We start from the raw sequence: 111,149 nt of genomic DNA, 5'->3' as shown, positions 1-111,149 counted from the left end.
TCACCGACACCGACACCGTGATCCGCTACGACGAGCAGGAGAAGCCGGGCGTCAGCAACCTGCTGACCATCTACTCCACCCTCACCGGCACCGGAATCCCGGAACTCGAGCAGAAGTACGAGGGCAAGGGCTACGGTGCGCTCAAGACCGACCTCGCGGAGGTCTTCGTGGAATGGGTCACGCCGTTCCGCGAGCGCACCCAGGAGTACCTGGGCGACCCCGAGACGCTGGACTCCGTCCTCGCCAAGGGCGCCGAGAAGGCCCGGTCCGTCGCCGCGGAGACCCTGGCGAAGGCGTACGAGAGGATCGGCTTCCTGCCCGCCAAGCACTGACGGCCCCTTCCGTTCCCGGGACGCCCGGGAAGAGGGGCCTTAAGTCCCGCGCAGGTGTGACGGATGACGCTCGCGCGGGAGGCCGCGCGCGCGTCACACTGGCTCTGACGGAGTTGTGTCGTACGGCGTGCGTACGACGCCGCGAACCGACCCGGGGAAGGGGTGAACGCGTGGGAAACCGCATGATCGGCGTGTCGATCGCGGTCCCCGAGCCTTACGGCAGCCTGCTTCAGCAGCGCCGTGCCGGCTATGGAGACCCGCTGGCGTACTGCATCCCCACCCACGTCACGCTGCTCCCGCCCACCGAGGTGGACACGGCGCTGCTCCCGGCCTTCCGGGAGCACCTCGCCGAGGTCGCCGCCACCGGTCGCGCCTTCCCCATTCGGTTGGAGGGCACGGCCAGTTTCCGGCCGGTCACCCCGGTCGTCTACGTCGACCTCGTCCAGGGCGCCCTCCACTGCGCCGAACTGCAGGAGCGGGTCCGCTCCGGTCCGGTCCGGCGCGAGCTCCAGTTCCCGTACCACCCGCACGTCACCATCGGCCACGGCATCCCCGACGAGGCGCTGGACCGTGCCGAGACGGAGCTCGCCGACTTCGCCGCCGCCTGGACGGTCAGCTGCTTCTCGCTGTACGAGCAGGACGACGAGGGCGTCTGGCGCAGTGTGCGGGACTACCCCTTCGGCGGCGCCCCCGGGCATTCCCTCGTGCCGCACCAGACGGGTGCGTGCGAGTCGCTCAGCCCGGCTCCCGCGGGCGGTCCGCCGCACGGGTGAGCACGCCGGGCGGGGCCGCGCACGACGCCCCGCCTACGCTGCCGCCATGCACCCCACACTCGCAGCGGACCGCGCACACCTCCCCGAACTCCTCCAGGCCGTACGGGACCTGGCCGCCTGTGAGCTGGAAACGGTGGACGAACGCCCGGCCGCCCGACCCGGGCCCGCGCCCGAGCCGCTGCCCCTCCCCGTCACCGGGATCGGTGCCGACGGCGCGCTCGCGCTCTTCGAACGGCGCTGGGCACCCGGTTTCTCGGGCAGTGCCGGACCGCGCTACCTGGGGTTCGTCACCGGGGGAGCGACCCCCGCCGCCGTGGCGGGCGACTGGCTCACCAGCACCTACGACCAGAACGTCTCGGCGGGCGGCGACTCGTCCGCCGCCGCCCTGGAACGCGAGACCGTCGGCTGGCTCCGCGCGATGCTCGGCCTCGGCGAGGAGCACAGCGGCGCCTTCGTCACCGGCGCGACCGTCTCCAACACCGTGGGCCTGGCCGTGGCGCGCGAGTGGCTCGGCGAGCGGCTCGGGCTGTCCGTCTCCCGTGACGGGCTGGCCGCGCTCGGCCCGGTGACGGTGCTGTCCGGCACCCCGCACTCCAGCGTCGACAAGGCTCTGTCGGTGCTCGGGCTCGGCCGCTCGTCCCTGACTTCCGTGCCGGTGCTGCCCGGTGGCCGGGAGGCGGTGGACGTCGACCGCCTCGACGCGGCGCTGACGGCGCTGGAGGGCCAGGGCCGCCCGGCCGTCGTGGTCGCGAACGCCGGCACCGTCAACACCGTCGACTTCGACGACCTGCGCGCGATCGCCGCGCTGAAGGAGCGCCACGACTTCTGGCTCCACGTCGACGCGGCGTTCGGCGGCTTCGCCGCGCTGTCGCCCTCGTACGCGCACCTCACCGAGGGCATCGACGCCGCCGACTCCGTCTGCGTCGACCTCCACAAATGGCTGAACGTGCCTTACGACGCCGCCGTCCAGTTCACCCGCCGTCAGGACCTCCAGGTCCGGGTCTTCCACAACGCCTCGCCCTACCTGGGCCTGCCCGCACTCCCCGACCCCGACTTCCTCCACCTCACCCCCGAGAACTCCCGCCGGCTGCGCGCCCTCGCCGCGTGGTTCGCCCTCACCGCCTACGGCAGCGAGGGCCACCGCGAGGTCGTCGAACGCAACGCCGCTTGCGCCCGCCGGCTCGGCGAGGGCATCGAGGCCGACGCCCGCCTGCGGCTCCTGGCCCCCGTCCGGCTCAACGTCGTCTGCTTCACCCTGGCCGACGACCCCACGGCCGAGCGCGTCGGCGCGTTCGTCCGTGCCGTCGCCGCCTCCGGCGAGGCCTTCCTCACCCCGACGGTCCTCCACGGCGTCCCCGCCGTGCGGGCCGCCTTCAGTAACTGGCGTACATCGGAGGCCGACACGGACCGCGTCCTGGACGCGATCACCGCCGCGACGACGACCGCCACCTAGAGTGCACGTCGTGACGGAGGGTAGGCGCGCGGTATGGAATGGCTGACTCGGCTCCCAGTGATCGGACCGTGGATCGCGCGGCTCATGCGCACCCACGCCTGGCGCACGTACGAGCATCTGGAGGGCGTGCACTGGACGCGGCTGGCCGCCGCCATCACCTTCGTCAGCTTCGTCGCGCTCTTCCCGCTGCTGACCGTCGGCGCCGCCGTCGGCGCGGCGCTGCTGTCCCCCGGTCAGCTGAAGCAACTCGAGGGCAAGCTGGCGGAGCAGGTGCCGGGCATCGCCGACCAGCTCAACATCGGCGGGCTCGTCGACAACGCGGGCACGGTGGGCGCCATCGCCGCCGTGCTGCTGGTCCTCACCGGTGTCAGCTGGGTCGGTGCCCTGCGCGACTGCCTCAGGGCGGTCTGGCACAAGGACGACGAGCCCGAGAACCCGTTCCTGCAGAAGCCCAAGGACTTCGGCGTCCTGGTCGGCCTCGGCGCCGTCGCGCTGCTCTCCGTCGCCTGCTCGGCCCTCGCCGGGACGGCCGTAGGCCGTCTCGGCGACGCCATCGGCCTCGACGAACACGGGCCGGGGCGGGCCCTGTTGTCGGTGGCGGGCTTCTGCATCGCCGTCCTCGTGGACCTGCTGATCCTCGCCTACCTGCTCACCCTGCTGCCGGGCGTCACCCCGAACCGCCGCGACGTCGTCGTGGCGAGCCTCATCGGCGCGATCGGCTTCGAGCTGCTGAAACTGCTCATCAGCGGCTACCTGCAGAGCGTGGCCACCAAGAGCATGTACGGCGCCTTCGGCGTGCCCATCGCGCTGCTGCTCTGGATCAACTTCACGGCGAAGCTCCTGCTGTACTGCGCGGCGTGGACGGCCACCCCGCACAGCGTGGAACTGGCCGCCGCCGCGGCGCGAAAGGACCGCAAGGACCCGCCGGGCGAGCCCGAGCGCGGTCGGCCCGAGCGGCCCGAGCGGCCCGAGACCGCCTGACTCCGGGAGGCCGCCCCGGCGGGGTCAGAAGGCCGGCGTCGCCGGCCAGGCGCCCCGCTGCGACAGGTCGACGACGAGGGCGGCGACGTTCCACGCGTCGTCCTCGCCGCGGTGGTGGCGACCTTCCAGGGGCAGTCCGACGAGCTGGAGCGCCTCCGCCATGCCGGGACGCTTGGTCAGGCGGTGGACCTGGGTGAAGAGCGTCTTGACGTTGATGTGCCGGCCGCCGAAGGGGTACGTCGTGTCGGTGGCCCGGCACTGACGGTTGAACTGGTGGCGGTCGTAGTCGCCCCAGCTCGCCCACGGACGCGATCCCGCCCGGTGCTCGACGGCGAGCAGCTTGCAGGCGTCCGCGAAGTCCAGCCCGGAGTCCACCTCGGCCTGTGTCAGACCGGTCAGTCGGCTGCAGAAGGGACTCACGGCGGAGCGCGCGGGCCGCACGAGAACGCGGTGGCGGGCGACGCGCTCGCCCGCGACGAGGTCCACGACGGTCAGCCCGATCTCGATGATCTCGCTCACCGAGCCCTGCGGCGGCTCGCCGTCCCAGCACGTCGCCTCGACGTCGATGACGTTCAGGAGTCCCAGGTCACTGTCCATGGCGCGAACCCTACGTCGAGATCCGGCCACTGGTCACTACTGTTTACGCATGCATTTGTCACTCTGAGTTCGAACCAGACCGTCTTGCCGATGCCGTACGGCCGAGGTTGAACGTTCCAGGCGTCGGCGAGCATGTCGACGAGCGCCAGCCCGCGTCCAGACTCGTCCGTCGCCGACGCCTGCAGCGGCACGGGCGGGTCGTCGCACGCGTCGCAGACCTCGACCCGCAGCACGCCCGAGGCCAGGGCGGCCCGGGCGACGATCCGCCGGCCCGGCGGGACCCGCGCGTGCCGGACGGCGTTGCTCATCAGCTCGCTGATCAGCAGGACCGCGGTGTCCGTCGTGCCGGCGGCGAGGCCCCACGCGAGGGCCTGTTCCCGCAGCCTGGCCCGCGCCCGTCCGACGCTGCGCGGGTGGCGCGAAAACCACCACTCGACAGGGGGAGTTGTCTCGTTCATGGCTCAAAAGTGCAGGTCGCGGCGTACGGTCGGGAGTATCGGCGCGAGTACGGAGGGTGGTTGTACCCGAGTGGCGAGTGACCTGTCCCCGCCCCCGATGGCGTGGCGGTACTGCGGCAACCAGGTCAAGCTCTGGCGCGAACACGCGGGCGTCACCCGCGAGCGGCTGGCGGACGAGGCGGGGTACGGCTACGAGACCGTCAAGTCGATGGAGCAGGGGCGCCGTCGCCCGACGCAGCGGCTGCTTCAGGTCGCCGACGGGCTGTGCGGGGCGCAGGGCAAACTCACGGCGGCGGAGGCGTTCCTCAAACCCGAGCGGTTCCTTTCGTACGCCCGGGACTTCATGCGCTACGAGGCCGAGGCGATCGCGCTGAACACATACGAGCCGCAGTTCATCCCGGGATTGCTCCAGACCGAGGAGACCGCCCTCGCACTGTTCGGCGCGCATTGGCCACCGTTGGACGACGAGACCATCGAGGAGCGTGTGGCGGCTCGGATGGCGCGGCAGGCCCTACTGGACAAGCAGACGCGGGCGTTCAGCTTCACGATCGGCGAGGCGGCGCTGCGGTATCCCGTGGGCAGCCGGGAAGCGCACGCCCGGCAGTTGGAGCGCCTGCTGGAGGCCGGGGCCCGCCGCAACGTGAACATCCAGGCGATGCCTTTCGGCGGGGCGCACCCGGGTCTCAACGGCCCCTTCGTCCTGCTGGAGACGGCCGAACACCTCCACCTCGCCTACGTCGAGGGGCACGAGACCGGTGTGCTGCACTCGGACCCGGAGAAGGTCAGCATCATCGCCCAACGGCATGCCATGATCCTTCGGGGGGCCCTCGGGCCCGGCGAGTCGGAAGCGTTCATCGGAGAGCTGGCGGAGGAGCTGCGGCCATGAACGGCAAGCTGACGTGGTTCAAGTCCACCCACAGCGACACCGGCGGAGGCAATTGCGTCGAGGTCGCGTTCGGCCAGGGCGCGGTCCTGGTGCGGGACTCCAAGGACCGGGCCGGGGCCCGGCTGACGTTCACGCCCGGGGCGTGGGCGGACTTCGTGGCGTACGCCGTCGCGCGCGGCGCGACCGACGCCGGGCGATGACGCCCAGTTCGCGCGCGCCGATGAGGTGCGTGGACCGACTGCCGTAGCCGGCGGCGTCGAGGCTCTCGACGGCCGGGGGACGGGTGTACACGGAAACGGGCCGGTGAAGCCGCCCGGAACTCCTGGGCTCAGCGCAGGAAATGGGCCGCGGTGAACCATGCGGCGGCCAGCACCAGCACGGTGATCAGGATGTAGCCCACCAGGTAGACCCCGGCGAGCACGGCCGCCGGGGCGGCGATGAGCCAGCCGGCACGTCCCGCGGGGGTCTTGGCCCGGAAGGCCGAGCGGAGGCAGTAGGCGACCGCGACCAGCCCCAGGACGAGCCCGATGACCGACAACATGCCCATGGCGTGCTCCCTTCCCGTACCGGTTTTCCCTGGTTCCTGGGTACTGGCCGGGCCGTTCGCGCGGCAGGGGGCGGTCGCAGCGGGGTGGGCGCACGAGCCGCACGTGCGCCGTCGAGCGCCCCCTGGCCGGGGGCATGTGCGCTTGGCACGAGACGGCTGCGGCCGGTGGCGTGTGCCACCGGCCGCAGCCGGGCCGCAGGACCGACGGGAACGATCCTCCGGCACGGCCACGTGGGACGCCGCCGGCCCGGCGAAGCGGGGCATGGCGGATCATGCCCATGCCCGCCGGGCGTCAGACCGGGCGGTCCGCGGTGGCCTCGGTCTTCCCGGCGCCCTCCTCGGCCGCGCCCTCCTTCGGTGGCGTGGCCGCGTCCGTCGCCGCGGCTTCGTCCTCCGCTTCCGGCCTCTCGGCGCCGTCCTTCACCGCGTCAGCCTCCGCGGGCTTCGCGGCCGCGTCGTCGCCGGGCTTGGTCGGGGCGGGGATGGCGGCCTTCGCCGTCCGCTGCGGCAGGGGCCAGCGCCGCCGTACGAGGTAGGCCAGGGCGGCGACGACCAGGACGGAGCCGCCGGTGAGCGCGAGGGCCGTCCAGGCCCCGCCGCCGCCACCGGAGGAGGCGGGCGCGGCGACCTGCTGCCGGGGCCTCTCGCTGGGGGAGGCGGAGGGCGAGGGAGAGGCCGACGCGATGGCGGACTTCGGGGGCACGAGCATGCCGACCGGGGTGACCATGCCGTCCGCCTTGAAGCCCCAGTCGAGCAGCTTCGCCGCCTCCTTGTAGGCCATGTTGTGGCCCGCGCCGGGGTGCATGACGGTCACCAGGAGCGTGCGGTCGCCGCGTTGGGCGACACCGGTGAAGGTGTTGCCCGCCTTGGTGGTGTAACCGTTCTTCACGCCCGCGATGCCCTGGTAGGTCGGGACGTCGTAGTCACCGGAGAGCAACCGGTTGGTGTTCTGGATCTCGAAGGTCGAGCGCTTCTTGGTGGCCTTCTTGCCCTTCTTCGCCTTGGTCTTCTTCCACCCGCCGGGGAACTGGGCGCGCACGGTCGAGCAGTACTCGCGGAAGTCCGCGTTCTGCAGGCCGGAGCGGGCGAAGAGCGTCAGGTCGTACGCCGAGGAGACCTGGCCGGGCATGTCGTAGCCGTCGGGGGAGATCACCGTGGTGTCGTCCGCCTGCAGGTCCTCGGCCTTGCGCTGCATCTCCAGGACGGTCGCGTCCACGCCGCCGTTCATGGAGGACAGGACGTGGACGGCGTCGTTCCCGGAGCGGAGGAAGACCCCGAGCCACAGGTCGTGGACGGTGTAGGTGAGGTTCTCCTTGATGCCCACGAGACTGCTGCCCGCCCCGACGCCGTCGAGGTCGGAGGGCAGCACCTTGTGGGTCTGCGCCTTGTCCAGCTTGGGCAGCACCGTGTCCGCGAACAGCATCTTGAGCGTGCTGGCGGGGGGCAGCTTCCAGTGCGGGTTGTGGGCGGCCAGCACCTCCCCGGTCTCGGCGTCGGAGACGATCCACGACCGCGAGGTGAGCTTCCCGGGCAGGGCGGGGGCGCCGGTCAGCGGGCTGACCTGGGTGCCTGGCTGCCCCAGCCGATCCCCGCCGACCGCCGACATCTGCGCGGGCGGCGTCGGTGTTGCCGACGGGGAGGAGGGCTTCGCGTGCGCGACGGGCGCGGTGGTCAGGGCCGTACCGCCGACGAGTGCGAGGGCGGACAGCACCATGGCGGAACGGCGCGCGGCGCGGGGGGAGGAGTTCGGCACGATGTGAAGTTACAGTCCGTCCGGGACGAGCGGCAGGCGTGGGGGGCCGTTCGGGCCGTGACCGATCCCACGTGCCGGATGTGCAACCGGGCGGTGCCCACGGGCGTCTTGGGCGGCGGCCCGCGTCAGGGGCGGCGGGGCGACCCCGCGGCAGGGGGCCGCACGGCGGCCCGCATACTGGTCGCATGAAGCTCAGCCGCCCCGTCTCCTGGTTCCTGACCGCCTTCGGGGTGTGGAGCTGGATCGTATGGACGACGTTCGTCAAGAACCTGTGGAAGGACGCCAGCGGGCTCGCCTTCGAGGGCGGTGACCACGGCTCGCCCACCACCTACTTCTGGGTGCACCTGGCGCTCGCGGTCACCTCGCTCGTGCTCGGCACCGCGATCGGCGTCCTCGGCGTCCGCGGTCTGAGAGCGCTGCGGGCTGCCCGGTGATCCTCGTGGTGGTCGCCGTCGTCGCGGCCGTCCTGGCCCTCCTCGGCGGGGTGCACTACTACCTGTGGCGCAGGCTGGTCCGCGACGTGTCCGCGCCGGGCGGCTGGTGGCGGCGGACGGGAACGGTCCTGGCGGTCGTCCTGCCGCTGCTGAGCGTGGGCGCGCTGACCGGAGGGCGGACGCTGCCGCTGGCGGCCGAACGGTGGCTGGCCTGGCCGGGCTACCTGTGGCTGGCGGTGCTGCTCTACCTGACGCTGGCGGTGCTGGCGGGCGAGGCCGTACGGCCTCTGCTGCGGGGCGCGCTGGAGCGCAGGGAGCGGTCCCGGGGCGTGCGGGCCGCCGAGACCGCCGGAGCCGGAGAACCGGCCGGGCCGGCAGGGCCGGCCGGCGCGCCCGAGGACGCGCCCGAGGACGCGGCCGAGCCCGCCGGAAAGACGTCCGAGGCCTCGCCGCAGCCGCAGCCGCAGCCGCAGCCGCGGCCCGAGTCCGCGTCCGCCGGGCCGACGAGGCGGCTGTTCGTCGCGCGTACGGTCGGCGCCGCGGCGGCCGTCGCCGCGGGGGTGACGGTCGGCCAGGGCACCTACGGCGTGCTGCGCGGCCCGCGCCTGAAGTACGTCACCGTGCCTCTCGCCAAGCTCCCCGCGGCCGCGGACGGTTACCGGATCGCCGTGGTGAGCGACATCCACCTCGGCCCGATCCTCGGCAGGGCGCACACCCAGCGGATCGTGGACACGATCAACGGGGCCCGCCCGGACCTCGTCGCCATCGTCGGCGACCTGGTCGACGGCTCGGTGCGGGAACTGGGTGCCGCGGCCGAGCCGCTGGCCCGGCTCCGGGCGCGGGACGGGAGCTATTTCGTCACCGGCAACCACGAGTACTTCTCCGGGGCCGCGCCCTGGATCGACTTCGTGCGCGATCTCGGCGTCCACCCGCTGGAGAACGCCCGCACCGAACTCGCCGGCTTCGACCTGGCCGGGGTCAACGACATCAGCGGCGCGGACCACGACCACGCCCCCGACTACACGACGGCGCTCGGCGACCGGGACACCTCGCGCGCGGTGGTGCTCCTCGCCCACCAGCCGGTGATGATCCACGAGTCGGTCCGGCACCACGTCGATCTGCAGCTGTCCGGGCACACCCACGGCGGGCAGCTGTGGCCCGGCAACTACATCGCGGAACTGGCCAACCCCACGGTGGCCGGTCTGGAAACGTACGGCGACACCCAGTTGTACGTGACCCGTGGTGCGGGGGCGTGGGGCCCGCCGGTCCGTGTGGGCGCGCCCTCGGACATCACGATCGTGACCCTCGCCTCGCCCCGGGCCTGACGGCCGCGCGTCTGAATGTGGCCGGAAACCTCTCACCGAGGGCGAACAATCTGGCACGGAACGCATTCCCCGCGTCGAAACTGGTAAGGGATGGCGCAACGGAAGGGGGGCGTTCGCTCATGGGGAGAGTGACCTGTTGAGGCGCAGTGCGTTCCGGCTGCCCCGGCATCCCACGTCGGTCGGGCTGGCCCGGCACAGGGTACGTGACCATCTCGAGGGCTGGGAGCAGGAGGGCGAGACCGTCGAGTCCGTCGTCCTCGTCGTGTCGGAGCTGGCGACCAACGCCGTACGGTACAGCCCGCTCCTGGAGCGGGAGTTCGAGGTGGCGGTGACCGTCCACTCCGACGGCTCGTGCGTCGTCGAGGTGTCCGACGGCGGCGCCCAGTCCCGCCCCGTGCCGCGCGACGCGGGCGACGGCGACGAGTCGGGGCGCGGCCTGCGGCTGGTGCAGGCGCTCTCGGACACCTGGGGCGTCCGGGAGCGCGGCCGGTACGGCAAGACGGTCTGGGCGGTGCTGGCCGAGCCCGCAGTGGGCTGACCGGGGCGGTGCCCCCGGCGGGCGGCGGGCCGGCCGGCTCAGCGCCGGAAGAGGAACTCCGTGAGCAGCTCGCGGATCTCGCGCACGATCGGCCGCAGCAGCCGGTAGCGGGAGAGCCTGAGGATCCGCGCGCCGAGCGGCGCGGTGCGCGCGACCAGCCGGCGGGTGCGCTCGGTGTCGGGGGAGTGGTCGAAGACCCAGTAGACGACGATGCCCATCTGGTACATCCACATCAGTTCGGGCAGCACCTCGGCGAGTTCCGCGTCGACCTTGATGTCGGAGCCGGAGAGCACCCGTTCGTGGATGGAGATGGCCGCGTCGCGGGCCGGGTGCGACTCCGGGGAGAAGGGGCTGAGCGGGCTCGCCGGGTCGGCGGCGTTCTTGAAGAACTGCGCGGCGAACTGGTGGTAGGGGCGGGCGACGTCGATCCAGGCGGTCATCACGGTGAGCAGCCGCGCCGCCAGGTCACGGTCCCCACCGCCGTCCAGGATTCCCTGGACCGCTGCCTCGTGCTCGGCGGCGAGGCGGTCGTAGAAGCCCTGGACGAGGTGTTCCTTCCCGTCGAAGTAGTAGTAGGCGTTGCCGACCGAGACCCCGGCCTCCTTGGCGATGGCGCGCATCGTCGTCTTGTCGTAGCCCCGTTCCTCGAACAGCCGCATGGCCGTCTCGAGGATCAGGGCGCGCGTCTGCTCGCTCTTGGGGGGCCGGGGCGTCCCGGGGGTCGAGCCGGGGGCCGTGCCAGGGGGTGCTTCTTCCACGTCGGTGAGCCTAACCGGGCGGGGCGCAGCCGTCCGCGCAGGCGTCCGGGGCGGTGTCCGGGGCGGTGTGCGTCCAGCCCCGCTCGGGGTCGTAGGACCAGCCCTCGCCGCTGGTGTACATCCGGCCGCCCCAGCCCGTCGCCGCGGCCCCGCGGCCCCACTGCGCCTCGCGGTAGCGGGCGGCGGCGAGCACGGCGGCCCGGGCGACGGGCGCTCCGGCGCGGGTGCCGAGACGGTGCGCCATGGGGCGGTACTCGGCCAGGGCCCACAGGCAGACCAGCCAGGCGGCGTCGTCCCGGTAGACCTGCCCCGAGTCCCCGACGACGGTGATCTCGCGCCGGGTCGCGGTGTGGTCCAGCTCGGGGAATCGGCGCCGGGCCTCGTCGGAGCCGACCGGGACGAGGTCCAGCGGCACGATCTGCCGCTGGCGTTCCAGCCAGCGGCGGACGAAGGAGCAGAGCGAGCAGTCCGGGTCGTACAGGACGGTCAGCAGACGGACCGGCACCGGGGCCGCCGGAGCGGCCCCGGTCGCTGGGGTGCGGTCCATCGCCGTCACGCCCCGGGCCGCGCGGGGGCGGTCCAGCCCTGCGGGCGGACGGGCGGGACCTGCTCGCGGTCCATCACGCCCCGGCGGCGGATCTTGTTGAGGACGTACACGTTGCCCAGGTGCAGCACCCCGAGGACGAGCAGGACGACACCGAGCTTGACCGACAGCGCCTCGAAGAGCTCGCGGGCGTTCCCGACCCGGTCGGCGCTCTTCAGGTACAGCGCCACGAAGCCGAGGTTCACGAGGTAGAAGCCGACCACCAGCAGGTGGTTGACGGCGTCGGCCAGCTTCTCGTTGCCGTGGAGCACGTCTTCGAGGAAGACCTTGCCGGCCCGGCTGAGGGTCCGGGCCACCCACACCGTCAGCGCGACGCTGACGAGCAGGTAGATGACGTATGCGACGACCGTGAGGTCCATGGGTCCCACCCTTTTCGAACGTGTTCAAAACCCGTTGCCGATGAATGTAGACCTGTTTTTGAACATGTTCAAGCGAGAAGTGCGGTCTCCCGCAGGGGCCGTGGGGGCCGACGTGCCGCCGTGCGGCCGTCAGCCCTTCGCGGCCCGGTCGCCGACCGGGGCCGCCGCGGCGGGCTCCGCGCGGACCACGCCGATCGCCCGCACCCCCGGTACCGCCGCGGTCGCCAGGCAGGCGGCCGCGACCAGCGCCGCCGACACCGCCAGTGGGACCGCCGGACCCCACAGGCCGGCGGCGAGCGGGGCCAGCGCGTAGCCCGCGGGCATCGCGGCGAGGGACAGCAGCCAGTCGTAGGAGGTGACCCGGGCCAGCGCCTGCGGCGGCACCTGCTGCTGGACGACTGTCTCCCAGACAGGGGTGAGGTAGCCGAGCGCCGCGAGCGCCAGCCCGTACGCCGCGATGAGCAGCGGGGCCGGGGCGGCCAGGGCCAGCAGGACCAGCGGCAGTGCGTACGTCGCCAGGCCCAGGTTGGCGACGAGTACGGGGCGGTGCGGCCGGGCGCGTGCGGCCAGCAGGGAGCCGAGGACGAGACCGATCGCCCCGGCCTCCAGCACCCAGAACCACACGCCCTCGCCGCCGAGCCGATGGATCGCGACGGCCGGGCCGAGGGTCGTCAGGACCGCTGCCGCACCGTTCCACGCGGCATGCGCGACCAGACTCGTCCAGTACCAGTCGCGCGAGCGGACCTCGCCCCAGCCCTCCTTGAGGTCGGCGAGCACCGACGCGCGCGGCAGCGCGGTCCGCTCGACCCGCAGCACCGTCAGCAGTGCCGCGCTCACCGCGAAGGAGGCGGCGTCCAGCACGAAGGCGAGGCCGGGACCGGCGGCCCAGATCAGCGCCGCGGCGAGGGCCGGGCCGCACAGCCGGGTCGCGCTGTTCGCGACTCCCATCAGGGAGTTGGCCCGCTGCCGCGCCGCCCCGTCGGTGACGGTGCCGGCGACCAGCGGCGACTGGGTCGGCATCGCGAAGGCGGAGGCGGTGCCGCCCACCGCCTCGGCGAGCGCGATGGGGCCCAGCGACGGGTCGCCGCCCAGCAGTTCGAGCCCGACGAAGAGCTGGGCGGCGCAGCGTGCGAGATCCGCGGCGACCGCCACGCGCCGGGCGTCGAAGCGGTCGGCCACCACCCCGCCGAGCGGGAGCAGCAGCAGCTTCGGCACCATCGCGCAGGCCAGGACGAGGGCGAGGGCCGAGACGTCGCCGGTCGCCCGGGTGACGGCGATGACCAGTGCGGCGGGCACGACCCCGTCGCCGAGCAGGGACAGCGTGCGCCCGGCGAACAGCAGCCGGAAGCCGCGGAGCCGGAGAGGGTGTGTGGGCGTCATGGCACCGCAATGTATTTCGGTGACGAATCATTCGCCACCGAAATATATTGCGCCGTAGGATTCGGGCCATGGAAGCCGATGCCGACACCGACGCCGAGGACTCCGCGGTGGAACGGGACTGGACCGACGGACACGTGGAGCGCTGGCTGCCCGTGCTGCCGGACCTCGACCCGGACGTCGAGGGCGCCGTCACCCGCATGAAGCTCGTCACCAGCCATCTGCGCAAGATCCGCGAGCAGTCACTGGTCGACTTCGGCCTGCAGCGGCACGAGTTCGACACCCTGCACGCCCTCGCCGGGCGCGGCGGCCGCGCCGCCCCGTCCGAACTCGCCGCCGACCTCGACCTGGCACCCGCCTCCGTCACCGGCCGCCTCGACGCGCTGGAGGCCCGCGGCCACGTCCGGCGCACCCACTCCACCGCCGACCGCCGGCGCATCGACGTCGAGCTCACCGACGCCGGCCGCGCCACCTGGCTCGGCGCCATGGACGTGCTCGGCCACGAGGAGTACCGGCTGCTCGGCACCCTCGACGCCGAGGAACGCCGGTACCTCTCCGACCTGCTGCGACGCGTCATGGTGGTGGCCGAGGCCGACTGAACACAGGATCCGGGAAGATCCGACATCCTGTGCGAAATTTGTGAGCGTTCCCCGCTGACAGGCCGCCGAACCGCCGAGTAGCTTTACCTTCTCTTCGGCACGCAACCGCTCCGTCACTGCCGAAGGCACGACCTGGGGGCAGCATGTTCAACGAGGACCGCTACCGGACCCTCCCCTACCCGCGGGGGCCCTTCCCGGGTTTCCCCGTCTCCGGGGGCGTGGGGCTCGCCACGCCGTCCGGCGACATGCGCCGCCCCGAGGCCGTCTGGCTGCTGGGGCCGCTGACCTTCGGCGTGTACTGGCTCGTCTGGTACTACCGGGCCAACAAGGAACTGCGGGAGTTCGACCCAGGCATCAAGGTCCGGCCCGCCCTCGCCGTGCTCGCCGTCAGCCTCGGCGCGCTGCTGCTCGTGCCCGCCGTCGTCTCGCTCTACAACACCGGCTGCCGCATCGCCCGCGCCCAGCGCCGCGCGGGCCTCCACGACACGGTCTCCGGTCTCAAGGGACTGCTGCTGGCGCCCGCGTTCGGGCTGACCTCGTTCTACTACCAGGAGCAGCTCAACCAGGTCTGGGTCGCCCGCAACTGACGCTCAGCCCGTCGCGCGGTCTCCCGCTCCCAGGTCCGCGGCGCGGTCGGGACGCGTGAACTGCTCCGTCACCTGGATGAACGCCGCCTTCAGGTGCTCGGGGATGCCCAGGGCGTCCGCCGCCTGCGCGGCGGTCATCCGGGGTCCGGCGGGGGCGGTGCCCGGAGCGTGGGCGTCCGGCCGGGGAAGATCGTCCTCGGTCAGCTTGCCCGACCGGACGAGCACGTCGCGCACGGGGATGCCGAGCGCGCGGGCCAGCCCGCGCATCGTCTCCAGATCCGGCATGCTCTGCCGCTGCAGCAGGCGTGTGATGGCCGCGCGGTGCACCCCGGCGTCGTCCGCGAGCTTCGACTTGCCGCCCCCGCGAGGGCTGTCGATGTCGTACCCCCGGCCGCGCATGAGGCCTTCGATCCAGTCGGCGAACTCTTCGATGTGGTCGGCATCGCTCGGCACCTGTGGGGCTCCTCCCTCTCCTCTTCACGATAACCAGCGTGCGCGCACGCAATGCACCGTCGCACGGCCGCATCGGTGAAGATCCCGTGTTCGGGCCGCCCCTGGTCCGGAGGGGGCGGGAGGGTCAGGCATATTCCTGAATCACATGCCCCAGGCCTGCGCCGGGAACACATCTGTTGCGTGCGCGTTCGCAACATGCGAAAATGTGTTCGAATTCAGCACCGTCAACCGTCGGAGGGTCCGACCGCCGTGTCCTTACGTTCCCCGTACGAACCCCAGCCCCCGCGAGCGCCCGCCTGTGCCGGTCCGCCGCCCTCCGTCGTCTTCGCCCGGAACGCCCCGCGGGCACTGCCGGCGCTGCACGCCTGCGGCCGGTGCCCGATCCGCGCGGTGTGCGAGGAGGCCGCCGGCCCCGGGCGCCGCTGCTTCGACGGCGTCCGCGCGGGCCGCCCGTGGCGCAACGGCCGGGTGGTCGCGGCGGCGCCGGCGCCCGGCCTGTCCGCGTGAGCCCCGGGACCGCCGTCCGCGACGAAAGGAACCGTCACGTGCCCCGCAACAGCGCCACCGAGCACACCGCCCGGGCCGCCCGGTGGCTCGACGTCCTCCGGCGCCAGTTCCCCGAGCTCGTCCGCGAACTGGCTCCCGGCAGCCCCGGCTCCTCCGCCGCGTCCCGGGACCCGCTCACGCCGCAGGCGCTGCGCCTGCTCGCGGAACGCGACCGGGAGGACCGGGCCGACCGCGAGTGGGTGCTCGGCGGGGGCGCCGCTCCGCTGCGGCTCCATGTGTCCGACGCCCTCCGGGACATCACCGACGGCGTCGTCGAACTGGAGGAGGCCGTCCGGGACAGGCTCGGCCTCGGCCGTGCCCGCCGCGCCCCGGTGCCCGAGCGGCTGGGCCGGATCGCGGGCCTGCTCGACCGGGTCGCCGAGCACCCCGTCCTGGCCGCGCACGTCCTGGACGAATGCCGCCGCATGGCCCGCCGCTGCGGTTCGGCGCTGGGGGAGACCGAGGTCCTGGTCCGGGTGGAGGGGCGCTGCCCCTGGTGCGACTCGGTCTCGCTGCGGGCCCTTCCCGCCCGGAGGGCGGTGCTCTGCGTGAACCCCGGGTGCCGCTGCACGGACGAGGACTGCGGCTGTTCGCACGACCCCGCGCACCGTCATGCCTGGACCGAGACCGCATGGGGGCAACTGCCCCTGGATCCGGCGGCGATCGCCGGCCTCGTGGACCGGGAGGCCCTGTGACGAGCCCGCGGCACCCCGGCCCGACCCTGATCAACGGTGAGTCCGCCGCACGGGAGACGGGGGTCGCCCCGGCCACGATCCGGAAGTGGGTGCAGCACGGGCACCTGGCGGCGGCCGGACGCAGCGGCCGGGCGAGCCTGTACCGGCTGGAGGACGTGTTCGCCGCCGAAAGGATGGCGCGTGGCCGAAAAGCGCCCACGTGGCGCGCCTGACGCGACGACAGCTCCATGCACCGCCCCGCGCACCCGAGGAGGTACGCGGGGCGGCGTCGTGTCCGGGGAACGGCCGGCGTCAGGTCATGTCCGCCCCGGGCAGACCTCGGGGCGGGCGGCGCGGGCGTCGCGGCCGGGGTGCGGGCGCGGACCCCTTCGGGGCGGGCGCCGGGTCGCGTGCCGGGCCCACGAGCCGCGGAAAATCCCCCGGCCCGGGGCGGGCGACGTCGTCCTCCTGCTCCGTCTCCGCTTCCTCCCCGTACTGGCTCATCGCGTCCTGCCAGCCGTGGGCGTAGGCGCGCAGAGTGATTTCCTCCAGGTGGGAGCGGGTGACGGCCACCAGACCCTCGGGCAGGCACGCCTGGACGATCTCCTCGATGAGCCCTCGGGCCTCCTCCTCCGTCAGCGTCCGCGCGGCGGGCGGAGCGGACGGCCGGGCCTGTTCCCCTGCGTGTTCCTGTACGCGTTCCCGCGTGCGCTCCCGCGCCCGGTGCCCCACCGGTTCGTGCTTGTCCTCCGTGCCTGGCACGGCACTCCCTCCCCGTTGCCCCCTGGTGCCGAGCGGCGGTCGAGCGTCGCCGGATCCAGACGTCCTTCAAACACGTGTTCACCACTTTCGGGTGCGGCCAATCCTCGGGCGGCACGGTCGGGCGACGGATCCGGCCACGGCTGGGCCATTCAAGTTGCGCGCGCGAGCGCAATCAATCACGATGGATGCAGCGGCGGAGCTGTGCCCGGGACCGGGTGACGGACCGCCGCTTCGTGCTGGACGGCGGCCGACCGCCGGCACCGCGAAGACGCGCAGCGCATGCCCGGCTGCGCCGTCGCGGACGGCGTCCCCGGCCGCACCGTTGGGACCACCGCACGTCCCGAAGAGGAAGGAGACCACATGACCGACGCCGACCGCCGTACCGTACGCACCCTCGTCCAGAGCGGCGTCGCCCTCGCCGTCGTCGCGCCGCCGCTGCCCTCCTGGCCGAGGCGGTGGCGCGGATGACCACGCATCAGGAGGACACCCTCGAGTTCGCCATCGAACTCGAGCGCCTGCGCCGCTCCGTCGACGTCGGCTTCGCCACCACGCGGGGTGATCTCGCCCTGCTCCTGCAACGCGCCGACCAGACCGACAAGGTGCTGGGCGAGCACGAGGACCGCATCGAGGCGCTGGAGCGTTCCCGCTGGCCGCTGCCCGCCGTGGCGGCGCTCACCGGGTTGCTGGCGCTGGTCGTCGCCGCCTACGGGACCTTCGCCGGGTGAGCCGCGTACCAGGTCGCGTACCCCGGCCGCGGGGCGGCGGTCTCAGCGGGCGCGGCTCGAGCCGCGCCCGCGCGGCCGGGCGTCGCCCCGGCCCGCCGCCGCACGCTGCGGCAGCGGGCGGCGCCTGATCGCCAGGACGAACGCCGCGACGGCCGCCACCAGGACGGTCTCCACCGCCGGGCCGATCCACGAGGACCCCCCGGACCCGTCGGCCGCCGCCGCGGGCCGTGGGCCGGGGCCGTCGGCGGGCGGGCCGCCGGCCATCGCGCGCATCTGGCTCAGCGTCGGCACCAGTTCCCCGACCGGCTCGACGCGGCCCGCCGCGTCGAAGCCCCAGTCCAGCAGGTCGGCCGCCTCCTGGTACACCTCGTCGTACCCCGACTCGGGGTGCATCACGGTCACCAGCAGCGTCCGACCGTCGCGCTCCGCCGCGCCGGTGAAGGTGTTCCCGGCGTTGGTGGTGTAGCCGTTCTTCACCCCGATCATGCCGTCGTACTCGCCGAGCAGTCGGTTGGTGTTCTGGATCTCGAAGGTCTCGCCCTTCTCCCCGGGGAAGCGCGCGACCTGCGTGCGGCAGTAGTGACGGAAGTCCGGGTTGCGCAGCCCCGCCCGGGCGAAGAGCGTCAGGTCGTACGCCGAGGACAGCTGACCGGGCGTGTCGTAGCCGTCCGGGCTCACCACGTGCGTGTCGTTCGCCTGCAGTTCCCGCGCCCGCGCCCGCATGTCCCGGACGGTCTTCTCCATGCCGCCGTTCATCGAGCACAGCACGTGCACCGCGTCGTTCCCCGACCGCAGGAACACCCCGAGCCAGAGCTGCTCGACCGTGTAGGTGATGCCGGCCTCGATCCCGACCAGACTGCTCCCGGCTCCTATGTCCGCCAGGTCCGCGTGCGTCACCTGATGCCGCTTGCGGCGGTCGAAGCGGGTCAGCAGGGTGTCCGCGAAGAGCATCTTCAGCGTGCTCGCCGGCGGCAGCCGCCGGTGCGCGTTGTACGACGCCAGCACCTCACCGGAGTCGGCGTCCGCCACGATCCACGACAGGGAGTTCGTCTCCGGCAGCCTCGGCGCCCCCGCGGCCACCTGCACGCCGTGCCGTCCCAGCCGCTCGCCCCCGACCACGGATCTGGCGGCCGCGACCGCCTTCCCGGCGGGAAGCAGCGCGGCAGCCACGCCGAGCCCGAGGACGGCACGTCGCGGCGGTGTGGGGGGTGTCGCGGCCATGGGGGGACGGTACAAGCTGCGACCCCCCGCAATCGAACCGGGGCCACCGCCGAGGACGCCGGTCGGCCCAGCGCATCCGGGGCGCCTGCGCCGAACGGGGGAAGCGCGGCGCGTTGTCAGAGGGCGGTCCTACGCTCGGCGGAGATGGGGGACGTGGGGTCGCCGCATGGGGGTGGACGGTGAGCGTGATCGCGTGGGGGGACGTCGAGGGGCCGGCGGTGCCCGGGTACGGGCTCGGGGTGGCGCAGCGGCTGGGCGGGGTCACCGCGGAGCTGGGGATCCGGGACGGGCGGGCCGTGCTGGGCTGGCGGAACGCGACGGGCAAGGCCCTGAAGGGCGCCCCGGCCGCCGTGCGGCGCGACCACGCGGGGGAGTTGACGCGGCTCCGGACGGCCGTCAGGGACATCGACCGGACCCTGGCGGCGCAGGCCGGCCGGCTGGACCGGCAGTTCCCGGAGCGGCGCGCCCTGCCGTACGCGCACTGGCGTCGGGGACTTGCCGACCACCCGCTGCTCGGCACCCTCGCGCGGCGCCTGCTGTGGACGGTCGACGGGGTGGCCTGCGGCTGGGCCGAGGGCGGGCTGCGCGCCCTCGACGGTGAGCCGGTCCCCGTAGCCGGCGGCCGGGCCGTGGCGCTGTGGCACCCGCTGGGGCGCGAGCGTGCGGAGATCACGGCTTGGCGGGAGTGGCTGGAACGGCACGGCGTCACACAGCCCTTCCGGCAGGCCCACCGCGAGGTGTACGGCCCCGCCGACGCCGCACGCCTTTTCGCCACCCCGCACGTCCTGAGGCAGCACCCGTTCGCAGCGCTGGCCGCCGCCCGCGGCTGGCGGTACCGCCCGAGCCCGCCCGGCGAGGACGCCCTCCCGCACGCCACGCGCGAACTCCCGCAGTGGGGGCTGCGTGCGGAGCTGCGGATCCAGGGCGTCGACGGGGACGAGGGCGGCGACTGCCCCGGCGGCCCCGCGCTCATCGGCACGGACCAGGTGCGCTTCCTCCCGCTGGACGCCCCCGCCTCCGGCAGCCGGGCCGGCCGGCTCCGGCCCGCCGACGTCCCGCCGCTCGTCCTCAGCGAAGTCCTGCGCGACGTCGACCTGTTCGTCGGCGCCGCCGGCATAGGGAACGACCCCACCTGGCAGGACGGCGGCCCCGACGGCCGCTTCCGCGCCTACTGGGCGTCCTATGTCTCCGGCGAGCTGACCCCCTGCGCCGCGACCCGCCGCGAGGTGGTGTCCCGGCTCGTGCCGCGTCTGGCCATCGCCGGCCGCTGCGCGGTGGAGGGCCGCTTCCTGCGCGTCCGCGGCGACCGGCACACGTACCGGATCCATCTGGGCTCCGGCAACGTCCTGATGTCCCCGGACGACCGCCATCTGTGCGTCGTCCCGCCCGCGACCGCCGGTGCGGTCCCCGGGCCCCTGCCCTTCGAGGGCGACCCCATGCTGCCGGTGATCCTCGCCAAGGCGCTGCTTCTCGCCCGCGACACGGAGATCACCGACCCGACGATCGTGAGCCGACTGTGAAGCGCGCGCGGACCCCGGGTTGCTCGCCCTGGGAGGACCCGGGCCGGATCGCCCTCATCGCCCGGCTCGCGGCGAAGGGGGACGTGACCGAGCTGGCAGGGCACCTGCTGTCGGCCGCCGACTGCGAGGGCCACGCGGCGGTGTCCCGGCTGAGGGCGATGCCCCGCGAACGACGTGTGGCCCTCGCGAGGCTGCTCGTCGATCGTGCCGACACGCCCGGCTCCACGCCCGACCGGTACGAGCGGGTCATGGTGCTGCTGGCCGCGGTGTCCCGGGGCTTCGTGCACGACGCGTGGTGCGGCGGCTGGCACGACATGCTGGAGGGCATCGCCCGCCGGTCGTACTGGTTCAACTGCGGCGACGAGATGCCCGTCGTCGCCGAGGCGCTGCTCGACGCGGGACGTCCTCTGTCGGCGGAGGTCGTGGGGATGATCCGCCGGTGCGCGCACCACGGTCTCGGCTGGGCGGGACTCCTGCTGGACCGCCTCCCCGAGCCGCCCCTCAACCCCGGTGAGCCCTGGTCCGACCGCGTCCTGGCCGAACTGCCGGAACTCGGCGTCCCCTGGCGGCGGCTGATCCCGCATCTGCGCGCCGCGGGGCCGCGCCCCGGCGCCCGCTGGGACCGGGCGGCCGCCGCGGTCATCGACGGCGTCGGCTCCGAGACCGTACGCCGCACCGCCACCCCCTGGCTTGCCCTGGCCACCCACGGCGGCAGCGCCGAGGCGGGCGCCCACGACCCCTGGAACGTCACCGCCGTCCGCGGACTGGCCTGGCTGCTGTCGTCCCCCATCGTGCCTCTCCACCCGGAGACCGTCCGCGTCCTGGGGGCCCTGGTCGAGCGCCCCCCGGTCAAGACCGTCGTCGCCGCGGCAGGCATACGGGCCCTGGCCCGGCTGGACGGCGGGGCCGGCCGGGACGAGCTGCGCAGACTCGACGGGCGCGTCGACCACACGGTCACCCGCAGGCAGATCCGGCGTGCGCTGACCCCGTGAACGCCCGAGGGCCTCGGCGGAGGGGATCAGAAGCGACGCGTGATGAGCGCGCGCTTCACCTCCTGGATGGCCTTGGTGACCTCGATGCCACGCGGGCACGCGTCGGTGCAGTTGAACGTGGTGCGGCAGCGCCACACGCCGTCCTTGTCGTTCAGCACCTCGAGCCGCTGCTCGCCACCCTCGTCACGCGAGTCGAAGATGAAGCGGTGGGCGTTGACGATGGCCGCCGGGCCGAAGTACTGGCCGTCGTTCCAGAAGACCGGGCAGGACGACGTGCACGCGGCGCACAGGATGCACTTGGTGGTGTCGTCGAAGCGCGCGCGGTCCTCGGCGGACTGCAGGCGCTCGCGCGTCGGCTCGTTGCCCTTGGTGATCAGGAAGGGCATCACGTCCCGGTAGGCCTGGAAGAACGGGTCCATGTCGACGACCAGGTCCTTCAGCACCGTCAGGCCCTTGATGGGCTCGACGGTGATGGGCTTGTCCGGGTTGATGTCCTTGATCAGGGTCTTGCAGGCCAGCCGGTTGCGGCCGTTGATGCGCATGGCGTCGGAGCCGCAGATGCCGTGGGCGCAGGAGCGACGGAACGTCAGCGTTCCGTCCATGTCCCACTTGATCTTGTGGAGACCGTCGAGGACCCGCTCCTTGGGGTCGATCTCCAGCTCGAAGTCCTGCCAGGTGGCCTCGTCCGAGATCTCCGGGTTGAACCGGCGGATCCGGAAGGTGACCGTGATGTAGGGCGAGGCCTGGGCCTCGGCCTCGACCTTGTCGAGGGTCGCGGTGCTCATCAGTACTTACGCTCCATCGGCTGGTAGCGGGTCTGCACTACCGGCTTGTAGTCGAGACGGATCGACTCGGCGCCGTCGGCACCCACTTCGCGGTACGCCATCGTGTGCCGCATGAAGTTGACGTCGTCGCGGTTCGGGTAGTCCTCGCGGTAGTGGCCGCCGCGGGACTCCTTGCGGGCCAGGGCCGAGACCGCCATGACCTCGGCCAGGTCGAGCAGGTTGCCGAGCTCGATGGCCTCGAGCAGGTCGGTGTTGAACCGCTTGCCCTTGTCCTGGACCGACACGTTCCGGTACCGCGCGCGCAGCTCGCCGATCTTCTCGACGGCGGTCTTGATGGTCTGCTCGGTGCGGAACACCATGACGTTGGCGTCCATGGTCTCCTGCAGCTCCTTGCGCAGCTGCGCGACCCGCTCGTTGCCGGTGGAGGCGCGGAGCCGCTCGACCTGGTCGACCACGAACTGCGCCGGGGCCTCGGGGAGCTCGATGTAGTCGTGGTCCGCCGAGTACTCGGCGGCGGCGATGCCGGCCCGGCGGCCGAAGACGTTGATGTCCAGCAGCGAGTTGGTGCCGAGGCGGTTGGCGCCGTGCACGGAGACGCAGGCGACCTCGCCGGCGGCGTACAGGCCCGGGACGACGGTGGTGTTGTCCGACAGGACCTCACCCTCGACGTTGGTGGGGATGCCGCCCATGGCGTAGTGCGCGGTCGGCTGGATCGGGATCGGGTCCGTGTAGGGCTCGATGCCGAGGTAGGTCCGCGCGAACTCGGTGATGTCGGGGAGCTTGGCGTCGAGCTGCTCCGGCGGCAGGTGCGTCAGGTCGAGGTAGACGTGGTCGCCCTCGGGCCCGCAGCCGCGGCCCTCGCGGATCTCGGTGTAGATCGCCCGGGAGACGACGTCACGCGAGGCGAGGTCCTTCATGACCGGCGCGTACTTCTCCATGAAGCGCTCGCCGTCCTTGTTGCGGAGGATGCCGCCCTCACCGCGGGCGCCCTCCGTCAGCAGGATGCCCATGCGCCAGATGCCGGTCGGGTGGAACTGGAAGAACTCCATGTCCTCCAGCGGCAGACCGCGGCGGTAGACGGCGGCCTGGCCGTCACCGGTGAGGGTGTGCGCGTTGGAGGTGACCTTGAAGAACTTGCCGGTGCCGCCGGAGGCGTACACCACGGCCTTCGCCTGGAAGACGTGGATCTCGCCGGTGGCCAGCTCGTACGCGACGACGCCGGCGGACTTCTTGACGCCGTCCTCCTCGACGATGATCTGGTCGAGGACGTAGAACTCGTTGAAGAACTCCACACCCTCCTTGACGCAGTTCTGGTACAGCGTCTGGAGGATCATGTGGCCGGTGCGGTCGGCCGCGTAGCAGGCGCGGCGGACCGGGGCCTCGCCGTGGTTGCGCGAGTGGCCGCCGAAGCGGCGCTGGTCGATCCGGCCCTCGGGGGTGCGGTTGAAGGGCAGGCCCATCTTCTCGAGGTCGAGGACCGCGTCGATGGCCTCCTTCGCCAGGATCTCGGCGGCGTCCTGGTCGACCAGGTAGTCACCGCCCTTGATCGTGTCGAAGGTGTGCCACTCCCAGTTGTCGTCCTCGACGTTCGCGAGGGCCGCCGCCATGCCGCCCTGGGCGGCGCCGGTGTGGGAGCGGGTGGGGTAGAGCTTCGTCAGCACGGCGGTGCGGCTGCGCTTCGTCGCCTCGATGGCGGCGCGCATGCCGGCGCCGCCCGCGCCGACGATGATGGTGTCGTACTTGTGGATCTGCATGAGGGGTCGCTTCCCTGTCCAGCCCTGGCTAGCGGATGTTCGGGTCGAAGGTGAAGATCACCAGCGTGCCGAGGATGATGGTGAACGCGGTCGCGGTGTAGAGCAGCATCTTCAGCCAGAACCGGGTGTTGTCCCGCTCCGCGTAGTCGTTGATCACGGTGCGCAGGCCGTTGCCGCCGTGCAGCATCGCCAGCCACAGCATGATCAGGTCCCAGGTCTGCCAGAACGGCGAGGCCCAGCGGCCGGCGACGAAGGCGAAGCCGACCTTGGTCACGCCCCCGTCGAGGACCAGCTGGATCAGCAGGTGACCGATGACCAGGACGACCAGGACGATGCCGGACAGGCGCATGAAGAGCCAGCCGTACATCTCGAAGTTGGTCCGGGTGCTGCGCGGGGTGCGCTTGGTCCGGGCGCGCGGCGGCTCGATGACCGGGGCCGGGTTGTCGGGGCCGTAGGCGGCGCTGGAGGAGCTGAGCTCCACGTGGTCGGTTGCGGACATGGCTTCGCTCAGCTCCCGAACAGCACTCGTGCGGCGTGGCCGAGGACGGGGTAGATGGCCCCGATCATCAGCACGACCCAGATTCCGACGACCGTCCACAGCATCTGCTTCTGGTACTTCGGGCCCTTGGACCAGAAGTCGACGGCGATGACGCGCAGGCCGTTCAGAGCGTGGAAGAGGACAGCCGCGACCAGCCCGTACTCGAGCAGGCTGACGATGGGCTGTTTGTAGGTGTTGACGACCTTGTCGTAGTCCTCGGGGGAGACGCGCACGAGTGCGGTGTCGAGGACGTGGACGAACAGGAAGAAGAAGATGAGGACACCGGTGACTCGATGAGCCACCCATGACCACATGCCTTCCCGGCCGCGGTACAACGTTCCAGCCGGCACGGAAAAAACCCTCCGGGAGCGGATGTGGGGCCTGCCGGCTTCGTTGGTCGGTCGGCCCGGCCGGGTACGGTCCACCGGCCCTGGCCATCGTAGCGACGGCTTGTCGGCTACGTCCTGCCGGGTCCTTCAGGTGTGATCGATCCCGCACGTGTGGGTGTATCGGCCGGGAACCCCGGGCCCGCCGGATGCGTCCCCGAGGGCCAGTCGCGTCAGGCGGGACCGGGTCACCCGGCGCAGTTCCTCGGCGGCCGTGACCCGCTCCTCGTCCGGGTCGTTGGCGAGCCGCTGACGGAGTGACGCCAGCATCCGGTCGAGGGACTCTCCGGGGTGCACCCCGGAGAGGGACAGCACGAAGACGTGGCCGAAGCGCGCCTCGTACGCGGCCTGCGCGGCGCGCAGCGCCGTGTGCGCGGCGAGGCTGCCGCGGGTGGGGGCGGCGTCCGGCGGGGCGCCCGACGCCTCGGCCGCGAGGGCCTCGGCGAGGTCGGCGGGTGTGAGGTCGTAGGCGGCCTCGTCGGCGGCGGCCAGCAGCGCGTCCAGGTCGGGATAGGGACGGTGTGCGGCGACCCGGCGGGCCCAGCGCACGCTGCCGCAGCAGGTCAGCAGGACGGACTCGGCCGCCCCGGGCGAGGCGTCGTTGAGCCGCCGCAGGCCGTGGGGGAGGCCGGGGCGGGCCGCCGGGGACGGCCGGGTCACCCGGCCGCGCGACTGCGCGGGCAGGTGCGCCGGTGCCCGCGGCGGGACGGCGGGAGTGTCGCTGGACAGCGGTGGGCTCCTGGGAGGGAACGGTGGCGGTGGGGGGAACCGCTGGGCGGCTGCGCGGCGTGAACCACAGTGGGACGACGAGTGACGACCACCGTATCGGCCTATGTTCGGCCCTGTCCGACGGATGCACGAATTTCACTCGTACGGGAACGAAAGTGCACGTCTTCCCCTGGTCCGCACGGCGAGATTCCCATAACGGGCATAAATTTGGATCATGTGGCAGAAGCGGACGAAACGTGCCTCGACGTGCGCGGCGACGGCCGTACTGACCGCTGTGCTCGGGGCCGGTCCGGCACTCGCCGCACCCGCGGGGACCACCGCCGCCGGCGCCCCGCGGGCGGGGGATGCGGGCAGGTCCGCCGGGTTCCCGTCGATCCCCGCCGTCCGTTCCTTCGTCCCCGACGCCGGCACCGCCGCCTTCGTGCCGGGACCCGGCTCGCGGGTGGTGGCGCCCGCCGGGAGCACTGTGGAGGACGAGGCGCGGCTGCTCGCGGAGGAGCTCCGACGGCCGTACGCCGGCGGGCCGGCGAGGCCGGGGGACATCTCACTTTCACTCAAACGGAGTAATTCGGGGCCGGAGTCGTACGAGATGACAACGTCGGCCGACGGGGTGACAGTACGCGCCGGCACCGACGCCGGGGTCTTCTACGGCACCCGCACCCTGCTGCAGGCGATCCGCTCGACCGGACGGGTGCCGGCCGGCACCGTCGAGGACCGCCCGGACCGCCAGGAGCGCGGGCTGATGATCGACATCGGCCGCAAGTACTTCACCCGTGGGTGGCTGGAGGCCAGGGTCCGCGAGCTGGGGGACCTGAAGTACAACCAGCTCCACCTCCACCTCAGTGACGACCAGGGCTTCCGCGTGCAGAGCGACAGCCACCCCGAGATCGTCTCGGCCCGGCACCTGTCCAAGGAGGACATCCGCGCCGTGGTCGACCTCGCCGCGCGGCGGCACATCACCGTCGTCCCCGAGATCGACAGCCCCGGCCACATGGGCGCGGTGCTCGACGCCCACCCGGACCTCCAGCTGCGCTCCGCGGACGGCACGCCCGTGCGCGGGGCGCTCGACATCTCCCGGCCCGGCGCGGCGGACGTCGTCGACGACCTGATCGAGGAGTACGCGCCGCTCTTCCCCGGCACGTACTGGCACATCGGCGGGGACGAGTACGGGCCGCTCGTGGCGGACGACCCGGAGGCGTCCTTCCCGCAGATCACCGCGTACGCGCGCGAGCGGTACGGCCCGGACGCGGGCGTGGCCGACGCGGCGGCCGGCTGGCTCAACGACCGCGCCGCCACGCTGCGGTCGCTCGGCAAACGGGTCGAGGCCTGGAACGACGGCTTCTCCGACGGCGCCCGGGTCACCGCGGACCCCGACCGGGTGGTGGCCTACTGGTCCAGCAACAAACTGCGCGGCCGGCTGCCCGAGGACTACCTGCGCCAGGGCAGGCAGCTGCTCAACCTCAACTCCTGGTACCTCTACTACGTCCTCGGCGCACCGGAGAACTTCCCGTACCCCAGCGGACGGCGCATCTACGAGGAGTGGACCCCGGCCGTCGTCTACCGGGACGCCGCCGTGCCCGCGGAGTTCGCGGGACCCGACCGCATCGTCGGCGCGCGGCTGGCCGTCTGGTGCGACCGGGCGGACGCCCAGACCGAGGACGAGGTCGCGGCCGGCATCCGGATGCCGCTGCGCGCGCTCACCCAGAAGCTCTGGGACCCCGGCCGGCCCGTTCTGAGCTGGCAGGACTTCACCGCCCTCGCCGACAGGGCGGGCTGAGCCGCCGCGCGGGGCGCATTTAGGTGAAGCGGCCGAAGTCCGCCTCCCCCCACAGGAGCGTCTTCGGCCGCTTCTGATTGTTAAAGCGTCTACGAGGCCGAAAATGTCACACCCATCGCCAGGGCGGCCCGACAGGTGTGACGATTCAGTGCGAATCCACGCTGTGCGGGATGCCGGCGAGCCGAGGGGACGGTGTGGCCAGCAACGGGGGGCGCCACGATCCGCGGACCGACCGCGACATGGAGCTCGGGGCAGCGGTGGGGCGCGCCCAGGGCGGGGACGAGGACGCCTTCGCGGTGGTCTACCGGCTTCTCCAGCCGCTGCTGTTCGGTTATGTGCGCGGCCTCGTCGGCGACGACGCGGAGGACGTCACCTCCGAGGCCTGGCTCGAAATCGCCCGCGACCTCGGCCGCTTCCGCGGGGACGGGGCGGGGTTCCGTGGCTGGGCGGCGACCATAGCCCGGCACCGGGCCCTGGATCATCTGCGGCGCCAGGACGCCAGGCCCCGCGTCAGCCCGCTCGACGCCGAACTGCTGGACCTCCCCGCGGCCGAGGACACCGCCGACCGCGCGCTGGAGGCGCTCGCCACCGAACGCGCGCTCTCCCTGATCGCCTCGCTGCCGCCCGACCAGGCGGAGGCGGTCCTGCTGCGCGTCGTCGTCGGGCTCGACGCGGCGTCCGCCGCCCGGGTGCTGGGCAAGCGGGCGGGAGCGGTCCGCACGGCGGCGTACCGCGGCCTCAAGCGGCTCGCCCGGCTGCTGTCCTGACCCGTGGTGACCGGCGGGTAGCCGCCCCCGAGGGCCCTGCGGGCGCCGACGATGGGGCAGTATGGTGCGCGATTCCGTGGGGGAGGCTCGAACGTGGATTTGGCGACCGCGGTACGCGCGGCGCAAGAGGGGGACGAGGACGGCTTCCGGTTCGTGTACCGAGCGGTGCAGCCGCAACTGTTGCAGTACGTACGCTCCCTGGTCGGCGCGGTGGACGCCGAGGACGTGGCGTCGGAGGCGTGGTTGCAGATAGCGCGCGATCTGCCGGGCTTCCGCGGTGACGGCGACGCGGTGCGCGGCTGGACGGCCCGGGTCGCCCGCAACCGCGCGCTGGACCACCTGCGGGCGGTCGGCCGCCGGCCGCTCGCCGCCGCCGGGGTGGACGAACTGCTCGACCGGCCCGCCGTGTCGGACACGGCGGAGGAGGCGGTCGCCGCGGTGGGCACCGGTGCCGCGCTGGCGGCCATCGCCGCCCTTCCCCAGGACCAGGCCGAGGCCGTGCTGCTGCGCGTGGTGATGGGCCTGGACTCCCGGTCGGCGGCCGAGGTCGTCGGCAAGAGGCCCGGTGCGATGCGCATGGCCACCAGTCGAGGCCTGCGCCGTCTCGCCGAACTGCTGGATTCCGACGGCGGGTCGTCGAGTGTGACGTTTTCGGCGTCCCGAACGCTTGAGGACATGAGATGAGCGATAACCGAGGACACGACTGGCTGGACGACGCCACCGCCGAGCGGTTGCTGCGGGGTGCCCACGGTGACGATCCCGCGGAGCGGACCTGGCGCGACGAGCGGGCCGCCGCCCTGGCCGGGCTGCTGGCCGCCGCCGCGGCTCCCGCGACCGTCGACCCCGAACGCGAGGAGGCGGCCGTCGCCGCCTTCCGCGCCGCGCGCGACGACGACGCGCTCACCGCGGGCTCCACGGGCGTCCGCGCCGGCACGGCCGACGACTGGTCGCCCGGTGCGGGCGCGGGCGCGGTGTCCCGGCGCGGACGGAGCTGGACGGCCCGTCACTCCAGATCGCTGACGGGGACGTTGATCGCGACCGCCGCGGTGGCGGGGGTGGGCGTGGCGGCCGCCGCCGGCGCGCTGCCCGCCCTGCTCGGCCACGGCGTGCCGGACCCGGCAGCGGTCCACACCCAGGGCGCGGCCACGGCGGCCCCGGACAGCGGTTCGGCGTCCCCCGGCCGTACCGCCCCGCCGGCCCCGGCCACCCCCGGCTCCGGCCCGGGCCGCGACCGCCCGGCGGGCGGCGCGGGCGGCACCCACGGCACCGTCCTTCCCGGCGGGCCCGCCGGGACGGCGCCCTCACCGCCGGCCGTGGACCACAAGGTGCTGTGCCGTGCGTACGCGGCGGCGGAACGGCACCGCAAGAGTGCGGACGAAGAGGCCTACAAGCAGCTGCGCAAGGCGGCGGGCGGCGGCCGGCACCAGATCCGCGCCTACTGCGCCGGGGTGCTCGGCAGCAACCCCGGACACGGGGGGAAGGCCGGCAAGGCCGGGAAGGGGAGCGAGCAGGGCGACGACGACTCGCAGGACGGCCGCGGCCGTCCGGAGAACCGTTCCGGTGGACATCACCGCAGCGGGGACCACGGCCCGCGCGGCACCAACGGGAGCGCGCCGGCGCCCCGTGCCGTCCCGGGCCCCCGCCCCGTCCCTTCCGGGGGCCGGCCGGGACCGCGTCCCGGCCGCGGGTGACATCTCCCGGCTGCCTCCGGGGTGTGACACTTTCGGCCCCCCGGGCGCTTTAACCAGTAGACCGACTGGTCATCGGTCGAGGGGTCGCCCGGTCTCCCCGTATCGGGCCCCCAACGAGGGACGTGGGCGGAGCGCTTTCCCCCCGCTCCGCCCGCGTCCTCACGTGCGCGGCAGGGACGGCGGCGTAGGGTCGACGACGTGATCTTCCGGATCGAGCGGCACTCCCCGCTCCCCGCCGCCGAGGCCTGGCGCCGGGTCACCGACTGGGAACGCCACGCCGCGCTGGTCCCGCTCACCACCACCGTCGTCACGGGGGAGCGGTCGTTCACGGCGCGGACCGGCCTGGGGCGGGCGTCCGTCGACGACCCCATGGAGATCGTGCGCTGGGAGCCGCCGGACGCGGGCCGCCCCGGGCGGTGCCGGCTGGAGAAGCGCGGCCGGACCGTGCTCGGCTGGGCCGAGATCGAGGTGTGGCCGAGCGAGGACGGGGGCTCGCGCGTGGTGTGGCGCGAGGACCTGCGGGTGCGCCCGCTGCCGGCGGCGTTCGACCGGCCCACCGCGTGGGCCGGCCGGCTGCTCTTCGGGCGGGCGCTGGACGGGCTCCTGGCCCGGGCTCACCAGTAGACGACGACCTTGTCGCCGACCCGCACCTGGTCGAAGAGCGCCGAGATCCTGCCGAGGTCGCGGACGTTGACGCAGCCGTGCGAGGCCCCCGCGTAGCCGCGGGCGGCGAAGTCGGAGGAGTAGTGCACCGCCTGGCCGCCGCTGAAGAACATCGCGTACGGCATGGGGGTGTGGTAGATCGTCGACACGTGGTGCCGGCTCTTGGCGAAGACGCTGAAGGTGCCCTCGCGGGTGGGCGTGTACTGCGAGCCGAAGCGGACGTCCATCGCCGAGACGACCCTGCCGTTCACGACCCAGGCCAGGGTGCGGCTGGTCTTGCTGACGCACAGCACGCGGCCCGTCATGCAGCGCGGGTCGAGCTTCGCGACCGGGTTGGCGGTCGGCGGGTACATGGCGTCATGCGTGGGCTGCCGGGTGACCGAGCGCAGCTTCGCCCAGGTCCTGTCGGTGACGGTGCCCGAGGCGGGCAGCTTGTGGCGGGACTGGAAGGCGCGCACCGCGGAGGCGGTGACGTCGCCGTAGTAGCCGGTGGGGTTGCGGCCGAAGAGGCCGAGCTGCTTGAGCCGGGCCTGCAGCTCGCGCACGCGTGCGCTGCTGCTGCCGCGCGCGATGACGACGACCGGCCGGGGGGTGCGGTCGGCCTTCGGCTTCTTCGTGGCGGACGGCGAGGCCGCCGGCGACGGGGAGCCGGTGGCGGGCGCGGTGCTCTGGCTCGGGCTCGCGGAGGGGCTCGCCGCGGAGGCCGAGGTGTCCGGGGCCGCGGAGGCCCTGGCCGTGGGCTCGCTCGCCTGGGCCGTGCAGCCCGCGAGGAGGGCCCCGGTGAGCAGCGCGGCGGCCGCGGCGGCCGCGCGTGATCCTGTAACGGATATGAGTGCCACTGCGTCCCCCTGGAGATGAGTCGGTACCCCCTTTGACTGACTTCCCCGGCATGTAGTTGCACGGGCCAGGTCACGGTTCACCGCACACTGAGAAAGGGGGCCGAGTCGCTGGAGGCATGACGCATGGCACGCGAGTCCGAATCCGGTCTGCCGATCGAGCCCGTCTACGGCCCCGACGCCCTGGACGGCTGGGACCCGGGCGCACGGCTCGGTGAGCCGGGCGGCTACCCCTACACGCGCGGTGTCCACCCGACGATGTACACCACCCGGCCCTGGACGATGCGCCAGTACGCGGGCTTCGGCACCGCCGCCGAGTCCAACGCCCGCTACCGGCAGCTGATCGCCCACGGCACCACGGGCCTGTCCGTCGCCTTCGACCTGCCGACGCAGATGGGCCACGACAGCGACGCCCCCCTCGCCCACGGCGAGGTCGGCAAGGTCGGTGTGGCCGTCGACTCGGTCGAGGACATGCGGGTGCTGTTCGACGGCATCCCGCTCGACCGGGTCTCCACCTCGATGACGATCAACGCGCCCGCCGCCCTGCTGCTCCTGATGTACCAGCTGGTCGGCGAGGAGCAGGGGGTGCCCGCGGACCGGCTCACCGGCACGATCCAGAACGACGTGCTCAAGGAGTACATCGCCCGCGGCACCTACATCTTCCCGCCCAAGCCCTCGCTGCGGCTGGTGTCGGACCTCTTCCGCTACTGCCGGGCGGAGATCCCGCGGTGGAACACCATCTCCATCTCCGGCTACCACATGGCCGAGGCCGGCGCCTCGCCCGCGCAGGAGATCGCCTTCACCCTCGCCGACGGCATCGAGTACGTCAGGACCGCACTCGCCGCGGGCATGGACGTCGACGACTTCGCGCCGCGGCTGTCCTTCTTCTTCGTCTCGCGCACGACCCTCCTGGAGGAGGTCGCCAAGTTCCGTGCCGCCCGCCGCATCTGGGCCCGCGTGATGCGCGAGGAGTTCGGGGCGCGGAACCCCAGGTCGCAGATGCTGCGCTTCCACACCCAGACCGCGGGCGTGCAGCTCACCGCGCAGCAGCCCGAGGTGAACCTGGTGCGGGTCGCCGTCCAGGGGCTGGCGGCGGTGCTGGGCGGCACGCAGTCGCTGCACACCAACTCCTTCGACGAGGCGATCGCGCTCCCCACGGAGAAGTCCGCCCGGCTCGCGCTGCGCACCCAGCAGGTCCTGGCGTACGAGACCGACGTGACGGCGACCGTGGACCCCTTCGCCGGGTCCTACGTCGTGGAGTCGATGACCGACGGCATCGAGGCCGCCGCCCTGGATCTGATGGCCAGGGTGGAGGAGTTCGGCGGGGCGGTGAGCGCGATCGAACACGGCTTCCAGAAGGCCGAGATCGAGCGCAACGCGTACCGGATCGCCCGGGAGACCGACTCCGGGGAACGGGTGGTCGTCGGCGTCAACCGCTTCCAGCTGGAGGCGGAGGAGCCGTACGAGCCGCTGCGCGTCGACCCCGCGATCGAGGCCGCGCAGGTGGAACGGCTGGCCGCGCTGCGGGCCGGGCGCGACGGACGTGCCGTGGACGCCGCGCTGTCCGCGCTGCGCAAGGCCGCCGAGGGCACGGAGGACGTCCTGTACCCGATGAGGGACGCCCTCCGTGCCCGCGCGACGGTGGGCGAGGTCTGCGGCGCGCTCCGCGAGGTGTGGGGGACGTACGTCCCCTCGGACGCGTTCTGAGTCACCCGGCGAAGCGGGCGAGCCGGGCGGTGACGCGCTCCGGCTCGCGCGTGGCGAGGCCGACGTAGCCGTCGGGGCGGATCACGAACAAGCCCTCGCCGTAGGGGTGCCGGGAGAGGTTCGACCACTACGACGCGCGCTTCGAGACCGGGCTGCGGATCCTCGTCGCGGGCATCGAGCGGACCCTCGCCCCGGACGGCGCGCGGTAGTCACCCAGGCGGTCGTCACTAGCGGTTTCGGGACGCCGAGGGGCCGGCGCGGCACTCCGCGCCGGCCCTCGTCGCTCCGGCCCCGAACGCCGGGGTCAGCGGCGGGACGCGACGTGCTTGATGCGCCGCGCGACCCTGCGCACGGCCGGGTTGTCCGGCAGGAAGGCCAGCCGGGAGGGCACCGCTCCCGGCAGTGCCAGTGACGCCAGCCGACGCCGCCTGAAGTAGCGCCAGGTGCCGCCGTCCAGGTTGTCCGTCAGATAGCGGACCGCGTCGTCACGCAGGCGCGCGTACGCCTGGGGCTGCATGCAGTAGCCCACGGCACGCACCAGGGGCGTCAGGTCGCGTGCGACCTGCTCCGCCGTCGGCGGCCGCCAGGCCTGCGTCGCCTGCCGGTCCTCCAGGTCCGGCAGGAGACGGTCTGCGATCGTGACGGGCACGCGGTTGCTGTTCGGGTACGGCGACAGCCGCTCCAGCACCAGTGCGGTGCCGACGCGCGCGACCGGCAGCCCGTACAGGACGGACGCGGTGAACAGCGCGGTGGAGAAGCAGCCGGCGACCAGCCGCGGGCGGACCCGCAGGAACAGCACCTCGGCCGGCTCCGACGCCCCGGCAACGGTCAGCTCGGCGCCCAGCGCCTCCGCCTCCCGCTCCAGCCGCCGCGACCAGTGCGCCGGCGCCGTCGGGTGCGGCTTGAAGACCACCGTCCGGTGCCCCGCCGCGACCGCGCCGCGCACCATGGCGACGTGCAGTTCCTCCTCCTCGGCGGCGGTGAGGATGTCCAGCGCCGACAGGTACTGGCCGAGCAGCAGGGCGGCGCCCTCGGGGAGCGGGGCCGCGGCCGGGGCCGCGTCGTGCTCCGCGATCTGAGCGAGGACCGCGGTGAAGGCGTCCGCGGGGACGAGCCCGGCCGGGACGTCGTGCTCCGACAGCAGCAGCGGCCGCAGCCCGGGGACCAGGTCCAGGTGCAGCACCCGGTCGACCCGGGTCGTGACCAGTGGGTCCAGCCGGTCCCGGGTCGGGCCGTAGACCATCAGACCGTCGGCGTACACCTCGACGGGCGCGCCCGGGAAGACGTTCACCAGCGCCAGGGCCGGCTCGACGTGCAGCGACTCGACGACCAGCTCGACCTCGTCGTCGCCGAGGCCCCACAGCCGCCGCAGATGGCGCTCCCACAGCGGTACGTCCTCGGGCCGCGGCGACCAGCCCGACGGGTGGAGCGGGGCGATCGTGTCGTTCCACGAGAGCACCCGGTCGAAGCGGCCGCGCAGCGCACCGAAGCCCGGTGCCTTGTCCAGCGCCGGCGAGATCTCGGGTACGGGGGCGTTGTTGCTGACCAGCAGCAGCCTGCGGTCGGCCGGGGCGAACAGTCCGGCGTCCAGCGCGGCGGCCACCGTGGCGGCGCCGAACAGCGTCGACGCCAGGAACACCTGGGTACGGGACATCAGGCGGACACCGCCCCGGCGACGCGAAGACGCCTGCGCGTCCGGCGCAGCAGCAGGCTGCGCTTCATGTCCATCGAGTCCAGCACCTCGTTCAGGATCTCCTGCGGCATCTGCTTCAGGGCGGCCCCGCTCATCGCCTTCAGCCTGCGCGCGACCTGGGGCTCGTAGCGGCCCATGGCGCCCAGGTGGTGGGCGATCACCGCGCAGTAGGTGCGCACGGCCTTGGGGAGGAGGCGGTCCGCGTCGGGGTCCGCCGCGGTCTCGGCGAGGACCTGGTCGAAGGAGCGGATGAAGTCCAGCTGCCGGACGTCGCCGATCTGCGTGAGCGAGGTGGCCACACCGCGCCGGTAGAAGACGCCCAGCAGGCCGACCACCGCGAAGGACTTCGCCTCGCGGTGCAGCCGCCAGATCCACGGCCGGTCCTCGGCCGTGCGCAGCCCGTCGGGGAAGTGCAGCAGCCCCGCGTCGGCCAGCCGCCGGTGGTAGATGCCGGCCCAGGCGTACGGGTAGTCCACCGAGGTCGTGCGGTCGGCGGGCAGGATCGCCTCGCGCGGGTCGAGGGCCACCCCGCGGCGGCCGTGCGGCACCCGGGCGACCGTGCGCCTGCGCCCGTGCGAGACGACGTGGTCGGTGCGCACGAAGTCCGTGCCGAGGGTCTCGATCGCCTCCAGCAGGCGGGGCAGATAGCCCTCGGCCAGCCAGTCGTCACCGTCGAGGAAGGTCAGGTACTCGCCCCGGGCGGCGTCGATGCCGGTGTTGCGGGCGGTGGCGAGTCCGCCGTTCCTCTCGTGGGAGACGAGTATCGCCCCGGGCAGGTCGGGCAGCGCGCGCTCGAGGATTCCGGGGGTGTCATCCGTTGCGCAGTCGTTCACAAGAATGAACTCGAAATCCGCGCGGGCATTCGCGCGGAGGCTCCTCAACATGTCAGGAGCGAACGCCTGCACGTTGTAGAACGGGACGATGACGGAGAGCTTGACCACGTCGTGCACCCTATGGGCCGTCTCGTCCCCTGCTCTGTCTCCTCCCCCACCCCGGGATGAACGGAAGATGGCGGAACCGTGAATCCGTCGCCCCCGGCGGCCGCTTCTTCATTCGGCGGCGCGTTGTTAACCGTCCGTTGGCGTTGCGTTGGAGGCCCGCTCGGAATGCATTCCTAGCGTCTGCGGCGTGCCAGCAAGTACCGCCGACCCGATCAGGGTCACCGTCCTCGCCGACTCGGACACCCGATGGAAATGGGGTGCGCTGACGGCGCGCCGCATCGCCCCGGAGGCGCGGCTCGACGCCCGCCTGCTCCGTGGCCGGGCGACCCCGACCGAGCGCCAGCTCGCCGAGGTCGGCATCCCCGCGGACTCGATGCGCGAGGTCACCGCGGCACAGTTCCTGGCCGGGACCTCCCGCGACACCGCGGACATCGTCGTGCTCTCCTGCGTCGGCGGCACCGTCCAGGCCATGCTGCACGGACTCGGCCGCGCCTGGCAGGGCGCCCCCCGCCGTCCGGTCGTCGTCACCGGGTACGTCGGGGTCGTCTACGAGAAGCTCGCGGACGGGCTCCTGCTGCGGGCCGGCGCCGACGCGGTGCTCGCCAACAGCGCCCACGACGCGCAGCGCTTCCGCGAGGTCTACGGGGGAGTCGGCGCCGACGCCGGGACCGTCGTCGAGACCGCCCTGCCCTTCCTGGAGGGCAAGCCCTACGAGCCCTCCGGGGACCGGCCGTTCACCGTGGTCTTCGCCGTCCAGCCCTCCGTGCCGGACAGCCGCAAGGACCGCACGTACCTGCTGCGCCGCGCGGTGGACCACGCCCGCTTCCACCCGGAGCGCGAGGTCCTGGTCAAGCTGCGCAGCAAGCCCGGTGAGCACACCACGCACATCGAGGAACAGCCGTACCAGAAGCTGGTGTCCAAGCTGGACCCGCCGAAGAACCTCCAGCTCGTCTACGGGCACATGGGCGAGGTCCTGGACCGCACCGACCTGCTGGTCACGGTGAGTTCGACGGCGGCGCTGGAGTCCATGCACCGCGGCATCCCCACGGCCGTCCTCACCGACCTGGGGATCCGTGAGGCGCTGGGGAACCACCACTTCCTCGGCTCCGGGGCCTACGCCTCCTGGGACCAGATCGACTCCGGCGAGGTGCCGAGGGTGCACCCCGACTGGGCCCGCGCCCAGGGCATCGCCTCCGGCGGCGACCCCTTCCGCACCGTGCGCGAGCGCGTCACCGAACTGGCCGCCGCCCCCGGGCTCCCGCCACTGGCGCCGTACTACACGACCGTCACCGCGCCCGGTTACCTGCCCGCAGTGCTCGCCCGCCACGGCCTCGACCCGAAGGGCGAGCCCCTGCCCGGCGCCGTGACCGAGCCGACCGAGCCCAGCGCCCTGCGCCGGACCGTGCGCGACCTCGCGCGCAACTCCGCGCGCGCCGCGTACCGCCAGGGCGTGCAGCGCGTCGCGCCCGTGATCCGCAGGTGGGGTCAGCTGTGAACCCGCCCACCAAGTCGCAAGGAGCCACCATGCCAACGGTGTTGGCCGTCATTCCCGCCCGCGGCGGCTCGAAGGGCGTACCCGGCAAGAACCTCGCCACGGTCGGGGGTGTGCCGCTGGTCGCCCGCGCCGTGCAGGCCTGCCGCGAGGCCGGGCTCGTCACCGACGTCGTGGTCTCCACCGACGATCCCGCCATCGCCGACGCGGCCCGCACCGCCGGCGCCGAGGTCGTCCTGCGCCCGGCCGCCATCGCCGGGGACACCGCGACCAGCGAGGCCGCGGTCCTGCACGCGATGGACGCGCACGAGGCGATGACCGGACGCGGCGCGGACGTGGTGCTGCTCGTCCAGTGCACCAGCCCGTTCATCACCACCGAGGACGTCAACGGCGTGGCCGCCGCGGTCGTGGAGGACGGCGCGGACACGGCCGTGACCGTGGCCCCCTTCCACGGCTTCATCTGGCGCGACGCCGCCGACCAGATCGGTGCCGCCGCCGCGGCCGCCGGCGAGGCCGCCGAGGGCGGCCGGTCCCGTACGACGGTGGCCGCCGCGACCGGCGGCTACGGCGTCAACCACGACAAGGCCCACCGCCCGCGCCGCCAGGACCGGCCGCAGGACCTGCTGGAGACCGGCGCCGCCTACGCGATGCGCGTCCCGGGCTTCCGCGAGGCGAAGCACCGTTTCTTCGGCCACACCGCGCTGGTGCGCACCGACCCCGCCAAGGTCCTGGAGGTCGACGAGCCGGACGACCTGGCCCGCGCCCGCGCCCTGGCCCCGCTGCTCGACACCGCGACGGAGAGCGGCACCGAGGCGCCGGCGCGCCCGACCCGCGACGACGTCGACGCGGTCGTACTCGACTTCGACGGCACCCAGACCGACGACACGGTGCTGGTCGACTCCGATGGACGCGAGGCCGTCACCGTGCACCGCGGTGACGGGCTCGGGATCGCCGCCCTGCGCGACAACGGACTGCCCGTCCTGATCCTGTCCACGGAGACCAACCCGGTCGTCGCCGCGCGGGCCCGCAAGCTCAAGGTCCCCGTGCTCCACGGCATCGACCGCAAGGACCTCGCACTCAAGCAGTGGTGCGAGGAGCAAGGAATCGCCCCCGAGCGGGTCCTGTACGTCGGCAACGACGTCAACGACCTCGGCTGCTTCGCGCTCGTCGGCTGGCCCACGGCCGTCGCCAACGCGCACGACATCGTCAAGGACGCCGCCCGCTCCGTCACCGCAACGCCCGGAGGACGCGGAGCCATCCGCGAGATCGCCTCGTGGATCCTCGGCCCCTCTCTTTCCCGAAGGGAACTCTCCCAGTGACCACCACCAACGCCCGCCTTCGTCCGATCGGCGACCGCCTGGTCGGCCCCGGCCAGCCCGTCTACGTCACCGGCGAGATCGGCATCAACCACAACGGCTCCCTCGAGGACGCCTTCGCCCTGATCGACGCGGCCGTGGAGGCCGGCGCCGACGGTGTGAAGTTCCAGAAGCGCACCCCGGAGATCTGCACTCCGCGCGACCAGTGGGACATCGAGCGGGACACCCCCTGGGGCCGGATGACCTACATCGACTACCGCCACAAGGTGGAGTTCGGTGAGGACGAGTACCGCGCGATCGACGAGTACTGCACCAAGAAGGGCATCGACTGGTTCGCCTCCCCGTGGGACGTCCCCTCGGTCGAGTTCCTGGAGAAGTTCGAGAACGTCCGGGTCCACAAGGTCGCCTCGGCCTCGCTCACCGACGACGAGCTGCTGCGCGCCCTGCGCGCCACCGGCAAGACGGTCATCCTCTCGACCGGCATGTCGACCCCGAAGCAGATCCGCCACGCGGTGGAGGTGCTCGGCAGCGAGAACATCATCCTGTGCCACGCCACGTCGACCTACCCGGCGAAGCACGAGGAGCTCAACCTGCGGATGATCAACACCCTGCAGAGCGAGTTCCCGAACGTGCCGGTCGGCTACTCCGGTCACGAGATCGGCCTGCAGACCACCCTCGCGGCCGTCGCCCTGGGCGCCGTCTTCGTCGAGCGCCACATCACCCTCGACCGTGCCAACTGGGGCTCGGACCAGGCCGCTTCCGTCGAGCCGCAGGGTCTGGACCGCCTGGTCCGCGACATCCGCATCATCGAGCAGGCGCTCGGCGACGGTGTCAAGAAGGTCTACGAGGGCGAGCTCGGCCCGATGAAGAAGCTGCGGCGCGTGCCCGGCGTCATCGCCGAGCAGGAGGCGGCCCAGGCCGCGGCCGCCGCCGAGCCCGAGACGGTGTCGGCCTGATCCATGGGCGACAGCGGCACTCTGGCACTCGTAGAGAGCCCCGTTCAGCTGCTCAACGTGCTGGAGTGGGCGCATGTTCACCCGCCCGCGGTGCCCACACCGCGGCCCGGGACGGCGAAGGCCGTCCCGGGCCCGGTGACGCCCGGGCGGCCGCTCACCATCGTCGCCCTCGCTCCGCGTGACCCCATGACGCGAGGTCAGCTCCGCCGCATGGCGGAACTGGCGATGGACGAGGGCATCACCGTGCGCTGGTGCGAGGCCCGCTCCTCCCGGGGCTCGCTGCTGCGCACCGCCGCCGAACTGACCCCGGCCCTGCGGGCCGCGGGACGGGTCGTCCTCGGTGATCCCTTCTCCCGGCTGGTGCAGGTGCTCCTGCCGCTGAGCCGGACGAAGGAGATCACCGTCGTGGACGACGGCACGGCGACCATGGAGTTCACCGAACTCCTCGCCAAGGGTGCCCGGCTCGTCCGGTGGCACCGCAGCGGCCGCCGGCTGTCGCCGGCGGACGCGGCCTTCGGCGTCTTCGCCTCTGCCGCCCGGCGCCGCCTCACCCCAGGCGCCGGGCGGCGCGTCGAGCTGTTCAGCTCGATGCCCGCCTCACCTCCCCCCGGGATGGTGCTGCGGGCGAACCGCTTCGCCTGGACCCGGGCGCGGTTCGGCCCGCCCACCATCAGCGCCGGCACCGACATCGTCGGCACCTCCCTGGTGGAGACCGGGGTGGTCGACCCCGAGCGCTATCTGACCGCCGTCGCCGCCCTGACCAGGGCGCACGGCGCCACCCGCTACTTCGCGCACCGCCGGGAGAGCGCCGACAAACTCCACCGGCTGACCGCGGAGACCGGACTGCAGATCGTGCGGCCCGACCTGCCGCTGGAACTGATCGCCCGCCGCGGCCCGATCGGCCACACGGTCCTGAGCTTCCCCTCCACGGTCGTGCACACCCTGCCGCTCGCCCTGGAGGGCACCGGTGTCCGGATCACTGTCTGCGACGTCGATCCGGAGTGGCTGACCGACCGGGCCTCGCCGCGGGCCCAGAGCTTCCTGTCCGGGATCACGGGCAGCGCCCGCGACCTGCACGGTCTGGCCTCGGTGGCCTCGGGCACGGCCGCGGCCGACTGAGGCCGGCCCGCCGGCCGGGCCGGCCGGGGCTCAGTGCGTCACGGAGGTGACCCGCATCTCCGTCGGCAGGCTGCCGCCGCTCAACTGGGCGGCCAGCCGGCCGGCGGAGCTGCGGGTGTAGGTGCCGGTGATCACGGCGGTGCCGCCGGTGATGGCCGAGTTGACCAGCGGTGCCGAGAGCACCGTGCCGTCCAGCACCATCGCGCACTGGTTCGCCGGGCTCAGCTGCGCGGCGAGGCGCCCGGTGAGGTCGGCGAACTTCCGCGCGCCGCCGCTGTCGAAGGTCAGCCGGATCTGCCACCCGGTGGTGCTCCGTGTGTCCAGCACGGCTTCCGCGTCACTGATCTCGGTGCCGCTCAGGGCGGCCGGGCCGAGCAGATACTTCGCCCAGGCGCCGCTCTCGGCCCGCTCGGCGCAGGCCACGGCCCACCGTGTGCCGCCCTGCTGGTGGTCGACCCGATGGGAGGGCACCGAGCAGTCCAGGGCCGCGTACTCCGCGCCGCCGGGCACCGGGCCGGAACGGTCTCCGGGCCCGGACGGTGGCGCGGACGCGCCGCCGCCGGACGGCTCCACCAGCACCACCGGCCGGAAGACCAGGACCGCGGGCTTCCCCAGCGAGGCGATGGCCCGCTCGTTCCCCCCGCGCAGGGAGACGGTGACCCGCCCGCCGGCCGCCTCCACGGTGACGTCCTCGTAGCCGAAGCCCTCGGCACGCCGCCCCATGAGGTCGTCGGCCAGCCGGCGGACCAGCCCGGCCGTGTCGAAGGGCACCGCGGGAGGCTCCTGCCCGGAGCCCGGTTCCTGGCCCTCCGGGGTGAGCCGCATCGCGAAGGACCACGAGGTGACCTCGTCACCCGCCCCCACGAAGGGCCGGTAGCCGCTGTAGACGACCAGGTTCGCGTCACCGCCCACGGAGGACTGCGGCAGCCCCGCCGCCCCCGGATCGCGGGGCGGCTCCTGCGCGGAGGAGCGGAAGGCCTCACGGGTCAGCTGCTCGCGGATGGCCCTCCACGCCGCGTTGCGCTGCTCCCAGGTGAGCAGCCACGGCCAGCCGACCAGCAGCACCAGCGTCAGCAGGAAGGTCACCACCGGTCCGGCGCTCGGCCAGAACGGCACCAGCGCACTCAGCCAGGAGGCCGCCAGCAGGACGGCGAGCTGCACCGCCAGGGCCCGCAGCACCACCATGACGGCCGGGTCGCGCTGCCCCTCCCGGGGCCGGCGCCGCCTCGGCACCGCCGGGCCCGTCTGCGCGCCGCCCCCGGGAAGGAAGGAGATGGCGAACCAGTAGGCGAGCGTGGCCACCGGGGAGACCAGCAGCGACAGGACGAAGGCGGCGCCGACGGCCAGATCCCGTTTGCGCAGGTCGCGCAAGGTCTGCTCGGCGTGGGCGCCGACGCGGTCGAGGTCGACGCCGTAGGACGGGGCGCAGGCCCGGTAGCGCTCGTGCCGCAGCTCGTGCACCACCCGGCGCGCGAAGCTCTCGTCCAGGCGCGCCCCCGCGCACATGTACCGGGTCGACGCGCTCCAGTCCTCCTCGGCCCCGTACGGCACCGCGGACGCCCCCCGCGGCGGCACCGCGGCCGTGCCCCCGTCGTCCGCGCCGTACGCCTCCGTGTCCCCGGTGGCCCCCGTGTTCCCGGCGCCCGGGTATCGCGATGTCACACGCCCCACCCCATTTCCCCTCGTCACACCAGTCTGGTGGCCGGTGACGAGCTCCCGAAAGGCGCGGCAAAGGAGAAAACCGGCCGCGCCGGGGCGTGTTGAAGTGCGGGGGCGCGCAAGAGCGCGCGGACCGGCGGCCGGTGGCGTTCCGCTCTCCGCAAGATCCACTTCACCGAGCGGTCACCCGAACCCGGTTGTCTTGATCCATGGCAACGGCACCGAGGTCCGCGCCGCGCATCGCGGTCCTCGCGGACAGCGCGCTCGACGGTGACTCCCGGGCGCACCGTGTGGCGGCGGCGGCGGTCGCCGCCGGGTACGAGGTCACGCTCATCGGCCGTGCCGCCGAGGGGCCCGCCGGCGCGACCTGCACCGCGCCCGCCGGCGTGCGGCTGCTCCGCGTCACCGTCGCCGAGACGCTCCACCGCAGGCGGCTGCAGCGCCCCCGTCCGGGCGCGCGGCACGTCCTCGCCTACCGCAGCGCCGATGCGCACGCCTTCCGCAACGCGCTGCTCGCCGCCCACGCGGCCCTGCTGGCCTCCCGCGGCGCCGAGCTGGACGTGATCCACCGCCCTTTACCGGTGAAGGCCGGAGCCCGCCTCCTGCACGCGGGCAGCCGGTTCCGGCACGTGCTGTGCCGGGCCTGGACGGCGCTGCGCTCGGCGCAGTACCGCGCCGCGGTCCGCCGCCGCTCCGTCCCCGGCGGAGCCCTCGAGAGCGCCGCCGCCACCGCGACCCGGCTGCTGCTCGGCAAGCGCTGCTGGCGCCGGCTCGACCCGCTCCTGCTCGACCTGGAGATCGCCTACGGCCCGGTCCTCGACGAACTGCGCCCGCACCTCGTGCACGCCCTGGGCCACCGCACCCTGGGCACCGCCGTGCGGGCCGCGATGCGCGCCGAGGGAAGCGGCCACCGGGTGGAGGTGGTCTGGGACACCACCGCCGAGGCCGAGCCCTCCCGCCGCGCCGCCGTCGCCCGCGACGCCCACGAGCGCAGCTACGCGCCGCTCACCGACGGCGTCGTCACCGTCGCCGACACCTACGCCGACCGCCTCCGCGAGCGCCACGGGCTGCCCACGCGCCCCGCGGTGGCCCGCAACACCCCGCCGTACGAGCCGCTGCCCTCCCCGCCGCCGTCCGGGGTCCGCGACCGCTGCCGCCTCGCCCCCGAGGTCCCGCTGCTGGTCCACAGCGGCTCCGCCGGCCCCGCCCGCGGCCTGCTCACCGTCGTCGACGCGCTGCCCAGGCTCTACGACCTGCACGCCGCACTGATCGTGCCCGACCCCGAGGACGCCTGGATCGGCACCCTCGCCGGCCGCGCGGCCGAGTTGGGCGTGGCCCGCCGGCTGCACGTGCTGCCGTACGTGCCGCCCGCCGAGATCCCGCGCTTCCTGTCCTCGGCGGACATCGGCGTGCTGCCCGTGCACCGGCTCCCCGACCGGCAGGTCGCGCTCCCGGCCCGCTACTTCGAGTACGCGCACGCCCGGCTGCCCGTGGTGGTCAGCGACGTCCGCGTGCTGGCCCGCCCGACCCTGGAGATCGGCAACGGCGAGGTCTTCCGCTGCGGGGACACCGCCGACTTCGTCCGGGCCGTCGGCGCCGTGCTCACCAACCCGCGCCGCTACCGCAAGGCGTACGAACGCGGGGACGTGCTGCGCGAGTGGTCCTGGCAGAAGCAGGCCGAGCCGCTCGTCGACCTCTACGCGCGCCTCCTGGGCCCGCGCCGCCCCTCCCCGGAGCTGTCCGCCTCCGACGCCCCCGTCGCCCTGGTCTGAACCGCCCCGGCCAAGGGGGTCCGCCGCCCTCGGCGCTTCCCGCCAGGGCCGTTCCGGGCCGCTCACAGAGCGTTGCCTCGCGGCCGGGCGATCGTTGGGCCACTATGGAGTGGCGAGGGATAAACCAGGTTCTTACCCCTGTACGGGGCGGGGTACGCGCCGAACGGGGGAGTTTTTCTTCCTCGCGCGGCATGAAATTACGGCGATCCAGCGATCAGGAGTACAGATGCGGTCTAGCCTGTCGGAGGTGAACGACTCAGCCTCCGAACCCTCCGAAAATCCCGTGCCAGTGGCGCCCGTGGTTCCCGCCGCACCCGAAGGTGCGCTGCTGGGGGTGGTGCCCGAGCGGCTGCGGGCCGAACTCGTGGCGTTCCGGCGGGACCTGCACATGAACCCCGAGCTGGGCCGGCAGGAGTTCCGTACCACCGCCGCGGTCAAGGCGCGCCTGGAGCAGGCCGGTCTCAAGCCCCGTGTGATGCCCGGCGGCACCGGGCTGCTGTGCGACATCGGCGCCACCGACCCCGAGCGTCCGCGGCTGGCGCTGCGCGCGGATCTGGACGCGCTCCCGATCCCGGACACCAAGCGCGTGGAGTACCGCTCGACCGTGCCCGGCCGGGCGCACGCCTGCGGCCACGACGTGCACACCACGGTGGTGCTCGGCGCCGGCCTGGTACTGGCGGCGCTGGAGCGCGAGGGCAAGCTGAGGCGTCCGGTGCGGCTGGTGTTCCAGCCGGCCGAGGAGGTCATGCCGGGCGGCGCGCTGGACGCCATCAAGGCGAAGGCGCTGGACGGCGTGGGCCGGATCCTGGCCCTGCACTGCGACCCGAAGGTCGAGGTCGGGCGGATCGGGCTGCGGCAGGGGCCGATCACCTCCGCCGTGGACCGGCTGGAGCTCTCCCTGGACGGCGCGGGCGGCCACACGGCCCGCCCCCACCTCACCACCGACCTGGTCACGGCCGCCGCCAAGATGGCCACCGAGCTGCCGGCCGTGCTGGCCCGCCGGATCGACCCCCGTGCCGGGATGAGCATCGTGTGGGGCCGCATCGAGGCCGGCCACGCCGCCAACGTCATCCCGCAGCACGCCGAGCTGGAGGGCACGGTCCGCTGCCTGGACCTGAACGCCTGGCACGAGGCCCCCGACCTGGTCCACGAGGTGATCGACCAGGTGGCCGCGATGTACCGGGCGAAGTGGGAGCTGACCTACCACCGCGGGGTGCCGCCGGTGGTGAACGAGGCGGACTCGACCGAGCTGCTGCGCGACGCCATGACGGCCCGTTACGGCGCGCACACGGTCGAGGACACGGAGCAGAGCCTCGGCGGCGAGGACTTCTCCTGGTACCTGGAGCAGGTTCCGGGCGCGCTGGCGAGGTTGGGCGTACGGCCCGTTGGGGACACGTCAAAGCGTGATCTGCATCAAGGTGACTTCGACGTCGACGAGGGCGCGATCAAGGTCGGCGTGGAGCTCTTCACCTCCGCTGCGCTGCTGGCATGACGGTGGGTGACCCGGCCGACACGGCCGGGTCACCTGGCCGAAATGCGACGATCCGATAACGGGCGGCCAACCCCCCTTTACCTGACATCTACGCGCGTTAAGCTCCGGTTAAGCCAGCGCCGGACGGGGCGCTCAGAGTTGAAGGGGTACCCTCTTGCGCCGGGTAACCAAGATCGCCGCCGCGGGTATAGCCTCCGCGGCTCTCGCGCTCACTGCGACCGCTTGCGGCAGCAGCTCCAAGGACAGTGACACCACCAGCGGCGGCAGCGACAGCAGCAAGCTGAAGGTCGGCGTCGCCTACGACGTGGGTGGCCGTGGTGACCACTCGTTCAACGACTCCGCCGCCGCGGGCCTGGACAAGGCGAAGGCCGACTTCGGTGTCGAGGTGAAGGAGCTGACCGCCAAGACCTCGGACACCGAGGCCGACCGCGAGCAGCGCCTGGAGGACCTGGCCGACGCGGGTTACAACCCGGTCATCGGTGTCGGCTTCGCGTACGCCGACTCCATCACGGCCGCGGCCAAGAAGTACCCCAAGACGACCTTCGCGATCGTCGACTCGGTCGTCGACGCCAAGAACGTCGACAGCATCGTCTTCACCGAGGAGCAGAGCTCCTACCTCGCCGGTGTCGCCGCCGCCCTGAAGACCAAGGACAACAAGGTCGGCTTCATCGGTGGCGTGGACATCCCGCTGATCAACAAGTTCGAGGCCGGTTTCCGCCAGGGCGTGGCGGAGACCAACCCGAAGGTCAAGGTCACCACCCAGTACCTGACCCCCGGCTCGGACATCTCCGGCTTCTCCGACCCCGCCAAGGGCAAGGCCGCCGCGCAGGGCATGCTGGACAACGGCATCGACGTGATCTACTCGGCCGCCGGCTCCTCCGGCAACGGCGCCATCGAGGCCGTCGCCGGCAAGTCCGGCGCCTGGGCGATCGGTGTCGACTCCGACCAGCACGAGCAGCCGGGTCTGGCCAAGTACAAGGACTCGATCCTGACCTCCGCGCTGAAGAACGTGAACGTCGCGGTCTACGAGGCGGTCAAGTCGGTCAAGGACGGTACCCCGCTGACCGGCACCAACGCCTACGACCTGGCCAAGGACGGTGTCGGCCTGTCCACCAGCGGTGGCTTCATCGACGACATCAAGTCCCAGCTGGACGAGGCCAAGACCAAGATCGTGAGCGGCGACATCAAGGTCAAGACGACCGTCAAGTGACGTCCGGTCTCTCATGAGCGCCGGGCGCGAGGCTCGGGAGGGGACAGCCCAGGCTCCCCCCTTCCCGGGCCTCGCGCCTGCGTTCAGCCGGGTGTCGCGCACGCGGTATCCGTTGTGACTCATCCCCTTATGGATCTGGCAACGCTACGCGTGTAGAGGCCCCTCCTCGCGATACGTTCGCCACACCCCGCCCACCCCGCTCTTTTCCGCGAGGAGAGTGCGCCATCGACGCGTCCAGCCCCCCCAGCCAGAATGCCGTGGAGCTCCGCGGCATCACCAAGCGATTCCCAGGCGTCGTGGCCAACCACGACATCGACATCACGGTTCGCCGTGGCACGGTGCACGCCCTCGTGGGCGAGAACGGCGCCGGCAAGTCGACGCTGATGAAGATCCTCTACGGCATGCAGAAGCCGGACGAGGGCACCATCACCGTCGACGGCGAGCGGGTGACCTTCCACGACCCGGGCGACGCCATCGCCCGCGGCATCGGCATGGTGCACCAGCACTTCATGCTCGCCGACAACCTCACCGTCCTCGAGAACGTCGTCCTCGGCAGCGAGAAGCTGTACGGCATCGGCGGCAGGGCCCGGGCGAAGATCAAGGAGATCTCGGACGCCTACGGCCTCGGGGTGCGCCCGGACGTCCTGGTGGAGGACCTCGGTGTCGCCGACCGTCAGCGCGTCGAGATCCTGAAGGTCCTCTTCCGCGGCGCCCGTACGCTGATCCTCGACGAGCCGACCGCGGTCCTCGTACCGCAGGAGGTCGACGCGCTCTTCGACAACCTGCGCGAGCTCAAGGCCGAGGGCCTGACGGTCATCTTCATCTCCCACAAGCTGGGCGAGGTGCTCTCCGTCGCCGACGCGATCACCGTCATCCGGCGGGGCACCACGGTCGGTTCCGCCGACCCGGCGACCACGACCCCCAAGCAGCTCGCGGAGCTGATGGTCGGCAGCGAGCTGCCGTCCCCCGAGACCCGCGAGTCGACGGTCACCGACGCCCCGATGCTCACCGTCGACGGTCTGCACCTGTCGGAGACCGACCTGGAGGGCATCGAACGCGTCGTCCTGGACCGGATCTCCTTCACCATCCACAAGGGCGAGGTCCTCGGCATCGCGGGTGTCGAGGGCAACGGCCAGGCGGAACTGGTCGAGGCGATCATGGGCATCCTGCCGCCCGACGCGGGCCGGATCGGCCTCGACGGCGACGAGATCACCCAGATGCCGACGCGCAGGCGCCGCGAGGGCGGCATCGGCTACATCCCCGAGGACCGGCACCGGCACGGCCTGCTGCTGGAGGCCCCGCTCTGGGAGAACCGCATCCTGGGCCACGTCACCGAGTCGCCCAACAGCAAGGGCGGCTTCCTCGACCCGGCCGCGGCCCGCCGCGACACCGAGCGGATCGTGCGCGAGTACGACGTCCGCACCCCCGGCATCGAGGTGACCGCCGCGTCCCTGTCCGGCGGCAACCAGCAGAAGCTGATCGTCGGCCGCGAGATGAGCCACCGGCCCAAGCTGCTGATCGCCGCGCACCCCACCCGGGGCGTGGACGTCGGTGCCCAGGCCCAGATCTGGGACCAGATCCGCGAGGCCCGGCGTGAGGGCCTGGCCGTGCTGCTGATCTCCGCCGACCTGGACGAGCTGATCGGCCTGTCCGACACCCTGCGCGTCATGTACCGCGGCCGCCTGGTCGCCGACGCCGACCCCGCCACCATCACCCCGGAGGAGCTGGGCTCCGCGATGACCGGCGCGGCCGCCGGCCATCTCGAGCACGAGGACGGCGACACCGGCCACGGGGGAGAGGACCGATGAAGAAGATCGACAAGGAGCGGGTGCTCCTCGGCATCGCCGCCCCCGTGCTGGCGCTCGTGGCCGCGTTCGTGATCACGGCGCTGGTGCTGCTCGCCACGGGCAAGGAGCCGTTCGGCGCCTTCGGGACGATGTTCGACTACGGCTTCAAGAGCGACAGCCAGGTCGAGATCATCAACAAGGCGACCACGTACTACATCGCGGGCATCGCGGTCGCCGTCGGCTTCCGCATGAACCTGTTCAACATCGGCGTCGAGGGCCAGTACCGCCTGGGCGCCTTCTTCGCCGCGGCCGTCGGCGGCGCGGTGTCGCTGCCGGGCTTCCTGCAGATCCCGCTGATCATCGTGGTCGCCATGACCGTCGGCGCCATGTGGGCCGGTATCGCGGGTGTGCTGAAGACCTCGCGCGGGGTCAGCGAGGTCATCGCGACGATCATGCTGAACGCGATCGCCCTGTCCATCGTCGGCTACCTGCTCAAGGACGGCCGGCTCGGCCACCTCGACACGGCGGGCACCTCGGTGTCGACCACGCCGCTGCCCTCCTCCGGCCATCTGTTCAACTTCGACATGGGCGAGGACATCGGCCAGATCTACGGCTTCGTCGTGCTCGCCGTGATCATCGGCGTCGGCTACTGGTTCGTGCTGGGCCGCACCCGCTTCGGCTTCGACCTGCGCAGCGTCGGCCTGTCCGAGAGCGCCGCCACCGCCAGCGGCGTCAGCGTCAAGCGCATGGTGGTCACCAGCATGCTGATCTCCGGCGGCCTGGCCGGTCTCACCGGCCTGCCGCTGCTGCTGAACGACACCCACGCCTACGGCGCCGACCTCTTCCCGGCCGGCATCGGCTTCACCGGCATCTCGGTGGCCCTGCTCGGCCGCAACAACCCGGTCGGCGTCGCGCTGGCCGCGCTGCTGTGGGGCTTCCTGGAGCGCGGCTCGGGCCGCCTGGAGTTCGAGGGCTACGACAAGGAGATCGTCGGCGTGATGCAGGGCGTCATCGTCCTGAGCGTCGTCATCGCCTACGAGGTGGTCCGCCGCTACGGCCTCAAGCGCCAGCAGCAGAAGGTCGGCGAGGAGCTCGCCGCCCAGGCCCGCACCAAGAAGGAGGTGACGGCGTGACCGCCACGACGACCCAGACCCCGCCGCCCGCGGCTCCCAAGGCCGCAGGGGCCAAGGGCCGCAAGGGCCGCCTCTCCTTCCCGGTGATCCTGCTGATCATCGCCGCCGCGATCGCGCTGGTGTCGGTGGTGCGGATCATCACCGGCCAGGACCAGCTCACCGCGCAGGGCCAGATCACCGCGGCGCTCGGCCTCGCCGTGCCGATCGGCCTGGCCGGTCTGGCCGGCCTGTGGTCCGAGCGGTCCGGCGTGGTCAACATCGGCCTCGAGGGCATGATGATCCTCGGCACCTTCTTCGGTGCCTGGGCCGGCTGGCAGACCAACCCGTGGGTCGGCGTCCTCGCCGGCGTCGTCGGCGGTGCGCTCGGCGGCCTGATCCACGCGATCGCCACCGTCACCTTCGGCGTCGACCACATCATCTCCGGTGTGGCCATCAACATCCTGGCGCTCGGTGCCACCCAGTACCTCGCCAAGCTGTGGTTCTCCACCGGCGACGCGGCCACCAAGGGCGGCAACCCCAAGCAGTCCCCGCCGGTCGACCCCCTGCCGTCCTTCGACGTCCCGGGGCTGTCCGACGGGCTGTCGAGCATCGAGAAGCACGGCTGGTTCTTCGTCTCCGACCTCGCCGGCGTCCTCGGCGGCCTGGTCACCGACGTGTCCGCGCTGACGCTCGTCGCGGTGGTGCTCTTCGTCGGCAGCTTCTTCCTGCTGTGGCGCAGCCCGTTCGGCCTGCGGCTGCGCTCCTGCGGCGAGAACCCGGTCGCGGCCGAGTCGCTCGGCGTCAACGTGTACCTGTACAAGTACATCGCCGTGATCGCCTCCGGCGGTCTCGCCGGCCTCGGCGGCGCCTTCCTGGCGATGGTGCCCACGCACATCTACCTCGAGGGCCAGACCGGCGGCCGCGGCTACATCGGCCTCGCCGCGATGATCTTCGGTAACTGGCGCGTCGGCGGCCTGGCCACCGGCGCCGGCCTCTTCGGCTACTCCGACGCGCTGCAGCTGCGCAACGGCGGTCCGACGGTGCACGCGCTGCTGCTGCTCCTGGTGGTCCTGCTGGTGCTGCTGGCGGCCTGGAAGCTGTGGAAGCGGAGCTTCTGGCAGGGTGGTGTCAGCCTCGTCGTCGGCGCGCTGGTGCTGGCCTGGTACCTGCTCACCGACGAGGTGCCCAGCGAGTTCGTGGGTGCGACCCCGTACGTCGTCACCCTGCTGGTGCTCTCCCTGTCGGCACAACGTCTGCGGATGCCCAAGGCTGACGGTATGAGGTACCGGAAGGGTCAGGGCAAGTGAGCGACACCGCGGGCCGGGTCGGCGTCGACGACGTCGACTGGGAAGGCCTGCGGGCGCAGGCCCGGGACGCCATGTCCCGGGCCTACGTCCCGTACTCGCAATTCCCCGTCGGCGCGGCCGCGCTGGTGGACGACGGGCGGGTCATCTCGGCGTGCAACGTGGAGAACGCCAGCTACGGCCTCGGCCTGTGCGCCGAGTGCGGCCTGGTGTCGACCCTGCACGCCACCGGGGGCGGCCGGCTCGTCGCCTTCACCTGCGTCGACCGCAAGGGCGACCAGCTGATGCCGTGCGGTCGCTGCCGTCAGCTGCTGTGGGAGCACGGCGGCCCCGAACTGCTGGTGGAGATGTCCGACGGCATCCGCACGATGCGCGACGTCCTCCCCGACGCGTTCGGCCCGGACGACCTGATCAATCGCTAAGAAGGTACGTGAATCATGGACGCGATTTCCGTCATCCGCACCAAGCGCGACGGCGGCCGCCTCGGCGACGACCAGATCGACTGGGTCATCGACGCCTACACCAGGGGTGAGGTCGCCGACGAGCAGATGTCCGCGCTCGCGATGGCGATCCTGCTCAACGGCATGGACCGGGCCGAGATCGCGCGCTGGACGGCCGCGATGATCGCCAGCGGCGAGCGCATGGACTTCTCCGCGCTGCCCCGTCCGACCGCTGACAAGCACTCCACCGGTGGCGTCGGCGACAAGATCACGCTGCCGCTCGCGCCCCTGGTCGCGGCCTGCGGCGCGGCCGTCCCCCAGCTGTCCGGCCGCGGCCTCGGCCACACCGGGGGCACCCTGGACAAGCTGGAGTCCATCCCGGGCTGGCGGGCCCTGCTGTCGAACGACGAGATGCTGCGGGTCCTGGGCGACAGCGGCGCCGTCATATGCGCCGCGGGCGACGGCCTCGCCCCCGCCGACAAGAAGCTGTACGCGCTGCGCGACGTCACCGGCACCGTCGAGGCGATCCCGCTGATCGCCTCCTCGATCATGTCCAAGAAGATCGCCGAGGGCACGGGCTCGCTCGTCCTGGACGTCAAGGTCGGCTCCGGTGCCTTCATGAAGAACCTGGAGCAGGCGCGGGAACTGGCCTCCACGATGGTGGGGCTGGGCACCGACCACGGTGTGCGGACGGTGGCGCTGCTCACCGGCATGTCCACCCCGCTCGGCCTGACCGCGGGCAACGCGCTGGAGGTCCGGGAGTCCGTCGAGGTGCTGGCGGGCGGCGGCCCGGCCGACGTGGTCGAGCTGACCCTCGCCCTGGCGCGCGAGATGCTCGACGCGGCGGGCCTGAAGGACGCCGACCCGGCCAAGGCGCTCGCCGACGGCTCCGCCATGGACGTGTGGCGCCGCATGATCTCCGCCCAGGGCGGCGACCCGGACGCGGAGCTGCCCGTCGCGCGCGAGCGGCACGTCGTCACCGCCGAGCGTTCCGGTGTCCTCACCGGTCTTGACGCCTACGCCGTGGGTGTCGCCGCCTGGCGCCTCGGCGCGGGCCGGGCGCGCAAGGAGGACCCGGTGCAGGCCGGCGCGGGCGTCGAGCTGCACGCCAAGCCGGGTGCCGCGGTCACCCAGGGCCAGCCGCTGCTCACCCTGCACACCGACACCCCGGAGAAGTTCGGCTGGGCGCTGGAGGCCCTCGCCGGCGGCGTCGAGATCTCCCCGGCGGGCACGGCGTTCACGGCGGACCCGATCGTGCTGGACCGCATCGCCTGAGCGGGGCCTTCGCCCGCGACACGGAACGGGACCGGTGGACTTCCACCGGTCCCGTTCGCGTTCCGCTCCGTGAGGCCGTCCGTGAGGCCGTCCGTCAGGCCGTCCGCCGGGCCGTCCGCCGGGCCGGGACGGTGAGCCGCCGGTCCGCGACCGCGCGCCGGGTGGCGTGCAGGGTGATCCCCGCGACGCCCAGGACGGCGGCCAGGCACAGGGCGACCGTGCCGTCCCAGCCGGCGGAGTGGAAGGCGGAGGCGCCGAGGGTGCCGCCGACGCTGTTGCCGATGTAGTACGCGGTCAGATAGAGCGCGGAGGCCTGGGCGCGGCCGGTGGTGGCGGTGCGGCTGACCGCCCCGGAGGCGATGGAGTGGCCGGTGAAGAAGCCGGCCGTGATGAGGACCAGGCCGGTCAGCACGGCGGCGAGGGAGTCCGCCAGGGTGAGCAGCAGCCCGCCGGCGGCCAGCACCGCGGCGACGTACAGGGCGCCGCGCCGCCCGAGGCGGCCGTGCAGGACGCCGGAGGCGGCGGAGGCGCCGGTGCCGACCAGGTAGACCAGGAAGATGAGCCCGATCGCGGTCTGCGACAGGCCGAAGGGCTCGGCGGCGAGCCGGTAGCCCAGCACGTTGTAGACGGCGCCGAAGACCGCCATGAACAGCAGCCCGATCAGGTAGAGCCGGCGCAGCAGCGGGGTGCCCAGATGACCGGTGACCGTGCGCCACAGGGCGACGGGACTGACCGGGCCGGGACGGAAGTTGCGGGCGGCGGGGATCAGCAGGCGGAAGGCGACGGCGCACAGCACCGCCATCGCGCCGGCGGCGAACAGCGAGGCGCGCCAGCCGAAGGCCTGCGCCACGGCGCCGGTCAGGACCCGGGAGCTCATGCCGCCGATGCTGTTGCCCGCGACGTAGAGCCCGATCGCGGAGGCCACCGCCTTGGGGTGGATCTCCTCGCCGAGGTACGCCATCGCGGTCGCCGGGAGCCCTGCGAGGGCCACGCCCTGCGCGGCGCGCAGCACGACCAGGGTGGTCAGGTCCGGCGCGAACGGGATGACCAGGGCCAGTGCCGAGGCACTGAAGACTGACGCCGTCATCACGGCCGTGCGCCCGTACTTCTCGCTCAGCGCGCTCACCGGCAGCAGGGCCAGCGCCAGCGCGGCGGTGGTGGCCGAGACGGTGAGGCTGGCCTGGGCCGGGCTGAGGGACAGCCCCGTGGACAGCACCGGCAGCAGGGCCTGCGTGGAGTAGAGGAGGGCGAAGGTGGCGAGACCCGCGGCGAACAGGGCCAGGATGGCGCGGCGGTAGCCGGGCTCACCCGGTCGCAGTGTGGCGGCTGAGGGGGCGGAGGGGGCGGCGCCCGGCCGTGTCACGGTGGACGCCCCTGTATCGGCGGGAGACATGCCTTCACGCTAGGCCGGGCCCGTTTCATGCGTCCAATGCACACAGTGGTCATAATCGTTCCCATGGCGCATGAAGCGAGGTTAGCCGGATCGCTGTCGCCGTCCCGTGACGCAACAGACATGCGGGCGGAGCTGGACAGCACGTCCTGGGCGACGGTGCTGGCACCCCGGCTCGCCCAGTTCGCCGCCGTGGCGCGGCACGAGCACGTCACCCGCGCGGCGCGCGAGCTGGGGGTGCCCCAGTCCACGCTCAGCCGTGCCATGGTCCGGCTCGAACTCGACCTGGGCGTCACGCTCTTCGCCCGCCAGGGCCGTACGGTCTCGCTCACCCCCGCGGGGCGCGGCTTCCTCGCCTCCGTGGAGCGGGCGCTGGGCGAGGTGGAGCGCTCGGCCGAGTCCGTGCGCGCCGACGCCGACCCGCTGTCCGGACGGGTCGCCTTCGGCTTCCTCCACACGCTCGGCCCGGAGACCGTACCGGCCCTGCTGCGGGCCTTCCGCGCCGACCACCCGCGGATCCGCTTCCAGCTCGTGCAGAACTACGGCGAGGCGATGCTCGCCGGGCTGCGTGCGGGCCAGCTGGACCTGTGCCTGACCTCGCCGGTCCCGGACGCGCCCGACCTGGTCGTCCGGCGCCTGGACGAGCAGCGGCTGCGGCTGGTCGTCCCCGCCGACCACCGGCTCGCCTCCCGCCGCCGGGTGCGCCTGGCGGAGGCGTCCGGGGAGCTGTTCGTCAGCCTGGAAGCGGGATACGGGCTGCGGCGCATCACCGACGCCCTGTGCGCGGAGGCGGGTTTCACCCCCCGGGTGGGCTTCGAGGGCGAGGAGGCCGAGACCCTGCGCGGGCTGGTCGCCGCCGGTCTGGGGGTGGCCCTGTTGCCGCCCCCGCTCGTGCCGCGCCCCGGTGTCGTGGAGCTGACCGTCACCGCCCCGCGCGCGGTCCGGGAGATCGGGGTGGCCTGGCTCGGCGGGCACGCCGACACGGCCCCGGTCGCGGCGTTCAAGAAGTTCCTGCTCGGCAGGCGCGGGCAGCTCCTCCCCGACTGACGGCGCCGGCCGGTCCGTAACCCGGATGCGCCGGGTGCCGCCGGTCCCGGAGGATACGGGGCATGCCCCGAGCGACCGACGCGGTCCTGCCGCCGCCACGTGTCCTGGAGGCCTTCGGGCTGTCCGGCCGGCCCGAGCCGCTCGAAGGAGGACAGGGGCACAGCGTCCGGGTGGGCGACGCGGTGCTGAAACCGGGCGCCGACGCGGCGGAGACCGAATGGGCCGCGGGCCTGATGGAACGTCTGCAGGGACGCCGAGGTTTCCGGGTGCCGCGGTTCCTGCGTTCCGCGGACGGCGCTCATGTCTACGAAGGCTGGGCGGCGACCGAGTTCCTGACGGGGGAGCCGGGCCCCGCCGGGAGATGGCCCGCCCTGCTGGCCGCGGGAAGGGCTTTCCACGAGGCCCTGCACGATGTGCCGCGTCCCGCTCACCTGGACGCGCGGCGGCATCCGTGGGCGGTGGCCGATCGCCTCGCCTGGGGAGAGGCGACGGCGCGGATGCCGGCGGACGCCCGGCGGCTGGCCGCCCGGTTGGAGCGGCTCCGCGCACCGGTCGACGCGCGGGCCGGGCTCATCCACGGCGACCTGACGGGGAACGTCCTCTTCGCGGCCGGCCGGGATCCCGCGGTCATCGACTTCTCCCCGTACTGGCGACCCGCCGCGTACGCCGACGCGATCGTGGCGGTCGACGGCCTCCTCCACCACGGCGCCCCGCACCACCTGGTGGACTCGGCCGTTCCCGGCGCCGAGGGCGCACAGATGCTCCTGCGCGCCCTGATGTTCCGCCTGGCCGCGTCGGCCCTCCTGGCCGGTCCCGGCGTCGCCGCCCTGCCCGGGGACGAGCCGGCCGGGTTCACCCGGGTCGCCGAGTTCGTCGAACGGAGGGTGGGCGGGCGGCCGTGAGTCCCGTGGTCGCCGGGCGGCTCAGCGCAGTTGGGGCGACCGGCCGAAACCGGAGGCCAGGGGCATGCGCAGGCCGAGCGGAGGAGGGGCGGCCAGCGCGTCGGCGACGGGGCGGGCGAACGACCGCCCCAGCAGGGTGCCGAGGACGAAGTCGGACGTCAGCGAGGCGACTTCGGCCCGGTGGTCGTGGAGCAGGTGGCCGTCGGTGTGCACCTCGAACCGGCACACGTCCCGGTTGACCTTCTTCACCCGCTCGGCCAGCCGGTAGGAGAGATCGGGGTGGGTGGAGCCGTCGTTCGTGCCGTGCACGATCAGGACATGGCGGCCTATCAGCTGCTTCACCGGATCGGGCTCGGGCGCGTCCGGCAGCCACGGGGCTATGGCGACCGCGGAGTTGACGGCCGGGTGGCCCGCGGCCCGCAGCGCGGCGCGGCCGCCCATGTCCATGCCGACCAGCGACACCGGTACGTCACCGTAGCGGCGGACGACCTCGTCGACCGCCCACTGCGCGTCCTCGGCCGGGTGGGCGTGACCGCCGTTCCAGCCGCGGAAGCGGTAGTGCACGACGTGCACGGCCAGGCCCCCGCCGCGGCCCGCCGTCCGCATGAGCCGACGTGCCAGCGGCACCATCGCCGCGGCCGCCACGGGGGAGCGCCGACGGGTGCTCAGCGCACGGCCGCCGGGCAGCAGCAGCACGGCGGCACGGACCGCCTCCTCGTCCGTATCCCGCCGGGCCGCCGGGTTCAGACCCGGTGTCACTCTCTTTCCCAACCGCGCACCACGCACCGGTAAAGCTTGCGAAGCCATGGCGTAACCATGGCAGACGGGAAGGTGTGCACGACCTGGCCAGGAGGTCAATATTCGGCATCATCCAAGAGTTCTACGCGCGTAGGGGGTATGTTTCGGAAATGACGAGCTCAAGCACGCTCCCCTTCCCCGCGGGCGCTGCGGGGGCCACCCCCACGCCCGAGCAGATCCGCCGTGCACCCAAGGTGCTGCTCCACGACCACCTCGACGGCGGCGTCCGCCCCGGGACCGTCGTCGACCTGGCCCGCGCGTCGGGCTACGACGGCCTGCCGGAGACCGACCCGGACAAGCTCGGCACCTGGTTCCGCGAGGCCGCCGACTCCGGCTCGCTGGAGCGCTACCTGGAGACCTTCTCGCACACGGTCGGCGTCATGCAGACCCGCGAGGCGCTCACCCGGGTCGCCGCCGAGTGCGCCGAGGACCTCGCCGCGGACGGCGTCGTCTACGCCGAGGTGCGCTACGCCCCGGAACTCCACGTCGAGCACGGGCTCTCCCTCGACGAGGTCGTGGAGGCCGTCAACGAGGGCTTCCGGGAAGGCGAACGGCGGGCCCGCGAGGCGGGCGGCCGGATCCGGGTGGGCGCCCTGCTCACCGCGATGCGGCACGCCGCCCGCTCGCAGGAGATCGCCGAACTGGCCATCCGGTACCGCGACCGGGGCGTCGTCGGCTTCGACATCGCGGGCGCCGAGGCCGGCTTCCCGCCCACCCGCCACCTCGACGCCTTCGAGTACCTCCAGCGGGAGAACTTCCACTTCACCATCCACGCCGGCGAGGCCTTCGGCCTGCCCTCCATCTGGCAGGCCCTGCAGTGGTGCGGCGCCGACCGGCTCGGCCACGGCGTGCGCATCATCGACGACATCGAGGTCGCGCGGGACGGCACGGTCTCCCTCGGGCGGCTGGCCAACTATGTGCGCGACAAGCGCATCCCCCTGGAGATGTGCCCCACCTCCAACCTGCAGACCGGCGCGGCCGCCTCGTACGCGGAGCACCCCATCGGACTGCTGCGCCGGCTGCACTTCCGGGTCACGGTGAACACCGACAACCGCCTGATGAGCGGTACGAGCATGAGCCGCGAGTTCGCCGAGCTGGTGGCCGCGTTCGGCTACACGCTCGACGACATGCAGTGGTTCACGGTCAACGCGATGAAGTCCGCCTTCATCCCTTTCGATGAACGTCTCGCGATGATCAATGACGTGATCAAGCCCGGATACTCGGAGCTGAAGGCCGAGTGGCTGTTCCGTCAGACGGCCGCCGCCACCGCCGTGGCCAGCGATTCCTCGCCGGAAGGGGGATGAGGCCGGGGCCGTCCCGCCGTGCGGCGGCGGGCCGGCCCGGGCCCGGGGCGGCCGTTCGCGGTGCTTGCACCGCCCCGCGTTCCGTCGCTACGTTGCGAAATCCCGCGAACACCATCCGTGTGTGCCGCGGCGGACGCACCATCCCCCATCACGAGGATCGCAACCATGAAGACCGGAACCGTCAAGACTCTCGGTGCCGCCGCGCTGGGCGTGGCCTTCGTCGGGGCCGCCGCGGGCGTCGCCTCCGCCGCTCCGACGGACACCAACCTGGGCCTGCCGGACGCCTCGGCCCTGCCGGCCTCCGTGCCGGTCGCCAACGTGGCGAAGTCGGTCCCGGTCGGTGCCGTCACCAGCGGCCTGCCGAAGTCGACCAACCTCGTCCCCGGTGTGCAGAACGCCCCGCAGGGCGTGAGCACGCTGCTCGGCGGCCTCCCGGTCGGCGGCCAGCTGCCGCTGGGCCAGCTCCCGCTGCAGGGCCTGCCGATCGGCGGCTGAGCGCCGCCCGGACGAACGGCGGACGGGCCGCACCCCCTCGGGGGTGCGGCCCGTCGGTGCTTCTCGGGCCGTGGCGTCACACCGCGGCCTTCGTGCTCCCCTCGTTCGGCAGCAGCAGCCACAGCGCGAGGTAGAGCAGGAACTGCGGCCCGGGCAGCAGGCACGACAGCAGGAAGATCACGCGCATCGTGGTGGCGGAGGTGCCGAACCGGTCTGCGAGCCCGGCGCAGACCCCGGCGATCATCCGGCCGTGACGCGGGCGGACCAGTGCGGACATGGCGGGTGCTCCTTCGGGAGTCGAGGCCGGTCTCTCCGGCCGATGACATCACCGTACGAGCGCATAACACCGCGAATCATCGCTCTACGGTGCGATCCCGACCCTGGGAATCCTCGGGGTCCGCCCCTGAGTCCCGGTCAGCCGGGCCTGCCGGCGGACGCTGCGGCGGTGCACCCACGCGCGTGCCGCGGGCACCACGGCGAGGTGTGCCAGCGCGACCCCGGCCGTGTTGAGCAGCAGGGCGTCCACGTCGAAGATCTGCCCCGGCACTCCGGTCTGCATTAACTCCAGGGCGAGCGAGATCATCAGGCCCGCGAAGACCGTGCGGGCGAACGACCCCGTCACCGAGGCCCGCACCCGGCCGCCGGCCATCGGCAGCAGCACGCCCAGCGGGGCCAGCAGCGCCATCCCCGAGGCGATCCGGCCGGCCGCCTCCGCGGGCCCCATGGCGAGGTCGGAGCGGATGGTGGCGAACGGACGGAGATTGGGGGCGTCCACCCAGGGCACGTACTGCGGACGCAGCATCAGCCACCCGACCAGAGCCAGATGCACCGCGGCGAGTACCAGGCCCACCGCGCGCACTTTCGGGAGAGAGCCGTCGCGCCGCACGCCTGGAAGGACGTCTGTCACTTCACGGCGGTTCCAGCGGTCTCCGCCGCCTCGGGGTCGGTGCGCAGGTCCCCGGTGCAGGTGAAGCGGCGCACCGGGGTGTCGTCGGAGCCGCCCAGGAGCACCCCGCCGCTGCCGGCGGCCGCGCCCGTACCGGCGTAGGTGCACACCAGCTGGGCGAGCGCGAACGGCGGCAGGTCGCTCAGCGGCGCGCTGATCCGGAGCGATTCGCGGGGGTCGTCGCGGCGCGGTCCCTCCACCGCCAGGTCGCCCTGCACGGCCGTGGTGAAGCCGGCCGACGACTCGCCGCCGCGCGGCTTGCGCTGCAGTTCGCGCAGGAGCAGCACGGCAACCCCCAGCTGGTCCAGGCCCTCCGTCCGCACGGAGCGGTTCACCCCGGCCACCTGGGCGCTGCACACCAGGTACACCCGGGCGGTCAGCCCCCGGGGCGAGGCGGAGGCCGTCGCGGAGGCGCTCGCCTCCTCGTCCGGCACCGCGCAGGAGACGCGGGAAGGCGCCGGTCCGGCGTCCACCGGCACCGAGGTGGTGCGGATGCCGCAGCCGGCCAGCAGGACCACGCCGAGCAGGGCGAGGAGCGGGCCGCGCCGGCGACGGGCGGCGCCCGCGGACGGCAGACCCGGGGCGTGCGGGGCGGCGCCCCCGGACGGCTGCGTCACGTGCCCTCGTTTCCTTCCTCGGTCTCCGCCGCCTGGCCCGCCCCGGTGCGCATCGGCAGCCGCAGCGTGAACACCGCTCCGCCGCCAGGGGCGTTGGCCGCGGCGATCTCTCCGCCGTGGATGTGCGCGTTCTCCAGGGCGATGGACAGGCCCAGGCCGCTCCCCTCGGAACGGGCCCGGGAGGCGTCCGCCTTGAAGAACCGGTCGAAGACGTGCGGCAGCACGTCCTCCGGGATGCCGGGGCCGTTGTCGGCGACCTCGACGACGAGTTCGTCCCCGTCCTGCCTGACCTTGACCCGGACCGGCGAGCCGCCGTGCTTGAGGGCGTTGCCGATCAGATTGGCGAGGATCACGTCCATGCGGCGCGGGTCGAGCAGCGCGATGATGCCGCGCGGCGCGTCCAGTTCCACCGCGTCGAGCCAGGCGCGGGCGTCGATGCAGGCGGTGACCAGGTCGGAGACGTCGACGTCGTCCATGACCAGCCGCGCGGTGCCCGCGTCGAAGCGGGTGACCTCCATCAGGTTCTCCACCAGCTCGCCCAGCCGCTTGGTCTCGCTCACCACCAGCCGTACCGCCGGGGCGATCATCGGGTCGAGGGAGTCCGCCTCGTCCTCCAGCACCTCGGTCACGGCGGTGATCGCGGTCAGCGGGGTGCGCAGCTCGTGCGACATGTCGGCGACGAAGCGGCGGCTGGCCGCCTCGCGCTGGCTCAGCTCGTCGACCCGCATCTCCAGCCGTTCCGCGGTGCGGTTGAACGTCCGCGACAACTCGGCGAGTTCGTCGGTGCCGGTGACCCGCAGCCGGGTGTCGAGCTTGCCCTCGCCGAGCCTCCTGGCGGCGTCCCCGAGGCGGGCCACGGGCCGCAGCACGGTGGAGGCCGCGGCCTGGGCGAGCAGGGCCGCGCCGATCAGGGCGAGGGCGGTGGCGATACCGAGCGACCAGGCCAGCGAGTTGAGGTCCTTGCGCTCGGCCTCCAGCGACTTGAACATGTAGCCGGTCGGCCCGCCGCCGATCACCTTGGCCCCGCCGACCAGGTACGGCTGGCCGTTGCGCGTGACCCGCTGCCAGTACAGGTGGTACTCGGCGGGGTCGCCCGTCTTGGGGTTGCGCTTGCTGACGGCCTTGCGCAGCGTCGAGGGGACGGCGTCCAGCGAGAAGCCGTCGCTCAGCGACTTGGTCGCGCAGCGCTCGCCGTCCGGGCCGGTGCCGATCAGCAGCACCTGGTAGTTCTGGGTGCTGGCGCCGATGCTGCGCGCGGCGTCGGCCAGTTTGTCGCAGGACGGGTACCGCGGCAGGGAGCCCGCGTTGCGGGTCATCGAGGCGCGGAAGTCGTTGAGGGCGGCGTTCTGGGCGCGCGTCAGCACCGCGTCGCGGTTGAGCCAGTACGCGATGCCGGAGGCGGAGACGGCGGCCGCCAGCGCCACGGCGGCGAAGACGGCGACCAGGCGCAGCCGCAGGCTGGTGAGCCGCATCAGCCGTGACCTCCAGCCGCTCAGCCGCCGGTCCGTCCCGTCGTCGGCGGCCGGGTACTCGTCGTGCGGTGGATTCACGCCGGCGCGTCCAGGCGGTACCCGACACCCCGGACGGTACGGATCAGGGTCGGCGACGAGGGCACGTCCTCGATCTTGGCGCGCAGCCGTTGCACGCAGGCGTCCACCAGACGCGAGTCGCCGAGGTAGTCGTGCTCCCACACCAGGCGCAGCAACTGCTGCCGGGACAGGGCCTGACCGGGGCGGCGGCTCAGCTCCAGCAGCAGGCGCAGCTCGGTCGGCGTGAGCTGCAGGTCCTCGCCGTTCTTCGTGACGGTCATCGCCGAGCGGTCGATGACGATGCTGCCGAAGGCGGCCGCGTCGGTGCTGTCCCGCTCGCCGCGGCGCAGCACGGCGCGGATGCGGGCGTCCAGCACACGCGGCTGGATGGGCTTGACGACGTAGTCGTCCGCCCCCGACTCCAGGCCCACGACGACGTCGATGTCGTCGCTGCGCGCGGTCAGCAGGATGATCGGCAGCTGGTCGGTGCGACGGATGCGCCGGCACACCTCGAAGCCGTCGATGCCCGGGAGCATCACGTCCAGCACGATCAGGTCCGGCCGCTGCTCGCGCAGCAGCTTCAGCCCGTCCTCGCCCGTCGCCGCGGCCACCACACGGTGGCCCTGGCGCGACAGGGCGAGTTCGAGGCTCGCTCGGATGGCGTCGTCGTCCTCGATCAGCAACAGGAAAGGCACGCTCGCATTCTCTCCCAAGAGGACCCGTGGAAGGTACCGCCGTGGTCTGTGACGGGGCTGTGACACTCGGCGGACAACGCCATGAAACTGACGCGGCAGGCTATTGCCCATCGACGGGGACGCCACCGGGCGGCCCTCGCCGGACAGGTATGAAGACCAGACCGGCTCCACCCACGGGGGGCGCGAAATGAACGCACTGCACAGCACGACGACCACCGCAGTCCTTCAGCCGCGCCTGCACACCGCGGGCCGGGGCGTCGAGAAGTCCGGTGCCACGGGCGGGCGGGGGTGCGCTCGTGGCACCGGGCGTCAGGTGGTCCGCAACCGGCCGCCGTACATCACGGCGATCGAAGGGGGTCACGGGGGAGACGGGGGGCACGGGGGTGTCGCCTACGGGGAGGCCACGGGGGCCCGGGAGATCCCGGGGGAGCGGTGCTTCACGGCGGACGCGGACTTCACCGCCTACGTCCAGGAGCGCCGGGCCTCCCTGTACGCGACCGCCTACCACCTGACGGGGGACCGCTACGAGGCGGAGGACCTGCTGCAGAGCGCGCTGTTCTCCACCTACCGGGCCTGGGACCGGATCAGCGACAAGGCCGCGGTCGGCGGCTACCTGCGCCGGACCATGACCAACCTGCACATCAGCGCCTGGCGCCGCCGCAAGCTCAACGAGTACCCGACCGAGGAGCTGCCGGAGACGGCGGGCGAGACGGACGCGATGCGCGGCACCGAACTGCGGGCCGTGCTGTGGCAGGCACTGGCCAAACTCCCGGAGCCGCAGCGCACGATGCTGGTGCTCCGTTACTACGAGGGCCGCACCGACCCGGAGATCGCCGAGATCCTCGGCATCAGCGTCGGCACGGTGAAGAGCAGCATCTGGCGCTCCCTGCGCCGGCTGCGCGAGGACCAGACGCTCAGCGCGGGCGTCGACGAGGAGGCGGCGTTCGGCGAGCTGGTGGCCTGACGCCGGGGGGAACGGGGAAACGGGGGGCCCACGGGGGGAACGGGGGAACCGGGGGAGGCAAGAGGGAGCGGTCGCGCGCAGCGGGGGGTCTGTGCGCACCGCTCCCTCACGCATGTCCTTACGGACCCGCGCGCCGTTTCGTTCAGACTCGGACGGCGATCGAAGGAAAAGTTGCGCGACCGATCCGTTCCAGTGCCTCGTCCCGGTCGCACACATGCGCCCCGAGCTCCGCGTGCCGGGCGACGATGTCCCGCTCGGCGCGCATCAGGTTCCAGCCGCGGCGCAGCAGGAAGGGCAGCGACTTCCGCCCCTCGCGCAGGTCGCGGACGAAGCGGCGGCGCGCGGTGGTGACCGCGCCGCGGCTCAGGCACAGCGCGTCGGCGAGCAGGCCGAGTTCGGCGCAGCGCGCGACGATGTCGGCGGCGAAGATGCCCTCGGCGATGAAGAGCGGCGCCCCGTCGATGTCCAGCTCCGCCCGTCCGGTGACGGAACTGGTGGAGAGCTCGTACACCGGGACGGCGGTCCGGCCCGTGGCGCACAGCTCGGCGACGGCGGCGAGGGCCGCGTCGGTGTTCCAGGACAGCGGGGAGTCCCAGTCGGCCCCCACGCCGCTCGGCAGCATCGGGAGGGACGGGTCGTCACCCTCCTTGTAGAAGTCGTCCAGCCGCAGGACCGGCAGGCCGGTGCGGGCGGCGAGGGAGGACTTGCCGGACCCGGAGGGACCGGTCAGCAGGATCACGCGGGCGGCGGGAGGGCGAGAGCTCACGGGACACCAGTGTGAGGCATTCCGTCTTTGGAGTGACCCGCCGGGACATGCTTTGGATACGTGATGTTCAACCAACTACGGTGAGTGACGTCATTGTCGCGTACGGGGACGGCGGTCAACGCCGTTCCGGGACCGGTCCCGTGAGCGGGCCGGCGACCAGGCAGGTGGATCCTCATGCCGCAGTTCTCCCGCACTCTTCTCCGCGCCGCCGTCCTCGCGGTGTCGTCCGCCGCGGCCGTCGCCTCGGCGGGGGCGGCGCACGCGGACGTCCAGAGCGAAGGGGCGGCCACGGCCGCCAAGGCCGGCCGGGCCGCGACGTCGGCCCTGATCGGCACGGTGAACCACGTGCCGGTGAACCCGTTCGCGCAGACCAGCGTCAACCCGCTGGACAACTCGGTGGGTTCGCAGGTCGCCGACTTCAAGCCGGTCTCCACCGCGGACGTCACCAAGCCGGTCGCCAACAGCCGCACGGTCTCCGACCTGCCGCTGCTCGGCGACACGGTCAGGACCCTGCAGGGCGGCTGACGCGGCGCCGGAACGCGTACGGCGGCGGGCCCCCGCGGGGACACATCGGTCGCGGGGGCCCGCCGCCGGGTCGTGCGGGCGCTGCCGGCCCCCGGCGGCGGGACGGGCCGCCGGGGGACGGGATCAGTACGCGGAGCCCGAGGCCGCCCCGGCCCCCGCGGGGTGCCAGACGGTCTTGGTCTCCAGGAAGGCCGTCATGCGGTCCGTGCCGGGCTCGGCGGCCCAGTCCACAGCCTGTGGACGGAGCACGCGCTTGAGGTTGTCCGCGGCCGCGATCTCCAGCTCCTTCGCGAGCGCCGCGTCGTCCACCGTGCCCGCCAGGTCCAGGGCGTTGACGTCCATGTGCGCGGCGAGCGTCGGCGCGACCTCGGAGGTGCGTCCCGACAGGATGTTGACGACCCCGCCCGGCAGGTCGGAGGTGGCCAGCACCTCGCCCAGCGACAGCGCGGGCAGCGGGACCCGCTCGCCGGCCACGACGACCGCGGTGTTGCCGGTGGCGATCACCGGGGCGACCACCGAGACCAGGCCCAGGAAGGAGGATTCCTGCGGCGCGACGACCGCGACGACCCCGGTCGGCTCCGGGCTCGACAGGTTGAAGTACGGCCCGGCCACCGGGTTGGCGCCGCCCACGACCTGGGCGATCTTGTCGGTCCAGCCCGCGTACCAGACCCAGCGGTCGATCGCGGCGTCCACCACGGCCGCCGCCTTGGACTTCGACAGCCCCTCGGCCTCGCCGACCTCGCGGACGAACTGCTCCCGGCGGCCCTCCAGCATCTCCGCGATGCGGTAGAGGATCTGCCCCCGGTTGTACGCGGTCGCGCCCGACCAGCCGGCGAAGGCCTTGCGGGCTGCGGACACCGCGTCACGGGCGTCCTTGCGGGAGGACTGCGGGGCGTTGGCGAGCCACTTGCCCTTGGCGTCGGTCACCTCGTACACCCGCCCGCTCTCGCTGCGGGGGAACTTGCCCCCGACGAACAGCTTGTAGGTCTTGAAGACGGACAGCCGCACTGCCTCGGCCTTCTCGGACTTCTCAGACATCGAGGTACGCCTCCAGACCGTGGCGACCGCCCTCGCGGCCGAAGCCCGACTCCTTGTAGCCGCCGAAGGGCGAGGTCGGGTCGAACTTGTTGAACGTGTTGGCCCACACCACACCGGCGCGGAGCTGGTTCGCGACCGACAGGATGCGCGAGCCCTTCTCCGTCCAGATCCCCGCCGACAGGCCGTACGGGGTGTTGTTGGCCTTCTCCACGGCCTCGGCCGGGGTGCGGAAGGTCAGCACCGAGAGCACCGGGCCGAAGATCTCCTCGCGGGCGATGCGGTGCGCCTGCGTGACCCCGGTGAAGAGCGTCGGCGCGAACCAGTAGCCCGCGGAGGGCAGTTCGCACGCCGGCGACCAGCGCTCGGCGCCCTCGGCCTCGCCGGCCTCGGCGAGCGCGGTGATCCGGGCCAGCTGCTCGGCGGAGTTGATGGCGCCGATGTCGGTGTTCTTGTCCAGCGGGTCGCCGACGCGCAGCGTCGACAGCCGGCGCTTGAGCGCGTCCAGCACCTCGTCCGCGACGGACTCCTGGACCAGCAGCCGGGAACCCGCGCAGCAGACCTGGCCCTGGTTGAAGAAGATGCCGTTGACGATGCCCTCGACGGCCTGGTCGATCGGCGCGTCGTCGAAGACGATGTTGGCGCCCTTGCCGCCCAGCTCCAGGGTGAGCTTCTTCCTGCCGCCGGCGACGGTGCGGGCGATCTGCTTGCCGACGGCGGTGGAGCCGGTGAAGGCGACCTTGTCGACGCCCTCGTGCGCGACCAGCGCGGCGCCGGCGTCCCCGTAGCCGGGGAGGATGTTGACGACGCCCTTGGGCAGGCCCGCCTGGCGGCAGATGTCGGCGAAGAACAGCGCCGACAGCGGGGTGGTCTCGGCCGGCTTGAGGACGACCGTGTTGCCGGTGGCCAGCGCCGGGGCGATCTTCCACGCCAGCATCAGCAGCGGGAAGTTCCACGGGATGACCTGGCCGGCCACGCCCAGCGGGCGGGGGGCCGGGCCGAAGCCGGCGTGCGCGAGCTTGTCGGCCCAGCCGGCGTAGTAGAAGAAGTGCGCCGCGACCAGCGGGAGGTCGGCGTCGCGGGTCTCCCTGATCGGCTTGCCGTTGTCCAGCGTCTCCAGGACGGCCAGTTCGCGCGAGCGCTCCTGGACGATCCGGGCGATGCGGAAGAGGTACTTGGCCCGCTCGGAGCCGGGCAGCGCCGACCACAACCCGAAGGCCTTGCGGGCGGCCCTGACGGCCCGGTCCACGTCCGCCTCGCCGGCCTGGGCGACCTCGGAGAGGACCTCCTCGGAGGAGGGGCTGACGGTCTTGAAGACCCGGCCGTCGGCGGCGTCGGTGAACTCGCCGTCGATGAACAGGCCGTAGGAGGGGGCGATGTCGACGACGGAGCGGGACTCCGGCGCCGGGGCGTACGCGAAGGCGGAGCCCGGCTTCGGCTGCGCGGCCGGCTGGGGCTGCTGGTTCTTCTTGTTCTGTGTCATCGGAGTTCTCAGTCCACCGTCACGTAGTCGGGACCGGAGTAGCGGCCGGTGCTCAGCTTCTGGCGCTGCATGAGCAGATCGTTCAGCAGGCTGGACGCGCCGAAACGGAACCACTCGTTGCTCAGCCAGTCGTCGCCCACGGTCTCGTTGACGAGGACCAGGAACTTGATGGCGTCCTTGGAGGTGCGGATGCCGCCGGCGGGCTTCACCCCGACCTGGACGCCCGTGGTGGCGCGGAAGTCGCGCACGGCCTCGAGCATCAGCAGGGTGTTGGCGGGGGTGGCGTTGACCGCCACCTTGCCGGTCGAGGTCTTGATGAAGTCGGCGCCGGCGAGCATGCCGAGCCAGGAGGCGCGGCGGATGTTGTCGTACGTCGCCAGTTCGCCGTTCTCGAAGATGACCTTGAGGTGGGCGGAGCTGCCGTCGGGGCGGCGGCAGGCCTCCTTGACCGCCTTGATCTCCTCGAAGACCTTCAGGTAGCGGCCGGCCAGGAAGGCGCCGCGGTCGATGACCATGTCCACTTCGTCGGCGCCCGCGGCCACCGCGTCGGCGGTGTCGGCGAGCTTGACCGGCAGCGCGGCGCGGCCGGCCGGGAAGGCGGTGGCGACGGACGCGACGCGCACGCCGGAGTCGCCCAGGGCCTCCTTGGCGGTCGCGACCATGTCCGGGTAGACGCAGATCGCGGCGACCCTGGGGGTCGTGCGGTCGGTCGGGTCCGGGTTGACGCCCTTGGCGGACAGCGCCCGGACCTTGCCCGGGGTGTCCGCGCCTTCGAGCGTGGTGAGGTCGATCATCGAGATCGCCAGGTCGATGGCGTACGCCTTCGCCGTGGTCTTGATCGAACGGGTGCCGAGGCTTGCGGCGCGGGCTTCGAGGCCGACCGCGTCGACGCCGGGCAGCCCGTGCAGGAAGCGGCGCAGCGCGGCGTCGGAGGCCGTGACGCCGGCCATGGACGCCAGCCGGGCCGCGGCGTCGGGGCCGTGAGCGGGAACAGTGGTGGGCATGGTCACCAGCCCAGCATATCTACGCGCGTAGCGAATGTCACCGGTCCGGGCGGATCCGTCCGTCCCCTTACGGGGGGTGCGGCAACCGAATTGGCGGAACCGGTGGTCTGGTGGGTGAAGGGGGTCATCGATGAATCCAGACGACGAGGCGGAGTTCCAAGGCTACGTCCGTGCCAGATGGGCCCATCTGGTCAGGACCGCCTATCTGCTCACAGGTGACGGGCATCACGCCGAGGACCTCGCGCAGACCGCGCTGGCCAAGGCCTATCGGTCGTGGCGGCGGGTGCAGCGCAGCGACAATCCGGACGCGTATGTGCGGCGGATCCTGATCAGCTGTAACAAGGACCGGTTCCGCAAGAAACGCGTGGCCGAACGGCTCACGGACGTACCGCCCGAGGGCGCCGGCGCCGATCCCACGGCGCGGGTGGCGCAGCGCGAGGAGCTGCTGGCGGCGCTCGGCGAACTGCCGGCGCGGCAGCGGGCCGTGGTCGTGCTGCGGTACTGGGACGACCTGTCGGAGACCGAGGTCGCCCACGCGCTCGGCTGCTCGGCCGGGACGGTCAAGAGCCAGGCGGCCCGCGGCCTGGCCAAGCTGCGCGCCCGGCTGGGCACCGCCGTGATGGCCGCGGAGCCCGTCGGGGCCGGTGCGGGTGCGGGTGCGGGGACGAGGACCGGGCCGTGGGGCACGGCGAAGCACACGAAGGCAGAAGGAGGGGCCCGATGAGGGACATGGGAGACGCGACGGGGTACGGCCCCACGGACGGCGACACGGAGTTCGAGGCGCGGCTGCGCGAGCTCCTCGAGGAGCAGACGGACGTGCTGGGCACGAGCGAGGCGCCCTACGCCACGATCGTGCGGCAGGGCAGGACGAGCCGCAGGCGCCGGGTGTTCGCCGCGGGGGCCGGGCTGGCGGCACTGGTCGCGGTGCCCGGCACGGCCGTCGCGATGCACTACCAGCCCGGCGACGGCGGCCAGGCCGTTCTGCCGGCCCATGGCGCCCTGCCGTCCGCGCAGGCGAGCGCGACCCAGCTGCAACCCTCCGCCCCCGTGCGGGCGAGCGGGCCCGAAGGCCCCGTGACGCCGGGGCAACTGGCGGACGGGATCACGTTGGAGCGCGCGGCCGAGGCGCTGGAGGGGTGCCTGTCCTTCGACGCGAAGCACCAGGCGGCCGACTCCCCCTTCCGGCACGACCTCGGCAAGCCCGAGGACTACCGGGTGATCCTCGCGCTGAACGCCACCGGCGACATGAACTCCCCCGGCGACGGCATCCGGGTGGTGGCGGTCGGCACCCCCGGCGGTACGCCGGTCCGGCTGATCTGCACGGACAAGGGCGGGGAGACGCAGGGTGTGAGCACCAGCTCGGGCGACACCGGCGCCCCGGGCCGCGGGCCCGTCGTGCCGGACGACAACGCCTTCCGGCTCTACAAGCAGGACGGCGCCACCGGCCCGGGGCTGCCGTACCACTTCCCCTTCCGCTGGGGCAGCGTCGGCACGGTCGAGCACGGGGTCGCCAAGGTCACCGTCTCCTGGGGCGGCGTCACGCGGCAGGCCGCGCTCGACCACGGCTACTTCGCCGCGACCGGGGTCCTGGCCGCGGCGGAGGACTCCCTGCCGCACATCAAGGGCTACGACGCGGCGGGCAAGCTCGTCTACGACTCCACGCAGGACAAGGCGTACGAGTAGGCGGCGAGCGGACGGCGCCGACGCCGATGCACTAACGCAACCTCCGCCCCGCCGGGCGCGGGCCCGGGGTCGGGCACAATCTGATCTCATGACGAGCTCCGAGAACCCCGCCCCCGAACCGCAGCCCGACCCCGGGCAGCCGAAGTACGCCGAGCGCGCCTACCGCTCGGCGGCCGGTGTCGCCGGTGGCGTGATCATGCTCGCCGTCACGCTGTGGCTCGGCATCGACGCGATCGTCCGCGGTACGGGGAACACCCCCTGGCTGGCCCTCGCGCTGATGCTGCTGATCGTGCCGCTGGTCGTCGCGTTCACCCTGCGCCCGGTCGTCCGGGCCGGGGACGACCGTCTGCTGGTCCGCAACCCCTTCCGTACCGTCACCGCGTCCTGGGGCGCCGTGGAGGGACTGCGCTCCGGCTACTCGACCGAGCTGTTCGTGGAGGGCAAGAAGTACCAGCTGTGGGCCGTCCCGGTGTCGATGCGCGCCCGCAAGCGGGCCGCGCGGGCCAGGACGCGCGCCGCCGCCGCGGGCGACCCGGGCGCGACGCTGGGGGCCCGCCCCGGCGCGCCGGACACGACCCGGGCCTGGTCCGACCGCGTGGTGGACGAGCTGCGCGAGCTCGCGGAGCGGCACGGCGCCCGGGAGGGCGCGCCGAGCGAGGTCACGGTCCGCTGGGCGTACGAGGTGATCGCCCCGGCGGTGGCGGGGGCGGTCGTGCTGGTCGTCCTGATGGCCATCGGCTGAGCCCGAGACAGGGCGCGAACGACGCCGCCCCGGTCGTGCCCGCCCGGGCACGACCGGGGCGGCGTCGTCAGCAGCGCGTCAGGCCTGCGCCGGGGCCTCGTCCCGGGGGAGTCCGGCGGCGGTCGCGAGGTCGGCCTTGACGGCCGCCAGCACCTCGGCGGCCTGGGCGCGGACGGTGGCCAGCCGGTCGGCGCCGGGCACGGGAAGGACCGCCTCCAGGTAGCACTTCAGCTTGGGCTCGGTGCCGCTCGGGCGCACGATCACCCGGGCCGACTCCACACCGGCGCCCGGAGAGCCGGCCAGCCGGTAGCGCAGGCCGTCGGTGGGCGGCAGTTCGGCACTGCCCTTGGAGAGGTCCTCGGCGGTGACGACGGCGAGACCGGCCAGCGAGCTGGGCGGCCGCTCCCGCAGCCGGCTCATCGCGTCGTCGATGACCGACAGGTCGGCGACCCGCACCGAGAGCTGGTCGGTGGCGTGCAGCCCGTACTCCAGGGCGATGTCGTCCAGCAGGTCGGAGAGCGTACGGCCCTTGGCCTTGAGCTCGGCGGTCAGTTCCGCGACGGCCAGGGCGGCGGTGACGCCGTCCTTGTCGCGCACGCCCGCGGGGTCGACGCAGTAGCCCAGCGCCTCCTCGTAGCCGAAGCGCAGGCCCTCCACCCGGGAGATCCACTTGAAGCCGGTCAAGGTGTCGGCGTAGGGCAGCCCCGCGCGCGCCGCGATGCGGGAGAGCAGGGAGGAGGAGACGATGCTCGCCGCGAAGGTGCCGTCGGCCCGGCGGTGCACCAGGTGGGTGGCGAGCAGCGCGCCGACCTCGTCGCCGCGCAGCATCCGCCAGCCGCCCCCGGCGGCGCGGTCCGGCACGGCCACGGCGCAGCGGTCGGCGTCGGGGTCGTTGGCGATGACGATGTCGACGTCGGGGCCGAGCGCCCGGGCCGCGGCGAAGGCCAGGTCCATCGCCCCCGGCTCCTCCGGGTTGGGGAAGGCGACGGTCGGGAAGTCCGGGTCCGGCTCGCCCTGTTCGGCGACGACGTGCGGGGCGGCGAACCCGGCGCGCTCGAAGGCGGCGGTCAGCACGTCGCGGCCGACCCCGTGCAGCGGGGTGTAGACGACCGAGAGGTCACGCGGTGTGTGCCGGTCCACGACGGAGGCGGCGCGGTCCAGGTAGGCCTCGACGACCTCCTCGCCGAGGACCTGCCAGCCGCCGTCCGCCAGCGGTACGCCGGACAGCGGCCCGATCGCGGCGATCTCGTCGGCGATCCCCGCGTCGGCGGGCGGGACGATCTGCGAGCCGTCGCCCAGGTAGACCTTGTAGCCGTTGTCCCGCGGGGGGTTGTGGCTCGCGGTCACCGCGACACCCGCGACGGCGCCGAGGTGGCGGATCGCGAAGGCCAGCACCGGCGTCGGCAGCGGTCCGGGCAGCACGGCCGCCCGCAGGCCTGCGCCGACCATGACGGCGGCGGTGTCGCGGGCGAAGTCCAGCGACTTGTGGCGGGCGTCGTGGCCCACGACGACCAGCCCGTCGCCCTTGCCCTGCGCCGTGAGGTACGCGGCGAGACCGGCGGCCGCCCGGATGACCACGGAGCGGTTCATGCGCATCGGGCCCGCGCCGACCTCCCCGCGCAGCCCCGCCGTTCCGAACTGCAGGGTGCCGGCGAACCGGTCCGCGAGGTCGCCGGCCGCCGCCGTGTCACCCGACTCGACCGCCGCGAGCAGGGCCTCGAGCTCGGCACGGGTGTCGGGGTCGGGGTCCTCGGCCAGCCAGGCGCGCGCCTGGGGGATCAGCTCCGCGTTCTCGCTTGCGCTTGCCACGTGATGCTCCTGCGATGTCTCGGTCTTCGGTGCCGCTCGCGCCGCGCGCGGGTCGGCCTGGGGCCTGCCTTCGGCCCGTCATGCCCGCGACCGGTGCCACAGCGGGAGGCCGCGCGGCGGGATCCCGTCCGGCCGGGCGGCGGCGGAGCGGGCCGCCGCGACGAGCGCCGCCCGGTTACCTCCCCGTAGGCCGCCTTCCCTAACCAGGGTGCGGGCACCCCTGGGATCCCGCGCGGTGTGCCGGCGCGGGGGCGCCGGTCCGCCCACCCGGGGGCGTGGGGCGGTCAGATGCGCTCGAGCACCTGGGCGAGCAGGCTGCCCATCCGCGCGGCGGAGTCGCGGCCGGCCTCCAGGACCTCCTCGTGGTTCAGCGGCTCGCCCGTCATGCCGGCGGCGAGGTTGGTCACCAGGGAGATGCCGAGCACCTCGGCGCCCGCCTCGCGGGCCGCGATGGCCTCCAGCGCGGTGGACATGCCGACGAGGTCGCCGCCGATGACCCGGACCATGTTGATCTCGGCCGGGGTCTCGTAGTGCGGGCCGGGGAGCTGGACGTAGACGCCCTCCTCCAGGGAGGGGTCGACCTCCTTGCACAGGGCGCGCAGCCGCGGCGAGTACAGGTCGGTGAGGTCGACGAAGTTGGCACCGACGATCGGCGAGGCGGCCGTCATGTTGATGTGGTCGCCGATCAGCACCGCCTGGCCGGGGCGGTAGGTGGGGCGCAGCCCGCCGCAGCCGTTGGTCAGGACGACGGTCTTGCAGCCGGCGGCGACGGCGGTGCGCACGCCGTGCGCGACGGTGGCGACGCCGTGGCCCTCGTAGAAGTGGTTGCGGCCCAGGAAGACCAGCGCCCGCTTGTCTCCGATCCGCACGGAGCGCAACTTGCCGGAGTGCCCGGCCACGGCCGGCGGCGGGAAGCCCGGCAGTTCGGTCACTGCGAACTCGTGATCGGCCTCGCCGAGGGCGTCGGCGGCAGGCACCCAGCCGGAGCCCATGACCAGGGCGACGTCGTGGGTCTCGCCGCCGGTCAGCTCGCGCAGGCGGGCGGCGGCGGCCGTGGCGGCGGCGTACGGGTCGCCGAGCGGGGTGCGGGCGGCGTGGGGAGTTGCGGAAGAGTTCACGCCGATGAGAGTAGCCGGTTATCTCCTACGCGCGTAGACGTCCCAGGTCACGGTCTGCGGAATTTCGGAGGATCCGCCGATTGACGGGGTCCGGGGGCCGTGGGGAGGCCGCCCCGCCCGGGCTGCCGCCGGGTCAGCAGGGGCGCTTGCGCAGTTCCATGACGTAGTCGTGCGGAGCGCCCGCCGACTCCGCCGCGTCCGCGATCTCCCCGAGGTAGCGCGCGGACGGCAGACCGCCCTCGTAGTCGTTGAGGACGTAGATCCACGCGGGCAGGTCGCCGTCGAGGGTGTGCGCCCGGACCATGTGGCGCCGGTAGATGCCCAGCGGGACACCCTCCCAGCGGTCCATCGGCTCCTCGTCGACCGGGGCGATGTCGTACAGCCCGACGAAGACCTGGTGCAGCGGATCCTCCACCAGGGTGGCGAGCGCGCCCTCCCAGCCCATCTGCTCGCCGCCGAAGGTCAGGCGCCAGCCGCTGAGCCAGCCGGTGCCGCGCAGGGGCGAGTGCGGGGCGCGGCGCGTCATCAGCCGGGCGTCGAGGTTGCCGGCGTAGGCGGCGTAGAGCGACATGGTCATGAGAGTACGACAGCGGGACACCGCCCCCGTAAGTGATCACTTGGCGCGTGCGGGACAATGGGGTACGTGAATCGGATCGTGATCATTGGTGGCGGACCCGGCGGATACGAAGCGGCCCTGGTGGCCAGCCAGCTGGGGGCGGAGGTGACCGTCGTCGACTGCGACGGCCTGGGCGGGGCCTCGGTTCTCACCGACTGCGTGCCGTCGAAGACCCTGATCGCGACGGCCGAGGTGATGACCACCTTCGACTCGTCGTACGAGGAACTGGGCATCATCGTGGCGGACGACACACCGCACATCGAGCAGGCCGCCCGGGTCGTCGGCGTCGACCTCGGCAAGGTCAACCGGCGGGTGAAGCGCCTGGCGCTCGCCCAGTCCCACGACATCACCGCCTCTGTCACCCGTGCGGGCGCACGGGTGATGCGCGGCCGCGGCCGGCTGGAGGGCATGCAGGCGATCGACGGCTCCCGCACCGTCGTCGTCGAGGCGGCCGACGGCACCTCCGAGACCCTCACCGCCGACGCCGTGCTGATCGCCACCGGCGGCCGCCCCCGCGAGCTGCCCGACGCGAAGCCGGACGGCGAGCGGATCCTCAACTGGACGCAGGTGTACGACCTGGACGAGCTCCCCGAGGAGCTCATCGTGGTCGGCTCCGGCGTGACGGGCGCCGAGTTCGCCGGCGCGTACCAGGCGCTCGGCTCGAAGGTGACCCTGGTCTCCTCCCGCGACCGCGTCCTGCCCGGCGAGGACCCGGACGCCGCCGCCGTCCTGGAGGACGTCTTCCGCCGCCGCGGCATGAACGTCATGGCCCGCTCGCGCGCCGAGGCCGTCAAGCGGGTGGGCGACCGCGTCGAGGTCACCCTCTCCGACGGCCGGGTCATCACCGGCAGCCACTGCCTCATGGCCGTCGGCGCGATACCGAACACCTCCGCCATGGGCCTGGAGGGCGCGGGCGTCAAGCTCAAGGAGTCCGGGCACATCTGGACCGACAAGGTCTCCCGCACCTCGGCGCCCGGCGTGTACGCGGCCGGTGACGTCACGGGCGTCTTCGCGCTCGCCTCGGTCGCGGCCATGCAGGGCCGGATCGCGATGTACCACTTCCTGGGCGAGACGGTCGGCCCGCTCAACCTCAAGACGGTCTCCTCGAACGTCTTCACCGACCCCGAGATCGCGACCGTCGGCTACACCCAGGCGGACGTCGACTCGGGCCTGATGGACGCACGGGTCGTCAAGCTCCCGCTGCTGCGCAACCCGCGCGCCAAGATGCAGGGCATCAGGGACGGCTTCGTGAAGCTGTTCTGCCGTCCGGGCACCGGCATCGTGGTCGGCGGCGTGGTCGTCTCGCCGCGCGCCAGCGAACTCATCCATCCCATTTCGATCGCGGTCGACAACAACCTGACCGTCGAACAGATGGCGAACACCTACACGGTCTATCCGTCGCTGTCGGGTTCGATCGCCGAAGCGGCACGGCAGTTGGCGACCCGAAAGGCGGCCGGAGAGCTCTGACAGGGCCTTCGGCACCGGCTCCGGCGCGTCACCGGAGCGGAAGCCTTCGCCTATATAGCACGGGGCGTCCGACCCTGCGAACAACTTCTGTTAATCGGTGCAAACTGCTGATAGCGGAAGGTCATTGGCGTTACTGTCAGTTTCGTGTTCGCAGCAGAACGTCGCCAACTGATCCTCGAAATGGTGCGTGCCAACGGAGCGGTTTCGCTCCGTGAGCTCGCCCGTGTCGTCCAGACCTCGGAAGTGACCGTACGGCGTGACGTGCGGGCGCTGGAGGCAGAAGGACTGCTCGACCGCCGGCACGGCGGTGCGGTGCTGCCGGGAGGCTTCACCAGGGAGTCCGGCTTCCCGCAGAAATCCCATCTATCGACCGCGGAGAAGACGGCGATCGCCGATCTCGCCGCCGGTCTCGTCGAGGAGGGCGAGGCCATCGTCGTCGGCGCCGGCACGACCACCCAGGAGCTGGCACGCCGGCTCGCCCGGGTGCCGGGGCTGACCGTCGTCACCAACTCCCTGCTGGTGGCGCAGGCCCTGGCGCACGCGAACCGGGTCGAGGTGGTCATGACCGGTGGCACGCTCCGAGGCTCCAACTACGCGCTGGTGGGCAGCGGCGCCGAGCAGTCCCTGCAGGGGCTGCGGGTGTCGCGGGCCTTCCTGTCCGGGGCGGGGCTGAGCGCCGAACGCGGGCTGTCCACGTCCAACATGCTCTCCGCCAGCGTCGACCGGGCCCTGGTCCAGGCGGCGGCGGAGGTCGTGGTCCTGGCCGACCACACCAAGCTGGGCACGGACACCATGTTCCAGACCGTGCCCACGGATCTGATCACCCATCTGGTCACGGACGAGCCACCGGCGGGCGACGACCGCGCCGCCACGGAGCTCCAGGCGCTGGCCGACCGAGGTGTGCAGGTCGCCGTCGCGTCGACGGACGGGGCGGACAACGGGATGACCCACGGGCGGCAGCGACGGGAGATGCCGCCCGTGCCGGGACCCCGGCGCCACCAGCACCCCTCAGGCAACTATCCGGGCGGTTCGGCTCCCGGTGAGCCGCGCGCCAGGGCCGCCGGCCAGTCGGCCGGCGGCGTGTCGGGGATGTCCCCGCTGCGCACCGCCCAACTGGCCGGGGAACAGCAGGCCGCCCGGATCGCCGATCTGGCGCCGCGCCGACGCTAGACGGTGACGGCGGAACGCCGCGGGCCCCGGCTGAGTGATCGGCCGGGGCCCGCGGCGTTCGTGCCGCCGTCCGCGGACGGGCGTCAGTCCTTGATCTCGCAGAGGAGGGCGCCCGAGGACACGGAGGAACCGACGTCGGCGGTGAGCCCCTTGATGGTGCCGGCGCGGTGGGCGTTGATGGGCTGTTCCATCTTCATCGCCTCGAGCACCACCACGAGGTCGCCCTCTTCGACGTGCTGGCCCTCCTCGACCGCGATCTTGACGATCGTGCCCTGCATCGGGGAGGTCAGGGAGTCGCCGGAGGCAGCGGAGCCGGCCTTCTTGGTGGCGCGGCGCTTGGGGCGGGCACCGCCGGCGGCGGCGGTGCGGGCCAGGGTCATGCCCAGCGAGGCGGGCAGGGAGACCTCCAGCCGCTTGCCGCCGACCTCGACCACCACGGTCTCGCGGCCGGGCTCGGTGTCGTCCTCGGCGTCGGCCGGGGCGGCGAAGGGCTTGATGTCGTTGACGAACTCGGTCTCGATCCACCGGGTGTGGACGGTGAACGGACCGGTCTTGCCGTTGACCTCGGGAGCGAACGCCGGGTCGCCGACCACCGCGCGGTGGAACGGGATGGCGGTGGCCATGCCCTCGACCTGGAACTCGGCCAGGGCGCGCGCCGCGCGCTGCAGGGCCTGCTGCCGGGTGGCGCCGGTGATGACGAGCTTGGCGAGCAGGGAGTCCCACGCCGGGCCGATGACGCTGCCGGTCTCGACGCCGGCGTCCAGGCGGACGCCGGGGCCGGTCGGCGGGTCGAAGCGGGTGACGGTGCCGGGGGCGGGCAGGAAGCCCCGGCCCGGGTCCTCGCCGTTGATGCGGAACTCGAAGGAGTGGCCGCGCAGCGGCGGGTCGTCGTAGCCGAGTTCCTCGCCGTCGGCGATGCGGAACATCTCGCGGACCAGGTCGATGCCGGTGACCTCCTCGGTGACCGGGTGTTCGACCTGCAGACGGGTGTTCACCTCGAGGAAGGAGATGGTGCCGTCCGTGCCGACCAGGAACTCGCAGGTGCCGGCGCCGACGTAGCCGGCCTCCTTGAGGATGGCCTTGGACGCCGCGTAGAGCTGGGCGTTCTGCTCCGGGGTCAGGAACGGCGCGGGGGCCTCCTCCACCAGCTTCTGGTGCCGGCGCTGCAGCGAGCAGTCACGGGTGGAGACGACCACGACGTTGCCGTGGCTGTCCGCCAGGCACTGGGTCTCCACGTGCCGCGGCTTGTCGAGGTAGCGCTCGACGAAGCACTCGCCGCGGCCGAAGGCGGCGACGGCCTCGCGGACGGCCGACTCGTACAGCTCGGGGACCTCGTCCAGGGTGCGGGCGACCTTCAGGCCGCGGCCGCCGCCGCCGAAGGCGGCCTTGATCGCGATCGGCAGGCCGTTCTCCCGCGCGAAGGCGACAACCTCGTCGGCGCCCGAGACGGGGTCCGGGGTGCCGGCGACGAGGGGGGCTCCGGCGCGCTGCGCGATGTGCCGCGCGGCGACCTTGTCGCCGAGGTCGCGGATGGCCTGCGGCGGGGGGCCGATCCAGGTGAGCCCGGCGTCCAGGACGGCCTGGGCGAAGTCGGCGTTCTCCGACAGGAAGCCGTAGCCGGGGTGGACGGCGTCGGCCCCGGACTCGGCTGCGGCCGCCAGCACCTTGGAGATGTCCAGGTAACTGGTGGCCGGGGTGTCACCGCCCAGCGCGTATGCCTCGTCGGCCACGCGCACGTGCAGCGCGTCCCGGTCCGGCTCCGCGTAGACGGCCACGCTGGCGATCCCGGCATCCCGGCAGGCACGGGCGACGCGGACTGCGATTTCACCGCGGTTGGCGATGAGCACCTTGCGCACGATGGCTCCCTCCTTGAAACAAGCAGAGTTTAGGTACTGGCGACACTTCGTGCCGAGGCACCCCTGGGGGTGAGCTTGCCCACACGGAGGGTGATACGGGCCCCCAATCAGGACCCGGATGCCTAGGCTTCCTACGGTAAAGCCCCATTTATCCCGGTGCTTGCGGCCCTGGGGTGTGGGCCGGGTCACCGTCCTCCACCGTGACCGACGTGGCGCTTTTTTTGTGGGAACTCCACGAAGGCCCGGGTAAATCTTTGCCGGACCGGCGCCCCATACGGGTGGTGCCGCGCGGACTCTTGCCGCAACTCCTACCCGTTAGTAGCGTTCGGCCAGCGAAATACCGCCGGTAATAGGGGTCTGGGACAGGGGGCGCGCAGTGCGCAGAAGTGTCGCCGTGGCGGCGGCCGTATTGCTGATCCTGGAGGCGTTCGGCTTCGCCTTCGTCAACTGGATCATGGGTATCGCCGTACGGCATCAGCAGATGTCCCTGGCCGGGCTCGATCCGGGCGCGATGGCGGTGGGCGCATGGGCGGCAGGCGTGCTGATGGCGCTCTTCCTCATCGCCTGCGCGGTCGTGCTCGTCCGTATGGCGCGGCGCGACCGGTCCCCGGGCCGCTTCGGCCGGATCCTGCTCATCGTGTGCGCGGTGACCCACGGGGTCCTGGGGGCGGGGCTGGCCGCCCCGGTGGGCTGGGCCGCCTTCGTCGGGATGATGGTGGTCCTGGGGTTCGTCGTGCTCGCCCTGGTGCTCTACGCGGGAGAGACGCCCGCCTCGGCCTCCGGCCCGGACGGCGAGCCCGGCGGAAGCACGCCCCCGCCGCCCGTCGCCCCCGCCGCCGTCTGACCGGCCCGGAACAACGGGCCGGTCCGAGCTGGACGGTCCGAGCTGGACGGTCCGAGCTGGACGGTCCGAGCTGGACGGTCCGAGCTGGACGGTCCGAGCGGGCGGCCGATCAGACCCAGAAGTCGGTGATGCGCAGGTCCAGCCCAACGAAGAGCCGGCGCAGCAGCGGCAGCGAGATGCCGATGACGTTGCCGTGGTCGCCCTCGATGCCCTCGACGAACGGCGCCGAGCGGCCGTCGAGGGTGAAGGCGCCGGCCACGTGCATCGGCTCGCCCGAAGCGACGTAGGCGGCGATCTCGGCGTCGTCCGGGGTGCCGAACCGCACCGTGGTGGAGGCGGTCTCCGAGACGCGGCGGCCGGTGGCGAGGTCGATGACGCAGTGCCCGGTCCGCAGCACGCCGGAGCGGCCGCGCATGGACTTCCAGCGGGACGTCGCGTCCTCGGCGTCGGCCGGCTTGCCCAGTGCGACTCCGTCCAGGTCCAGGACGGAGTCGCAGCCGATGACGACCTCGCCGTCGGAGAGCCCCGCGGCGACCGCGGAGGCCTTGGCCTCGGCCAGTATCCGGGCGAGCTCGGCGGGGCTGCCGGCGCTGATCGCGTCCTCGTCGACACCGCTGACGACGACCCGCGGGTCGAGCCCGGCCTGCTTCAGCAGGCCCAGGCGCGCGGGCGAGGCGGAGGCGAGGACGAGCGGGCGGGGGCTGCGGCTGCTGTCGGTCATGACCGTCATCGTAGTCAGCAGCGCCAGGCCACCAGGGCGGTGATCAGGGGGACGGCGACCGCGATCACGAGCATCGCGCGGCGCAGCATCGCCTGCGCCTGCCGCATCTCCTCGGGGGGTTCGTCGGACGGGTCTGACCACAGCATGCCGTCCAGGTTGCGCCGTGGAGAACGCCCGCGCCTGAGTACGGGTACTCAGGCGCGGGCGGGCAAGCGGACCAATTCCGTCCGCCGGGGGTCAGTGCGGCCAGTAGGTGCTGCGCCAGGACGCCGGCGCCGGGCGCGGCATCCGGCCGGGCACGTTGCGCGCCGGGGAGGCCCACTCGTCGGCTGCCCGCGGGCCGTCGGCGGGCCCCGCGGCCGCCGCGGCCCGGGCCTGGACGAGGGCTATGACGGCCGCCAGCTCCTCGGGGGTCGGGTTGCCCCGTTCGACCTTGATCACCATTGCTGGGCGCGCTCCTTACAGGGGGATGTTGCCGTGCTTCTTGGGGGGCAGGCTCTCGCGCTTGTTGCGCAGCGTCCGCAGGGCCTTCACCAGGTGCATGCGGGTCTCCGACGGCAGGACGACCGCGTCGACGTAGCCGCGCTCCGCGGCGACGTACGGGTTGAGCAGGGTGTCCTCGTACTCCCGCATCAGCTGGGCGCGCAGCGCCTCCGCCTCCTCGGGGGAGCCGGCCTCGGCCAGGGTGCGGCGGTGCAGGATGTTGACGGCGCCCTGGGCGCCCATGACGGCGATCTGGGCGGTCGGCCAGGCCAGGTTGAGGTCCGCACCGAGGTGCTTGGAGCCCATGACGTCGTAGGCGCCGCCGAAGGCCTTGCGCGTGATGACGGTGATCAGCGGGACGGTGGCCTCGGCGTACGCGTAGATCAGCTTGGCGCCGCGCCGGATGATGCCGTTCCACTCCTGGTCGGTGCCGGGCAGGAAGCCGGGGACGTCGACGAAGGTGATGACCGGGACGTTGAAGCTGTCGCAGGTGCGGACGAAGCGCGCCGCCTTCTCGCTGGCGTCGATGTCCAGGCAGCCGGCGAACTGCATCGGCTGGTTGGCGACGACGCCGACCGGGCGGCCCTCGATCCGGCCGAAGCCGGTCACGATGTTGGGCGCGAACAGCGCCTGGGTCTCCAGGAACTCGCCGTCGTCCAGGACGTGCTCGATGACCTGGTGCATGTCGTACGGCTGGTTCGCCGAGTCCGGGATCAGGGTGTCGAGCTCCAGGTCCTCCGCGGACACCTCGGACTCCGCCTCCTGCGGGAAGGCGGGGGCCTCCTGGAGGTTGTTGGACGGCAGGTAGGACAGCAGCGCCTTGACGTACTCGATGGCGTCCTTCTCGTCACCGGCCATGTGGTGCGCGTTGCCGGAGACGGTGTTGTGCGACCGGGCGCCGCCCAGTTCCTCGAAGCCGACGTCCTCACCGGTGACGGTCTTGATGACGTCCGGGCCGGTGATGAACATGTGCGAGGTCTGGTCGACCATCACCACGAAGTCGGTGATGGCGGGGGAGTAGACCGCGCCGCCCGCGCAGGGGCCGAGGACGAGGGAGATCTGCGGGATGACGCCGGAGGCGTGGGTGTTGCGCCGGAAGATCTCCCCGTACAGGCCGAGTGAGGTGACGCCCTCCTGGATGCGCGCGCCCCCGGAGTCGTTGATGCCGATGACCGGGCAGCCGGTCTTCAGCGCCCAGTCCATGACCTTGACGATCTTCTCGCCGAAGACCTCGCCGAGCGCGCCGCCGAACACGGTGAAGTCCTGCGAGAACACGGCCACCGGACGGCCGTCCACGGTGCCGTGGCCGGTGACGACGCCGTCGCCGTAGGGGCGGTTCCGCTCCAGGCCGAAGTTGGTCGAGCGGTGCCGGGCCAGCTCGTCCAGTTCGACGAAGGAGCCCTCGTCCAGCAGTAGTTCGATGCGCTCACGCGCGGTCAGCTTGCCCTTGGCGTGCTGTTTCTCCACCGCACGCGCCGAGCCGGCGTGGGTCGCCTCGTCGATCCGGCGGCGCAGGTCCGCCAGCTTGCCCGCAGTGGTGTGGATGTCGATCTCCGGCTCGGCCATGGGAGGCGGCTCTCCTGCTCTCGTCGGGTCGTGCTGAGGGTGTGACGTGACTCGCGAGTAATACTGTTTTCGTAGCGTAACCGCGTGGATGCTGCCCGGTCAGTGCGGCGTTGGCCACACTCCACTCCCAGGGTCCGCCTTCCCGGCCGCCGCGTCGTCCCGGACCCGGACGGGCCGCGTCCGCGGCGATCCGCAGGGCAGACCCTAGGCTGGACACATGACCTCGAACCGCTGGTCCGACCTGGAGCGACCGCCGCTCAACGCGGCCGCCCTGCGCCGTGCGATCGTCACCCCCGACAGCATGTGGACCGACCTGGACGTGGTGGGCTCCACCGGCTCCACCAACAGCGACCTGGGCGCCCGGGCCCGGGAGGGCACCGCCGAGGGCGCCGTTCTGGTCGCCGAGGAGCAGTCCGCGGGCCGCGGCCGCCTGGACCGCCAGTGGCAGGCCCCCGCCCGCTCCGGGCTCTTCTTCTCCGTGCTGCTGCGGCCGACCGCCGTCCCGCCGCGGCGCTGGGGCTGGCTGCCGCTGCTGGCCGGCGTGGCGACGGCCACCGCCGTGGCGCGGACGGCGGGCGTCGACACCGGGCTGAAGTGGCCCAACGACGTGCTCGTCACCGTCGACGGCGAGGAACGCAAGACCGGCGGCATCCTCGCCGAGCGCGTCGGCGACGACGCCGTGGTGATCGGCATCGGCCTCAACGTCACGCTCCGCGAGGAGGAGCTGCCGGTCCCGGCCGCGGGCTCGCTGGCGCTCGCCGGGGCCAAGGGCACCGACCGAGATCCGCTGCTGCGCGCGGTGCTGCGTTCGCTCGCCGACTGGTACGGCGAGTGGCTGCGCGCCGACGGCGACCCCACCGCCTCCCGGCTGCAGCAGGCGTACGCCGCCGGCTGCGTGACACTCGGCCGCACCGTGCGTGCCGAACTCCCGGGTGGGGGCGAGGTCAGCGGGCGTGCGGTGGCCGTCGACGACGACGGGAGGCTGGTCGTCGCGACCGCCGAGGGCGAGCGGGCGGTCGGCGCCGGCGACGTCGTCCACGTACGCCCGGCGGGAGAGTGAGCCAGGACACACCTGCCGTATTGTTGAGGCGGCAGCCTCCGACGCGGTGATCGGAAGGGCCGGTGCGCAGGGACTCAGGAGGGGGCGGGCGGTGACCGTGGACGACGCGAGCGACCTCCCGCCGCACGAGGAGCCGGGCGGCCGGCACGGCGGGCAGCCGGAACCCGAGGAGCTCGAAGAGCCCGAGGAACGGGGCGGATCCGCCCGCGCGGACGCCGTCGAGGAGGATCCGATCGCGCTCCGCCTGGAGCACCTGATCCTCGGCTCCGGACGGCACTACACACCCTTTCAGGCGGCTCGCAGCGCCGGCGTCTCCATGGACCTCGCCGCCCGGTTCTGGCGCGCGATGGGCTTCGCCGACATCGGCCAGGCTCGCGCGCTGACCGAGGCCGACGTCCTGGCGCTGCGGCGCCTGGCCGGCATGGTCGAGGCCGGGCTGATCAGCGAGAGCACGGCGATCCAGGTCGCCCGGTCCACCGGTCAGACCACGGCCCGGCTGGCCGAGTGGCAGACCGACTCCTTCCTGGAGGAGCTCACCGAGCCGCCCGAACCCGGCATGACCCGGGGCGAGGTGGCCTATCCGCTGGTCGAGCTGCTGCTGCCGGAGCTGGAGGAGTTCCTGACGTACGTGTGGCGCCGGCAGCTCGCCGCGGCCACCAGCCGGGTCGTCCGCTCCGACGACGAGGAGGCCGTGGACCGCCGGCTCGCGGTCGGCTTCGCGGACCTCGTCGGCTTCACCCGGCTCACCCGCCGGCTGGAGGAGGAGGAACTCGGGGAGCTGGTCGAGGCGTTCGAGACCACGGCCGCCGACCAGGTGGCCGCGCACGGCGGGCGGCTCATCAAGACCCTCGGCGACGAAGTGCTGTTCGTCGCGGACGACGCCGGCACGGCCGCCGAGATCGGCATACGGCTCATCGAGACGATGAACGGCGACGAGACGATGCCGGCGCTGCGCGTCGGCATGGCCTTCGGCACCGTCACGACCCGCATGGGCGACGTCTTCGGCACCACGGTGAACCTGGCGAGCCGGCTGACCTCGATAGCGCCCCGGGACGCGGTGCTCGTCGACGGCGAGCTGGCGCAGGCGCTCGTCGCGGCGGGCGAGGCACCCGAGTCGGAGGCGGAGATCGCGGCCGGGTCGGAGGAGAAGTACCGCTTCGGGCTGCAGCCCATGTGGCGGCGGCCGGTGCGCGGTCTCGGCGTGGTCGAGCCCTGGCTGCTGAGCCGCCGGGGCGGCTGAGCCCGGCGGGCGGCCGCTCCCGGGAGAGCGCCGCGCGCGGTCGCCGGCCCGGGCGGACCAGATGGCCGTCGGCGCCCACGCCGAGCCCGGCGGGCAGCGGCGGTCTCGGCGTCGCGGCCGGCCGGCACCAGCGCCCGTCGTACCCGGGGAGCATGACGTCGAGGACGGGTGCGCCCACTACGCTGACCGTCGACGTTCACGATCGTTAACGGCGACCCGGAGGTGGCGGCGCGATGGCCGAGCAGCGGTTTGGCGAGTGGGTGGCGGTACGCAGGCACGGTGACGCCGGGCGGGTGGCGGAACTGGTGCTGGACCGGCCCAAGGCGATGAACGCCATCTCGACGGACATGGCCCGGGCGGTCACCGAGGCGTGCGAGGCGCTGTCCGGCGACCGGTCGGTGAGCTGCGTCGTGCTCACCTCGACCCACGAGCGGGCGTTCTGCGTGGGCGCCGACCTCAAGGAGCGCAACTCCTTCACCGACGCCGACCTCGGGCGGCAGCGCCCGTACACGCGCGCGGCGTACACGGCCGTGCTGGAGCTGGCGATGCCGTCGGTGGCCTCGGTGCACGGCTTCGCCCTCGGCGGCGGCTACGAGCTGGCGCTGGCGTGCGACGTGATCGTCGCGGACCCGACGGCCGTCGTGGGACTGCCGGAGGTCACGGTGGGCGTGATCCCCGGCGGTGGCGGCACGCAGCTGCTGCCGCGCCGGGTGGGCGCGGCACGGGCGGCGCAGCTGATCTTCACCGGGCGCCGGGTGCCCGCCGCGGAGGCGCTGGCGCTGGGCCTGGTGGACGTGCTCGCGGAGGAGGGCCAGGACCGTATGGAGGCGCTCGCGCTGGCCGCGCGGATCGCCGCGAACTCGCCGGTGGGCCTGCGGGCGGCCAAGCGGGCGATGCGGCTGGGCCAGGGCACGGACCTGCGGACCGGCCTGGACGTCGAGGACGCCGCCTGGCGCACGGTCGCCTTCTCGGGGGACCGCGCGGAGGGCGTCGCGGCGTTCAACGAGAAGCGCGACCCGGTGTGGCCGGGTGAGTGATTGAGCGGGAAATCGACCGTGCCGCCGGTGTGTAACGTGCGGGGCCGTGCGAACGTCGCAAACTGGTAAAAAGTTCTGCTGCGACAGGAGACGGGCGCATGGACGGCACCGGCGGGGACGCTCGACTGCGCGCCGTCGCCGAACTCGCGCGGGCCGTGGCGGCGGCGAAGTCGCCCATGGAGGCGGCCGTCGCCGCCGCGTCCTCGGCGCGGGTCGCGCTCGGCGGTTCCATGTCGGCGATCTCCCGCTGGGAGCGCGACCGCGGACGGCTGCGGGTCCTGGTCAACGACGGGGACCTGGCGCCCGGCGAGGAGCCGCAGCCCGCGGAGGAGGTGTACTCGGTCGCGGACTTCCCGGAGATCGTGGAGTTCCTGCACGCCAAGTGGACCGAGGGCGGCGAGCCGCACGCCTGGATCGAGACCGCCGAGGGCCCCGCGGAGGGCCGCGGCGGCGCCTACTGCCACCAGCGGGTGGCCACGCTGCGGCGGCGCGGCCGCACCTCCTGCGTCGTCGCCCCGATCCTGCTGCACGGGCTCGCCTGGGGCGAGCTGTACGTGGCCCGGGGGACGGGGCGGCCGGTCTTCGACCGGGACGACGCCGAGTTCGCGACCGTGCTCGCGACGCTCACCGCGGCCGGGATCGCCCAGACCGAGCGGCTGGCCGAGGTGCGCCGGCTGGCCTTCAGCGACCCGCTGACCGGGCTGGCCAACCGGCGGGCGGTCGACCAGCGGCTGGAGGAGGCGGTGGAGCGGCACCGGGCCGACGGGACCCCGGTGAGTCTGGTGGTCTGCGACCTCAACGGGCTCAAGCGGGTCAACGACCAGCTCGGGCACGCGGTCGGCGACCGGCTGCTGGTCGGCTTCGGCTCCGTGCTGTCGCTGTGCGGGGCCGCCCTGGAGGGCAGCCTGGTGGCGCGGCTGGGCGGTGACGAGTTCTGCCTGCTGTCGGTCGGTCACCGGGCGGAGGAGGTTGTGGCGGTCGCCGAGGAGCTGTGCGTGCGCACCAAGTGGCTGGGGCTGGGCGACGGGGTCGCGGTCGGGGTGGCGTCCACGGACGCCGAGATCGGCGTGGTGACCTCGGGGCGCCGGCTGTTCCGGCTGGCGGACGCGGCCCAGTACCGGGCGAAGGCCCTGCACTCGGTGGAGCCGGTGGTCGCCGGACGCGGGGCGCCCGAGGACCCGGTGGTGCGGCTCGCCGACCAGCCCGCGGGCCACGACGTGGAGCGGCGCCGCTTCCGGGGGCGGGACTGAGCGGCGGGGCGGCCCCGCGGCCGTGGACCGCGGGCCGGGGAACGGGCCGCGGGACCGGGCCCGGTGGGCGGGGCGGGGCGGCGCGGAAGAGGCCCGTCCGGCACGTGACAGGTAGCGATTCAGTCCGTAGGGTTCGTGAATATGAGTATGCATAACGTGGTGATCGGGGCCCACGGGGCCACGGCGGAGGACGTGCTGGCGGTGGCCCGCGGCGGTGCGCGGGTCGAGCTGTCTGCGGAGGCGCTGGCCGGGATCGCCGCGGCGCGCGAAGTCGTGGAGGCCCTGGCGGCGAAGCCGGAGCCGGTGTACGGCGTGTCGACGGGCTTCGGCGCGCTCGCGGTGCGGCACATCAGCCCCGAGCTGCGCGCGCAGCTCCAGCGCAGCCTGGTGCGCTCGCACGCCGCCGGCATGGGCCCGCGGGTGGAGCGCGAGGTGGTGCGCGCGCTGATGTTCCTGCGGCTGAAGACGCTGGCCTCCGGTCGTACCGGTGTCCGTCCCGTCGTCGCCGAGACGATGGCCGCGCTGCTCAACGCCAGCATCACGCCGGTCGTCCACGAGTACGGCTCCCTGGGCTGCTCGGGCGACCTGGCGCCGCTGTCGCACTGCGCGCTGGTGCTGATGGGCGAGGGCGAGGCCGAGGGCCCCGACGGTGTCGTGCGCCCCGTCCCCGAGCTGCTGGCCGAGCACGGCATCGAGCCCGTCGAACTGCGCGAGAAGGAGGGCCTGGCCCTCATCAACGGCACCGACGGCATGCTCGGCATGCTCGTCATGGCCATCGAGGACCTGCGCCGGCTGTTCACCGCCGCCGACGTCACTGCCGCGCTCTCGATGGAGGCGCTGCTGGGCACCGACAAGGTGCTCGCACCCGAGCTGCACGCGATCCGCCCGCACCCCGGCCAGGCGGCCAGCGCCGAGAACATGCGCCGTGTGCTCGCCGGCTCCGGGCTCACCGGGCACCACCAGGACGACGCGCCGCGGGTGCAGGACGCGTACTCGATCCGCTGCGCCCCGCAGGTGGCCGGCGCCGGCCGGGACACCGTCACGCACGCCACGATGGTGGCCGACCGCGAGCTGGTCTCCGCCGTCGACAACCCGGTCGTGTTCGCTGGGGGTACCTCCCAGGCCGAAGGCTCTGGGGGAGGCAGGGTGGAGTCCAACGGCAACTTCCACGGCGCCCCCGTCGCCTACGTCCTGGACTTCCTGGCCATCGCCGCGGCCGACCTCGGCTCGATAGCGGAGCGGCGCACCGACCGGCTGCTCGACAAGAGCCGTTCGCACGGCCTGCCGGCCTTCCTGGCCGACGACCCGGGCGTGGACTCCGGCCTGATGATCGCCCAGTACACGCAGGCCGCGCTGGTCAGCGAGAACAAGCGGCTCGCGGTGCCCGCGTCGGTGGACTCCATCCCGTCCTCGGCGATGCAGGAGGACCACGTCTCGATGGGCTGGTCGGCGGCCCGCAAGCTGCGGCAGGCGGTGGACAACCTGGCCCGGATCATCGCGGTCGAGCTGATGGCGGCGTCGCGCGCCGTCGAGCTGCGCGTGCAGGGCAGCGAGGTGCTGGTGGCCGCCCCGGCGACCCAGGCGGTGCTGAAGGCGGCACGCGAGGCGGGAGTGGGCGGCCCCGGTCCGGACCGCTTCCTGTCCCCGGACCTGGCGGCGGCGTACGACTTCGTGCGCGGCGGAGGCCTGGTGGCGGCGGCCGAGTCGGTGACCGGCCCGCTCGCCTGATCCCGGCCCCGTCCCGGCCCTGGGGCCGGGACGGGGTTGACGGGGCCTAGTACACGTCGCGGGCGCGGCGGCTCGCGTTGATCACGAGAGCCGCGCCCAGGCCGAGGAAGGCGGTTCCGCCGACCAGGTACGGCGTGGTGTCCACGCTTCCCGTGTCGGCGAGGTGCTGCCCCCCACCGGTGCCCGACCCGGTGGTGGTGGCGGTGGAAACGGACGACTGCATGCCCGTGTTCGCCGTGTGCTCGGCAGTGGCGGACGCGTTGGGCACGAAGTACAGGGCGCCGAGGACGGCTGCCGCCGTGATGGCGACGAAGGCGGGCGGACGGTGCGAGGTCAACGGATCCCCCAGCGGTTGCGGCGACTTGACCGTGAAAGCAGATGGTAGTGAGACAACCGCCGCGGAGGGAAGTTCGACCCCGGAACCGGAGCTTCCACGGGTTCCCGGAGGACCGCCGCGGGTATCCTTCGGCGCCGGAAGCGGACTGCCTGCGCAACGGGGGCCGTTCCCCCGCATACGCTCCGTCACATGAGCACTACTGACATCCCCACCGGGGAGAGCGGGCCGCGCTATGTGCGGCTCCAGGTGGAGCTGGTCCTGGAGATCACCGGGTCCGGCGAGCTGACCGACGCCGCGCTGGACCAGATCGGCGGCGACGAGTACATGCCGGACGACGAGCGGCAGCACGCCGAGGCGTCGGTGCGGCAGGACGAGTCGGAGGCGCTGGCGTACCTGGTCGATCCCTTCGACCTGGTCACCAGCGTGCCGGGGATCGAGCTGGTGCAGGCGTCCTGGTCCTGCGCCCACACCGAGTACGACCCCGACTCCGACGGGTGGGACCTCTACGACGACGAGGCCGACGACGAGGCCGACGACGCGGCCGACGACGCGGCGGACGAGGCCGACGAGGAAGCCGACATCGACGAGGAGGAACCGCGGGGGCGCTGAACGCGTCTTCGCCAGTGCATGACTCACCTGCCCCGGGCCCCTCACGGGTCCGGGGTTTCGCACGGGCCGCTGACCGCGCCCATGTCACGTGCGTCACGCACGTGTTCTTCCCCACACTTCCCGATGTGGGGGAACGGACCAAAGACCCTGGCAGTTCCTGAACGTACGAGTGAGGCTCGATCGAGGGCCGTGGCCCGCGACGCAAGCGGGCCGGGGGAACGCGTACCGGACGACATTGGAGATCTGTGTGAAGCGCGCCGAGACCGGCACAGCCACCGACACGAAGCTCTCTCGCAAGCGGCGAGCCGGGCTGGCAGCTCTGGCGCTGCTCGCCGTCGGGGCGATCACTCTGACCGCCTGCGGGGGAGACAAGGCGGGCACTGCCGGTTCCGACAACAACGCCAAGTCGCAGGCCTCGGTCGACGAGCAGGCGGCCAAGGACGCGTCGGACGCCCGAATATCGATCACCCCCAAGACAGGCGCCGAGAACGTCAGCATCAACACCGGCGCCAAGGTGCAGGTGGCCGAGGGCGAGCTGACCAGCGTCAGCATGACCTCGGTCGCCGACGGCTCCGACGTCGAGGGCACGATCTCCGCGGACGGTTCGAGCTGGGCGCCCAATGCCCCGCTGGAGCGCGCCACGAAGTACAAGATCGCCGCCGAGGCTGAGGACGGCAAGGGCCGCAAGGCCGCCGAGAACTCCACCTTCACCACCGTCAGCCCCGAGCACAGCTTCATCGGCTACTACACGCCCGAGAACGGCCAGACCGTCGGCGTGGGCATGCCGGTCTCGATCAACTTCACCAAGGCGATCGAGGACAAGAAGTCCGTGCAGTCGGCGATCACGGTCAGCTCCAGCAGCGGCCAGGAGGTCGTCGGCCACTGGTTCAACTCCACCCGGCTCGACTTCCGCCCCCAGGCCTACTGGCAGGCCGGCTCCACCGTCACCCTGAAGCTGAACCTGGACGGTGTCGAGGGCGCCCACGGCGTCTACGGCGTCCAGGAGAAGACCGTCAGCTTCAAGATCGGCCGCAGCCAGGTCTCCACGGTCGACGCCTCGACCCACCGGATGAAGGTCGTCCGCGACGGCAAGGTCGTCCGCAACATCCCGATCTCCGCCGGCTCCGACGAGAACACCACCTACAACGGCCAGATGGTGATGTCGGAGAAGTTCACCCAGACCCGGATGAACGGCGCCACCGTCGGCTTCACCGACGACGACGGCAAGGGCGAGTACGACATCAAGGACGTGCCGCACGCCATCCGCCTGACCACGTCCGGCACCTTCATCCACGGCAACTACTGGGGTGCCGACTCGGTGTTCGGCAACGTCAACACCAGCCACGGCTGCGTCGGCCTGAACGACACCAAGGGCGCCAAGGACACCTCCACCGACGCCTACTGGTTCTACAACAACTCGATCGTCGGCGACGTCGTGATCGTGAAGAACTCCAAGGACAAGACCGTCGACCCGGCGAACGGCCTCAACGGCTGGAACATGAGCTGGAGCGCCTGGAAGGCCGGCAGCGCGGTCTGAGACCGCTCGCCCGCCCCGAACGGCGGCAGGGGCCCGGAACCTCGCGGTTCCGGGCCCCTGCGGCGTTCCCGGCGCCTTCGGCGCCTGTCGCGGGCGGGCCGTCAGTTCTTCGTGCCGTCCACGATGACCGGGGAGCCGTTCGCGTTCGTACCGCAGGGCACCGCGTACACGGGGTGGGACTTCGCGGCCTCGCGGTAGGCGTCCAGGCACTGGTTGTAGAGCACCTTGTCGCTCAGCGACTTGGCGATGATCCGGTTGGCGCTCGCGATGCCCTCCGCCTCGATCCGCTTGCGCTCCGCCTCCGCCTTGGCCGTCCTGGCCGCCTCGACGGCCCGCTCGGTGGCCTGCTGCTGCTGGATCTTCTTGTCGATCTGCTCCTGCAACTGCTCGGAGGGCCGCACGTTGCGCAGGTTCACCGCGGCGACGTCGATGCCGCGCGGGGCGAGGCGCTGCTTGATCAGGGAGTCGATCTCCGAGCCGATCCGCTCGCGGGCGGAGGCGTACCCCTCCTCGCTGGTGTGCTTGGCGAAGACGTTGCGGATGATCTCGCGGCTGTCCGGCATCACCAGCCGCGACTGGATGGCCTCCTCGTTGCCCGCCAGCCGGTAGAGCTCGACGGCCCTGGCGGGCACCACGGCCCACTTGACGGTGACGTCGGCGTAGAGCACGCCGCCCTGCGAGGAGCGGACCTCGACCACGTCCTTGTCGTGCAGGTCGAGGTCGACGGGGCGGGTGGAGAACGACGTGACGTCGGTGAACGGCGACCTGAAGTGGATGCCGGAGGTCAGCGGCGAGCCGACCTTGCCGAAGGTCACCGGGACGCCGACCTCGTAGGCGCTGACGACGTGGACGCAGGCGAAGACGCCGGCCAGCACGCCCGCCAGGGCGCTGAGCGCCGCTCCCAGCCGCCAGCCGCCGGAGCTCTGGCCCCGGGCCACGAAGAACAGCACGACCGCCGCCACGAGCAGCAGGATGGACAGCACGAACACAGGGGTCCCCCTCAAGAGCCACGGACCGGCGCCGCCCCCCGGCCGCGCCGCGCAGCGCAGCGTAACGGCCGGGGGCGACGGCTCCGTGCGCTGCGTGACGAGCTGTTGCGAGGCTGTTGCGAGGGTGTCGCCGGGCTGTCCGGGGGGTTACCGCGAGCGCAGCGCCTGGGGGTCGTCCAGGACGGCGCGCACCACGCTGTACGCCGCGCCGAGCAGCACGCCCTCGCGGCCCAGCCGGGACACCCGCACGGCGTCCGCCCGCCACTGGCGGTCCGTCACGCGGCGGCCCAGCTCGCGCTCGACGGCCGAGCGCAGCCACGGCGCCAGCGAGGCCAGCGTGCCGCCCAGCACGACGGCCTGCGGGTCCAGCAGGTTCACCGCGCCGCTCAGCGCGATCCCGAAGGCCGCTCCGGCGGCCGCCAGCGCCTTGAGCGCCGCCGGGTCCCCCTGTGAGGCGGCCGCCTGGAGGGCCTTGAGCGCGTCCGGCCGCTCCGGGGCGATGCCCGCGGCACGCAGCACGGCCTCCTCGCCCGCGTACTGCTCCAGGCAGCCGCGTGCCCCGCAGGAGCAGCGCGGGCCCGTCGGGTGCACGGGCACATGGCCGAGCTCCCCGGCGAAGCCGCGCGCCCCGCGGAACAGCCGGCCGTCGACGACCAGTGCCGCGCCGATGCCGATCTCCGCCGAGACGTGCACGAAGTCGGTGACGCCCTCGTGGCCGCCCAGCCAGAGTTCGGCCAGGGCGCCGAGGTTGGCCTCGTTCTCGACGGTGACCGGGACGGGGGAGGCGGCGAGGCCGCCGCCCCCGGAACGCTCGAACCAGCCCGCGGCGTCGACGTCCTCCCAGCCGAGGTTCGGCGCCCGCATCACGACCTGCCGGTCCCGGCCGACCAGGCCCGGCACGGCGAGCGTAAGCCCGGCCGGACCCAGGCCGGCGGCCCGCGCCTCCCGCCGCACCTCGGCGACGAGCACCGCGAGTTCGCGCAGCACCTCCTGCGCCGGACGGCCGCGGTTGTCGGCCTCGACGCGGGCCCGGGCGCGCACGGTGCCGCGCAGGTCGACCGCGACGGCGGCGAGGTGGTCCACCCCGACCTCCGCGCCGAGGCCCGCGGGGCCGGTGTCGTTCAGCGCCAGGGCGGTGCCGGGGCGGCCGACCGTGCCGGGGCGCTGGGTGCCCAGTTCCACGAGCAGACCGGTCGCCAGCAGCTCGTCGACGAGGGTCGACACGGTGGCCCGGGTCAGGCCGACCTCGGCGGCGACGGCCGCGCGGGAGACCTCGCCGTGGTCCGCCACGGCTCGCATCACCAACGCCAGATTCCGCCGCCGCAACCCCGCCTGCGACCCCGGCCGTTCCGCCACGCTCCGGTCCCCTTCCGCTCTCGTCCGTCATCCGTCCTGGTCAACGTCCTGCCCCCACCCTCGCACGCCCGGCCCGCCGGACGGGCGACGGGCCCCGGGCGGGCGGGCGGCTCACCGCACGTCGAAGGCGTCGGCCAGCGCCGTCGCGAGGCGGTCCCGCGCGGCGTCGTCGCGCGGGACGGGGTCGTAGGAGGGACCGGCCGTGGTGTCCCAGCGGCGGGCGACGGCCTGCGGGGTCTCCCCGGTGAGCAGTCCGGCGGCCTGCGCGGCCGCGCCCAGGGCGACCAGCTCCTCCGCGACGGGGATCCGCACGGCCCGCCCCGACAGGCGCCGTACGGTCTCCCGCCACGCGGTGCCGCGGGCGCCGCCGCCGATGAGCAGCAGCGGCTCGTCCGAGCCGGTGCCGTCGACCGCGAGCACCTGGTCGAGGGCGGTGAGCAGGGCGTACGCCGCGCCGTCGTAGGCGGCCTGGAGGATCTGCCCCGGGGTGGTGTCGTGCCGCAGCCCGGTGAGCAGGCCGGAGGCGTACGGCAGGTTCGGGGTGCGCTCGCCGTCGAGGAACGGGAGCACGACCGTGCTGCCGCCCGCCTCGACCGCCTCGCGGTCCAGGGAGAGCAGCCCCGCGATCTTGTCGACGGCGAGGGTGCAGTTGAGGGTGCAGGCCAGAGGCAGCCAGTCGCCGTGCCCGCCCGCGAAGCCGGCCACGATGCCGGTGGGGTCGGTGGGCCGGGTGGTGGCGGGGGTGTAGACGGTGCCGGAGGTGCCGAGGCTCAGCGCGGGCTGGCCGGGGACGAGCCCCAGGCCGAGGGCGGCGGCGGCGTTGTCGCCGGTGCCCGAGCCGACCAGGACGCCCTCGCGCAGCGGCAGCCCGGGCAGGGTGACGCCGGCGGCCTCGCCGGGGCCCAGGACCCGGGGCAGCAGGGCCGGATCGAGGCCGATCTCGGCGAGCAGCGCCTCGTCGTACGTCTCGGTGTCCGTGGCCCACCAGCCGGTGCCGGAGGCGTCTCCCCGGTCGGTGACGCCGACGCCGCCCAGCCGCTCGGTGAGGAAGTCGTGCGGGAGGCGGACGGCCGCGGCGGCCTTGGCCGTCTCGGGCTCGTTCTCGGTGAGCCAGGCCCACTTGGTCACGGTGAAGCTCGTGCCGGGCACGCTTCCGAAGCGCTGCGCCCAGTGCGCGGCGCCGTGCCGCTCCACCAGGGCGTCGGCCTGCGGCGCGGACCGCACGTCGTTCCAGAGCAGGGCCGGCCGCAGGGGCCGGCCGACCGCGTCGAGGACGACGAGGCCGTGCTGCTGGCCGCCCACGGAGACGGCGTCGGCGCGCTCCGCGTACGGCCCGATCTGGGCGAGGGCGGCGCCGAGCGCACGCCACCACACCTCGGGGTCGGTCTCGCGGCCCGCGCCCTCGCTGACCGTGTGCCGGGCCTGTCCTCTGGCCAGTACCTCACCCGTCTCCACGTCGACGGCGAGCACCTTGGTCGACTGGGTGGAGCTGTCCACACCCAGTGCGATCGGTCCGTTACCCATCCTGCGGCTCCCTTCACAAAGCGGCGATGGCATATTAATTTGTTCAGTGGTCTTACGAATAGGAGCCGCCGCGATGAGTTTCACCCCCACCCCCGAGGACAAGTTCACCTTCGGTCTCTGGACCGTCGGCTGGCAGGGCCGCGACCCCTTCGGCGACGCGACCCGCCCCGCCCTCGACCCCGTCGAGAGCGTCAACAAACTGGCCGAGCTCGGTGCGTACGGCGTCACCTTCCACGACGACGACCTGATCCCCTTCGGCTCGGACGACACCGCACGCGAGGGCCACATCAAGCGGTTCCGCCAGGCCCTGGACGCCACCGGCCTGAAGGTGCCGATGGCCACCACCAATCTCTTCACGCACCCGGTCTTCAAGGACGGCGGCTTCACCGCCAACGACCGCGAGGTGCGTCGCTTCGCACTCCGCAAGACCATCCGCAACATCGACCTCGCCGCCGAGCTCGGCGCCAAGGTCTACGTCGCCTGGGGCGGCCGTGAGGGCGCCGAGTCCGGTGCCGCCAAGGACGTGCGGGTCGCCCTCGACCGCTTCAAGGAGGCCTTCGACCTCCTCGGCGAGTACGTCATCGAGCAGGGCTACGACATCCGCTTCGCCATCGAGCCCAAGCCGAACGAGCCGCGCGGCGACATCCTGCTGCCGACCATCGGTCACGCGCTGGCGTTCATCAACGAGCTGGCCCACCCCGAGCTCGTCGGCCTCAACCCCGAGGTCGGCCACGAGCAGATGGCCGGGCTGAACTTCCCGCACGGCATCGCCCAGGCGCTGTGGCACGGCAAGCTCTTCCACATCGACCTCAACGGCCAGACCGGCATCAAGTACGACCAGGACCTGCGCTTCGGCGCCGGCGACCTGCGCTCCGCGTTCTGGCTGGTCGACCTGCTGGAGTCGGCCGGCTACGAGGGCCCGCGCCACTTCGACTTCAAGCCCCCGCGGACCGAGGACATGGACGGGGTGTGGGCGTCCGCCGCCGGCGGCATGCGCAACTACCTCATCCTCAAGGAGCGCGCCGCCGCGTTCCGCGCCGACCCGGCCGTGCAGGAGGCGCTGAAGGCCTCCCGCCTGGACCAGCTGGCGCAGCCGACCCTCGGCGAGGGCGAGACCCTGGCCGGCCTGCTCGCCGACCGCGGTGCCTACGAGGAGTTCGACGCCGACGCCGTGGCGACCCGCGGGTCCGCCTTCGAGCAGCTGGACCAGCTCGCCATGGACCACCTGCTCGGCACCCGCTGAGACCGCGGGAAACAGGGTTGCCGCCGGGTCCGTCCCGGCGGCACCCTGCGGGGGTGATCGAACTGCGCGTGCTCACCCCCGACGACTGGCCGCTCTGGCGCGAGATGCGGCTCGCCGCGCTCGCCGACGCGCCGCACGCCTTCGGAGCCCGGCTCGCCGACTGGCAGGGCGACGGCGACCGCGAGGAACGCTGGCGCGACCGGCTCGCCCTGCCGGGCTCGTACAACCTGGTCGCCCTCGTCGACGGCAAGCCCGCCGGCATGGCCGGCGGCGTCCCCGGCGAACTGCCGGACAGCGCCGAACTGATCTCCCTGTGGGTGGCGGGCGAGGCCCGCGGCCGCGGCGTCGCCGACCTGCTGATCCGGGCCGTCGAGGAGTGGGCCGCGGGCACGGCGGGTGCCGCCCTGCTCCACCTCGCCGTCGCGGAGGGCAACGCGGTGGCGACGGCCCTCTACGTGCGCAACGGCTTCGAGGACGACGGAGGGCCCGGCGGGGTCATGCCGGACGGCCGGCCGGAGCGCGTCATGACGAAGCGGCTCGCGGCGGCACCGGCCTGAACCGGGCCGCCGCCGCACCGGATCACCAGGCGAAGGCCTCCGGGGCCGGGCCCGGCCCGGGGAAGATCTCGTCGAGACCCGCCAGCAGCTCCTCGTCCAGCTCCAGTTCCACCGCCCGCAGCGCCGAGGCGAACTGCTCCTGTGTGCGCGGCCCCACGATCGGCCCGGTGACCCCGGGCCGGGTCAGCAGCCAGGCCAGCGCGACCTCCCCGGGCTCCAGACCGTGCTTGCCGAGCAGGTCCTCGTAGGCCTGCACCCGTGCCCGGACGACCGGGTCGGCCAGCCCCGCCGCCGACCGGCCCACCTTGGTGCGGGCCCCGACGGCCTCCCGTTCCTTGCGCAGCGCGCCGCCCAGCAGCCCCTGGTGCAGCGGCGACCACGGGATCACGCCGAGCCCGTACTCGCGCGCGGCCGGGATCACGTCCAGCTCGGCGCGGCGCTCCGCCAGGTTGTACAGGCACTGCTCGCTGACCAGGCCCATCGAACCGCGGTTCGCGGCGGACTCGTTGGCCTGCGCGATCTTGTAGCCGGGGAAGTTCGACGACCCCGCGTGGAGGATCTTGCCCTGGCGCACCAGCACGTCGACCGCCTGCCAGATCTCATCGAACGGGGTGCGCCGGTCGATGTGGTGGAACTGGTAGACGTCGATGTGGTCCGTGCCGAGCCGCCGCAGGCTGGCCTCGACCGCCCTGCGGATGTTGAGGGCGCTGAGCCGGTCGTGGTTCGGCCACGACTCCTCGTTCCACGCCTTCCCGTCCTCCGACATGTTCCCGTAGACCTTCGTGGCCAGGACCACTTTGTCGCGGCGGCCGCCGCCCTGCGCGAACCACCGCCCGATGACCTTCTCCGTCAGCCCCTTCTCCTCGGCGACGCCGTAGATGTCCGCGGTGTCGAAGAAGTTGACCCCCGCGTCCAGTGCGGTGTCCATGATCGCGTGGCCGGCGGCCTCGTCCGTCTGCCCGCCGAAGTTCATCGTGCCCAGGACGATGCGGCTGACCTTGAGGCCGGTGCGGCCGAGTTGTGTGTACCTCATGGGGCATCAGCGAACGCCTTCGAGTGGACTCACGGCAAGGGTGTTCCCGCGCGGGGGACGGGGCCCGGGCCTGACGGCGTCATGCCGCTGAGGCCAGGCACTCCCGGCAGGTGGCCGGGGCGTGCCCGCGGAAGGGGCGTTCGCAGGAGTCGCAGGCCTGCCAGGGGACGGCCGCCCGGGGTGGCGGCACGGCGGCGGGCGGCTCCCCCGTGCGCAGGCGGTAGGCGAGCAGGCCGGCCGGACGGTGGGTCAGGGTCGGGGGCAGGTCCGCGGCGAGGGCCTCGGCGATGCTCCGGGGCTCGGCACCGAGGCGGAGCCACGCGGCGACACCGGGGGACAGCCGGGCGATGTCGCGCCGGGAGAGCAGCAGGCGGGAGTCGCGTACGCGGAGGGAGACGAGGACGGCCTCGGCGGCCTTGCCGAGGGCGGCCTCGCCGAGGGCGTCCTCACCGAGGGGGTGCGCGCCGGGAGCCGCGCCGTCCTGTACGGCCTCCGGGGCCGTGCCGCGGGCTTCCTCGCAGGCTCCGGCCGGGACGACGGGCGGGGGCGGGACGACGGGCGCGGGCGGCGTGGGTGCGGGCGCGGGGCCGTCCGGCGCCGCCGGCGCGTCCGCCCGCGGCACGTCGTGGACATAGGTCCGGGTGCGGATCCGCCCGTTCTCCTCGCGCACCACGACGCGCTCCAGGAATCCCTCCGCCTCCAGCTCGTTCAGCGCCCGGGCGAGTCGCTCCCTGCTCTCGGTGAAGTGCGCGCGCAGCGCGTCGATGCTGACGGGAACGCCGTCCGGGACGGAGAGGAGATAGGCGCCGACGCCGACCGTGACCGCGCTGCCGGGGCGCTGGGCGAGGCGGTTGGAGAGGATCGTGAAGTTCGCCGTGAGGCGGCGGCGCACGTGGACCACGCCGGCCGCCGGAGTCCCGGCGCGGGCGCGCGAGGGCGCACTAGACTGAGTGTCAGCCATGGGGAAGTGTGTCTTCCTTAACTGGTCAGGCCCCGGCCGGGATTGCCGTCCCCGCCGGGGCCGTCGTGCATGCGGTGTCGTCTGCGGCGACCATACCGCCCCCTCCCGGCACCTTCGGCCCACATCACCTGATCAGGTGATGTGTCGGGGCAGGGGGGGGTGCCAGTCCTTCTCAAGACGGTCCTTGAGGTGTCCGCTGCGCCACCGGCCCCCGGCCGCCGCCGTCCCGGGCCGGACCACCGGCGTCCGGTGCCCCGGCCTCCGGTGCTCCGGCCTCCGGTGCGGTCGGCCCCGGCCGCGCGGAGCCGCCCCGTCGCCGCTTCAGGCCGCCTGACTGTCCGTGACGCCCTTGGCGAAGTCGGCGCGCAGCCGGGCGAGTTCGGGGTCCGGCACCGCGCGCGCCCATGCGTCGGGAAGTCCGCGGACGGTGTGGTTCTTGGTGGTCGCGGCACTGTAGGTGGCCGTGCAGGTGAGCGACACGGTGCCGGAGGGCTTCATCTTCCGCTGGAAGGTGCAGGTCTTCACCTTGCGGCCGTCGAGGGTGATGGCGATGCTGATCTCCGCGTAGACGGGTTCGCCGGAGGCCTCCTCGTCGCCCAGGCCTTCATAGACCGAGTTCTGGAGGGTGAACCGGGCCGTGCAACTGCTGTTGCCGCAGGGGGAGAAGCGGGCCTTCCCCGTGGTGCTGAAGTCGACCGCCGGGTCGACGGCGGACCTCAGGGCGGAGAGGTCGCGCTCGTAGGCGGTCGTGAACGTCTCCCGGTCGGCGCCGGTGAGCGCGCCGACCGTGGTGTCGAGGCCGTCGGGAAGGGGCAGCGGGCCCGAGGCGGCGGGGGAGTCGTCGGCGGCGAGGCGCAGCAGGGTGCGGGGGACGGAGTCGCTGATCCAGAAGCGGCCGTTGGCCGTGGTCAGCACCTTGACGGGCCGTCCGGCGACGGTGGAGGACGCGACGGCCTCCGGGCGGCCGCGGCCGGCGGCGTCCCGCAGCAGGTCGGAGACGTTGGACGGATCCAGAGGGGTCGTCAGGTCGTCGATCTCGGGCAGGTCGGCGGAGGAGTCCATCCAGCGGTCGCCGATCCGGTCGAGGAGGTCGCCCGCGTAGCCGCGGTCCTTCCAGTACGCCTTGCCCGCCCTGGTCAGGCGGTGGTCGTCGGTGGTCAGCAGCCGCACCGTGGCGCCCTGGTCCTGCAGCGAGCCGCGGCCCCAGCCGCCGGGCGTGGTCTGCAGGTCGAAGGGCGTGCTCGCCCCGCTGTCGAGGGCGAAGTCGCCCCGGTAGGCGACGACCTGGGTGTTGCTCATCGTCTCCGCGGCCTCCCGCAGCATCCGCTCGGCCTCCGCGGCCGGGTCCCTGGGCGCGGCCGCCGACGGGCCCTTGCCGTCGCCGGAGCCGTCACCGCCCCAGGGCGCCCATATGAGGAGGCCGGCGACCAGGGCCGCGGTGGCCAGCCCGGCCACGGCCAGCAGCGGGCCGCGCCGGCGGGGCGGCGGAGTCGGGTAGCCGGAGTGCGGCGGGTACCAGGGCGCTCCCTGGTGGGCCTGGGGCTGCGGGGGGTACGGCGGCGCCGGCGGGGGCGGCGGTCCGAAGCCGCCGCCTCCCGTGCCGCCGGTTCCGTGACCGGGGCCCCAACCGCCGCCGCCCCACGGCGTTCCGTCCGTCATATGCGCGTCTCCCCACCTCGTGCGGCCACGTTCGGCCACCGACGACCCGTCAGGACGACCCCGCCGGGCGCCGGCCCTCTGATCCGGCCCGCGTCCCCGTCCCGGCCCTCCGCACATCCTCGGCAGGCCCGGCCCGTGGGGCGTACGGCCGGTCCAGGGCAAGGTACTGCAGTGGCAGCGGGGCCCCGGCGGAGGGGTTTCTCATGCGGCTCTCATCGGCCGCTCAGGCTCCCATCACCGCTGGTTCCTACGGTCACGGCAGCGGGCCGGGAGGCACGGTCCTCCCCCCGCCTCCCGTTTTCCCGACCCGGCGAGGAATCGCATGTTCTTCACGTATCTCCGGCGCGAACTCCGACGCCGCAGAAAGGCGGCGCTCGTCATCGCGATGGGCCTCGCACTGGGCATCGCCCTGGTGATCACCGTCAACTCGGTCTCGGCCGGCATGCAGCAGGCCCAGGGCAAGGTGCTGGAGTCGCTGTACGGCCTGGGCACCGACATGACCGTCACCAAGGCCGCCGACCCCGACTCGTCCTCCGCGGACCGGCCGCGCTTCCGGTTCGACGCACGCGGCGACGAGAAGGAACAGAGCAGCGACCGCGTCATGGTGCAGGGCTTCCAGTCGCTGAAGTCCTCGGTCGTCGACCAGGTCGCCGGGCAGAGCGGGGTCAAGGAGGCGGTCGGCGGGCTGAGCCTGGTGGTCATCAAGGTCAACGGCCAGTTCCAGCGCGGGGAGTTCCAGCAGTCGCCGGACAGCGGCAACCGGCAGCGGGGCCAGGGGGGCAACGGCGGGCCGCAGGGCACGGTGCGCGGCGGCGGCGCCGACTTCGACATCAACAACTTCACCGTCTACGGCACCGACGTCGGCCACCTCGACCTCGGCCCGATGACCTCGTCGAAGATCACCTCGGGGAAGGGCTTCACCAGCGCTCAGGGCAACGCCGAGGTGGCCGTGCTCGACAGCGCCTACGCGAAGCAGAAGAAGCTGACCGTGGGCAAGACGCTCACGATCTCCGGCACCAAGTTCGAGGTCATCGGCATCGCGACCGCCGACAGCGGCTCTTCCTCCGCCAACGTCTACATCCCGCTGAAGCAGGCGCAGACGCTCGCGGACGCCAAGGACGAGGTCACCACGGTCTACGTCCAGGCCGCCGACTCCAAGAGGATCGACTCCGTCAAGTCCGCGATCCAGAAGAACATCTCCGGCACGACGGTGACCACCTCCTCCGACCTGGCCTCCACGGTCTCCGGCTCGCTGTCCACCGCCTCGGACCTGGCGACCGACGTGGGCAAGTGGCTGTCGATCGCGGTGCTCGTCGCGGCCTTCCTCGTCGCCGGACTGCTGACCTCCTCCGCCGTCAGCCGCCGGGTGCGCGAGTTCGGCACCCTCAAGGCCCTCGGCTGGAAGAGCGGCCGGGTGACCCGGCAGGTCATGGGCGAGGCGATCGTGAACGGCCTCATCGGCGGCGCCCTCGGCATCGCCCTGGGGCTCGGCTGCGCCTATCTCATCACCGCCATCAGCCCCACCCTGGAGGCCACCGTGGGCGGGGGCGGCGGACCCGGGGGGCCGGGCGGCGGCTTCGGCCCGGGCGGCCCGGCACGCCGCGCGGCCTCCGAGGCGCTGCACATCTCCCTCCAGGCACCGGTGGAGGTCGACACCATCGTGCTCGCGGTGGTCCTGGCGGTCGCGGGCGGCCTGGTCGCCGGGACCTTCGGCGGCTGGCGGGCCTCGCGGCTGCGTCCCGCGGACGCCCTGCGCCGCGTCGAGTAGCCGGCACCCCCCCCGAGACCGGGGGCCGCGTTCCGCCACGTTCCGCACCTTCCCCCTGGCGTGGCGCGGCCCCCGCCCTTCCCTTCAGGACTTCAGGAGTCACCTCATGTACAAGCTGAGCGGCGTGACCAAGCGCTACTCGCGCGGCAAGGACGTCGTGGACGCGCTGCGCGGCGTCGACCTCGTGATCGAGGACGGCGACCAGCTCGTCGTCCAGGGCCCGACCGGCGGCGGCAAGTCGACGCTGCTGCAGATGCTCGGGGGCCTGGACCGCCCGACCGAGGGCTCGGTGGAGCTGGACGGCACCGACCTGGCCCGGCTGAGCGAGGCCCGGCTGACCAAGGTCAGGTCGCAGAACATCGGCATCATCTTCCAGAGCTTCAACCTGATCCCGACCCTGACCGCCCAGGAGAACGTCGAGACCGCCCTCGTCCCGCTGGGCGTCAGGACCTCCGAGCGCCGTACCCGCGCCGCCGAGGCCCTCGGCTCCGTCGGGCTCGGCGACCGACTGCACCACCTGCCCGGTGAGTTGTCGGGCGGTCAGCAGCAGCGCGTGGCGATCGCCCGGGCACTGGTGAAGCGCCCCAAGGTGCTGCTCGCGGACGAGCCCACCGGAGCCCTCGACGAGGACACCCGCGACGAGATCCTCGCCCTGCTGGACGGACTGTGGAAGGAGTACGGGCTGACCTTCGTCATGGTCACCCACGACTCGGCCGTCGCCCGGCGTGCGACCCGGGTCGCCACCATCAAGAAGGGCCGGGTCACCGTCACCGAGCGGACCCCCGCGGCCTGAGAGCGCCGCGCCCGACACGGCCCCCGGCGCCCGGCGCCGGGGGCCGCCCGGCGTTCAGTCCGTGACGCCCAGGTCCTCGCGCATCAGGCGCTGCATCGTCCGCAGCAGCGGTTCGGCGTCCTTCAGGGCCTCCAGCGCGGTCCGCGCGCTCTCGCCGTCCGCGGCGAGGCCGCGGTCGAGGCGCTTGGCCGCGGCGTCGGCCGCCGCGAGGACCCGGTTGACGTCCCGCGAGGCCTCCAGGACGCGTTCCGGGACGATCATCTGCGCCTCGGCGTAACGGTCCCGGTAGTCGCGGCGGGACTCCTCGACGAGGTCCCGCTCCTCGGCGGTGTAGACCCCGTCCCTGATCCGGTGCAGGGCGTCCTTGAGCAGCGTGTGGAACTGCCGCGAGGCCCGGTTCATCGCCGTGTACGCCTCCCGCCGCTCCCCGTGCACGCGCAGCCGCTCCGTCTCGGCGGCCTCCGCCAGGCGGCGCCGGTCGTCGCCGCGCTGGGCGAGCACGGGCGCGAACAGGGTGCCGAGCACACCGACCACGGCGGTGATCATCGCGCCGAGCGTGGCATTCATGGTCCGCTTCCTATCCCGCCGGGCGGCACGGCGCAAGAGACCGACGATCCCCGGACGGTATTTGTCGAAGCGCTTCGACTCATATCTGGACAGGGATATCGAGGTCCCGGTAGCGTCTTCGTCGAAGCGCTTCGATACTGTCGGGGGAGACGAAGATCCGGATGGCCACACTCGCCGAGGTAGCCCGCCACGCCGGGGTCTCCGCCAGCACCGTCTCGTACGTCCTGAGCGGCAAACGGTCGATCTCCGAGGGCACGCGCCGGCGGGTCGAGCAGAGCATCCAGGAACTCGGCTACCACCCGCACGCCGGCGCGCGGGCGCTGGCCAGCAGCCGCTCGAACATCATCGCCCTCATGGTGCCGCTCCGTACAGACATGTACGTGCCCGTCATGATGGAGATCGCGATGGCCGTCGCCACGACGGCCCGTCAGCACGGCCACGACGTACTCCTGCTCACCGGCGAGGAGGGACCCACCGCGGTCCGCCGGGTCGCGGCCAGCGGACTCGCCGACGCGATGATCCTCATGGACGTCGAGCTGGAGGACGAGCGCATCCCGCTGCTGCGCGCCGGGGACCGGCCCGCCGTGCTCGTCGGACTGCCCGCCGACACCGCCGGACTCACCTGCGTCGACCTCGACTTCGCCGCCACCGGCGCGGTCTGCGCCGACCACCTCGCCGACCTCGGCCACCGCACCGTCGCCGTCGTGGGCGAGGCCGCCGCGGTCTACCAGCGCCACACCGGCTTCGCCGAACGCACCCTCCAGGGCCTGCGCTCCCGCGCCGCCGCCCGCGGACTCCGCCTCATCCACCGGCCCTGCGAGGGCGGTTACGAGTCCACCGCGGGCACCCTCTCCCGCATCTTCGAGGAACGGCCGGACACCACCGCGCTCGTCGTCCAGAACGAGTCGGCCATCGTCCCCCTCCTCGCGCTCCTGCGCCAGCAGGGCCGCGCCGTGCCCGAGGACGTCTCGGTCGTCGCCGTCTGCCCCGACCAGGTGGCCACCCAGGCCACCCCCCAGCTCACCTCGGTCGCCATACCCGCGCAGCAGATGGGCCGGCACGCGGTCGAACTCGTCATCGCCAAGCTCGACGGAAGCCCGAACGAGGAGGTCCGCCTCCTCGGCCCCGAACTCACGGTGCGCGCGAGCAGCGGCCCCGCGCCGTCCGTCTGACGACGGGCGGGGGCGGCGCCGGCGGGTGGCCGCCGCGTCACGGGCCGTCCGCACCCACGGGCGGGGTCAGCCCTTGCCCGCCCGCAGGCCCTGGAGCCCGTCGTAGGCGGCCATCACGAGTTCCAGGCCGCGGTTGTCGTCCGCGGGCTCGCGCATCTGGTTGGTCACGTACGCCACCGCCATGCGGGCCCCGGGGTCGACCATGACGAGCGAGCCGCCCCAGCCGCCCCACCCGAGGGAGTCGCCGAAGAGCCCGTAGCCCAGCCCCCAGCGGACCGGCACGCCCAGAAGGCGGTCCTCGCCGCTGAACTGCTCCTCGCGCGCCCGGTCGCAGCCCGCCCGCCACAGCAGCCGCACCCCCCGCACCGTTCCGCCGCAGGCCACCGCGGACTGCACGAGGGCGACCGAGCGCGCGTTGCCGAAGCCGCTCGCCGCGGGGATCTGCGCGCGCCGCCAGGCCACGCTGTTCCCGTCACGGAGCCGCACCGCGGTGCCGGACGTGGAGGACGGGTCGGCCCCGGGCGCGCTCGCGGCGTAGTCCTCGTCCCGGGACGGCGGAGGGACGGCGAGCGCCACCCGCCCGTCGTGCTCGGCCGGCACCCCGATGTGGAAGTCGGCGCCCAGCGGCCCGGCCACCTCCTCGGCGAAGAAACCGCCCACGCTCCGCCCGGTGACGCGCCGCACGACCTCGCCCACGAGATACCCCTGGGTGAGCGAGTGGTACCCGGCCGCACTCCCCGGTTCCCACTGCGGGGCCAGCGCGGCCAGACGCGCCGTGGCGGCCGGCCAGTCGTAGAGCTCGTCGATCGGCCCGTCCCAGTCGGGCAGGCCCGCGGTGTGCGACAGCAGATGCCGCACCAGCACCTTCTCCTTGCCCGCCGCGGCGAACTCCGGCCAGTAGCGGGCGACCGGCGCGTCCGGATCGAGGTCGCCGCGGTCGGCCAGGACCAGCGCGCACAGCGCGGTCATCGTCTTGGTGACGGACCAGACCCCGGTGATCGTGTCCCGCCGCCACGGGACCGTCCGGCCGGCGTCGGCGGACCCGCCCCAGACGTCCACCACCGGCTCGCCGTCCACGAAGACCGCGACGGAGCCGCCCGCGTCCCCCTCGTCCAGCAGTCCCGCCAGCGCGTTCGGCACCGCGGCGAACAGGTCGTCGTACGTGCCCTGGATATCGGCCATGCGCCGTATTAGCGGGTACCGGCCCGCCGGAGGCAATCGAATTTCCCGCCGCGGGCCGGGACCCGCGGGAAGGCCTCAGTCACCGGCCTTCGCGATGCCGACCGGGCAGGTCACGCCCGTCCCCTCGATGCCGCAGTAGCCGCCGGGGTTCTTGTCCAGGTACTGCTGGTGGTACGCCTCGGCGGGGTGGAAGGGGCCCGCGGGGACGATCGCCGTGGTGATGGTGCCGTGGCCCCTGGCGCGCAGGGCGGACTGGTAGGCCTCGCGGGAGGCGAGGGCGGTGGCGCGCTGCTCGGGGGAGTGGGTGTAGACCGCCGAGCGGTACTGCGTGCCGATGTCGTTGCCCTGGCGGTGACCCTGGGTGGGGTCGTGGGCCTCCCAGAACACCCGCAGCAGTTCCGCGTACGTGATCAGCGCCGGGTCGAAGACGACGCGCACGGCCTCCGCGTGGCCGGTCAGGCCGCTGCAGACCTCCTCGTACGTCGGATTCTCCGTGTACCCGCCCTCGTAGCCGACCAGGGTCGTCCACACGCCCGGCGTCCGCCAGAAGACCCGCTCGGCGCCCCAGAAGCAGCCCAGTGCGAAGTCGGCGACCTCCAGGTCGGCCGGGTACGGGCCGGTGAGCGGCCGGCCGAGCACGGTGTGCCGGACGGGCACCGTGTACAGGGGTGCGGGCCGGCCCGGTATCGCCTCCTCACGGGAGGGCAGGCGCGGCGTCAACGGGTGCGCCCCCGCACGGAGTCCCGCTCCAGCCCCGCGAGCGCCTGCGCCCGGTGGGCGGCGTACGAAGCGGCGGGGTCGGCGTCGTGGGCCCACGGGGCCGCCCCCGCGTAGCCGTCGACGGCGCGGAACTGCTCGACCGCCTCCGGGAAGCGCTCCGCGCGCAGCAGGAACGCCGCCAGCAGGTGCCGCACCACCGGCAGCACCGAGTCGGAGGGGGAGGCGTGCTCGGTGGCGTAGAGGGCGCCGCCGATGGCGCGGGAGACGACCTCGCTCTCGAAGAGGCTGCGCACCAGGATGACGTCCGGCAGGTGCGCGAAGACCTCGAAGAGCGGCAGCGCCGGCAGCAGGCTTCCCTCGGGCGCGGAGGAGGCGGCCCGCTCGGCGAAGTCGCGTGCGGCGTCCTCGGGGAGCCGGGCCAGGGCCGTCAGGTGGGCGCCCATGTGGTGCGGGGCACGGGAGACGATCTTCTCCCAGGCGGCGGCGAAGTCCCCGTCGGCGGCGAGCGCGACGATGTACGGCACGGGGTCGCCCGGCGCCAGCAGCGCGGCCTCGTCGGCGACCGTGCGGGCCTCCTCCAGGATCATCCGCACGTCCGGGGAGCCGGCCGGCTCGCGCCGGGCCCGCTGCACCAGGAACGCCGCGTGGACGGCCGCCCCGCCGGCGTCCTTGGCGTCCTCGACCCGCCAGGTGCGCAGCCACGCTCCGCCCGTGCCGGGGGACTGGGCCAGCTCGACCGCCGCGGCGCCCGCCAGGGTCTGCACCCGCTGCCAGCGCAGCTCGCCCTCGGCCGGGGTGCCCTTGAGGAGCGCGGCGACCGCGCGCCAGTCCTGGGTGCGCTGCGTCACGGTCAGCGCCTGCGTCAGCTCGTCGTCCGGTCCCGGCAGCCGGATGTCGATCTCCTCCCGGGGCACGAAGCCGTACCGGGCGGGATCGACCGCGGCGACGGCCCGCGCGCCGCGACCGCGCAGCATGCGGGGCACCAGCACGATCGCGGAGATCAGCAGAACGCCGTACAGCACCCACAGGAATTCCATGATGCACAAGCGTACGCGGGCCCGGCAGGCGCGTCCCGGCCCGCGGCGCGCACTACGCTCGGCGGTATGAGCGAGCAGCAGCACCAGAATTTCGAGACCCTCGCGATCCACGCGGGTCAGCCGGCCGACGACCGGACCGGGGCCGTCGTCACGCCGATCTACCAGGTCTCCACGTACAAGCAGGACGGGGTCGGCGGCCTGCGCGGCGGCTACGAGTACAGCCGTTCCGCCAACCCGACCCGCACCGCGCTGGAGGAGAACCTCGCGGCGCTCGAGGGCGGCCGCCGCGGCCTGGCGTTCGCGTCCGGCCTGGCCGCCGAGGACTGCCTGCTGCGCACGGTACTGAAGCCCGGCGACCACGTGGTCATCCCCAACGACGCCTACGGCGGCACCTTCCGCCTGTTCGCCAAGGTCGTCGAGCGCTGGGGTGTGCGGTGGTCGGTCGCCGACACCTCCGACCCGGCGGCCGTCCGGGCCGCGCTGCGCCCCGAGACCCGGATGATCTGGGTCGAGACGCCCAGCAACCCGCTGCTCGGGATCACCGACATCGCAGCCCTCGCGGACATCGCGCGCGGCGCGGACGCGCGGCTCGTCGTCGACAACACCTTCGCCAGCCCCTACCTGCAGCAGCCGCTGGCGCTCGGCGCGGATGTCGTCGTGCACTCCACCACCAAGTACATGGGCGGGCACTCGGACGTCGTCGGCGGCGCGCTGGTCGCGGCCGAAGCGGGGCTCGGCGAGGAACTGGCCTACCACCAGAACGCGATGGGCGCCGTCGCCGGCCCCTTCGACGCGTGGCTGGTGATGCGGGGCATCAAGACGCTCGCCGTCCGCATGGACCGGCACAGCGACAACGCGGCCCGGGTCGCGGAGCTGCTCTCGCTGCACCCGAAGGTCACCCAGGTCTACTACCCGGGGCTGCCCGAGCACGCCGGGCACGACATCGCGGCCAAGCAGATGAAGCGGTTCGGCGGCATGGTGTCCTTCCGCGTCGCGGGCGGCGAGGAGGCGGCCGTCGAGGTCTGCAACCGGGCGCGGCTCTTCACGCTGGGCGAGTCCCTGGGCGGCGTCGAGTCCCTCATCGAGCACCCGGGCCGCATGACGCACGCGTCGGTCGCGGGCTCCGCGCTGGAGGTGCCGGCGGATCTGGTGCGGCTGTCCGTGGGTATCGAGTCCGTCGACGATCTGTTGGAGGACCTCCGCCAGGCGCTGGGCGCGTAGCGCTGCACTGCGCCGCACCGTGCTCGGGGGGTGCCCCTCGCGGCCCGGTTGTCGTGTGCGGGTGCGTTGCGCCTGCGGCGGGCTGTCCCCCGCCCTCCCGCCCTCCCCCAGCCTTCGGCCGGGGGGACCCCCATCCGGCGCGGTTGGTGCGGGCCTCGCGCGTGCGTGGTGGGCCGGGGTCGGGGCCTCCGGGGCTGGGCATTCTGTACCGCATATTTATGTGCATGGCGGGCGGTACGTGTTGGTGCCGTCTGTGCCGCACAACACATACACGTCAGCGTCCAGAACGCCCACCCTCCCCCAGCCTTCGGCCGGGGGTGGCCCCAACTCCCCCGCCCCCTCCGTATCGTTCGGCGACCAACGGCCGGAGGGTGAAGGGGGACCACCCCTCCCCGCACCGCAGGAGACTGCCCCGAGCGGGGGGTCCCCCGGCCGCAGAGCGGGGGTGCACGCAGCCGTGGCCGGGGGCACCTCCGGCGGGACGGCTGGCGCACCTCGTCCACCGGCGCTCGCAGGACTCCGAAGGTCGCCAGGCGGCAGATCGCGACGATTGCCAGTGGTGGGACGCACCCTGGCTTCCGGCGGGCGGGCGACCCGCAACCAGGTTCAGTCTTGGGACCACACCGACCGCACCGAATGAGGCCGCCAGGGAGGGCAGGAACCCGCACGCGGCCGCTCAGCAGAGCATCAGCGCCCGCACGCGCTACCACCGGCATCGGCCCGAGCACCCCGAAAGACCTCCCTTCCGATCCACCCCATGACCATCGCGCGAAGCCGACGCGGGCCTCAGCCACCACCCCCGGCTCCCGCTGGGGGAATGCCGCCATGGAGGGCCTGACGGCCGTGGGCGTTCGGTAAGGCGCGTCCGGCGACCCCGGACGCCCCCTGATCACCCTCCGGCCGTCAGTCGCCCACGGATTCGGAGGGGGCGGGGGAAGTGGGGGCACCCCCGGCCGAAGGCTGGGGCAGGGTGGATGTTCTGGACGCTGCGGGCTACTTGTGTGCGGCAACCCCGGCCCGCCTTCTGACCCCCCTCCGGCCGTCAGTCGCCCACGGAGACGGAGGGGGCGGGGGAGTTGGGGGTCCCCCCGGCCGAAGGCTGGGGGAGGGAGGGCGGGTGGGCGACAGCCCGCCGCAGGCGCAAAACAACCCGCACACAACAACGCGCCGCAACAACCGACCCCGGTCACCACCCGGAGGGGGTCGTGTCGAGCGGTTCCGCCGCCGGCCACCACAGCGCCGCGAGGACGAGCGCGACGACGGCCCCCACGACGAGCAGCCCCCACAGCACGGCGTGCAGCACGCGGCGCCGGGCCAGGACGCGGCGGCCGCGTTCCGCGGCGCGCGGGGCGAGGTCCACGGGGACTCCGGGGTGCGGCCCGTCGAGCAGTCGGCGGACCTCGTCCTCCTTGCGGTCGTACGGGCTCATGACGCGGCCTCCCGGAAGCGGGGCGCCGCCCCGCCGCGGGGGCGCCGGCTGCGCAGGGCCGCGGTGGCCCGCAGGGTGATCGTCCGTACGCGTTCCGAGGGCATGCCGAGCTGCGCGGCGGCCTGTTCCTCGGCGATGCCCTCGTACAGCCGCAGCACGATCACCAGCCGCTCGCGCGCGTTGAGCACCCCGAGCACCCCGCCGCGGGGGCGCCGCCACCAGGGCCGGTGGGCGAAGCGGCGGACGATCTCGGCGCGGGTGAAGGCGTACGGGTCCTCGCCGCGCATCCGGAACCAGTCGGCGTAGGTGCGCGACAGGGCGGCGCAGAGCAGCTCGGTCCCCTCGGTCCGGTCCCCCGTGAGCAGGACGGCGACGTGCAGCAACCGCCCTGCCGCGCCCGCCGCGAAGGCCTCGAACTCGGCTTCGCGCAGGCGCTCCGCTGCCTCCCGGCGCTCTCCCACAGCGCCATGGGACGGCAGACGGCCACCTCAGGTCAAGAGTTCTGCTCGTCTCCCTGCGTGACGGACGAGTGGTACTGCGCCAGCGCGGAGTTGAACCGGCCGAGGAGGTCGGTGAAGGACTCGCGCTCCTGGGGCGTCCAGTCCTCGGTCACGACCTCCATGAGCCGCTGCCGCGAGCTGCGGACCTCCTCCAGGCGCGAACGCCCGCGCGGGGAGAGCGCGAGCACGACCGCCCGCCCGTCCTCGGGGTGGGAGGTGCGCTTGACGAGGCCGCTGTCGACGAGCGGGGCGACCTGCCGCGTGACGGTGGACGAGTCGATGCCCATGCCCTCCGCGAGCGCCTTGACGCCCATCGGGCCCTCGTTGTCCAAGCGGTGGAGCAGCAGGTACGCGGCCCGGTCCATGGAGTTGCGGGCCTTGCCGACGCCACCGAGGCGCGTCTGTTCCGCGCGGCGGGCGAAGAGCGCCACCTCGTGCTGCAGGCGCTCCAGGAGGTCGGTCGTGATCTCCGAGGGGGGAATGGGCATGGCCGGAAGCTCGCGTTCTGTCGGTCCTGCGAAGGTTGGGAGAAGAGTACGCGGAGAGCGTCATCCCAGGACCCCGCCGCGGAAAACTCCTCTGCCGGTCCGGGTGCCGGCCGCTGCTGCAA

Annotated in this window: 113 protein-coding genes (1 of these 113 only partly in view); 60 read left to right on the top strand and 53 right to left on the bottom strand. The window is 73.2% G+C overall.

What is annotated here, in order from left to right; translation table 11 throughout:
* The 4 genes from trpS to PV342_RS16085 form a co-directional block, all read left to right on the top strand.
* Window positions 1-332, top strand: the end of a protein-coding gene (gene trpS, locus PV342_RS16100) for a tryptophan--tRNA ligase (protein WP_391577436.1). It extends 682 nt beyond the left edge of the window; the window shows 332 of its 1,014 coding nt (coding positions 683-1,014); its start codon lies beyond the left edge, outside the window; it ends in the stop codon at window positions 330-332.
* A gap of 170 nt (window positions 333-502) precedes the next feature.
* Window positions 503-1,105 carry a 2'-5' RNA ligase family protein gene (locus PV342_RS16095; protein ID WP_500317563.1) on the top strand — a complete coding sequence of 201 codons (603 nt, stop codon included), beginning with the start codon at window positions 503-505 and terminating at the stop codon, window positions 1,103-1,105.
* Window positions 1,106-1,151: 46 nt separating this feature from the next.
* Complete coding sequence (locus PV342_RS16090) at window positions 1,152-2,558, top strand: pyridoxal phosphate-dependent decarboxylase family protein (protein WP_500317561.1); 1,407 nt, start codon at window positions 1,152-1,154, stop codon at window positions 2,556-2,558.
* Between the two features lie 33 nt (window positions 2,559-2,591).
* Window positions 2,592-3,539 carry a YihY/virulence factor BrkB family protein gene (locus PV342_RS16085; protein WP_500317559.1) on the top strand — a complete coding sequence of 316 codons (948 nt, stop codon included), beginning with the start codon at window positions 2,592-2,594 and terminating at the stop codon, window positions 3,537-3,539.
* A 24-nt stretch (window positions 3,540-3,563) separates the two neighbouring features.
* On the opposite strand, the gene PV342_RS16080 is transcribed toward PV342_RS16085, so the two are convergent.
* Both PV342_RS16080 and PV342_RS16075 read right to left on the bottom strand, forming a co-directional pair.
* The gene (locus PV342_RS16080) at window positions 3,564-4,136 is read right to left on the bottom strand and encodes a 3'-5' exonuclease (protein WP_500317558.1); all 573 of its coding nucleotides are present in this window, start codon (window positions 4,134-4,136) and stop codon (window positions 3,564-3,566) included.
* Window positions 4,112-4,594, bottom strand: a complete 483-nt coding sequence (locus tag PV342_RS16075; protein ID WP_500317556.1) for an ATP-binding protein — start codon at window positions 4,592-4,594, stop codon at window positions 4,112-4,114. Before PV342_RS16075 ends, PV342_RS16080 begins: the two co-directional genes overlap by 25 nt.
* 70 nt (window positions 4,595-4,664) lie before the next feature.
* Here PV342_RS16075 and PV342_RS16070 point away from each other — a divergent pair, with 70 nt between their 5' ends.
* Complete coding sequence (locus PV342_RS16070; RefSeq protein ID WP_500317555.1) at window positions 4,665-5,480, top strand: helix-turn-helix domain-containing protein; 816 nt, start codon at window positions 4,665-4,667, stop codon at window positions 5,478-5,480.
* Entirely contained in the window at window positions 5,477-5,680 is a 204-nt protein-coding gene (locus PV342_RS16065; protein ID WP_433423094.1) for a DUF397 domain-containing protein, read from the top strand. The genes PV342_RS16070 and PV342_RS16065 overlap by 4 nt, the downstream gene beginning before the upstream one ends.
* Window positions 5,681-5,808: 128 nt before the next feature.
* On the opposite strand, the gene PV342_RS16060 is transcribed toward PV342_RS16065, so the two are convergent.
* Together PV342_RS16060 and PV342_RS16055 are read right to left on the bottom strand one after the other, a co-directional pair.
* Entirely contained in the window at window positions 5,809-6,027 is a 219-nt protein-coding gene (locus PV342_RS16060; RefSeq protein WP_018561246.1) for a hypothetical protein, read from the bottom strand.
* Between the two features lie 292 nt (window positions 6,028-6,319).
* Window positions 6,320-7,741: a D-alanyl-D-alanine carboxypeptidase family protein gene (locus tag PV342_RS16055; protein ID WP_500317613.1), complete on the bottom strand. Its 1,422-nt coding sequence runs from the start codon at window positions 7,739-7,741 to the stop codon at window positions 6,320-6,322.
* A gap of 224 nt (window positions 7,742-7,965) precedes the next feature.
* Between PV342_RS16055 and PV342_RS16050 the strand changes: the two genes are divergently transcribed.
* The 3 genes from PV342_RS16050 to PV342_RS16040 all read left to right on the top strand — a co-directional run bounded on the left by PV342_RS16050 (window position 7,966) and on the right by PV342_RS16040 (window position 10,077).
* On the top strand, window positions 7,966-8,214 hold the full coding sequence (locus PV342_RS16050) for an SCO4848 family membrane protein (protein WP_391577444.1): 249 nt from the start codon (window positions 7,966-7,968) through the stop codon (window positions 8,212-8,214).
* On the top strand, window positions 8,211-9,539 hold the full coding sequence (locus tag PV342_RS16045; RefSeq protein ID WP_500317552.1) for a metallophosphoesterase: 1,329 nt from the start codon (window positions 8,211-8,213) through the stop codon (window positions 9,537-9,539). The genes PV342_RS16050 and PV342_RS16045 overlap by 4 nt, the downstream gene beginning before the upstream one ends.
* Before the next feature lie 133 nt (window positions 9,540-9,672).
* Entirely contained in the window at window positions 9,673-10,077 is a 405-nt protein-coding gene (locus tag PV342_RS16040; protein ID WP_089224374.1) for an ATP-binding protein, read from the top strand.
* A gap of 38 nt (window positions 10,078-10,115) precedes the next feature.
* Here PV342_RS16040 and PV342_RS16035 read toward each other — a convergent pair whose 3' ends face one another.
* The 4 genes from PV342_RS16035 to PV342_RS16020 form a co-directional block, all read right to left on the bottom strand.
* Complete coding sequence (locus tag PV342_RS16035; RefSeq protein ID WP_386991512.1) at window positions 10,116-10,835, bottom strand: TetR/AcrR family transcriptional regulator; 720 nt, start codon at window positions 10,833-10,835, stop codon at window positions 10,116-10,118.
* Window positions 10,836-10,845: 10 nt separating this feature from the next.
* Entirely contained in the window at window positions 10,846-11,382 is a 537-nt protein-coding gene (locus PV342_RS16030) for a thiol-disulfide oxidoreductase DCC family protein (protein WP_500317550.1), read from the bottom strand.
* 5 nt (window positions 11,383-11,387) lie between these two features.
* Window positions 11,388-11,798, bottom strand: coding sequence for a hypothetical protein (locus tag PV342_RS16025; RefSeq protein ID WP_018561253.1), 411 nt, complete (start codon window positions 11,796-11,798; stop codon window positions 11,388-11,390).
* Window positions 11,799-11,927: 129 nt separating this feature from the next.
* On the bottom strand, window positions 11,928-13,178 hold the full coding sequence (locus tag PV342_RS16020; RefSeq protein ID WP_400799052.1) for an MFS transporter: 1,251 nt from the start codon (window positions 13,176-13,178) through the stop codon (window positions 11,928-11,930).
* 68 nt (window positions 13,179-13,246) lie between these two features.
* Here PV342_RS16020 and PV342_RS16015 point away from each other — a divergent pair, with 68 nt between their 5' ends.
* The gene (locus PV342_RS16015) at window positions 13,247-13,774 is read left to right on the top strand and encodes a MarR family winged helix-turn-helix transcriptional regulator (protein ID WP_386991520.1); all 528 of its coding nucleotides are present in this window, start codon (window positions 13,247-13,249) and stop codon (window positions 13,772-13,774) included.
* Window positions 13,775-13,917: 143 nt separating this feature from the next.
* Window positions 13,918-14,361 (top strand): DUF4234 domain-containing protein, encoded by a 444-nt coding sequence (locus PV342_RS16010; protein ID WP_329186115.1) that lies wholly within the window; start codon window positions 13,918-13,920, stop codon window positions 14,359-14,361.
* Between the two features lie 3 nt (window positions 14,362-14,364).
* On the opposite strand, the gene PV342_RS16005 is transcribed toward PV342_RS16010, so the two are convergent.
* Window positions 14,365-14,814, bottom strand: coding sequence for a helix-turn-helix domain-containing protein (locus PV342_RS16005; RefSeq protein ID WP_400799045.1), 450 nt, complete (start codon window positions 14,812-14,814; stop codon window positions 14,365-14,367).
* A 249-nt stretch (window positions 14,815-15,063) separates the two neighbouring features.
* Between PV342_RS16005 and PV342_RS16000 the strand changes: the two genes are divergently transcribed.
* From PV342_RS16000 to PV342_RS15990, 3 genes are read left to right on the top strand one after another with little or no spacing between them, the layout of a single operon-like run.
* Window positions 15,064-15,321 carry a hypothetical protein gene (locus tag PV342_RS16000; RefSeq protein ID WP_400799042.1) on the top strand — a complete coding sequence of 86 codons (258 nt, stop codon included), beginning with the start codon at window positions 15,064-15,066 and terminating at the stop codon, window positions 15,319-15,321.
* Window positions 15,322-15,359: 38 nt separating this feature from the next.
* Window positions 15,360-16,055, top strand: coding sequence for a hypothetical protein (locus PV342_RS15995; protein WP_400799039.1), 696 nt, complete (start codon window positions 15,360-15,362; stop codon window positions 16,053-16,055).
* Window positions 16,052-16,267 (top strand): MerR family transcriptional regulator, encoded by a 216-nt coding sequence (locus PV342_RS15990; RefSeq protein WP_400799037.1) that lies wholly within the window; start codon window positions 16,052-16,054, stop codon window positions 16,265-16,267. Before PV342_RS15995 ends, PV342_RS15990 begins: the two co-directional genes overlap by 4 nt.
* Window positions 16,268-16,346: 79 nt before the next feature.
* On the opposite strand, the gene PV342_RS15985 is transcribed toward PV342_RS15990, so the two are convergent.
* On the bottom strand, window positions 16,347-16,796 hold the full coding sequence (locus PV342_RS15985; protein WP_400799034.1) for a hypothetical protein: 450 nt from the start codon (window positions 16,794-16,796) through the stop codon (window positions 16,347-16,349).
* Window positions 16,797-17,260: 464 nt separating this feature from the next.
* Here PV342_RS15985 and PV342_RS15980 point away from each other — a divergent pair, with 464 nt between their 5' ends.
* On the top strand, window positions 17,261-17,521 hold the full coding sequence (locus PV342_RS15980) for a hypothetical protein (protein WP_329186107.1): 261 nt from the start codon (window positions 17,261-17,263) through the stop codon (window positions 17,519-17,521).
* Between the two features lie 42 nt (window positions 17,522-17,563).
* Here the strand turns inward: PV342_RS15980 and PV342_RS15975 are convergent, their stop codons facing one another.
* The gene (locus PV342_RS15975; protein WP_500317546.1) at window positions 17,564-18,742 is read right to left on the bottom strand and encodes a D-alanyl-D-alanine carboxypeptidase family protein; all 1,179 of its coding nucleotides are present in this window, start codon (window positions 18,740-18,742) and stop codon (window positions 17,564-17,566) included.
* Window positions 18,743-18,921: 179 nt separating this feature from the next.
* Here PV342_RS15975 and PV342_RS15970 point away from each other — a divergent pair, with 179 nt between their 5' ends.
* Together PV342_RS15970 and PV342_RS15965 are read left to right on the top strand one after the other, a co-directional pair.
* Entirely contained in the window at window positions 18,922-20,262 is a 1,341-nt protein-coding gene (locus PV342_RS15970; RefSeq protein ID WP_400799028.1) for a DUF4132 domain-containing protein, read from the top strand.
* Window positions 20,259-21,254 (top strand): hypothetical protein, encoded by a 996-nt coding sequence (locus tag PV342_RS15965; protein ID WP_500317544.1) that lies wholly within the window; start codon window positions 20,259-20,261, stop codon window positions 21,252-21,254. Before PV342_RS15970 ends, PV342_RS15965 begins: the two co-directional genes overlap by 4 nt.
* A gap of 26 nt (window positions 21,255-21,280) precedes the next feature.
* Here the strand turns inward: PV342_RS15965 and PV342_RS15960 are convergent, their stop codons facing one another.
* The 5 genes from PV342_RS15960 to PV342_RS15940 form a co-directional block, all read right to left on the bottom strand.
* Window positions 21,281-22,039, bottom strand: a complete 759-nt coding sequence (locus tag PV342_RS15960) for a succinate dehydrogenase iron-sulfur subunit (RefSeq protein ID WP_018561261.1) — start codon at window positions 22,037-22,039, stop codon at window positions 21,281-21,283.
* Complete coding sequence (gene sdhA / locus PV342_RS15955) at window positions 22,039-23,793, bottom strand: succinate dehydrogenase flavoprotein subunit (RefSeq protein WP_500317542.1); 1,755 nt, start codon at window positions 23,791-23,793, stop codon at window positions 22,039-22,041. The genes PV342_RS15960 and sdhA overlap by 1 nt, the downstream gene beginning before the upstream one ends.
* Window positions 23,794-23,821: 28 nt before the next feature.
* The gene (locus tag PV342_RS15950) at window positions 23,822-24,292 is read right to left on the bottom strand and encodes a succinate dehydrogenase hydrophobic membrane anchor subunit (protein WP_386991537.1); all 471 of its coding nucleotides are present in this window, start codon (window positions 24,290-24,292) and stop codon (window positions 23,822-23,824) included.
* 8 nt (window positions 24,293-24,300) lie between these two features.
* Entirely contained in the window at window positions 24,301-24,681 is a 381-nt protein-coding gene (gene sdhC, locus PV342_RS15945; RefSeq protein ID WP_078620037.1) for a succinate dehydrogenase, cytochrome b556 subunit, read from the bottom strand.
* Between the two features lie 126 nt (window positions 24,682-24,807).
* On the bottom strand, window positions 24,808-25,377 hold the full coding sequence (locus PV342_RS15940; RefSeq protein WP_500317540.1) for a 2-oxo-4-hydroxy-4-carboxy-5-ureidoimidazoline decarboxylase: 570 nt from the start codon (window positions 25,375-25,377) through the stop codon (window positions 24,808-24,810).
* 283 nt (window positions 25,378-25,660) lie between these two features.
* Here PV342_RS15940 and PV342_RS15935 point away from each other — a divergent pair, with 283 nt between their 5' ends.
* The 5 genes from PV342_RS15935 to PV342_RS15915 all read left to right on the top strand — a co-directional run bounded on the left by PV342_RS15935 (window position 25,661) and on the right by PV342_RS15915 (window position 30,305).
* Entirely contained in the window at window positions 25,661-27,223 is a 1,563-nt protein-coding gene (locus PV342_RS15935) for a beta-N-acetylhexosaminidase (protein ID WP_500317538.1), read from the top strand.
* 239 nt (window positions 27,224-27,462) lie between these two features.
* Window positions 27,463-27,990 carry an RNA polymerase sigma factor gene (locus PV342_RS15930; protein ID WP_500317611.1) on the top strand — a complete coding sequence of 176 codons (528 nt, stop codon included), beginning with the start codon at window positions 27,463-27,465 and terminating at the stop codon, window positions 27,988-27,990.
* 51 nt (window positions 27,991-28,041) lie between these two features.
* Window positions 28,042-28,674, top strand: a complete 633-nt coding sequence (locus PV342_RS15925) for an RNA polymerase sigma factor (protein WP_500317537.1) — start codon at window positions 28,042-28,044, stop codon at window positions 28,672-28,674.
* Window positions 28,671-29,681 carry a hypothetical protein gene (locus PV342_RS15920; RefSeq protein WP_500317536.1) on the top strand — a complete coding sequence of 337 codons (1,011 nt, stop codon included), beginning with the start codon at window positions 28,671-28,673 and terminating at the stop codon, window positions 29,679-29,681. The genes PV342_RS15925 and PV342_RS15920 overlap by 4 nt, the downstream gene beginning before the upstream one ends.
* A gap of 198 nt (window positions 29,682-29,879) precedes the next feature.
* A complete protein-coding gene (locus tag PV342_RS15915) occupies window positions 29,880-30,305 on the top strand; it encodes an SRPBCC family protein (RefSeq protein WP_386991545.1) in 426 nt (141 codons plus the stop codon).
* Here PV342_RS15915 and PV342_RS15910 read toward each other — a convergent pair.
* Complete coding sequence (locus PV342_RS15910) at window positions 30,296-31,183, bottom strand: L,D-transpeptidase family protein (protein WP_400799006.1); 888 nt, start codon at window positions 31,181-31,183, stop codon at window positions 30,296-30,298. The genes PV342_RS15915 and PV342_RS15910 overlap by 10 nt on opposite strands.
* Before the next feature lie 123 nt (window positions 31,184-31,306).
* On the opposite strand from PV342_RS15910, the gene PV342_RS15905 reads away from it, so the two are divergent.
* Window positions 31,307-32,887 (top strand): acyl-CoA mutase large subunit family protein, encoded by a 1,581-nt coding sequence (locus PV342_RS15905; RefSeq protein WP_400799003.1) that lies wholly within the window; start codon window positions 31,307-31,309, stop codon window positions 32,885-32,887.
* A gap of 304 nt (window positions 32,888-33,191) precedes the next feature.
* Here PV342_RS15905 and PV342_RS15900 read toward each other — a convergent pair whose 3' ends face one another.
* Window positions 33,192-34,541 (bottom strand): polysialyltransferase family glycosyltransferase, encoded by a 1,350-nt coding sequence (locus PV342_RS15900; protein ID WP_400799000.1) that lies wholly within the window; start codon window positions 34,539-34,541, stop codon window positions 33,192-33,194.
* A complete protein-coding gene (locus tag PV342_RS15895; protein WP_400798997.1) occupies window positions 34,541-35,521 on the bottom strand; it encodes a glycosyltransferase family 2 protein in 981 nt (326 codons plus the stop codon). Before PV342_RS15895 ends, PV342_RS15900 begins: the two co-directional genes overlap by 1 nt.
* A 187-nt stretch (window positions 35,522-35,708) precedes the next feature.
* On the opposite strand from PV342_RS15895, the gene PV342_RS15890 reads away from it, so the two are divergent.
* Genes PV342_RS15890 through PV342_RS15875 form a run of 4 tightly spaced genes read left to right on the top strand, consistent with a single transcriptional unit; the run spans window position 35,709 to window position 40,404 of the window.
* Window positions 35,709-37,016 carry a DUF6716 putative glycosyltransferase gene (locus PV342_RS15890; RefSeq protein WP_500317532.1) on the top strand — a complete coding sequence of 436 codons (1,308 nt, stop codon included), beginning with the start codon at window positions 35,709-35,711 and terminating at the stop codon, window positions 37,014-37,016.
* A gap of 29 nt (window positions 37,017-37,045) precedes the next feature.
* Window positions 37,046-38,332: a cytidylyltransferase domain-containing protein gene (locus PV342_RS15885; RefSeq protein WP_391577463.1), complete on the top strand. Its 1,287-nt coding sequence runs from the start codon at window positions 37,046-37,048 to the stop codon at window positions 38,330-38,332.
* Window positions 38,329-39,285, top strand: coding sequence for an N-acetylneuraminate synthase family protein (locus PV342_RS15880; RefSeq protein WP_018561279.1), 957 nt, complete (start codon window positions 38,329-38,331; stop codon window positions 39,283-39,285). Before PV342_RS15885 ends, PV342_RS15880 begins: the two co-directional genes overlap by 4 nt.
* A gap of 3 nt (window positions 39,286-39,288) precedes the next feature.
* Window positions 39,289-40,404 carry a hypothetical protein gene (locus PV342_RS15875; protein WP_500317530.1) on the top strand — a complete coding sequence of 372 codons (1,116 nt, stop codon included), beginning with the start codon at window positions 39,289-39,291 and terminating at the stop codon, window positions 40,402-40,404.
* A 30-nt stretch (window positions 40,405-40,434) separates the two neighbouring features.
* Here the strand turns inward: PV342_RS15875 and PV342_RS15870 are convergent, their stop codons facing one another.
* On the bottom strand, window positions 40,435-42,066 hold the full coding sequence (locus tag PV342_RS15870) for a SecDF P1 head subdomain-containing protein (RefSeq protein ID WP_500317529.1): 1,632 nt from the start codon (window positions 42,064-42,066) through the stop codon (window positions 40,435-40,437).
* A gap of 206 nt (window positions 42,067-42,272) precedes the next feature.
* Between PV342_RS15870 and PV342_RS15865 the strand changes: the two genes are divergently transcribed.
* The 8 genes from PV342_RS15865 (at window position 42,273) to PV342_RS15830 (ending at window position 52,455) form a co-directional block, all read left to right on the top strand.
* Entirely contained in the window at window positions 42,273-43,835 is a 1,563-nt protein-coding gene (locus PV342_RS15865; RefSeq protein ID WP_500317527.1) for a glycosyltransferase, read from the top strand.
* Window positions 43,836-44,124: 289 nt separating this feature from the next.
* Window positions 44,125-45,327 (top strand): M20 family metallopeptidase, encoded by a 1,203-nt coding sequence (locus PV342_RS15860; protein WP_400799273.1) that lies wholly within the window; start codon window positions 44,125-44,127, stop codon window positions 45,325-45,327.
* Window positions 45,328-45,481: 154 nt separating this feature from the next.
* Window positions 45,482-46,537, top strand: coding sequence for a BMP family lipoprotein (locus PV342_RS15855; RefSeq protein ID WP_386991570.1), 1,056 nt, complete (start codon window positions 45,482-45,484; stop codon window positions 46,535-46,537).
* 257 nt (window positions 46,538-46,794) lie between these two features.
* Complete coding sequence (locus PV342_RS15850; protein ID WP_400798976.1) at window positions 46,795-48,345, top strand: ABC transporter ATP-binding protein; 1,551 nt, start codon at window positions 46,795-46,797, stop codon at window positions 48,343-48,345.
* Window positions 48,342-49,457 (top strand): ABC transporter permease, encoded by a 1,116-nt coding sequence (locus tag PV342_RS15845; RefSeq protein ID WP_386991574.1) that lies wholly within the window; start codon window positions 48,342-48,344, stop codon window positions 49,455-49,457. Before PV342_RS15850 ends, PV342_RS15845 begins: the two co-directional genes overlap by 4 nt.
* Window positions 49,454-50,743 (top strand): ABC transporter permease, encoded by a 1,290-nt coding sequence (locus PV342_RS15840; protein WP_018561289.1) that lies wholly within the window; start codon window positions 49,454-49,456, stop codon window positions 50,741-50,743. Before PV342_RS15845 ends, PV342_RS15840 begins: the two co-directional genes overlap by 4 nt.
* Complete coding sequence (locus PV342_RS15835; protein WP_360998601.1) at window positions 50,740-51,162, top strand: cytidine deaminase; 423 nt, start codon at window positions 50,740-50,742, stop codon at window positions 51,160-51,162. The genes PV342_RS15840 and PV342_RS15835 overlap by 4 nt, the downstream gene beginning before the upstream one ends.
* Window positions 51,163-51,177: 15 nt before the next feature.
* Entirely contained in the window at window positions 51,178-52,455 is a 1,278-nt protein-coding gene (locus PV342_RS15830; protein ID WP_360998599.1) for a thymidine phosphorylase, read from the top strand.
* Window positions 52,456-52,549: 94 nt separating this feature from the next.
* Here PV342_RS15830 and PV342_RS15825 read toward each other — a convergent pair whose 3' ends face one another.
* Window positions 52,550-53,848 (bottom strand): MFS transporter, encoded by a 1,299-nt coding sequence (locus PV342_RS15825; protein ID WP_400798971.1) that lies wholly within the window; start codon window positions 53,846-53,848, stop codon window positions 52,550-52,552.
* 63 nt (window positions 53,849-53,911) lie between these two features.
* Here PV342_RS15825 and PV342_RS15820 point away from each other — a divergent pair, with 63 nt between their 5' ends.
* Together PV342_RS15820 and PV342_RS15815 are read left to right on the top strand one after the other, a co-directional pair.
* The gene (locus PV342_RS15820; RefSeq protein WP_500317525.1) at window positions 53,912-54,892 is read left to right on the top strand and encodes a LysR substrate-binding domain-containing protein; all 981 of its coding nucleotides are present in this window, start codon (window positions 53,912-53,914) and stop codon (window positions 54,890-54,892) included.
* Between the two features lie 62 nt (window positions 54,893-54,954).
* Entirely contained in the window at window positions 54,955-55,794 is an 840-nt protein-coding gene (locus tag PV342_RS15815) for an aminoglycoside phosphotransferase (protein WP_400798966.1), read from the top strand.
* A gap of 21 nt (window positions 55,795-55,815) precedes the next feature.
* Here the strand turns inward: PV342_RS15815 and PV342_RS15810 are convergent, their stop codons facing one another.
* The gene (locus PV342_RS15810) at window positions 55,816-56,601 is read right to left on the bottom strand and encodes a dienelactone hydrolase family protein (RefSeq protein WP_386991583.1); all 786 of its coding nucleotides are present in this window, start codon (window positions 56,599-56,601) and stop codon (window positions 55,816-55,818) included.
* 101 nt (window positions 56,602-56,702) lie between these two features.
* Here PV342_RS15810 and PV342_RS15805 point away from each other — a divergent pair, with 101 nt between their 5' ends.
* Both PV342_RS15805 and PV342_RS15800 read left to right on the top strand, forming a co-directional pair.
* Window positions 56,703-57,896, top strand: a complete 1,194-nt coding sequence (locus tag PV342_RS15805; protein WP_500317523.1) for an adenosine deaminase — start codon at window positions 56,703-56,705, stop codon at window positions 57,894-57,896.
* A gap of 165 nt (window positions 57,897-58,061) precedes the next feature.
* Window positions 58,062-58,391: a hypothetical protein gene (locus PV342_RS15800; protein WP_018561296.1), complete on the top strand. Its 330-nt coding sequence runs from the start codon at window positions 58,062-58,064 to the stop codon at window positions 58,389-58,391.
* A 76-nt stretch (window positions 58,392-58,467) separates the two neighbouring features.
* Here PV342_RS15800 and PV342_RS15795 read toward each other — a convergent pair whose 3' ends face one another.
* The 5 genes from PV342_RS15795 to PV342_RS15775 form a co-directional block, all read right to left on the bottom strand.
* A complete protein-coding gene (locus PV342_RS15795) occupies window positions 58,468-58,668 on the bottom strand; it encodes a PspC domain-containing protein (protein WP_018561297.1) in 201 nt (66 codons plus the stop codon).
* An 84-nt stretch (window positions 58,669-58,752) separates the two neighbouring features.
* A complete protein-coding gene (locus PV342_RS15790; protein ID WP_500317521.1) occupies window positions 58,753-59,241 on the bottom strand; it encodes a VanZ family protein in 489 nt (162 codons plus the stop codon).
* Between the two features lie 53 nt (window positions 59,242-59,294).
* Entirely contained in the window at window positions 59,295-59,954 is a 660-nt protein-coding gene (locus tag PV342_RS15785; RefSeq protein ID WP_360998585.1) for a hypothetical protein, read from the bottom strand.
* On the bottom strand, window positions 59,951-61,504 hold the full coding sequence (locus PV342_RS15780) for an ATP-binding protein (RefSeq protein WP_400798954.1): 1,554 nt from the start codon (window positions 61,502-61,504) through the stop codon (window positions 59,951-59,953). The genes PV342_RS15785 and PV342_RS15780 overlap by 4 nt, the downstream gene beginning before the upstream one ends.
* Window positions 61,501-62,178 carry a response regulator gene (locus PV342_RS15775; protein WP_026251393.1) on the bottom strand — a complete coding sequence of 226 codons (678 nt, stop codon included), beginning with the start codon at window positions 62,176-62,178 and terminating at the stop codon, window positions 61,501-61,503. Before PV342_RS15775 ends, PV342_RS15780 begins: the two co-directional genes overlap by 4 nt.
* A 187-nt stretch (window positions 62,179-62,365) precedes the next feature.
* On the opposite strand from PV342_RS15775, the gene PV342_RS15770 reads away from it, so the two are divergent.
* The gene (locus PV342_RS15770; RefSeq protein ID WP_089224332.1) at window positions 62,366-63,142 is read left to right on the top strand and encodes a SigE family RNA polymerase sigma factor; all 777 of its coding nucleotides are present in this window, start codon (window positions 62,366-62,368) and stop codon (window positions 63,140-63,142) included.
* Between the two features lie 142 nt (window positions 63,143-63,284).
* On the opposite strand, the gene PV342_RS15765 is transcribed toward PV342_RS15770, so the two are convergent.
* Window positions 63,285-63,908, bottom strand: a complete 624-nt coding sequence (locus tag PV342_RS15765; RefSeq protein ID WP_026251394.1) for a uridine kinase family protein — start codon at window positions 63,906-63,908, stop codon at window positions 63,285-63,287.
* A gap of 174 nt (window positions 63,909-64,082) precedes the next feature.
* Here PV342_RS15765 and PV342_RS15760 point away from each other — a divergent pair, with 174 nt between their 5' ends.
* Complete coding sequence (locus PV342_RS15760) at window positions 64,083-64,433, top strand: hypothetical protein (RefSeq protein WP_500317518.1); 351 nt, start codon at window positions 64,083-64,085, stop codon at window positions 64,431-64,433.
* 123 nt (window positions 64,434-64,556) lie between these two features.
* Here PV342_RS15760 and PV342_RS15755 read toward each other — a convergent pair whose 3' ends face one another.
* The 3 genes from PV342_RS15755 to deoC are packed head-to-tail and all read right to left on the bottom strand — an operon-like array spanning window position 64,557 to window position 67,955.
* Entirely contained in the window at window positions 64,557-65,471 is a 915-nt protein-coding gene (locus PV342_RS15755) for an aldehyde dehydrogenase family protein (RefSeq protein ID WP_391577478.1), read from the bottom strand.
* Window positions 65,464-66,951 (bottom strand): aldehyde dehydrogenase family protein, encoded by a 1,488-nt coding sequence (locus PV342_RS15750; protein ID WP_500317516.1) that lies wholly within the window; start codon window positions 66,949-66,951, stop codon window positions 65,464-65,466. Before PV342_RS15750 ends, PV342_RS15755 begins: the two co-directional genes overlap by 8 nt.
* 8 nt (window positions 66,952-66,959) lie before the next feature.
* On the bottom strand, window positions 66,960-67,955 hold the full coding sequence (gene deoC / locus PV342_RS15745) for a deoxyribose-phosphate aldolase (protein WP_500317609.1): 996 nt from the start codon (window positions 67,953-67,955) through the stop codon (window positions 66,960-66,962).
* Window positions 67,956-68,085: 130 nt separating this feature from the next.
* Between deoC and PV342_RS15740 the strand changes: the two genes are divergently transcribed.
* From PV342_RS15740 to PV342_RS15730, 3 genes are all read left to right on the top strand, one after another.
* Window positions 68,086-68,679 carry a SigE family RNA polymerase sigma factor gene (locus PV342_RS15740; RefSeq protein WP_392610517.1) on the top strand — a complete coding sequence of 198 codons (594 nt, stop codon included), beginning with the start codon at window positions 68,086-68,088 and terminating at the stop codon, window positions 68,677-68,679.
* Complete coding sequence (locus tag PV342_RS15735) at window positions 68,676-69,638, top strand: hypothetical protein (RefSeq protein WP_400798944.1); 963 nt, start codon at window positions 68,676-68,678, stop codon at window positions 69,636-69,638. The genes PV342_RS15740 and PV342_RS15735 overlap by 4 nt, the downstream gene beginning before the upstream one ends.
* An 88-nt stretch (window positions 69,639-69,726) precedes the next feature.
* Window positions 69,727-70,380, top strand: coding sequence for a PH domain-containing protein (locus PV342_RS15730; protein WP_386991604.1), 654 nt, complete (start codon window positions 69,727-69,729; stop codon window positions 70,378-70,380).
* Window positions 70,381-70,458: 78 nt separating this feature from the next.
* On the opposite strand, the gene PV342_RS15725 is transcribed toward PV342_RS15730, so the two are convergent.
* The 3 genes from PV342_RS15725 to PV342_RS15715 all read right to left on the bottom strand — a co-directional run bounded on the left by PV342_RS15725 (window position 70,459) and on the right by PV342_RS15715 (window position 73,878).
* Complete coding sequence (locus PV342_RS15725) at window positions 70,459-72,189, bottom strand: phospho-sugar mutase (RefSeq protein WP_396347068.1); 1,731 nt, start codon at window positions 72,187-72,189, stop codon at window positions 70,459-70,461.
* A gap of 284 nt (window positions 72,190-72,473) precedes the next feature.
* Window positions 72,474-73,307, bottom strand: a complete 834-nt coding sequence (locus PV342_RS15720; protein WP_500317514.1) for a purine-nucleoside phosphorylase — start codon at window positions 73,305-73,307, stop codon at window positions 72,474-72,476.
* A 133-nt stretch (window positions 73,308-73,440) separates the two neighbouring features.
* Entirely contained in the window at window positions 73,441-73,878 is a 438-nt protein-coding gene (locus PV342_RS15715; RefSeq protein ID WP_354796417.1) for a gamma-glutamylcyclotransferase family protein, read from the bottom strand.
* Window positions 73,879-73,941: 63 nt separating this feature from the next.
* Between PV342_RS15715 and PV342_RS15710 the strand changes: the two genes are divergently transcribed.
* Both PV342_RS15710 and PV342_RS15705 read left to right on the top strand, forming a co-directional pair.
* The gene (locus PV342_RS15710) at window positions 73,942-75,390 is read left to right on the top strand and encodes an NAD(P)H-quinone dehydrogenase (protein WP_400798938.1); all 1,449 of its coding nucleotides are present in this window, start codon (window positions 73,942-73,944) and stop codon (window positions 75,388-75,390) included.
* Window positions 75,391-75,570: 180 nt separating this feature from the next.
* Window positions 75,571-76,560, top strand: a complete 990-nt coding sequence (locus PV342_RS15705; RefSeq protein WP_018561315.1) for a DeoR/GlpR family DNA-binding transcription regulator — start codon at window positions 75,571-75,573, stop codon at window positions 76,558-76,560.
* Between the two features lie 83 nt (window positions 76,561-76,643).
* On the opposite strand, the gene PV342_RS15700 is transcribed toward PV342_RS15705, so the two are convergent.
* The gene (locus PV342_RS15700) at window positions 76,644-78,416 is read right to left on the bottom strand and encodes an acetyl/propionyl/methylcrotonyl-CoA carboxylase subunit alpha (RefSeq protein ID WP_360998568.1); all 1,773 of its coding nucleotides are present in this window, start codon (window positions 78,414-78,416) and stop codon (window positions 76,644-76,646) included.
* 376 nt (window positions 78,417-78,792) lie between these two features.
* On the opposite strand from PV342_RS15700, the gene PV342_RS15695 reads away from it, so the two are divergent.
* Window positions 78,793-79,260: a hypothetical protein gene (locus PV342_RS15695; protein ID WP_386991609.1), complete on the top strand. Its 468-nt coding sequence runs from the start codon at window positions 78,793-78,795 to the stop codon at window positions 79,258-79,260.
* A 109-nt stretch (window positions 79,261-79,369) separates the two neighbouring features.
* Here the strand turns inward: PV342_RS15695 and PV342_RS15690 are convergent, their stop codons facing one another.
* The 4 genes from PV342_RS15690 to PV342_RS15675 all read right to left on the bottom strand — a co-directional run bounded on the left by PV342_RS15690 (window position 79,370) and on the right by PV342_RS15675 (window position 82,030).
* The gene (locus tag PV342_RS15690; protein ID WP_400798930.1) at window positions 79,370-79,981 is read right to left on the bottom strand and encodes a nucleoside triphosphate pyrophosphatase; all 612 of its coding nucleotides are present in this window, start codon (window positions 79,979-79,981) and stop codon (window positions 79,370-79,372) included.
* Window positions 79,982-79,995: 14 nt separating this feature from the next.
* Window positions 79,996-80,127 (bottom strand): morphogenic membrane protein MmpB, encoded by a 132-nt coding sequence (gene mmpB, locus PV342_RS15685; RefSeq protein WP_018561319.1) that lies wholly within the window; start codon window positions 80,125-80,127, stop codon window positions 79,996-79,998.
* Between the two features lie 91 nt (window positions 80,128-80,218).
* Window positions 80,219-80,425: an acyl-CoA carboxylase subunit epsilon gene (locus PV342_RS15680; protein WP_360998562.1), complete on the bottom strand. Its 207-nt coding sequence runs from the start codon at window positions 80,423-80,425 to the stop codon at window positions 80,219-80,221.
* A 15-nt stretch (window positions 80,426-80,440) separates the two neighbouring features.
* Window positions 80,441-82,030: an acyl-CoA carboxylase subunit beta gene (locus PV342_RS15675; RefSeq protein WP_018561321.1), complete on the bottom strand. Its 1,590-nt coding sequence runs from the start codon at window positions 82,028-82,030 to the stop codon at window positions 80,441-80,443.
* Between the two features lie 217 nt (window positions 82,031-82,247).
* Between PV342_RS15675 and PV342_RS15670 the strand changes: the two genes are divergently transcribed.
* From PV342_RS15670 to hutH, 5 genes are all read left to right on the top strand, one after another.
* The gene (locus tag PV342_RS15670) at window positions 82,248-83,090 is read left to right on the top strand and encodes a biotin--[acetyl-CoA-carboxylase] ligase (protein WP_400798926.1); all 843 of its coding nucleotides are present in this window, start codon (window positions 82,248-82,250) and stop codon (window positions 83,088-83,090) included.
* Window positions 83,091-83,181: 91 nt separating this feature from the next.
* Entirely contained in the window at window positions 83,182-84,330 is a 1,149-nt protein-coding gene (locus PV342_RS15665; RefSeq protein ID WP_400798924.1) for an adenylate/guanylate cyclase domain-containing protein, read from the top strand.
* A 233-nt stretch (window positions 84,331-84,563) separates the two neighbouring features.
* Window positions 84,564-85,367 (top strand): enoyl-CoA hydratase/isomerase family protein, encoded by an 804-nt coding sequence (locus tag PV342_RS15660; RefSeq protein ID WP_089224316.1) that lies wholly within the window; start codon window positions 84,564-84,566, stop codon window positions 85,365-85,367.
* 98 nt (window positions 85,368-85,465) lie between these two features.
* Window positions 85,466-86,617 carry a diguanylate cyclase domain-containing protein gene (locus PV342_RS15655; RefSeq protein WP_360998558.1) on the top strand — a complete coding sequence of 384 codons (1,152 nt, stop codon included), beginning with the start codon at window positions 85,466-85,468 and terminating at the stop codon, window positions 86,615-86,617.
* 147 nt (window positions 86,618-86,764) lie between these two features.
* Window positions 86,765-88,345 (top strand): histidine ammonia-lyase, encoded by a 1,581-nt coding sequence (hutH, locus tag PV342_RS15650; RefSeq protein WP_500317607.1) that lies wholly within the window; start codon window positions 86,765-86,767, stop codon window positions 88,343-88,345.
* A gap of 46 nt (window positions 88,346-88,391) precedes the next feature.
* Here the strand turns inward: hutH and PV342_RS15645 are convergent, their stop codons facing one another.
* Window positions 88,392-88,682, bottom strand: a complete 291-nt coding sequence (locus PV342_RS15645; protein WP_018561327.1) for a hypothetical protein — start codon at window positions 88,680-88,682, stop codon at window positions 88,392-88,394.
* Between the two features lie 189 nt (window positions 88,683-88,871).
* On the opposite strand from PV342_RS15645, the gene PV342_RS15640 reads away from it, so the two are divergent.
* Both PV342_RS15640 and PV342_RS15635 read left to right on the top strand, forming a co-directional pair.
* The gene (locus PV342_RS15640; protein WP_500317509.1) at window positions 88,872-89,291 is read left to right on the top strand and encodes a hypothetical protein; all 420 of its coding nucleotides are present in this window, start codon (window positions 88,872-88,874) and stop codon (window positions 89,289-89,291) included.
* Between the two features lie 247 nt (window positions 89,292-89,538).
* Window positions 89,539-90,828, top strand: coding sequence for a L,D-transpeptidase (locus PV342_RS15635; RefSeq protein WP_386991618.1), 1,290 nt, complete (start codon window positions 89,539-89,541; stop codon window positions 90,826-90,828).
* A gap of 101 nt (window positions 90,829-90,929) precedes the next feature.
* On the opposite strand, the gene PV342_RS15630 is transcribed toward PV342_RS15635, so the two are convergent.
* From PV342_RS15630 to xylB, 3 genes are all read right to left on the bottom strand, one after another.
* Window positions 90,930-91,817, bottom strand: a complete 888-nt coding sequence (locus PV342_RS15630) for a prohibitin family protein (protein WP_018561330.1) — start codon at window positions 91,815-91,817, stop codon at window positions 90,930-90,932.
* 147 nt (window positions 91,818-91,964) lie between these two features.
* Window positions 91,965-93,116 carry an ROK family protein gene (locus tag PV342_RS15625; RefSeq protein ID WP_386991680.1) on the bottom strand — a complete coding sequence of 384 codons (1,152 nt, stop codon included), beginning with the start codon at window positions 93,114-93,116 and terminating at the stop codon, window positions 91,965-91,967.
* A gap of 168 nt (window positions 93,117-93,284) precedes the next feature.
* Window positions 93,285-94,697 carry a xylulokinase gene (xylB, locus tag PV342_RS15620; RefSeq protein WP_386991620.1) on the bottom strand — a complete coding sequence of 471 codons (1,413 nt, stop codon included), beginning with the start codon at window positions 94,695-94,697 and terminating at the stop codon, window positions 93,285-93,287.
* Window positions 94,698-94,770: 73 nt separating this feature from the next.
* Here xylB and xylA point away from each other — a divergent pair, with 73 nt between their 5' ends.
* The gene (gene xylA, locus PV342_RS15615; RefSeq protein ID WP_360998546.1) at window positions 94,771-95,940 is read left to right on the top strand and encodes a xylose isomerase; all 1,170 of its coding nucleotides are present in this window, start codon (window positions 94,771-94,773) and stop codon (window positions 95,938-95,940) included.
* A gap of 53 nt (window positions 95,941-95,993) precedes the next feature.
* Window positions 95,994-96,497 carry a GNAT family N-acetyltransferase gene (locus PV342_RS15610; protein ID WP_386991623.1) on the top strand — a complete coding sequence of 168 codons (504 nt, stop codon included), beginning with the start codon at window positions 95,994-95,996 and terminating at the stop codon, window positions 96,495-96,497.
* 22 nt (window positions 96,498-96,519) lie between these two features.
* Here PV342_RS15610 and PV342_RS15605 read toward each other — a convergent pair whose 3' ends face one another.
* The 3 genes from PV342_RS15605 to PV342_RS15595 form a co-directional block, all read right to left on the bottom strand.
* A complete protein-coding gene (locus tag PV342_RS15605) occupies window positions 96,520-97,530 on the bottom strand; it encodes an aldo/keto reductase (protein ID WP_386991625.1) in 1,011 nt (336 codons plus the stop codon).
* A 79-nt stretch (window positions 97,531-97,609) separates the two neighbouring features.
* Window positions 97,610-98,422, bottom strand: a complete 813-nt coding sequence (locus PV342_RS15600; RefSeq protein WP_500317506.1) for a hypothetical protein — start codon at window positions 98,420-98,422, stop codon at window positions 97,610-97,612.
* 390 nt (window positions 98,423-98,812) lie between these two features.
* A complete protein-coding gene (locus PV342_RS15595; protein WP_500317504.1) occupies window positions 98,813-100,150 on the bottom strand; it encodes a hypothetical protein in 1,338 nt (445 codons plus the stop codon).
* Between the two features lie 322 nt (window positions 100,151-100,472).
* On the opposite strand from PV342_RS15595, the gene PV342_RS15590 reads away from it, so the two are divergent.
* Together PV342_RS15590 and PV342_RS15585 are read left to right on the top strand one after the other, a co-directional pair.
* Complete coding sequence (locus PV342_RS15590; protein WP_500317502.1) at window positions 100,473-101,918, top strand: ABC transporter permease; 1,446 nt, start codon at window positions 100,473-100,475, stop codon at window positions 101,916-101,918.
* 106 nt (window positions 101,919-102,024) lie between these two features.
* A complete protein-coding gene (locus PV342_RS15585) occupies window positions 102,025-102,711 on the top strand; it encodes an ABC transporter ATP-binding protein (protein ID WP_500317500.1) in 687 nt (228 codons plus the stop codon).
* 54 nt (window positions 102,712-102,765) lie between these two features.
* On the opposite strand, the gene PV342_RS15580 is transcribed toward PV342_RS15585, so the two are convergent.
* Window positions 102,766-103,278 (bottom strand): hypothetical protein, encoded by a 513-nt coding sequence (locus PV342_RS15580; protein ID WP_391577496.1) that lies wholly within the window; start codon window positions 103,276-103,278, stop codon window positions 102,766-102,768.
* A gap of 161 nt (window positions 103,279-103,439) precedes the next feature.
* On the opposite strand from PV342_RS15580, the gene PV342_RS15575 reads away from it, so the two are divergent.
* Window positions 103,440-104,450: a LacI family DNA-binding transcriptional regulator gene (locus PV342_RS15575; protein ID WP_400798890.1), complete on the top strand. Its 1,011-nt coding sequence runs from the start codon at window positions 103,440-103,442 to the stop codon at window positions 104,448-104,450.
* Between the two features lie 66 nt (window positions 104,451-104,516).
* On the opposite strand, the gene PV342_RS15570 is transcribed toward PV342_RS15575, so the two are convergent.
* The 3 genes from PV342_RS15570 to PV342_RS15560 form a co-directional block, all read right to left on the bottom strand.
* A complete protein-coding gene (locus PV342_RS15570; protein WP_500317498.1) occupies window positions 104,517-105,632 on the bottom strand; it encodes a serine hydrolase domain-containing protein in 1,116 nt (371 codons plus the stop codon).
* A gap of 75 nt (window positions 105,633-105,707) precedes the next feature.
* The gene (gene msrA / locus PV342_RS15565) at window positions 105,708-106,352 is read right to left on the bottom strand and encodes a peptide-methionine (S)-S-oxide reductase MsrA (protein ID WP_400798885.1); all 645 of its coding nucleotides are present in this window, start codon (window positions 106,350-106,352) and stop codon (window positions 105,708-105,710) included.
* The gene (locus PV342_RS15560) at window positions 106,349-107,389 is read right to left on the bottom strand and encodes a hypothetical protein (RefSeq protein WP_400798882.1); all 1,041 of its coding nucleotides are present in this window, start codon (window positions 107,387-107,389) and stop codon (window positions 106,349-106,351) included. The genes msrA and PV342_RS15560 overlap by 4 nt, the downstream gene beginning before the upstream one ends.
* A 66-nt stretch (window positions 107,390-107,455) precedes the next feature.
* On the opposite strand from PV342_RS15560, the gene PV342_RS15555 reads away from it, so the two are divergent.
* Complete coding sequence (locus tag PV342_RS15555) at window positions 107,456-108,610, top strand: cystathionine gamma-synthase (protein ID WP_329186021.1); 1,155 nt, start codon at window positions 107,456-107,458, stop codon at window positions 108,608-108,610.
* Between the two features lie 1,186 nt (window positions 108,611-109,796).
* Here PV342_RS15555 and PV342_RS15550 read toward each other — a convergent pair.
* From PV342_RS15550 to PV342_RS15540, 3 genes are read right to left on the bottom strand one after another with little or no spacing between them, the layout of a single operon-like run.
* Window positions 109,797-110,039, bottom strand: a complete 243-nt coding sequence (locus tag PV342_RS15550; protein WP_400798878.1) for a hypothetical protein — start codon at window positions 110,037-110,039, stop codon at window positions 109,797-109,799.
* A complete protein-coding gene (locus PV342_RS15545; RefSeq protein ID WP_386994238.1) occupies window positions 110,036-110,500 on the bottom strand; it encodes a sigma factor-like helix-turn-helix DNA-binding protein in 465 nt (154 codons plus the stop codon). The genes PV342_RS15550 and PV342_RS15545 overlap by 4 nt, the downstream gene beginning before the upstream one ends.
* Window positions 110,501-110,532: 32 nt before the next feature.
* Window positions 110,533-111,027 (bottom strand): MarR family winged helix-turn-helix transcriptional regulator, encoded by a 495-nt coding sequence (locus PV342_RS15540; RefSeq protein ID WP_018561348.1) that lies wholly within the window; start codon window positions 111,025-111,027, stop codon window positions 110,533-110,535.
* Between the last annotated feature and the right edge of the window lie 122 nt (window positions 111,028-111,149).

It is taken from the genome of Streptomyces sp. PA03-3a (assembly GCF_033792735.1).
Taxonomy (GTDB): Bacteria; Actinomycetota; Actinomycetes; order Streptomycetales; family Streptomycetaceae; genus Actinacidiphila.
Note: the sequence above shows the minus strand (reverse complement) of the source record. Positions and strands in the feature narration are given on the sequence as shown.

Excerpts from the sequence above, each read along its gene's own strand:
- PV342_RS15950 (WP_386991537.1), bottom strand. The coding sequence starts at position 24,292 with ATGTCCGCAACCGACCACGTGGAGCTCAGCTCCTCCAGCGCCGCCTAC.
- PV342_RS15590 (WP_500317502.1), top strand. The coding sequence starts at position 100,473 with ATGTTCTTCACGTATCTCCGGCGCGAACTCCGACGCCGCAGAAAGGCG.
- PV342_RS15800 (WP_018561296.1), top strand. The coding sequence starts at position 58,062 with ATGAAGACCGGAACCGTCAAGACTCTCGGTGCCGCCGCGCTGGGCGTG.
- PV342_RS15560 (WP_400798882.1), bottom strand. The coding sequence starts at position 107,389 with ATGGAATTCCTGTGGGTGCTGTACGGCGTTCTGCTGATCTCCGCGATC.
- PV342_RS15905 (WP_400799003.1), top strand. The coding sequence starts at position 31,307 with ATGGCACGCGAGTCCGAATCCGGTCTGCCGATCGAGCCCGTCTACGGC.
- PV342_RS15625 (WP_386991680.1), bottom strand. The coding sequence starts at position 93,116 with ATGCGAGCCGTGGCGGACCACGGCGAGGTCTCCCGCGCGGCCGTCGCC.
- sdhA (WP_500317542.1), bottom strand. The coding sequence starts at position 23,793 with ATGCAGATCCACAAGTACGACACCATCATCGTCGGCGCGGGCGGCGCC.
- PV342_RS16085 (WP_500317559.1), top strand. The coding sequence starts at position 2,592 with ATGGAATGGCTGACTCGGCTCCCAGTGATCGGACCGTGGATCGCGCGG.
- PV342_RS15815 (WP_400798966.1), top strand. The coding sequence starts at position 54,955 with ATGCCCCGAGCGACCGACGCGGTCCTGCCGCCGCCACGTGTCCTGGAG.
- PV342_RS15820 (WP_500317525.1), top strand. The coding sequence starts at position 53,912 with ATGGCGCATGAAGCGAGGTTAGCCGGATCGCTGTCGCCGTCCCGTGAC.
- PV342_RS16050 (WP_391577444.1), top strand. The coding sequence starts at position 7,966 with ATGAAGCTCAGCCGCCCCGTCTCCTGGTTCCTGACCGCCTTCGGGGTG.
- PV342_RS15750 (WP_500317516.1), bottom strand. The coding sequence starts at position 66,951 with ATGACACAGAACAAGAAGAACCAGCAGCCCCAGCCGGCCGCGCAGCCG.
- PV342_RS15805 (WP_500317523.1), top strand. The coding sequence starts at position 56,703 with ATGACGAGCTCAAGCACGCTCCCCTTCCCCGCGGGCGCTGCGGGGGCC.
- PV342_RS15875 (WP_500317530.1), top strand. The coding sequence starts at position 39,289 with ATGGGCGACAGCGGCACTCTGGCACTCGTAGAGAGCCCCGTTCAGCTG.
- PV342_RS15925 (WP_500317537.1), top strand. The coding sequence starts at position 28,042 with ATGGGGCAGTATGGTGCGCGATTCCGTGGGGGAGGCTCGAACGTGGAT.
- PV342_RS15605 (WP_386991625.1), bottom strand. The coding sequence starts at position 97,530 with ATGAGGTACACACAACTCGGCCGCACCGGCCTCAAGGTCAGCCGCATC.
- PV342_RS15830 (WP_360998599.1), top strand. The coding sequence starts at position 51,178 with ATGGACGCGATTTCCGTCATCCGCACCAAGCGCGACGGCGGCCGCCTC.
- PV342_RS16020 (WP_400799052.1), bottom strand. The coding sequence starts at position 13,178 with ATGACGCCCACACACCCTCTCCGGCTCCGCGGCTTCCGGCTGCTGTTC.
- PV342_RS16060 (WP_018561246.1), bottom strand. The coding sequence starts at position 6,027 with ATGGGCATGTTGTCGGTCATCGGGCTCGTCCTGGGGCTGGTCGCGGTC.
- PV342_RS16075 (WP_500317556.1), bottom strand. The coding sequence starts at position 4,594 with ATGAACGAGACAACTCCCCCTGTCGAGTGGTGGTTTTCGCGCCACCCG.
- PV342_RS15755 (WP_391577478.1), bottom strand. The coding sequence starts at position 65,471 with ATGTCTGAGAAGTCCGAGAAGGCCGAGGCAGTGCGGCTGTCCGTCTTC.
- PV342_RS15740 (WP_392610517.1), top strand. The coding sequence starts at position 68,086 with ATGAATCCAGACGACGAGGCGGAGTTCCAAGGCTACGTCCGTGCCAGA.
- PV342_RS15680 (WP_360998562.1), bottom strand. The coding sequence starts at position 80,425 with ATGGTGATCAAGGTCGAACGGGGCAACCCGACCCCCGAGGAGCTGGCG.
- PV342_RS15655 (WP_360998558.1), top strand. The coding sequence starts at position 85,466 with ATGGACGGCACCGGCGGGGACGCTCGACTGCGCGCCGTCGCCGAACTC.
- PV342_RS16080 (WP_500317558.1), bottom strand. The coding sequence starts at position 4,136 with ATGGACAGTGACCTGGGACTCCTGAACGTCATCGACGTCGAGGCGACG.
- PV342_RS15900 (WP_400799000.1), bottom strand. The coding sequence starts at position 34,541 with ATGTCCCGTACCCAGGTGTTCCTGGCGTCGACGCTGTTCGGCGCCGCC.
- PV342_RS15730 (WP_386991604.1), top strand. The coding sequence starts at position 69,727 with ATGACGAGCTCCGAGAACCCCGCCCCCGAACCGCAGCCCGACCCCGGG.
- PV342_RS15975 (WP_500317546.1), bottom strand. The coding sequence starts at position 18,742 with ATGGCCGCGACACCCCCCACACCGCCGCGACGTGCCGTCCTCGGGCTC.
- xylB (WP_386991620.1), bottom strand. The coding sequence starts at position 94,697 with ATGGGTAACGGACCGATCGCACTGGGTGTGGACAGCTCCACCCAGTCG.
- PV342_RS15670 (WP_400798926.1), top strand. The coding sequence starts at position 82,248 with ATGACCTCGAACCGCTGGTCCGACCTGGAGCGACCGCCGCTCAACGCG.
- PV342_RS15980 (WP_329186107.1), top strand. The coding sequence starts at position 17,261 with ATGACCACGCATCAGGAGGACACCCTCGAGTTCGCCATCGAACTCGAG.
- PV342_RS15580 (WP_391577496.1), bottom strand. The coding sequence starts at position 103,278 with ATGAATGCCACGCTCGGCGCGATGATCACCGCCGTGGTCGGTGTGCTC.
- PV342_RS16065 (WP_433423094.1), top strand. The coding sequence starts at position 5,477 with ATGAACGGCAAGCTGACGTGGTTCAAGTCCACCCACAGCGACACCGGC.
- xylA (WP_360998546.1), top strand. The coding sequence starts at position 94,771 with ATGAGTTTCACCCCCACCCCCGAGGACAAGTTCACCTTCGGTCTCTGG.
- PV342_RS16015 (WP_386991520.1), top strand. The coding sequence starts at position 13,247 with ATGGAAGCCGATGCCGACACCGACGCCGAGGACTCCGCGGTGGAACGG.
- PV342_RS15810 (WP_386991583.1), bottom strand. The coding sequence starts at position 56,601 with ATGGCTTCGCAAGCTTTACCGGTGCGTGGTGCGCGGTTGGGAAAGAGA.
- deoC (WP_500317609.1), bottom strand. The coding sequence starts at position 67,955 with ATGCCCACCACTGTTCCCGCTCACGGCCCCGACGCCGCGGCCCGGCTG.
- PV342_RS15540 (WP_018561348.1), bottom strand. The coding sequence starts at position 111,027 with ATGCCCATTCCCCCCTCGGAGATCACGACCGACCTCCTGGAGCGCCTG.
- PV342_RS15770 (WP_089224332.1), top strand. The coding sequence starts at position 62,366 with ATGAACGCACTGCACAGCACGACGACCACCGCAGTCCTTCAGCCGCGC.
- PV342_RS15735 (WP_400798944.1), top strand. The coding sequence starts at position 68,676 with ATGAGGGACATGGGAGACGCGACGGGGTACGGCCCCACGGACGGCGAC.
- PV342_RS15920 (WP_500317536.1), top strand. The coding sequence starts at position 28,671 with ATGAGCGATAACCGAGGACACGACTGGCTGGACGACGCCACCGCCGAG.
- PV342_RS15690 (WP_400798930.1), bottom strand. The coding sequence starts at position 79,981 with ATGACCGACAGCAGCCGCAGCCCCCGCCCGCTCGTCCTCGCCTCCGCC.
- PV342_RS15595 (WP_500317504.1), bottom strand. The coding sequence starts at position 100,150 with ATGACGGACGGAACGCCGTGGGGCGGCGGCGGTTGGGGCCCCGGTCAC.
- PV342_RS15550 (WP_400798878.1), bottom strand. The coding sequence starts at position 110,039 with ATGAGCCCGTACGACCGCAAGGAGGACGAGGTCCGCCGACTGCTCGAC.
- PV342_RS15675 (WP_018561321.1), bottom strand. The coding sequence starts at position 82,030 with ATGGCCGAGCCGGAGATCGACATCCACACCACTGCGGGCAAGCTGGCG.
- PV342_RS15885 (WP_391577463.1), top strand. The coding sequence starts at position 37,046 with ATGCCAACGGTGTTGGCCGTCATTCCCGCCCGCGGCGGCTCGAAGGGC.
- PV342_RS15570 (WP_500317498.1), bottom strand. The coding sequence starts at position 105,632 with ATGGCCGATATCCAGGGCACGTACGACGACCTGTTCGCCGCGGTGCCG.
- PV342_RS15640 (WP_500317509.1), top strand. The coding sequence starts at position 88,872 with ATGAGCACTACTGACATCCCCACCGGGGAGAGCGGGCCGCGCTATGTG.
- PV342_RS15960 (WP_018561261.1), bottom strand. The coding sequence starts at position 22,039 with ATGAGCACCGCGACCCTCGACAAGGTCGAGGCCGAGGCCCAGGCCTCG.
- PV342_RS15825 (WP_400798971.1), bottom strand. The coding sequence starts at position 53,848 with ATGTCTCCCGCCGATACAGGGGCGTCCACCGTGACACGGCCGGGCGCC.
- PV342_RS16010 (WP_329186115.1), top strand. The coding sequence starts at position 13,918 with ATGTTCAACGAGGACCGCTACCGGACCCTCCCCTACCCGCGGGGGCCC.
- mmpB (WP_018561319.1), bottom strand. The coding sequence starts at position 80,127 with ATGCTGTGGTCAGACCCGTCCGACGAACCCCCCGAGGAGATGCGGCAG.
- PV342_RS15705 (WP_018561315.1), top strand. The coding sequence starts at position 75,571 with ATGGTGCGTGCCAACGGAGCGGTTTCGCTCCGTGAGCTCGCCCGTGTC.
- PV342_RS15845 (WP_386991574.1), top strand. The coding sequence starts at position 48,342 with ATGAAGAAGATCGACAAGGAGCGGGTGCTCCTCGGCATCGCCGCCCCC.
- PV342_RS16090 (WP_500317561.1), top strand. The coding sequence starts at position 1,152 with ATGCACCCCACACTCGCAGCGGACCGCGCACACCTCCCCGAACTCCTC.
- PV342_RS16055 (WP_500317613.1), bottom strand. The coding sequence starts at position 7,741 with ATGGTGCTGTCCGCCCTCGCACTCGTCGGCGGTACGGCCCTGACCACC.
- PV342_RS16030 (WP_500317550.1), bottom strand. The coding sequence starts at position 11,382 with ATGGACCGCACCCCAGCGACCGGGGCCGCTCCGGCGGCCCCGGTGCCG.
- PV342_RS15715 (WP_354796417.1), bottom strand. The coding sequence starts at position 73,878 with ATGTCGCTCTACGCCGCCTACGCCGGCAACCTCGACGCCCGGCTGATG.
- hutH (WP_500317607.1), top strand. The coding sequence starts at position 86,765 with ATGCATAACGTGGTGATCGGGGCCCACGGGGCCACGGCGGAGGACGTG.
- PV342_RS15865 (WP_500317527.1), top strand. The coding sequence starts at position 42,273 with ATGGCAACGGCACCGAGGTCCGCGCCGCGCATCGCGGTCCTCGCGGAC.
- PV342_RS15760 (WP_500317518.1), top strand. The coding sequence starts at position 64,083 with ATGCCGCAGTTCTCCCGCACTCTTCTCCGCGCCGCCGTCCTCGCGGTG.
- PV342_RS15555 (WP_329186021.1), top strand. The coding sequence starts at position 107,456 with ATGAGCGAGCAGCAGCACCAGAATTTCGAGACCCTCGCGATCCACGCG.
- PV342_RS15660 (WP_089224316.1), top strand. The coding sequence starts at position 84,564 with ATGGCCGAGCAGCGGTTTGGCGAGTGGGTGGCGGTACGCAGGCACGGT.
- PV342_RS16025 (WP_018561253.1), bottom strand. The coding sequence starts at position 11,798 with ATGGACCTCACGGTCGTCGCATACGTCATCTACCTGCTCGTCAGCGTC.
- PV342_RS15585 (WP_500317500.1), top strand. The coding sequence starts at position 102,025 with ATGTACAAGCTGAGCGGCGTGACCAAGCGCTACTCGCGCGGCAAGGAC.
- PV342_RS15930 (WP_500317611.1), top strand. The coding sequence starts at position 27,463 with ATGGAGCTCGGGGCAGCGGTGGGGCGCGCCCAGGGCGGGGACGAGGAC.
- PV342_RS15575 (WP_400798890.1), top strand. The coding sequence starts at position 103,440 with ATGGCCACACTCGCCGAGGTAGCCCGCCACGCCGGGGTCTCCGCCAGC.
- PV342_RS15935 (WP_500317538.1), top strand. The coding sequence starts at position 25,661 with ATGTGGCAGAAGCGGACGAAACGTGCCTCGACGTGCGCGGCGACGGCC.
- PV342_RS15795 (WP_018561297.1), bottom strand. The coding sequence starts at position 58,668 with ATGTCCGCACTGGTCCGCCCGCGTCACGGCCGGATGATCGCCGGGGTC.
- PV342_RS15710 (WP_400798938.1), top strand. The coding sequence starts at position 73,942 with ATGGGGTACGTGAATCGGATCGTGATCATTGGTGGCGGACCCGGCGGA.